This is a genomic window from Catellatospora methionotrophica (genome assembly GCF_011297335.1).
Taxonomy (GTDB): Bacteria; Actinomycetota; Actinomycetes; order Mycobacteriales; family Micromonosporaceae; genus Catellatospora; species Catellatospora methionotrophica.
Window position 1 is genome coordinate 230,241 of the sequence record NZ_JAAOTJ010000003.1, and the last position, 115,343, is coordinate 345,583.

Consider the following 115,343-nt stretch of genomic DNA (forward strand, 5'->3'; position numbering starts at 1 on the left):
GACAAGGGCGCGGGTTCGGAGGTGTCGCAGCCGTCGGGCTCGGTGGTGCCGTTCACCAAGCCCGAGCAGGTGCGCAGCCTGTCGGCGGCGACCGTCGGCACCGACAAGGGCACCATCCGGGTGGCCTGGCAGACCCCCGCCGACAACGGCCGCCAGATCACCGGCTACAAGGTGACCGCGGGCGGCAAGACGCAGACGGTGACCGCCACGAACGCGACCCTGGACGGGTTCGGCGACGGCGAGATCGTGTCGGTCGACGTGGCGGCGGTCAACGAGGCCGGGACCGGTCCGAAGGACACCACCAGCGCGAAGACGATCGCCGACGCGGCGGTGTCGAACGTGTCGGCCGCCGGGGCGACGTACAAGGGCTTCACGGTGAAGTTCGCCTACGACGACGGCGGTGGCACCGCGACCTGCACGGTCACCATCAACGGCGCGGCGCGCGCGGTCGGCTGCAACACCGGCGCGGGCGGCTACGCGGTCAACGAGGTCGCGACCGACAGCGCGTTCACCATCACGGTGTCGGTGAGGAACGCCACCGGCGCGACCGCGACCTCGGGTGCGGTGACGGTACGCACGAAGCGGCTCAACGGCACGATCCGTTGCGTGGGCTGCTCGAACGGCATCGGCATCTACAGCAACTCCCGCCAGCAGGCCAACGAGGCCGTCGGTGACGCCCAGAGCGGCGACACCTTCAAGGCGTTCTGCTGGAAGCAGGGCACGGCGGGCAACCAGAGCGGCGACGCCGAACTGTTCGCCGCCGGGGAGAACAGCAACAAGCGCAGCGACAAGTGGATCCAGATCACCTACCGCGGCAACCAGCGTTACGTCCCCTTCATCTGGCTCAACCTCGACGACGGCGACGACTACAACGACGTGCCGCAGTGCTGATCCGCTGATCTTCCCCGGCACGGACCCGCGAGGTGTTCGTGCCGGGGAATCTCTGTCTCTTAGCCCCTTCCCAGCACAAAGGACATACCTTCGCCATGAACCAGCCCCTCCCACCGCTGTCCGCCGGTCAGGTCCGCGCGTTCGCCGACCTGACCGGGAAACTGGCCGGCGCGATCTCGACCGTGGTGCTCGGCAAGCCGGAGGTGGTCCGGCTGGCGCTGGTCGCCATGTTCGCCCAGGGCCACGTGCTGCTGGAGGACGTGCCCGGCACCGGCAAGACGACCCTGGCCCGCGCGATCGCGGCGTCGGTGCAGGGCGCGTGGCGGCGGATCCAGTTCACCCCGGACCTGCTGCCCTCAGACGTCAGCGGCGTGACCATCTTCAACCAGGCCAGCCGCGGGTTCGAGTTCCACCCCGGGCCGATCTTCGCCAACATCGTGATCGCCGACGAGATCAACCGGGCGTCGCCGAAGACGCAGTCGGCGCTGCTGGAGGTCATGGAGGAGCGCTACGTCACCGTCGACGGCGTACGCCACGCGGTGCCCCGGCCGTTCCTGGTCGTCGCGACACAGAACCCGGTCGAGATGGACGGCACCTACCGGCTGCCCGAGGCGCAGCTCGACCGGTTCCTGATGAAACTGTCGGTCGGCTACCCCGACGAGGCCGTCGAGATCGAGGTGCTACGCGGGCACACGCTGCGCTCCCCCGACGCGATCACCCCGGTCACCGACACCAAGACGATCGGCGAGGCCGTCGCGCTGGCGCACCGGGTGCACATCGCCGACCCGCTGTACGCGTACGCGGTGCGCCTGGCCGTGGCGACCCGCGAGCACAAGCACGTGCGCGTCGGGGTCAGCCCCCGTGGCGTGATCGCGCTGACCCGCGCCGCGAGCGCGTACGCGCTGACCGAGGGCCGCGGCTACGTGCTGCCCGAGGACATGAAGGTGCTGATCGAGCCGGTGTTCGCGCACCGGGTGCTGCTGACCCCCGACGCGCAGCTGCGCGGGGTCACCGCGACCGAGGTGCTGCGCGACGCGGTCGAGGCCGTGCCGGTGCCGCTGCCCGGCCAGGAGTCCCCGACCGGCGAACCGGCCCCGGCGCGGCACGCCGGATGATCGTCACGCTGCGGGGGGTCGGCCTGACCGCCGGCGGTGTGGCGCTGCTGGCCACCGGCTTCAGGTTCGGCTACCCCGAACTCGCGGTGCTCGGCGCGACCGCCGTCATAGCCCAGCTGCACGCCCTGGTCCACGCCGCGCTGCGGCCCCGGCTGTCAGTGACCCGGTCCGTCGAACCCGACCGGGTCTCGCGCGGCGAGGGCAGCACGGTGACGCTGACCGTACGCAACACCGGCCGCTTCGGCGCGGCGACGCTGGTCGCCCACGACCGGTGCGGCCGGGCCGGGCAGCCGGGCGCGACCGTGCCCGTGCCACTGCTGCGGCTGCGCCCCGGCACGGACACCGACGTGTCCTACCCGGTGCCCACCGACCGGCGCGGCGTCGTCGACGTCGGCCCGTTGCAGGTCACTCGCCGTGACCCGCTGGGCCTGGTGTCGGTGTCGCGCAGCCACGGCGACACCGCCCGCATCTGGGTGTACCCGAAGAGCCACCTGATCCAGGCCGTGCCCGCGGGCATCTCCCGCAGCCTCGACGGCCGCCTCGACCGGGTCCCGCACGGCGCGATCACCTTCGACACCCTGCGCGAGTACGTCATCGGCGACGAGCTGCGCCACGTGCACTGGCGCACCAGCGCCAAGGTCGGCGAGCTGATGGTCCGCGAACACCTCGACACCAGCCTGCCGCAGCTGGTCGTGCTGCTCGACGACCGGGCCGGGTCCTGGGCCGACCGCGACGCGGCCGGGTCGGCGTCGTTCGAGAGCGCCTGCGAGGCGGCCGCGTCGATCGTGGCCGCCGCGACCCGCGAGGACCTGCCGGTGACGCTGCACCTGGTCAGCGGACCGGCGGCGGGCGGCGGCCGGATCCGCGGCGCGGCCCGCGGGCTGCTGGACCTGCTCGCCGAGGCCGAACCCGCGCCCGGCGGCGACGAACTGCTGGTCACCGCGACGAGCCGGCTGCGCCAGCACCGCCCCGGCGACACCCTGATCTACCTCACCGGCACCGCCGGGCTGGCCGACCTGGCGCTGGTGTCCGGGCTCAAGGGCCCATTCCCGGCGGTCGCCGTCGGGGTGCTCGGCCCGCGCCTGGCCGCCGAGCCGCAACCGGCCGGGGTGCTGCTGCTGCGCGCCGAGGACGGCGAGGACTTCGCCGCGGTATGGGACGGGGTGGCCCGATGGTAGCCCGCGGCCTGCGCATCCTGCTGCCACCGGCGCTGATCACCGCGATGCTGGTGCTCTGCGGCCTGGTCGCCGACCGGATCTACAACGGCACCCTGTTCACCGTGCTCGTCGCGGGCGCGGCCGCCGGTTCCGTGACGGTCAGCCTCGCGCTGACGCGACTGCGGGCGTGGGTCGTCGCGCCGCTGTCGATGTTGGGACTGGCTGGTTACCTGGCCTTCGCGCTGAACCTGTCCGCAGGGCGCGCGGGCATCGCCGGGGACCTGCCGACGATCGCCACCGACGCGCTGCGCGACGGCATCCCCCGGCTGCTGGCCGTGCTGGTGCCCGTCGAGCCGCAGCCCGACACGGTCGCGGTGCCGGTCATCGCGACCTGGCTGGCCGGGCTCATGGCGATGGAGCTGACCGTACGCACCCGACGCACGCTGATCGGGCTGACTCCGCCGGTGCTGCTGTTCGCCGGGGCACTGTGGCTGGTCGGGCCGGGCGCGCCGCGTACGCCCTGGCCGGCCTTGGGGTTCGCGGCGCTGGCCGTCGCGGCGCTGGCGTTCACCGGCCGGGTCCGCACCCCCGACACCGGTATCGACCCGGTCACCCGCCGGGCGCTGCGGCTGCGGGCCGCGCTCGCGGGCGGTATGGGGTTCGCGCTGATCCTGGCCCTGGTCGCCGGGGCCGCGCCGCCGGTCGCGCAGCAGGTCACCGCCGCGCCGTTCGACCCGCGCAGCCTCATCGACCCGCCCGACCTCGACGCCCTCGACGAGAACCCGCTGATCCGGCTGTCGGGCTGGGCGCTGCAGCCGCAGGAGAAGCTGCTCGACGCCGACGTCGCCGCCGACACCCGGATCCGGCTGGCGGTGCTGTCCGACTACGACGGCGTGACCTGGAAGGTCGGCGCGACCTACCGCCCGGCCGGGCGCAGCCTGCCCCGCCCGCCCGGCGAGGTCGGCACCGGGCAGGTGACCCAGCGCATCACCGTCGCCGGGCTCACCGGCAAGCTCCTGCCCGCCGCCGCGACCCCCAGCCACGTCGACGGCGTACGCGTCGCCTACGACCAGTCCACCGGCACCATGCTGCGCCCGGAAGGGCTCAGCGCGGGCATGACCTACACCGTCACGTCACTGCACAGCGAACCCGACGTGAACCTGCTCCCGGTCGCTGACGTGCCCTCGGGTGCGGCGATGGCCCGCTACGTCACGCTGGGCCCGAACGTGCCCGACAACCTCAGCCGCCTGGCGCAGAAACTCGGCGCGGACAACGGGGCGCCGTACCAGCGGGCGCTGGCCATCGAGCAGTTCCTCGCCGAGCACTACAAGCTCGACCCGCAGGCGCCCAGCGGGCACGCGTACCCGAACCTGAACTTCTTCCTGTTCGGACCGGCCAACACCGGCGCGGGCAAGGGCACCTCGGAACAGTTCGCGGCGTCGTTCGCGGTGCTGGCCCGGCTGCTGAACCTGCCCAGCCGGGTCGTCGTCGGGTTCACCGCCCGCTCGGGCAACCATCCGATCACCGCGGGCGACGCGCTGGCCTGGCCCGAGGTCTACTTCACCGACCTGGGCTGGGTGCCGTTCCACCCGCTGCCCGAGCCGAACACCGAGACCAAGCCGCTGGAGGACGAGTTCAAGCCGCAGCCGGAGAACTCGCAGCCCCCGCCGTCGGAGGAGCCGATCCCGACGCTGGAGCCGACCGCGGAGGGGCCCAGCGCCGCGCCGTCGGCCGGTGGCCCGGCCGCCGGTGGTGTGAACGTGGCCCTGGTCGCCGGGGCGGGCGGTGGCGGGCTGATCGTGCTGCTGCTGGCCGCGTTCATCGTGTTCGTGCTGGTGGCGCGCGGTGCGCTGCGGCGGCGGCGGCTCGATGAGGGCAGCCCGGACTCACGGATCGAAGGCGCGTGGCTGGAGGTCGGCGACGCGCTGCGGCTGGCCGGTCGCCGCGCCCCGGAACATCTGAGCGCCGCGGAGGTCGCCGCGCACGCAGCGCAGGCCGCCGCGCCGGTACGCGGCAAGCACGACGTGCGCCTGGCCGCGCCGACCCTGGACGAGCTGGCCGAGGCGGTCAACCAGACCGTGTTCGGGCCGGGCACCGCCGGCGACGAGCAAGCCGAGGCGGCCCGCACCCGGGCGGTGGCCTACATCGACGAGCTGAAAGCCCGCCGCTCCTGGTGGCGGCAGCTGCTGTGGACGCTGCACCCGGGCCCGCTGCGCTGGCGGCGCGGCGGACCGGGCAAGGCCGGGCAGGGCGCTCCCCGCCCATGACGGGCCACGCCACCTCACGTGTGCTGTCCGCGTCGGGCCGAACGCCCACCGCCCGACGGGGTCGCCAGGTTACTAGCAGTCAGCGAGGTCGGTGCGGGAGAAGTCGCCGTATGGCGGAACCTGGACGCTGACGCCGATGCCCGGACCGAGCGGGGTGTCCGGGTGGGCGCAGACAGTCTTGAGCGGAACGCTGGTGGTGACCGTCTGCACCGACTGGCCGCCGGTCCCGTTGACCGTGACGGTGCGGGTGATGTAGCCGGTTTCCACGCCGCCCTTCGGGTAGGTGAAATCGACCCGGATGCGTACCGGCCCCGTGCCGGTGACGGTCGCCGTGATGGTGGCGGTGTACAGGGAACCGTTTTTGGAGGACTGCAGCGACAGAGCCTTGATCTTCGCCGTGGGCTTGGGGCTCGACTTGACCGTCGGCGTCTTCGTCGGGCGGGGCGACGGCTTACCGGTCGGGCTCGGCGCGACGCTCGGAGTGGGGCTCAGCTCCGGGCTCGGTGAGGGCTCGCCAGTCGGGCTCGGGGCCACGTCGACCGCGGCGACGGCGACCGGGTCGGCGGCAGGACCGCCGGGTTTGGTTACGAGCCACACGACGTACCCGCCACCTGCGCCGGTGAGCATGATCAGCATTGCCGCGACACCGATGAGTGCGTTGCGCAGGGCAGGCGCGATCGGCTTGCGGGCTGGGTCGGTCATCGAGAACTCCCGGGGTACGGCGTCGTCGCCGAACCGTAGACGGATCGGCCACTCCCCACAAGATCAGCCGAACGGCCAGCGTCAGCCCCTGACGGGCATGACGATGGCCCACCCCGTGACGAGGTGGGCCATCAGTGATCGGCGTTATCCGAGTGCCGCGACCTCGCGGACGGCCGCGGCGATGGCCGGGGCGTCCTTGCGCAGGATCGCGCCGTGGTTGCTGGACACCTTCGCGCTGATCCGGATGTTGGCGTTGCGGGCGGTCACCCCGTCCAGGCTGGTGCGGATGCGTTCCTGCTCGTCGCCCTTGCTGCCCATGGAGGTGCCCGACGCGACCACGTACCGGGTCGGCACGGTGATGGCGTCCAGCACCGGGCCGAGTTCGGCCTCGCGGGAGATCACGCCGATCTCGATGTTGCTCGTGGCCTGCTCGTCGGCGTTCATCCGCGGGACCAGGCCGGTCGGGCGCAGCAGCGGCATGAACCAGCCCATCCGCTTGAACATGGTGCGGATGCGCTGCTCCATGGCGTCGTCCAGCCAGTCGTACGGGAAGGCACCGTCGACCAGCACCGCGCCGATGGTGCGGGCCGGGTTGCGGCTGGCCCAGTGCGCGGCGGCGAACGCCCCGTACGACCAGCCCACCAGCAGTGCCCGGTCAACGCCCCGCGCCGCGAGCACGGCGTCGACGTCACGCAGCGCCGCTGCGAAGGAGTAGTCCGCCGAGCGCAGCGACTTGCGGCCGCGCGCCCGTTCGTCGTAGGTGATGTGCCGCCACCCTGGCCCCAGTTCGACGATGGTGCGCCGCCAGTAGCCCTGGGTGGCGAACTGCCCGTTGAGGTAGAGCAGGGGCACGCCGGGGCCGCCGGTGTCGGTGACGGCCAGGGCGGTGTCGTCGACCGGCACCATGCCGGTCCAGTGTGCGTCGTTGGCGGGGGTGCTGTTGCGGGTCATCTGCTTCTCCTGGGGGCGTGGGGGTGGTCAGAGGCTGCGGGCGGCGATGTCGCCGTGGGTGGTGGTGGCGTGGATGAGCAGCGCGGCGTCGCCGTCGTTGCGCAGCACGTTGCTGATCCGGCCGTAGCCGGTGCCCGCGTCCATGGCGGCCGAGATACCGCTGGCGGCGCCGATCGAGATGTCACCGGACTGGGTGCGCAGCGTGACGGTGCCGCGTACGGCCTCGGCGATCCGGATGTCTCCCCGGGCGGTGCTGATGTCGGCGGGGCCGTTGAGCCGGCCGACCTCGACGTCGCCGTCGACCGCGGTCAGCCGCACGCTGCCCGCCTCGTCGAGCTTGATCTGCCGGTACGCGCCCTCGACGGCGACGTCGCCCAGGCGGCCGACGCCGCGCACCTCGGAGGCGGCGGACCTGGCCTCGACCCGTGAACCGGCGGGCAGCTGCACGGTGACCTCCACGGCACCCGACGGGCCGAAGAGCTGGTTCTTCGGCTCGGGAGTGTCGATGCGCAGCACACCGTCGGCGTACGCGATGGTGGTCTGCTCGGCGGTCTGCACGTCGCGGGTCTTGCCGGGGTTGGCCGGCCGGACCTCGACGGTCGTGTCGGCGCGGTCGGCGGCGATGAACTGGATGCGCCCGGCGACGACGTTCAGGACGGCGGCGATCGGGGCGGGGGTGGCGAACTTCTGCATCGTGGTCTCCGATGTTCGATTCTCTGCTGTTTCTGACATGGGAAAAGCTACGTTGCTTTCCATATCTTGGCAACAGGTTCGTTGCACCGGAGTCGCATAACAGCACGTCAGTAGCCTGAAAGTGTTGCAACGGATCTGATTTCAACGCAACGCTGATGCCACTCAGCGTTGCAATGAACTGGCAGTGAACGCTATAGTCGACGCCACCAGGACACCCACCACCGAGGAGATCGCGATGCCAGGAGGCCGGCTCAGCCAGCAGGAACGTCAGCAGATCGCCGCGGGGCTGGCCGACGACCTCCCCTACGCCGAGATCGCGCGGCGGCTGGACCGGCCGACCTCCACAGTCACCCGTGAGGTGTTGCGCAACGGCGGCCCCGTCGCCTACCGCGCCGAACTGGCCCACCGCGCCACCGAACGCCGCGCCCACCGGCGGCGGCCCGTCGCCGCCCGGGGTCCCGTCTCAGCCGCTCAGCCGCACGGGCGCGACGCCGAGGCCGTCGCGGAGTACGAGGAGCGGCTCACCGTCGTCCTCATGGGATCCGGCCTGCCCAGGATGTCGGCCAGGGTGCTCACCACCCTGTTCACCACGGACGCGGGCAGTGTCACCGCATCCCAGCTCGCCCAGCGCCTGCAGGTCAGCCCGGCGTCGATCTCCAAGGCGATCGCCTTCCTGGAGAGCCAGAGCCTGGTGCGCCGGGAACGCGACGAGCGCCGCCGCGACCGCTATGCCGTCGACGACGAGCTGTTCTACCAGGCGACGATCGCCGGGGCGCGGGCCAACGACCAGATAGTCGCGGCAGCACGCGAGGGCGTCGCCGTGCTCGGCGCGGACACCGCCGCGGCCCGCCGCCTGGAGAACATCGCCCGCTTCATGACCTTCATCAGCGAGAGCATCCTGCGCGCCGCCGAGCAGGCCCGCGAAGTACTGCACACCAAGCCGGATGACGGCTCGGCCGACACCGCCCGGCCCTGACCGCACCGCGGGAGCCGGGCGGGCCGCGTCACCGGCTCAGGCGAAACGTTCGCCGCGCATGACCGCCTGCGCCACCTGGCGCAGTTTGTCGTCGTCGGGCGCGAAGCCTTCCGCGATGTCGGGGTGCAGGCCGTCGCGCGTCTCGCGCATGATCCAGGAGACGACCTCGTCCTCACTCTGCCCGTCGTACTGGTCGGCGACGCGGTTGGCCGCCTGCTCCAGTGCGGACGTCAGCTGCGCCTCCAGCGGCTCCTGGAGTTTGCGCTCCACGGCGTTGAGCTCGCTGCCATCGAGGGACACGTGCATCTCGGTCATGATCGCTTCCTTAGGTCGTCGGCCCGTGGGCTACCGAAAAGGTGGCTGCGAACCCACAGCTACCCGCAACACGGCCGCGCCAAGCATGACTCATCCCGACAATCGCCCCGCCGATTCAGCCCCACCACCCGTTGCGTGTCGCCCGCCGACGCCGCCGCGCAACGTGGCACCGACACCCACCGCGAAGATCACCGTTTGAGGTCACAAAGTGCAGCGTGGCCCCAGGTTTTGACCGCAAACAGCGATCTTGAAAAGCAGTCGTCAACCCTGGGTTGACGGTAGCGGATCGTCAACCTAAGGTTGACGCATGGCTGAGACACCTCGACTCGACGACCTCATCGACGTCATCAAGACCCGCCACCCCGACGGCAACCCGCTGCACCAGCTCAGCGACGCCGTCGAACTGGGCCAGCACCTCGGCGAACTCGCCGACCACCTCATCGGCCACTTCGTCGACCGCGCCCGCCACTCCGGGGCGTCCTGGACCGACATCGGCCAGAGCATGGGCGTCACCAAGCAGGCCGCCCAGAAGCGCTTCGTCGCCAAGGAGTCCGACAACAGCTCCGAATCCGACATGCGGGCCTTCGCCCGCTACGACGACGGCGCCCGCCAGGCCGTCGTGCTCGCCCAGCAGGAGGCCATGTCCGCCGGACACGAGACCATCGGCCCGCACCACCTGCTGTCGGCGATGCTGCACGACCCCGCCACCCGAGGCAGCCGCGCCGTCGAAGCCACCGGCACCGTCGCGGCCGTACGCGCCGCCCTTGCCGAGCGCTTCCCCGCCACCGGTGCCCCGGGCACCGCCCCCGTGTCGTTCGCGCCCCAGGGCAAGAAGGCACTCGAACTCACCCACCGCGAGGCTCTGCGCCTCGGCGACGAACACATCGGCACCGAACACCTGCTGCTCGGCATCCTCGACCTCACCGAAGGCGACACCGTAGACCTGCTCGCCCGCCATGGCGTGACCCGCGACAGCGCCGAAGCCGCGCTCGCCGGACTCCGCTGACCCTGCGGCGGATACGACGCGGGGCCGGGGCGCTGTCGCGCACCCGGCCCCGCGTGCCCCACCGCTAGCCTGTGATCGTGCCCTTGCCGGTGATGTCGGCGAGGTCGACGACCCGCGGGTCGGCCACGACGCCGAGCCACAGCCGTTCGGCCGGCTCGGTCACCTTGTCCTTGCGGGTGTCGACCGGGAACACCACCGACACCTGACCGGCCGGGATGGTCCGGCAACCCAGGTACGGCGTGAAGTCCAGCAGGAGTGTGGCAGTGTCGGGCACCGTCGCACCGCACACGCTCAGATCCTGGGACAGCGGCCGCGACAGGCTCACCGTGAACGCCAGCGGCTGCCCCTCGACGGCCGTGGCGTCGGAGACCCGCAGCGACGCGCGGGTGCCGAACACCGCCACCTGCGGGTCGTGGTCGCTGGCCCCGCGGGCGCCGTCGCCGTCGTGGTCGGCGGCCCAGTCGGCGTTGATGTGCGCCGCCCGGATCTTGACCAGGTCACCGTAGAGCTCGTCGTTGACGAACAGGTGGTCCAGCGTCTGCGCCTGGCCCTGGAACACGTACGAGTACGCGCTGCCGGGCACCTGCGCGGCCAGGTCGTTCCACAGGTTGTGCAGACCCAGGTCGTACAACGGCTTGAGCTGGTCGGACGGGATGTCGCTGTCGGACATCGCGATCGGGTCGTCCGGACGCGGGAACACGTTCAGGTCGCCGCCGTACACCACGCGGGCGTACGGGGACGCCGCCTCGATCGCGGCGACGATCGCCGCGCCGTAACGGGCCTGCTCCGTACGCTGCCCGACGCGCGCCTGCGGCGTCGAGGAGTAGTGGTTCGACACCGCCCACAGCTCGTAGGTGTCCGCGCCGCCCGGCTGCGCCGCGACGGTGAACCTGGCCACCTGCGGGGCACGAGTGAACACGTTCGACCCGTCCACGCCCGTGGACGTGTCGACGTCGCCCGGCAGCACCGCGTTGAGCGACTTCGGGTTCTGCACGTCGGCGTTGTAGCCCAGCGCCGCCGACCGGAACTGCACGCCCGGCGTCGCCGTCAGCACCGCCGACGGGGCCGCCAGGGTGAGCCGGTCGGTGCGGTACAGGAACCCGGCGACGATGCCACGCACGTCCGCGCCGTCGCGGTCGTACGCCGCGTCGTAGACCGGACCGCCCGCCGCCGCGACCGCCAGCGCCAGTTCCTGCAGCGTGTCCGGCTTGCCGTCGGCGTTGTTCACCGCGCCGCAGACCAGCACGCCACCGGTGACGGCGCAGATGTCCTGGTCCTCGGCCTCCTGCACGAGCAGCAGGTCGGGCCCGTGCAGGTCGTTGGCGATCTGCGACGCCAGCGCGCCCAGGTGCGCCTGGTAGTCGGCCTCGTTGAGCGGCACGTAGTCGAACGGCGGCGAGACCCCGGGGCAGCCGGAGTTGCCCAGGTAGTCGCAGCCGTCGAACGGGTCGTCGCGGAAGTCGTACAGGTTCTCCACGTTGTACGTCGCCACGGCCAGCTCGCGGTCGCGGTTGATCGGAGCCGGGGCGCTGTTGGCCGACGGGTCCGCACCCGCGCCGAAGGCAGCCGAGGCGACCTGGATGCCGTACTTGTCGAAGGAGAAGTTCAGACCACCGACCGCGTCGGCGGTCAGCACGTCGAACGTGTGCGCGGGCGGCAGCAGCGTCGTGGCGTCCTGCGCGGTCCACTTCACGCCGGTGGTGCCCAGCATGATCCGGGTGCCGTTGCCGTCGTCGAAGACGTGCGCGGTGTCGTTGTCCATCGGGTGCGCGTCACGGTAGACCCGCCGGGTCAGCGGGTCGGTGCGGTCCAGCAGCGGGTCGTCGACGTCCAGGACGTACACCTCGGAGTCGGCGGTCGAGGCGAACACGTCCCGGCCGCTGGCCGCGACACTGCCCGCACGCACGCGCAACTGCTCGCCCTCGTGGCGCTCCCAGAACCGGTTCGCCGCGGCGAGGTCCTGCGGCGGCGTGGCGTTGGTGACCGCGACGTCGGTGACGCCGGACTCGATCACCCGGACCAGCGACGCCGAGGACAGCTGGGTCATGAAGAAGTACTCCGACACCCGCGCCCGCAGCACGACCTCGTCACCGACGGTCGGCACGTAGCCGCCGACCAGCGACGTGAAGCCGCCCATGAACACGAAGATGCCGTCGGAGCTGGTCGCGTCGCCGTCGGTCGCGCCGTTACGCGACTGCAGGTAGAAGCCGTACTGGGCGGCTCCGGCGGCGGTGCGGGCCAGGGTCCGCTGGGTGATCACACCGCGGACGTCGTACAGCGTGCTGCTGGTGCCCGTGCCGGTGGCCGGAGCCAGCGGCGAACGATCCTGCACACCGTTCTCGGCGTCGGTGGTCGGGCCCTGCACCTGCCCGACGCTCAGGACCCCATTGACCGTGACGGTGAACCCGCAGGTCGAGGTGGTGCCGTCGATGTCGGTCGCGGTCATCGTGAGCGCGTACGACCCGGACGGCAGGCCCGCGTCGGCGGTGACCGTCGCGGACGCCGTGCCACCGGCGGCGGTAGCCGGGGTGAACGCGGTCCGCGTGATCGAACCCGCGGCCGGGGCCGGGACGACGTTCGTGATCGCGAGGTCGACGATCGTGTCGTCGGCGTCGGTCGCGGTGACCACCCGGGTGCCCGTCTCGCCCTGGCCCACGGTCAGCGCGCCACCGCAGGTCAGGGTCGCGGGCGCGTCGACGGGTCCGCCGCCGGTGCTGTGCGCGCCGAGGCCGTCGACGGTGTCGGTGGCAAAGCCGACCCAGCCGGTGGCCGGGTCGAACGTGTCGCCGGGCTCGGTGTCGCCGAACGACACGGCCGCGTCGCGGCGGATCGTGTTGTCGGCGGTGCTGTTCAGGCCGGTGCCCCACTCGGTGCCGGGATCGGTGCCGATCTGCCCGAGCGAGTCCACGACCGCACCGGCCGCACCGCCCTTGCGCAGCACGATCGCGTCGTCGCCGTTGTAGAAGCTCGCGGAGCTGGTCTGGTCGGCCTGCGCCAGGATCGCGGCGTTGGCGCTGGCGTGGGCCAGCACGAACACGTCACCGTCGGCGACCGTCCCGGTCAGCGCGATGGTGCCACCGGCGGTGGTCGCGCCGTTGAAGTAGAACTGCACGACGTACTGCCCAGCGGCCAGGTCCACGGCCGAGCCGGTGCCGTTGTAGAACTCCAATGCCTTGTTGTTGGAGCTGCCCTCGACATACTCGGAGATGAGCAGGTCGGTCGGCGCGGCCAGCGCGGCGGGTGACGCCGCGGTGAATCCGGCGAGCACGGCAAGCACAACAGCGGCGCGCAAAGTGCGACGCATCGATTTCCTCCCGGGGTTTAGGAGGATGACCCTACTGGCCGGTCACGAAGAGGTAAACCCGGCTCCATGACCTGCGGATGAATACTGTGGACGAGATGCGAGCCATCGGCCGATCACGACGGATTCACCTACCGGCGCCTATGCGGGCAGCCCGCAGCCGCCCTGCCGACCGGTCACCGTCAGTGTCTCGCCGTCGAAGTCGACCGATCCCGACCGGCCATCCCTGAGCCGGACCGTGACCTGGTTGGGGCCGGTGAACCCGGCCCATTCCACCGGGTCCTGCTCACTGTCGCCGTCGTACCCGGTGAAGCAGGCGAACGCGTGCTCCGACTCCCGGCTCCACAGTCCCTCTCGCGAGCGAAGCCACATCGCGTCGCGGTCGGACAGGTAGCTGTCACGGCTGACCAGTGCGAACCCGCCGTCGGCGGACACCGCCACAAGACTCACCGAAGTGGCCCGCGAGCTGAGCTCACCTGCCTGCTCACCGACGAACCAGCCGCAGGTCGCGCACAGGGTCAGGCAGGCCGCCGCCACGTACGCAACCCCACGCGAGCGCGGCGTGCGCAGCCCGAACACCGGGCCTGCGGCGGCCAGCAGCACTCCCGCCAGGCAGATCAGCACGATGGCGATGGCCGAACCGTGATCGAGCAGCACCACCCACCGGCCGGAATCACGGATGATCGCGGCGGCGGTGACCAGCAGGAGCACTGACAGCACCCACATCACCGTGCCGAGCACGGCCCGCGTCCTGCCACGGCGCGGCGGCAGCCCGTCCGTCGTCATCGCGACAGCCTGCCACGCGGCAGGTCGGCGTGTTGACCCGTCACCGCGCCGCCTGTCGAGCGGGCCGCATATCGGCTGGTCGGAGACTGGACGTCTGGCCGGGGTACAGGCTGACGCCACGGGCCTTACCCTCATCGCCATGCGATCTCCCCTGCGCGCGCTGCACCCCCGGCAGTTTCGCGGCCTGCGGCTGTTCCTCGTCATCACCGTGGCCGCCCTGGCGGCCGGGCTGGCGGGTTCCGCGCTGCTGCCCGCCGAGCACCGGGGGCTGGCGATCGGGTTGATCCTGGCCGCGGGCCTGGCCGCCGGGTGGTTCGCGCTGTCCGGGTTCCGACCGGTGTGGACGACGATCGCGGCGGTGATCGGGTTCCTGTTCGTGGTGATCGTGCTGCGCGAGACCGGCCCGAGCCTGCTGCAGCTGCGCGGCGGGCAGGTCGAGGCGCAGGTCATGGCCGTACGGGAGAGCGGCGGCTCGGCCGACCGTTACCACTACGCGATGGCCGCCCACTCGGGCCGGGCCGTCGGCGGCGAGCTGACCGCCGACCGTGACGCCTACCGCATCGGCGAGTCGGTGACGATCGTCGAGGAGCCGGACGGGCTGGCGCATCCGATGCTGCCCAGCGAGCTGACCGAACACCGGGACAGCTGGCTCGCGGTCACCGTGCTGTATCTGGTGACCACGGTGCTGTGCCTGCTGGCGGGGCGGCCCCGGCGGACCGAGGAGGGCTGACCGCTGTCAGAGGTGCGCCTCCAGCCAGGGGCGCAGCACCGGCAGCACGGCCGGGGCGAGCATGGCCTGCATGTGGTCGAGGCCGTCGAGCACGGCGACGTCCCAGCCGAGCGCCGTGAGGCCGTCGCGGTCGCGGGTCACGGGTCCGGCGATGTCGACGGTGACGCCGCCCCAGGGTTCGGCGTACTCCATGGTGTCGGCGGAGCCGACGACGCACAGCCGCGGGCAGGTCAGCGACGGCTGGGCGGCGCGGTCGTCGAAGTCGCGTAGCGCTTCGTACAGGGTGACGAACTGCCGGGTCTGGTCGACGGTCGTGACGACCGAGACCGTCGACCAGTCGCCAGGCACGGTCTCGGTGGGGGTCGGCGGGTTCCGCACGGCGGCCAGCGATGCCGTCTGGGCGGCGCGGGTCACTGCGAGCATCGCCGCGTACGGGCCGCCGACCGGCGGGTAGCCTCCCATGACCAGGGCGGACAGCCGGTCGGTGCGCAGGGCGAGCTGCTGGCCGAGCAGGCCGAGCCAGGAGTAGCCGTAGTAGGCGAAGCGTCCGGCTCCGGCGGCGTCGGCGATGGCCAGCAGGTCGGCGGCCGCGTTGGCCGGGGTGAGGGTGTCCGGTTTCGGGTGGGCCATGACGTGGCCCTCGTAGTCGGCGGCGACGACCCGGAACCGGTCGCGCAGGCCGTCGATCAGGGATCGGCCGAGGGCGGGATCGGCGCCCCAGGCGCGCATCGCCTCGGCTTTCGGGCCTTCGAGGGGGACGGGGTCGACCGGCAGCAGCACGGCGGGGCCGTCGCCGTGCACCTCGACCTCGATCGTGCTCCCGTCGTGCAGTATCGCGCTCGCCATCATCATCTCCGTATGCTGTAAAGCGATCCTCGGCCCGACATTAGCTTACGGCGTACGGAGTTGTACATGACGTTGTACGGCGGCCAGGGCGACCCGGCCCGGACCATGGCACTGCTGTGGCGCGCGCACTCCCCCGCCGCCACTCAGGCGACCCGGCCACGCAGTGCCCCCGGCCCGAAACAGGGCCTCACCGTCGACGCGATCATCGAGGCGGCCATCGCGGTCGCCGACGCCGACGGCATGGACAGGCTGTCGATGCGCGCCGTCGGCGAACGGTTGGGCACCTCGGCGATGGCGCTGTACACCTACGTGCCGAGCAAGCGCGAACTCGTCGACCTGATGTACGACCACGCCCACGCGGGCTGGCCGCAGGCGCCTGAGACCGGCGACCGCCGCGCCGCGGTGCTGGCGTGGGCCGACCACCTGTGGGACCGCTACCTGCGCCACCCGTGGCTGCTCCAGGTCTCCTACGCCCGCCCCGTGCTCGGCCCGAACGAGCAGGCCGTTCTCGAATCCCTGCTGGCCATCCTGGACGGGACCTCACCGCAGCACCTGCGCGCAGCCGTCAGCGCACTGTTCCATCTCGTACGCGGCGCGGCGCAGACCGCCACCGAAGGCCGGGCCGCAGCGGGAGCCACCGGCACCTCCGACGAGCAGTGGTGGACCGAACGATCCGCCCTGCTCGCCGACCTAGCCCCCGACTTCGCCCAGCGCTTCCCTCACTCGACCGGCCTGGCGGGCGCACCGTCCGGCACCGGCGGTTACGACCCCGTCAGCCAGGCCAGGCACGCCCTCGACGGCGGCCTGCGCCTGCTCCTGGACGGCCTGCTCGACGGCTGAACACCGGCTGTTAACACCATTCCGGATGACGAAATATTTAGTTTCTTGAGATCGTCGAGAGGCCTTTCTAGGCTCGACGACATGGAGCGCAGGCCCTTGTTCACGGCCCGCCGGCACGTCGACCTTCGACGGCAGGCGAGCTCGCTCTGTCCGCGCTGAACCGCGTCTTCGGGCCGCCCACCGGCGGCTGATCACCCGCGGCCGCCTGGCACCGCCACCGCCGCCCGCTCCCCTGTCACCGGCTGCACGCCGGGCACCCCATGCTGCGCGGCGGGACACCGCCGTGCGCGTACGAAAGGAAGGCCCATGTCCGAGACCACCCCCTCGCTCAACCGGCGCACGTTCCTCGCGGCGTCGGCCGCGGCGGGCGCGACCGCGGCCGCCGGCTGGCCCGCGGCCGCCGCGCAGGCCGCCGACACCAGGCCGAACATCCTGGTCATCGTCACCGACGACCATCCGAAGCAGACCGCGTGGGCGATTCCGAAGACCCGGGCCTGGCTGACCGGCAACGGCGTCGAGTTCACCCGCGGGCACGCGACCACCCCGCTGTGCGCGCCGGGCCGCTCCTCGATCTTCACCGGCCAGTACGCGCACAACCACGGCGTACGCGGCAACCAGCACGCCGCGAACCTCAACCACCATTCGACCGTGCAGCGCTACCTGCAACAGCACGGCTACCGCACCGGCTTGTACGGCAAATACCTCAACGGCTGGGACGTCGACGACAACCCGCCCCACTTCGACGAGTTCGCGGTGCTCGCCCCGCCGACGTTCAACAACGGCACCTGGAACGTCGACGGCACCGTCCAGACGATCAACAACTACACGACGACGGTGGTGAAGAACCGGGCCCTGAGCTTCCTCGACCGCAGCACCGCCGACACCCGCCCCTGGTTCCTCTACCTCGCCCCCTACGCCTCCCACGGCCCCAACACCCCCGAGGGCAAGTACGCCGACACGCCCGTGCCCGCCTGGGACGGCCGCCCGTCGGTGCCCGAAGCCGACCGCAGCGACAAGCCCGGCTTCATCAAGGACGCCACCGGCACCCTGGCCGACGGCCGCAACATCCGCACCAACCAGCTGCGTACGCTGCTGTCGGTCGACGACGCCGTGCAGGCCGTGCACGACAAGCTCGAAGCCCTCGGCCAGCTCGACAACACCCTGGTGTTCTTCATCGCCGACAACGGCTTCGCCTGGGGCGACCACGGCTGGACCAAGAAGTCGGTGCCCTACACCCCCGTCGTCGAGGTGCCGTTCTTCGTGTCCTGGCCCGCCGGCGGCCTGGACACCGGCGCGAACGACAGCCGCCTCGCCGCCAACATCGACATCGCGCCGACCATCCTCGACGCCGCCGGGATCACCCCGGACGCCCAGTACCCGCAGGACGGGCGCTCGCTGCTCGGCTCCCACCGGCGCAACCACGTGCTGACCGAGTTCTTCAAGCACGGCACCGGCGCAGGCGGCCCGCTCACCTGGGCGTCCTGGATCGGCGCGAACAAGCAGTACACCGAGTACTACCAGTTGCACACCGACGACAACGGCCTGCCGACCGGCTCCGGCGCGGTCCTGTTCCGCGAGTACTACGACCTCGTCAACGACCCGCACCAGCTCGTCAACAAACTCCACAACGCCACCCCGGCCCAGGAACAGGCCCTGGGCATCCCCGCCCTGGCCGCGCAGCTGGCCGCCGACCGCGTCAGCTCCGGCAGCACCGCCCCCTGATCCGACCGACGACGCCCGGCGGCGGCATCCCCGCCGCCGGGCACCTGGAAGGACCCTCCATGGCCGACCACCCGCCCGCGTGCTGCGCGCCCTCAGCGGACCGCAGCGGACCTGCCCTGCTCACACTCAGCCCACGGTCGGCGGGCATCGCCGGAGCGCCGCAGACGCACGACCACTCGTCGGTCGACCGGGCCGCCAGCCCGCCGAGCAGGGCTGTCGCGCGCACCGTCGCCATACCCGGTGGCAGGTTCCTGATGGGCACCGACGACGCCGAAGGCTTCCCCGCCGACGGCGAAGGCCCGGTCCGCGAGATCACACTGGGCGGCTTCCGGATCGCCCCGACCACGGTCACCAACGCCCAGTTCGCCACGTTCGCCAAGGCCACCGGGCATGTCACCGACGCCGAGCGGTTCGGGTTCTCGTTCGTGTTCGAGGGCTTCCTGCCGCCGCAGCTGGCCCGGCAGACCCAGCGGGTGCAGGCCACGCCGTGGTGGGCGGTGGTGCCCGGAGCCGACTGGCGGCACCCGTACGGACCAGGCTCCGACGTCGGCACGCTGCAGAACCATCCCGTGGTCCACGTCTCCTGGCACGACGCGCAGGCCTACTGCGACTGGTCCGGCACCCGGCTGCCGACCGAGGCCGAATGGGAGTACGCCGCCCGCGGCGGCCTGGAGCAGGCCCGCTACCCGTGGGGTGACGAGCTGACTCCGGGCGGACGCCACCAGTGCAACATCTGGCAGGGCGAGTTCCCGACCCGCAACACCGCCGCCGACGGCCACCTCGCCACCGCCCCGGTCAAGTCGTTCCGCCCCAACGGGTACGGGCTCTACAACGTCGCAGGCAACGTGTGGGAGTGGTGTACGGACTGGTTCAGCGTCGACTTCCACGTCACCGGCCCGCGCGCCGACCCGGCCGGACCGGAGCAAGGCACGGCCCGCGTCATGCGCGGCGGCTCGCACATGTGCCACGAGTCGTACTGCAACCGCTACCGCATCGCGGCCCGCTCGTCGAACACCCCTGACAGCTCCGCGGGCAACATCGGCTTCCGCGTCGCCGCCGACTGACTCGCTGTCGTCGCGTCGCGGGCAGCAGGCAGAGCTTCTCAGCGACAATAACGACATGTCGGTCATTCGGCGGTATCCGATCGTGCAACCGCTGATCAACAGCATCCTGTTGCTCGTCGTGTACTTCGTCGTGCCTACTGACAGCGGTCACGGCACCGTGCCACTGATCATCCGTACCCTGGCCACGCTCGTCGGGCTGGCCGTCGCGGTGACACTGATCGTGCGCCAGGTCCGCCGCCAGCTCGACGTCGCCGAAGCGCCGCTGACCGGCCTGCTCACCACCCTGGTCGGCGGAGTGCTGTTCTTCGCCCTCGCCGACTACCTCGTCGCGGTCAACGCGCCAGGCGAGTTTGTCGACCTGGACACCCGCGTCGACGCGCTGTACTTCGCCCTGTCGACGCTCGCCACGGTCGGGTTCGGCGACGTGCACGCGCAGGGCCAGGTCGCCCGCTCCCTGCTGATCGTGCAGATGCTGTTCAACGCCGTCATCATCGCCACCGGCCTGTCCGTGCTGTCCAGGCAGATCGCCACCCGCGCCCGCGAGCGCCGCAGCCGCTGACCGGCCAGCACGCAGGCATGATCGCCGTTTGCGGTCAGAACACGGGGTATGGCCTGACATCTCGACCGCAAACAACGATCATGCCGCAGGGGCGCGGCTGACCCCACCGCGTCGCAGAGGTTCCCCGCGCGCGACGTACTCGCCGCGATGAGACGGGTCATGTCCCGCGAGATGACCTCGATCGGAAAGGCCTAGAGCACCACGGCGTAGTCGTGGTCGAGCCAAATCTGGCGGCGACCGTCGTCGAAGGCAGTCATGCCGAAGCGGCGGATGCCGGGGTACTGCCAGCGGCTCCAGCGCTGCCAGGTGTCCTCGACCTGCGGCCACAGCTGGCGTGGCCCGCCGTAGATGACGGTAGCCTTGCCGTTGTCGTCACCGGGCCGGTACTGCACCCACGAGCAGTCGTCCTCGGCGCGAAGGAACACGCCTTCGCCGCCCTCAGGCAGGTGGCTGCTGATCGGGCCGAGGCCGGGCACGGCCAGTTGCAGCAGGAACCGGAACTCGCGGGAGTCGAACGCGTCGGCTGGCATGTCGGTGGTGGCGTGCTGCGGGTCGGTGAAGTCGAACGTGGTGGCCGGGTCCGCGCCGTGGCGCAGCGGGTGATCGGGCCGGGCTCGCAGCCACATGAAGTGGCCGGGGATGTCGTGGAACCTGCCTCGGACCTGGTGGGGTCCGTTCTTGGTGGCCACGATCAGCGCGGAGGCGAGCTCGCCTCGGATGTCAGCCACGATCACGCCGTCGTCGGCCAGCTGACCGATCCACGCCGGGGGGATCGCGGCGACTCCGGCCGTGGCGATGATCCGGCCGAAAGGCGCGCGTTGGGCCACGCCCTGAGCGCCGTCACCGACGAACAGGTACGGATAGAACCCGATCCCGGCCAGGCGGGCACGCGCCGCCTCGACCAGGCCGGCATCTATGTCGATGCTGGTCACGTTCCGGTCGCCGAGGCGATGGCACAGCAACGCGGCGTTGTAGCCGGTGCCCGTGCCGACCTCCAGCACCGTCTGCTCGTCGTTCACGTCGAGCAGGCCGAGCATCTGCGCCATGAGACTCGGCCTGGTAGATGAGCTGGTCGGCCACAGGAAGTCCCCGCCTGGGTGCGACGCGACCTGCGTGACGAGGGAGTCATCGGCGTAGACGGCGGCCAGCCCGGCGGGGCTGTCGGCACCGACCCGGTTGTTGTCATCGTCGTAGAAGGAGGGCACGAACACGTGCCGGGGCGTGGACGCGAAGGCGTCTCGCCAGCTCGGCGCGAGCGCCCCCTTGCGGGTCAGTTCCTGGGTCAGTTCGGCGGCGTGTTGCTGCCAGGTGTTCATGCTCGGGTGCCTTTCATCAGCAGGTCGGCCAGCGCGGCGGCGATCGGCGCACCAGTCTCGTGTTCGAGCCACAGCCATTGGCCTGCCGGGTTGCATTCGAGCATGACCCAGCGGCCCTCAGGGGTGACAACGAAGTCGAACGCGCCGTAGTGCAGCCCCAGCGAGGCCTGGAAACGGCGCATCCCCTCGGTGACCGCGTGCGGGACGTCGATCAGCTCGTAGGTCAGCGATTTGTAGTCGGCCCGCCAGTCGACTTGCCCGGCCGCCGAGGCCGAGCGGATCGCTACCGCGATCGGCAGTTCACCGACCATGGTGACGCGGGCCTCGAACGCCTTGGGCACCCACTCCTGCACCAGGTGCGCGGTCGCGGCGAACCCGGCCGCGGTCACCGTCGCGGGGTCGATGATCGTGGTGTAGGGCTTCATCGGCTCGTCGCTGCCCTGGGTGAACACCAGCGACGACAGCGGCTTGCACACCACCTGACCGCCCACTCGTGCCGCGAAGGCCGTTACGTCGGCAGCAGTGTTGCTGAGCAGCGTGCGGGGCACCGCCAGGCCGCAGCGTGCAGCGACCATGAGTTGCAGCGGCTTGTACTCGGCCACGGCCGTCTTGACCGGGTCGTTGACCCACATGGCGTCGAGGCTGGCCAGCAGCCCGCCGAGGCCGTGGCGGGCCTCTACGGCCGCGAACACCTCATCAGCAGCAGACATCCCGGCAGGCAGCCTGAAACGGGTCGGACGCCAGTAGAACACCGAACGCACCCGCTCCAGGTCGAGCGTGTCGGTATCGGTGCTCAATGCGCCGGTCCAACTGCCATCCGCTGCGGTCGTCGCCGACATCCGCAGCTCCATCGGGAAGTCGCCGGTGTCCAAGCGCACGAACCCGCCTCCGGCGTGCGCCAGCGCCTCGCAGACCGCGTCGGCGGTAGCGTCCTGCGCGCTGGTCAGGAAAAGGATCGTGTCCTTGGTGGTGTTCACGGCCGTCGACCCCGTCCTAGCTGTCCGAGCCGGTGTCGGACTGGCTGTCCTTGCTCACCTTGCCGTCCGACGACGTCTCGGTGGCCATGCTGGTCCGCGGGGAGGTGGAGGTGGTGTTGTGCTTGCCCTGCCACGGCATCGGCACGGCCAGACCCGCCGCGAACGGACGCAGCGTGCCAGGGGTGTTCTGCATGGGGTAGGACAGCCCGCCGGGCTCACCCATCGGCAGTAGTGCCGCGGGAGAGAACAGGGGCGCGACAACCCTGGGAAGGGCGGATTTCTTCACTCGGATCTCCTTCGTCCTGCTTGCCGCCGCAGCGGCGGGGTCAGGTCACTTGTCGGCGGGCTCGGCGTCGGCGTCATCGGCGACGGGCTGCTCAGCCTCGGCGGTGGTCGGCTCCTCGGGAGCGGTCACAGCGGTTACCTCCTTTCCTCAAGTTGAGGTCAATGGGTGCCCGCGCGGGTCGCAGCACCGCGCGGGCACCCCTCCGGCAGCCAACGGGAGAAATCGGCGACCGGAAGTTTCGTTGGCTTGTCAATGCGAAGTGCGCCACTCGCATCGAAGAAACCGGATGGCAGTCTCCGCGCCATTGCGCACGCGAACCGTCAGGTAGCGCTGATAAGGCACTGGCCCCAACAGGCGCTCATGCATCAGTAGGGCTACCAACTCTGGAACCTGATGGTGAACCTGCCCTGCCTGATCGAGTGCTTCCGCCAGAGACCTGATCGTCCATTCGGCTTCCGGATCGGCCAGCAGGGCATCAAGAATCGCCGCGCGGACCGGGAGAGGCCGAATCACGAAGCCCGCCCATGCGCGATACGTGGGCGGCTCACGAACGGCCACCACGCCGTGCGCTTAGGACGTGGACGCGCAATTTCGCGCGCAGCGGGTACCGCCAGGGTCATCACTCGCGTCGGCCCCAGCAGGGCTGCGACCGAAGCCTCGGACACCGCGTGCTGCTCCTCCAGTACCGCCAGCACCCCGCAAGGCAAAGGCCGGAAACAAGAACATATGCCAAGCCGGGCGCGGTGCTGGGCCGCTAGGGCCACCGCAAGGTCGACGCGCTCCCGACTCGCGCGAATCCGCGACTCGAATACGTCGTCCAGATCATGCGACTTGAACTGCCGCCGGTCGACATCCGAGCTACGTGCTTGAGTGCCCAGATCGCTCACATCAGCCTCCCTCGCTAGGCAGCGCATTCCCGGTCTTGGACGTGAAACGCACTCATCCGCGCAGCACCTGCTCGACCACGACGCCGCGAACCATTCGACATTGGTGCGTTCCGATGCCCGTGTCGTGCACTTACCGTTACGTATCGCGTGCAGCCGAGGAACCCCGATCCAGGGGGCGATCTAGGGGGCGATTTGACTCGATCGGATGCCATGACGCCGAGAATCATCCAAGTGGAGTGCCCTCTGATCTGCGGTTATCTGGTCTGGGACCCACGCCGAGACGTGGTGGCTTCGCGATTCCAGTCATAGATCAAGATGTTCGGCGCTTGGACGTCGGCTATGTGCGCTGCGATCCTGATGGCGACCAACGGGAGCACAGCGGATGAGCTGGCCAGGCGCGGCGGAGGTAATCATGGGGCGGGTGGGGGACGATCGCGAACCCAACGATCAGTTGTACTGTGCGCGCACTCGACTGCTGTCACTTACTGGCTCCGGGCTGCCGATGTCCCGCCAAGAGCTGGCCGACCGGGTAAACGTCTATCTATACGGCAGTAGTCGCCAAGAAATCGCCTCAGGTGTGGATGCGAAGTACATTGGGAAGCTTGAGCGCGGGGTTTACCGCTGGCCAAACGAGCTGTACCGGCAGGCTTTCCGGCACGTGCTGAAAGTATCCACCGATGGCGAAATCGGCTTCTACGTTGCCCGACCGCAACGCAAGCAACTCGTCATGGTGTCGTCACCGGGGATCGATGGCGGCTACTCGTCGAACATCATGTCCATGAGTAATGCCGAAATGATGAACGCGCCGGATGGAACCGACTGGCCAATGTGGTTTGCGATGAAGCTCGCGCATGCGATTTCCATCATTCACAACCTGACCGGCGAGCACACCGAAACCCTGCAAACTCTGCTACATCAGGAGATTCTGATGTTTGACGCTTCCGCGCCGTCGGGCGCGCGCTTTGTGTTCGACACCTCGCGCCGCCAAGCTCTCATCACCCTAGCGACGCTGCCTCTCAGCTTTGGTATTCCGCGCGGGGGATCGGACGTCGGAGCAACCGAGATGTTTTTGGCACATTGCGGCGCAAGTCTTACCGCCTGCTGGCACTTACTTAAAGGCAGCGACCTCGAAACTGTAGACCGACTGCTCAACGGATATCTAATGCAGTTGGAGCTGGTGGCCCGCAAGCCGTCGAAGTATCAGGGCACCGCAGCGCGCCTCGCTTCGCAAGGACATCGGGTCAGCGGCATCATCGCTCTGCACCGTAACCATTTGCGGGCACGCGAACACCACTGCAACCAGGCAGTGAAGTACGCCGAGCTGACAAACGACATTCCGAGCCAGGTGTCCGCCTTGATCTCGCTTGCCAGTACGTACTTCTACGAAAGCGACCCCGTTCGCGCAGCGCACACGTACGAGAGGGCGCTGATCTTCGACGCCGGCATGTCACCGCTACAACGCTCGCGGACACGCGCAGAGCTGTCGGTGGTCTACGGGCAACTAGGCCAGGAACGCCAGACACTGGAATCGGCCGAGCTAGCCGAGGCGCTTTTCCCCGATCAGCCGGAGCACGACCCGAGCTATCTATATGCCGAGTTCACGCGCGCCTCGCTGACTCTCGAACAGGGCCTCGCCTTCGCTGCGCTCGCTCAACGGTGCCCCACCCGTGGATACCAACAGACGGCCGCCGACGTGTTCTCCCGCATCGAGCAAGCCTCACCTTCAGCTGTCCCAGCGCGCATCAAATATGAGATCATCAATCATCAGGCGTCCACCGCCGTACTCCTCGGCGACATGGACGCCTTCGCCGGGTATCTCCACCAGGGAGTCGAAGGGGCCTTGCTGCTGGGCAGCAAGCAACGCCGCAAGGAGATCCACACCGCGTGGCGACTCGCCGCCGACACCTGGCCTAACGAACCCCGTCTGAAAGCATTGGGACAAGACGTTATACCGACCCTGACCGCAGACTGACGCGGAGACTTACCATGGCAAACCACGCCCCAACGGCCGTCATCACCGGAAGCACCTCTGGCATCGGAAAAGCCATCGCCAAGCGGTTATTACATTCCGGCTACGGCGTCGTGCTCAACTACGCTCGCAATCGACATCGTGCCGAGGAAGCTCTTGCAGAGTGCCAGTTGATCAGCACCGCAGTGCGGCTCGTCCAAGCTGACATCGCCAGATCCGACGACGCTGCCCGGCTGATCGCCACGGCGACCGAGGAATTCGGACGCCTTGACTTGCTTATCAACAATGCCGCCGCAGTTGCCGACAAGCCTGCGCTCGACCTGACAGAGCATGACTGGGATACCGTCCTCGGCGTCAATCTCAAAGGGGCCTTCCTGTGCGCCCAGTACGCTGCCCGGACAATGCTTCAACAACAGGGCGGCTCCATTATCAACATCGGTGCCTCAACAGGAATTCGCGGCCGACGCAACGGTGTCAACACATGCGCATCGAAAGCGGGTCTCATGATGCTGACCCAATGCCTGGCGCTTGAGCTAGCACCCAAGATTCGAGTCAATACCATCGTGCCCGGCCTGGTCCTCACCGAGGAAACCGAACGCCGCTTCGCCCTGACTGACGCCCAGACGCGCCAGACACGCATCGACGCCATCCCGATGAGCCGTCTTGGCAGCCCCACCGACGTAGCCGATGCCGTGATGCTTCTAATCTCACCTGATGCTGGATTCATCACGGGCCAGAAGATCATCGTCGATGGGGGCCAAAACATGTGGTGATCGACGGAGGTATCGCCCTACTGGACGAGGCGTCCGCACGTACCACCCATCAACTCATCATTGGTGAGGGCCGACGTTGCCCGGGAGATACTGAGTCGCGGCCAGAACCGTTGTCTGCCCGCGAGAGAGTGCTCGTCCCGGCCCTAGGGCTGTCGCCAACAGTACGAGAGACGCGGCGACGAACAGGAGCGCTGTCGTGGGACCTTCGGCCAGTAGGCCGCCTACGGCCATGCCGACAGTCGCACCAGCATTGCTTGCGGTGTTCAGCCAAGCAGACGCCTCGGTGCGGCCCTCGTCGGGAGCCAGCTCGTCGGCAATCAGGTATCCCATGATCAGACTCGGTGCCAGAACCAAGCCCGTCAACGCCAACCCGACCGCGAGCAGCCACAAAGTCGACGTCAGCGACATCAGCGCGATCAGCACGGCCAGAATCGCCGGGACGTATGACAACAGCACATGCCAAGGTCGCGCCCACCGCCGACGACCGAACAACAAGCCGCCGGCAGCGCTGCTCGCTGATAGTGCCGCAAGCAGGTAGCCCGCAGCTTCTGGACTGCCGGCGTGTGCGGCCGTGACGGGTACGGCGATGTCGAGGAGCCCAAGCGCGCAAAAGACGCCGGCGAGGGTCAGTAGCAATGTCCAGAACCTCGGGATGCGCAACACTCTGGCCCTCGGCTGTCGACCGGCTTGGCCAGCAGATGTACGAGCGCGGGTTGCAGGCCCGGACCCGAATGCCGCCGCCCCGACGATCATCAAGGTGAAGCCCGCGCCGACTGCGGCTAGAGGATCGACGAGCGCAATGGCGAGGCTGGCGGCCAACGGCCCTGCGGTGAAGATGACCTCCTCGACGACAGCGTCCAGGCTGTAGGCCCGGGTTCTCATCGCGCCCTGCGGCGCGATTTCGGACCAAGCCGTGCGCATGGCAGCCCCGAGCGGAGGAGGGCATGCGCCCATCATGGCTCCCGCAGCCATGACAACTCCGAGCGGCGCCCGGGCGTAGGCGCACAGAAGAAGACCTGCGCCGCAGGCCGCGTACGCCAGAGCGAAGGCAGGAAGTACTCGACGGCCTAACCGGTCGACGACTCGGGCGCGCATCGGTCCGAGCATCACGACGCCCAGATTGACGGCGGCAGTGACCAGGCCAGCGACACTGAGTGAACCGCTCGCCTGGGCCAGAGCAAAGAACATACCTAGAGGCAAAACGCCGAAGGACAGCCTTCCAAGGGCTGCGGGAAGGAACAGTCTTCGGGCGCGTGGAAGCAGCAGGACAGCACGATAAGACGTGCCCGCACTTTCGGCGGACATGGAGACTCCCGGTAAGTGAAACGAACACTAGTGATGACCGAAGGCGGGTCATCACTAGTGGGGGCCGGAAGTCACGGCCAGAGGCTACTACCTGGACTTTGGCTGTACAACCAGCAAAATCGACGGGTTCGCGCTGGAGATCGGCGCGCCGCTGGAGCACTACCCGCTGCTGGCGTACGCCGGTCGGTGCGCATCGTCGAGGGAGCGCACGGCGACAGGAGCAAGCGGACGGACCGGCCGATCCGGCCGTGACCGTCGCGCGGCGGCATGGCCCCGGAGCAGCGTGCCCCGGGAACCGTGTAGTTCGATCGGGCGAACCTTGTGGGGCAAATACGCCCAATATGCTCGATCCTTTTGACATCGCATGTGTAGACCTCGATACGGTCGATGCGGCCCCGGTCCGCCGGAGCCCGACCCTGTTGCCTACGGAAGGTCAGCGCCTTGCCCGGCCGACATTCGCTTCCCAGCAAGCCCCGCCGCAAGCTCGCCCCGTTCGCCACCGCCACTGTCGCCACGGCCGTCCTGGTCGGAGGCGGGTTGATCGCCCACGAAGTGGCCGCCGAGCCCCAGACCGATCCCGCCGCGGCTGCCGGAGAGTCCGTGTCGCCGTCACCGATGGTCACCGACGCCACTGCCCGCCGGGAAGCCCCGCAGCGCGCCTCGCGCGGCAACCGCAACGCCCCCTCGCCGACGCCGACCGAGACCGCCTCGGTGCTCGACTCCGGCACCTGCAAGGCGTCCTACTACGACGAACCGCAGGGCACCGCCAACGGCGAGACCTTCGACCCGGACGCCCTCACCGCGGCGCACAAGTCGCTGAAGTTCAACACGCGGGTCCGCGTCACCAACACCACCAACGGCAAGTCCGTCGTCGTACGCATCAACGACCGCGGCCCGTACATCGCCGGGCGCTGCCTGGACCTGTCCCGCGCAGCCTTCGCCGAGATCGCCAGCCTGGGCAGCGGCGTGACGACCGTCCGGTACGACATCCTCGCCTGACCGATCAGACATGCCAGGATATCCATATGACGGCGGTCTATCTGGAACTCGGCACGAAACGGATCTTCGCGTGCGCGCTGGAGTGGCCCGGCTGGTGCCGCTCCGGCCGCGACGCGCAGCGCGCGCTGGCCGCGCTGACCGCCTACGCCGAGCGCTACGCCGTCGTCGCCGAGCGGGCGAAGATCACCTTCGAGCCCGGTGACGTACGGGTCGTCGAGCGGGTCCGGGGCGGCTCGACGACCGACTTCGGCGCACCCGAGCGGCCTGCCGGCACCGACTTCGCAGCACGCGACGGTGCGACGGCGCAGCGGCAGGCCGCGCTCGTGCGGGCCGCCTGGGACGTGTTCGCCGAGGTCGCCGCAGTGACCCCGGAGCAGCTGCGCAAAGGTCCGCGTGGCGGCGGGCGGGACCGGGACAAGATGATCGAGCATGTGATCGCCGCCGAGGCGTCGTACGCCCGCAGGATCGGGGTGAAGCACCCCGCGCCCGCAGCGGGCGACACCGCGGCGGTCGCGGCGCTGCGCGCGGAGGTGCTGGACGTGCTCGCCGCCCCGACCGACGGCACGCCCGTGCCGCGTGGTGGCTGGCCTGCGGCGTACGCGGCGCGGCGCATCGCGTGGCACGTGCTCGACCACGCGTGGGAGATGCAGGACCGCGCCACGCCGTAATCCGCTCGTGCGACATACCCGCTGCTCATAGGATCGTCGGATCGCCCGGCGGGCATGCCGCCGGTCCGACGGCAGAGAGTGCAGGTGTACGTGTAATGCGCTGGTCAGAGCTTTACGTCCCGACCCTCCGCCAGGACCCGGCGGGGGCGGACGCCGTCAGCCACCGGCTGCTCCTGCGCGCAGGCTACATCCGCCAGCTGATGGCGGGCCACTACTCGCTGCTGCCGCTGGCCGTGAAGGTCCGCGCGAAGATCATCGACGTGATCCGCGAGGAGATGTCGCGCATCGGCGCGCAGGAGTTCCTGCTGCCCACGATGCAGCCCGCCGAGGTGTGGCAGAAGAGCGGCCGCTGGGAGAAGATCGGCGCGGAGATGTTCCGGCTGCGCGACCGCAGGGGCGCGGACCTGGCCCTGGGCATGACCCACGAGGAGATCTTCACGACCGTCGCGCAGGAGTTGCGCTCCTACCGCGACCTGCCCCAGCGCTGGTACCAGTTCCAGACGAAGTTCCGCGACGAGCCCCGGGCCAAGAGCGGCCTGATCCGGGTCCGCGAGTTCACCATGAAGGACTCCTACAGCTTCGACGTCGACGACGCCGGGCTCGACCGCTCCTTCGACCTGCACCACGAGGCGTACACGCGGATCTTCGGCCGGCTCGGCATCCCGGCCATCGCGGTCGAGGCGTCCAGCGGCATCATGGGCGGCAGCGACTCGGTGGAGTTCATGTCCCCGACCGACGCGGGCGAGGACCTGGTCGTGCACTGCGGCTGCGGATACGCCGCGAACGTCGAGAAGGCCACCTCGCACCTGGCGGCGGTCGCCGACGGGGACGGCCTGGCCGCGCCGGAGCCGTTCGACACCCCCGACGTGCGCACCATCGAGGACCTGGCCACCGGGTTCGGCGTCACCGCCGACCGGCAGGTCAAGACGCTGGTGTACGTCGTCGACGACCAGCTCACCCTGGTGCTCATGCGCGGCGACCACGCGCTGGTCGAGCAGAAGCTCATCGACACCCTCGCCGCCGTGAACGTGCGCCCCGCGCACGCCGACGAGATCCGTGAGACGCTCGGCGCGCTGCCGGGCAGCCTCGGCGGCGTCGGCGTCACCGACCTGCCGATCCTCGCCGACCTGGCGCTGCGGGGCCGGCGCGACATGACCACGGGCGCCAACCGTGACGGCGTACACCTGCGCGGCGTCGACGTCGACCGCGACCTGGCCGTCGGCCGCTGGGCCGATCTGCGCGAGGTCGTCGCCGGTGAACCCTGCCCGCGCTGCGAGCAGCCCCTGTCCGTGCTGCGTACCGTCGAGATCGGGCACATCTTCAAACTCGGCCGCCGCTACACCGAGACCCTCGGCGTGACCGTGCTCGGCGCGGACGGCGAGCGGGTCAGCCCGATCATGGGCTCCTACGGCATCGGCGTGGAGCGGGCGCTGGCCGCGATCGTCGAGACGCACCACGACGACAAGGGCATCGTGTGGCCGGTCGCGGTCGCGCCGTTCGAGGTCGCCATCGCCGTGCTCGGCGACGCCGAGCAGGTCGTCGCGGCCGCGGAGTCGCTGTACACGGGGCTGCGCGGGCAGCGCATGGACGTGCTGATCGACGACCGGGCCGAGCGCCCCGGGGTGAAGTTCAGCGACATCGAGCTGATCGGCGTGCCGTACCGGATCACGGTCAGCGCCCGCGGCCTGGCCGACGGCACCGTCGAGTTCACCGACCGGGCCACCGGCCACACCGAGCGCATCCCGCTGGCCGGTGCGGTCGCCCACGTGACCGCGGCGGTACGCGCCACCGAGTGACGCGGCGCGGTGCGGGCCGTACCGTTCACGCGGTGCGGCCCGCACCGGCTACGAGGAGGCGCGACGTGCACCTGCGGATCGAGCGGCACCACAGCGGCAGCCCCGAGTCCCGGCAGCTGCGCCGGGAGTTCGTCGCCGAGCTGGCCAGCCGCTACCCGGAGCAGGACTTCAGCGCTGACGCCGACGTCGCCGAGCTGCCGGACCTGGACGCGCCGGGGGCGGTCTGGTTCGTGGTGTACGACGGCGAGCAGCCGCTCGGCTGCGGCGGCCTGTGCGGGCTCGACGAGCACACCGCCGTGATCAAGTGGGTGTACCTGCGCGAAGCCGCGCGCGGCCGGCAGGTCGGCCGGTCGCTGCTGACCGAGCTGGAGGACACCGCACGGCAGTTCGGCTACACGCGGCTGACGCTGAGCACCGGCAACCGCCAGCCCGAGGCACTGGGCCTGTACGCCAGTGCCGGATACCGGCCGGTCGAGGGCGGCACGGCCAGCGTGCACCGACTGGGCAAGGACCTGCGGCCGGGACCCGACGACGTGCGGGTCGAGTTCGGCAAGTACGACGGGTCGCCGCACTGGCACACCACGCTGCGCCGCCTCGGCGACGACGAGCACGGCGTGTGGCTGGGCGGCACCAGCCACACCCCGTGGCGTCGCCATGGCCGACCGGCACACTTCCCGCACGCTCCGCACGTGATGCTGGTGCCGCACGAGGGCGGCTGGGTCGCCACCTTCCACGCCCCGCCCCGGCGGACCGAGCTCTACGTCGACGTGACGGGCCGTCCGGTGTGGATCGGCACCGGGCTGGTGACCGTGGTCGACCTCGACCTCGACGTGGTGCGCCGCCGCGACACCGGCACGGTCGAACTGCTCGACGAGGACGAGTTCGCCGCCCACCGGGCGACCTTCGGATATCCACCCGAGTTGGTCGACACCGCCCGTGGCACGAGCAGCTGGTTGCTGGCCGCGGTCACCGCCGCCCGGGAGCCGTTCGGCACCGCGCACCTGCGGTGGCTGGCCCACCTCAGGCGCGGCTGACGACCTCCTGCTCGAAGACGTCCGGAGCCGACTCTGTGATGAGGGTCCCGAACTTGCGCCCGCCGAGCAGCGCATCCGTCACCGCGTTCTCCGCCTCCATGTCGAACACGTAGATCGGCGTGCCGTTGTCCCGGCACAGCGACACCGCCGTGGAATCCATCACCTGCAGGTTCTGGGTCATCAGGGTGTTGAAGCTCATCTGCCGGTACTTCTTGGCGTCGGCGAACTGGCGCGGGTCCTTGTCGTAGACCCCGTCGGTGCCGAACTTCGCCAGCAGTATCACCTCCGCGCCGATCTCGGCGGCCCGCAGCGCCGCGGCGGTGTCGGTCGTGAAGTAGGGGTTGCCGGTGCCGCCCGCGAATATGACGATCCGGTTCTTCTGCAGGTGCCGCAGTGCCCTGCCGAGGATGAAGGGCTCCGCGACGCGCGGCATCTCGATGCCCGTCATGACCCGCGACTCCAGCCCCAGCTTGTCCATGGCGTCGCCCAACGCCAGCGCGTTGATCACGGTGGCGAGCATGCCCATGTAGTCGGCTTTCGTGCGGTCGACGCCCTCCAGTTGCTTGCCGCGCAGGATGTTGCCGCCGCCGACCACGACCGACAGCGAGAGCATCGGCCTGTCCGCCCGCGCCAGGGCGATCTGCCGGCAGAAGACGTCCAGCCGCTCGGCACTGATGACGTGCTCGCCCTCCACGTCGACGACCGCTTCGCCGGACATCTTCAGGAGTACTCGCTCCACACTAGCTCCTTACTAGTTTGCGGACGTCTTCGGTCCACATCTGTTGAATGACGGCACAGCCGATCAGGCTGAGCCTCCGGTCTCCCAGATCGGGGCAGAACCTTCTCCAGAGCAGGAAGAAGACCCTCGTGTAGACCGCGATTCGCGGCCCGTCGTTGCCGCGCGGCGGGCGCAGCGTCCAGCGCGGCAGCCGGGACGCCCCGGCGACCAGCCGCAGCCGCGATCCGGAATCGGTCAGCCATCCGCTGTCCAGGGGATACAGGTTCAGAATCCGCCGCGACGGCAGCACGATGTCGCCCTGCTGGACGGCCCGCCGCAACAGCACGCCGCCGACCAGCAGGACCGCGGCGAACCCCGTCAGCAGCCAGCCCGTCGGCACACCCAGCAGCACCAGCGACAGCAGCGCGCAGACCACCGTGATGGTGATCGACAACGTCGCGGCGACGTCGGAGAACACCAGCTCGTGCCGCATCCGCCGGATGGGCGAGGTGTAGGCGAGGATGGCCAGGTGCGGGAACTCCGCCCGCTGCTCCCGGGACAGCCCGCGCAGGTACGGCAGCGCCACCGCCAGCGTCGCGGCGAACCGGGTCCCCCTGATCGGCCACGCGTCCGCCCACGGCTCGTGCGGGTACCGGAAGGAACGCGGCTTGCGGCCCGCCAGACCACGTTCGCTGCGCAGGGTCGTCGCGAACAGTGACGAGCGCAGCGCCGTCTCGGCGACGATCGCCGCGAGCCGCGGTTCGCCGTTGATCTCCTCCTGCTCCAGGCGCTCGCCGACGGAGGGCTCGTACAGCGCCACGATGGCGTCCTCGGTGCCGCTGTCCAGCAGGATCGGAGCGATCGCCGTCTGGCGACTCAGCCGCAGCGCGAGTTCGGCGTCGAGCCGTGCCGCCTGCAGGATCGACAGTCCGGCGCCGCCGACCGCGTCGCCGAACTCCCCGAGCACGGTGATCTCGGCCGGCTGGTCCAGTGCGGCCATGACGTGTTCGTAGTCCACGAGGACCGAGACCAGGTCCCGGAAGAGGTTGATGTTCCGCTGGTCAGCGCGCCACTGACCGCAGAAGAACCGGATCCGCTCGACGAAATCCGGCAGGTAGTAGGCCTGGGTCTCCAGCATCGCCCGGGCGTAGTACCTGCCCACGAAGGCGCTGTTGCCGAGGTCCCGCAGCAGGTCGGGCAGCTGCGAGGTGTTCCTGCTGGCCATCAGGCCACAGGCGAGGTAGAAGCCCTCGAGATAGCTCAGCGGATGCAGGCGGAGGTTGCTCAGCAGCTGCTGCGCGTCCCGGCGGCCGTTGATCGACGAGAGCGAGCAGGCCAGGAAGTAGTCGAGGAACGACCGGTGGATGAACTGCCAGACACCGTCGAACTCGTTCCATTCGATGATGCCGGTGTCCTTGGCCAGTTCCATGAGCGCCTGCTGTCGGGGTTGCCCGACCCTGGTCAGCTGGTCGGCGAACTGGAGCAGGACCGCTTCGCTGATGTGGTTGAAGGGCTGCTGGAGCCGGACGTGCTCGGCCGCGACGTCGATGAAGAAGCGCCGGCGGATCTGCCGGAACGGCCTCGTCGAGTTCACCAATGGCGCGTCGGTCCCCCGGGTACGGGTCATCAGGTAGTCGATGACGTCGCTGAAGAAGGCGGCGCGCGTGTCGGGCTGAGAGGAGTCGTTGTCCCGGCCCAGTTCCCGCAGACGGAGGTGATGGTTGACGTACAACGCCAGGGCCAGCGGGTTGGTGCACGTCTCCATGAGCGTGGGATTGATCCTCAGCTGCGAGAAGATCCTCCTGGCCTCCTCGTGTGCGCGGATCCCCTGGCCGTAGGGATAACGCAGCAGGAAGGAGTAGATCGCCGCGGGACTGAACGGCTTCAGCTCGACCGCCGCGATGTCCGGGATCTCGCCGCCCAGCAGCCGTGGCGCGAAGTCGAGCGCCTGGCGACGACTCGCGATGACCAGGAGGTTCGGGCCGGCGGCGTGGTGCAGGAACTGCCCGAGCGCGACGATGAACTCCTCGACCGCCTGGATCTTGTCGCTGGCGACCTCGTCGAGCCCGTCGAGCAGGACGATGACCCCGTTTCGCTCGTTCTGCGCGAAGGTGCTCGGCAGGGCGTCCGAGTCGAACATGTTGAGCGGGCGGACGAACGTCTCCCGGAACCAGTTGGTCAGCGCCTCGGCGGCCTGACCGGGGTGCATCCTGTCCGCGTCCTGTCCGAGATGAGGAACGATCTGCTGCAACGTCAGATACATGGGCAGGCGGATGCGCTCCTTGCCTTTCATGATCCGAAAGCTGGACGTGCGCAACAACCGGTACAGCAGAGCGCTTTTCCCGGTTCCCGGGTCGCCGTGCAGAAGCAGCGCCCCGTTCTTCTCGAGGATCTGCAAGGCCTCCGACATCTGCCCCGCACGCAGTTCGAGAGGGATGTAGCACCTGTCGATGGACAGCGTCACCCGGCCCGGAACGGTCAGTTTCTCGTACCTGTTGAACAGGGCACGGCCGTAGATGTCCAGGGCGTAGAAGCCCAGCCATTGACGTCGCAGAGCCCGGCCGAGGAAATGCGACATGGCGCGGAAGATCCAGGTGCGGGCGGCAGAGGTGACCTCGTCGGTATTCGAGGTCTCGTCGGCTCGCCTGCGCCGAATCAGCCCCAGGATCAACCTGGCGGCGGTGCCGGCGGCGACCGCGCCCAGACTCACCATCGTCGCCATGCCAGGAGTCGAGGAAAGCGTTTCTTTGAGCCAGTTCTGCACTCGCACCGTCCCTTGGCACACGATCACCGATTGGCAGCCAAATGACATGCTGCTGTCTCGTAGACCACGCCACCATCCACCATGCGTATTGATCCACATCACTCACTGTGCAAAGTGGTGATCGGCGGATCGCGCGGGGCGGGCAGGCGCCGTACGCTCACCCGGCCTTGCGGTTGATGAACTCCGGGTACAGGGCGGTGAACTCGCCGAGCTTGTCCAGCGAGGCGGCCTTGAACATCAGCTTGGACTTGTCATTGAGGTCCTCGAACGACTCGTTGCCGACCTTGTAGCCGTTGTACCAGCCCGCGTTCGTCTTCAGCGAGACGAGGTCCACGGCGGCGAGGTCCTGCAGCGCGAAGAAGAAGTCGATGACTTCCATGCCCTGGGGCAGGCTGAGCAGCATCGACTCGCCCGCGGCCCGGATCAGGTCGTTCACCTTGCCGATGTCGGTGAGCACCCCGGCCGAGGTCGCCTTGCTCACCATCGCCTGGATGAGCTGCTGCTGGTGGCGCTGGCGGCCGTAGTCGGCGGAGCCGTCGGGCAGGTAGCGCTGGCGGGCGAAGTCCAGCGCCTCCCACGCCTGCATGTCGCGGCAGCCCTTGCGGTGCACGAAGCGCTTGTTGCCGGTGCGGTCGGTGTACTGGTCGGCCTCGGTGGCGTCGGCGATGCCGCCGATGTACTTCGGCTTGCCCTTGACCACGAAGTGGTGGATGGACTTGGTGTCGGCCTCCACGCACATCCGCACGCTGCCCAGCGCTTCGATGATCTTGTTGAACCCGCCGAAGTCGATGACGGCCGCCGCCTCGAAGGTGATCCCGGTGAGCTTGCTGACCGTCTGCGTGGCCGTCTTCAGCCCGCCGCGCCAGTCGCCCTGCGGGCCGAGCCCGGCCTGGAACGCGCCGTTCACCTTCCGGTAGCCCTTGCCGGGGATCTCCACCCGTACGTCACGCGGCACCGACATCAGGTAGGCCTCCCGATGCGTGCCGGACACGTGCACGATGATGATCGTGTCGGAGCGGGCGTCGTCGGCCTTCTGCCCGGGGCGGGTGTCGATGCCGAGCAGCAGCACGTCGAATGCCCCCCGCAGCGCCTTGGCATCCGGTGCGGCCTGCCCCGACGGTCCGGCCAGGACGTCGGAGCCGGCCAGGTCGACGGACTCCTCCAGGGTGCCGACGACCGAGCGCAGCAGCACCATGCTGGTTCCGGCGATCATCATCAGCACCGCGCCGAACGTCAGCACGAGCTTGGCCCACAGCGGCGCCTTGCGGCGGGCGGCGGGCTTTGCGGAGGTACGGGGGTGGCGCTGGGACACGGGGGTGGTCCTCTCCACGGGCGGCGCGGGGCACCTGCTCCCCGTGCAGACGCGTTCAACCAACGTAGATGTTGCGCGCCGGCACGGCGAGGTCCGTCCCACGTCCGCATCGCGACAGGGTGCCGCTCGTCACCCTGCGGGGCGGGTAGGGCATCCTCGACACCGAAGCGAACCGAGCCGAGGGGGGCCGTGCCGTGCCGCAGGTGCGCATCGCGCTGGAGGACGCCGACGACCCGGTGTCGCGGGAGCTGACCGCGGAGTTCTTCGCCGACATCGCCGCCCGCTACGGCGACGCCGCCAGCCCTCCCCCACTCGACCTCGCCGAGCTGCGCGCCCCCGACGGCACCTGGCTGGTGATGTACGACGACGGCGAGCCGATCGGCTGCGGCGGCCTGCGCCGCTGCGACGATCACACCGCCGAGGTACGGCGGCTGTTCCTGCGCCCGGCCGCGCGGGGCCGCAAGCTGGCTCGCACGCTGATGGCCGAGCTGGAGGACGTGGCCCGCCGCCGCGGCTACCGACGCATCCGCCTCGACACCGGCGATCGGCAGCCCGAGGCGCTGCGCATCTACCTGACCAGCGGCTACCACGAGATCGACGACTACAACGGCAACCCCCGCGCCCGGCACTGGCTGGAGAAGGACCTGATGCCGCGGCCCGGTGACGTGCGCGTGATCGCCCGCAAGTACGACGGGCGCCTGCACTGGCACGCCACCCTGCCCCGCCTCGGCGAGGACGAGCACGGGGTCTGGCTGGGCGCGACCGCGTACACGCCGTGGCGGCGCGGCGCGGAACCGGCCGTGTTCATCCCGGCCACTCACGTGGTGCTGATCCCGCACTCCGGCGACTGGGTCGCCGCGTTCAACGCGGCCCCGTTCCGCACCGAGATCTACATCGACGTGTCGGACCGGCCCGTGTGGCACGGCCCCGACGAGGTCGTCTCCATCGACCTGGACCTCGACGTCGTACGCCGCCGGGAGTCCGGCGAGGTGGCGCTGCTCGACGAGGACGAGTTCGACGAGCACCGGGTCGCGTTCGGCTACCCCGACGACGTGGTCGCCGGGGCGCGCCGCACCGCCGAGGAGTTGCTCGCCGCCGTACGCGCCCACGCCGAGCCGTTCGGCAAGGCGAGCGCGCCGTGGCTGGAGCGGATGGGCTGACCGGGTCTCAGGGGCGGTCGGCGGTCAGGTAGCGCTGGATCGTCGGGCCGAGCCAGGAGACGAGGTCGTCCTCGGACATCGCGACCACCGGTGGGAACAGCAGGATGTAGCGGGCGAGCCCGATGCCGAGCATCTGGGCGCTGACCATCGCGGCCCGCACCGGCGCGCTCGCGGGGTCGCCGGTGAGCGCTGCGATCCTCGGGGCGAGCTGCCCGGCGAAGATCTCGCGCATGCGTTCGGCCGCGCCGTCGTTGGTGATGCCGGTGCGCAGCAGCACCTGCAGCGACTCCCCGGCCTCCCACTGGCGCAGGAAGTGCCGGACGAACGCCGCCCCGAGCTGCTCGGGCGCGACGCCGGCGAGGGCGTCGAAGCGCAGGTCGAACTCGGCCGCCGCGGCGAACAGCTTCTCCTTGCTGCCGTAGTAGCGCATCACCATGGCCGGGTCGATCTTGGCGTCGGCGGCGATGGACCGGATGGTGGCCCGCTCGTAGCCGTCGGCGGCGAACCGCTCACGGGCCGCCGCGAGGATGATCGACTTGGTTTCCGCCGAGGTGCGCCGCATGTCAACGACTGTAGGCCAACACTTGTTGACAAGCAAGCCGGGCCAGGTCTACCGTCGAAGTCAACAGATGTTGGCCAACGATCGTTGACCTGGAGGAGACCATGTCCACCCCGACCACCGACGTGCTCATCGTCGGCGCCGGCCCCGCCGGCCTCACCGCCGCCGTCGCGCTCACCCAGCGCGGACACACCGTCACCGTCGTCGACACCCAGGCCGAGGGCGCCAACACGTCCCGCGCCGCCGTCGTGCACGCCCGCACCCTCGAAGTGCTCCAGCCCTACGGCGTCGCGGCGATGCTCGAAGCCCAGGGCATCCCCGCGTCCCGGTTCACCATCCGCGACCGCGACCGGCTGCTGGTCGCGGTGCCGTTCGGCGGGCTGCCCACACCCTTCCCGCACACCCTGATGATCTCCCAGGCCCAGACCGAGGCCGCACTGCTCACGCGGCTGCGCGAACTCGGCGGCAGCGTGCTGCGGCCCGCCACGGTGACCTCCGTCGAGCAGGACGCCACCGGCGTCACCGCGACCCTCGCCGACGGGCGCGCCGTCCGCGCGGCCTACCTCATCGGGGCCGACGGCATGCACAGCACGGTCCGCGACAGCGCCGGGATCGGGTTCACCGGCAGCAGCTACGCCGAATCCTTCTCGCTGGCCGACGTACGGCTCACCGGCGCCGTCCACGACGCCGAGGTCATCCTCTACTTCTCCCCCGCCGGGATGGTCGTCGTCGCACCGCTGCCCGACGGGACCCACCGCATCGTCGCCACCGTCGACAACGCACCCGAACACCCCGGCGTCGCCTTCGTCCAGCACCTGCTCGACACCCGCGGGCCGAAGAAGTCCCCGGTCACCGTCCACGAGGTCGTCTGGGGCTCCCGGTTCCGCGTGCACCACCGCATCGCCGACACGTTCCGCCACGGCCGGGTGCTGCTGGCCGGCGACGCCGCCCACGTCCACTCACCGGCCGGCGGGCAGGGCATGAACCTCGGCATCGACGACGCGGCAGCCCTGGGCGAGACGCTGTCGCGCGTGCTCGGCGGCGCGAGCCCCGACCTGCTCGACGGATACGCGACCACGCACCGCGCGCACGCCCGCAAGGTCGTCGCGCTCGCCGACCGGCTCACCGGCCTGGCCACCGTACGCGCGGCCTGGCGACCGGCCCGCAACCTGCTCCTCGGGCTGCTCGGCCGCCTGCCCGCCTTCCGCAACCGCCTGGCCTGGCAGCTGGCCGGACTGGACCGCCGCCGATGAGCCCGGCGGACTGGACCGCCGCCGTCCTCGACGCGCGTGGCCTGCGGCGCTAGACGCGCAGCCGCAGGCCAGGCTGGGCCAGCAGGACGGGGCAGCCCGCGAAACGGGCGGCCTCATCGAGCAGGCGCTCGTGGTCCAACCAGGAACGCAGGTGTGTCAGCACCAGCAGCCGCGCCCCGGACCGTGCCGCGAGCCGCCCCGCGTCGCCCGCGGTGAGGTGCCGGGGCACACCCGTGTCGTCGAATCCCGCACCCTCGGCCAGCAGCACCGCACAGCCCTGCGCGAGCTCGTCCAGCGCGTCGCACGGCGCGGTGTCGCCCGAGTAGCACAGGGCGTCGCCGACCCGGAACGCGTACGCCTCGATGCCGTGCTCGACCGCCGCGACGGTGACCTCCAGCGGCCCGAGACGCAGCGCGCCCGACGGCAGCTCGTGGAAAGCGAACTGGGGTGCGGGATGACGCCAGTTCAGTGCGTCGCGCAGGTTCGCCGGGCCGTACACGTCCAGCGGCGCGGCCCCGACCCGGTGCCGCAGGTAGGCGATCGAGCTGAGGTCCGCGCAGTGGTCCGCGTGGGCGTGCGAGATCAGCACCGCGTCCAGCGCCGCCGGATCGGCGTGCCGCTGCAACGGCCCCGCCGCACCCGTGCCCAGGTCCAGCAGCACCCGCTGCCCGTCGGCCTCCACCAGGTAGCAGGACCCGGCACTGTCCGGGCCCGGCACCGACCCGGCACACCCCACCACCGTCAGCTGCATCGTCGACCTCCCCGTCGCCGCCCACCATGATGCCGCAGACGGCGCTGTCACGTGACCGTCGTCATCGTGACCACGTGTGGACGATGTCGCACCAACGCCGCACAATGGACCACCCAGCGAAAGGACCTTGATCATGTCCCGGTTCCCTGAGGTCGTCGAGCGCATGGCGATCGATCCCGAGTTCGCCGCGCACGCCCGCGGCAACCCCGACGAGGTCACCGCCGAGTACGGTCTCAGCCCCGAGGAGGCCGCCCAGATGCTGGCGCTGACCGACGCCGGTTCGGGTGGCCCGACCGAACTCGACCAGCGGCTGTCCAAGAGCGGCATCGGCAGCGGCGGGCTGGCGGGTCTGCTGGCGGGCGTCGACCGGTCCACGAAGGATGACGAGGACACCGCTGACGGCCGGCCGCTGGGCCGCTGGGTCGGGCCGGGAGCGAACGACAGATGAACATCACAGGCTGCGTTTGAGCATCGCGTCGGCGAGCGCGTCGGCGCACTCGGCCAGGCGCAGCCCCACCACGTCCAGGCGGCGCAGCAGCTCGCGCTGCTTGAGCACCGGGCCGGTGATCTCGCCGCTGAGCAGGTCGGCCAGGCCCTGGGCGTAGAGGTGGCGGACCCGGCCGGAGCGCTTGTGCGCGGCCAGCGCCGCCTGCGCGGCCTCGGCCGGGCGGTCGACCAGCCGGTCCAGCGCCCGGCGCAGGTCGCGCAGCCCGATGGCGACCTGCTCCAGCATCGCCGCCGCGTTGTGGTCCAGGCGCACCCCGTAGAGGTCGGTCTCGCGTACGTAGTCGCGCAGGTGGTCGAGCACGTCGTCGACGGAGCGGGACAGCCGGAACAGGTCCTCGCGGTCGATCGGGGTGGCCAGCGTCGCGGCCAGTTCGGCGACCAGCCGCCCCCGGTGGGCGTCACCGTCGTGCTCGATCTCGGCGATCCGCAGCCGGGCCAGCGGCGGTTCGATGTCGCCGATGGTGACCAGCACCGCCAGCGCCACCCCTTCGAGCGCGGCGTCGATCTGCGCCAGCACGATGGCCAGCACCCGCTTCGGAGCGCGCCCCGCGAGATCGTCCAGCACCCGTCGCAGCCTGATCACGGTCACCTCCCGGCGGAACCGGTGCACCGGGCACCGGGGCTCACAGCGTGCCCCGCAATGCCAGACCTGCGACATATCCGAGGGTGAGGCTCGCGGGCACGGTTACCAGCCAGGCCGTCAGCACCGGGGTGGCGAACTGCCAGCGGATGCGGCGTACGCCGGTGCTGGCCCCCGCGCCGACCAGGCCCGCGGTGGCCGACTGGGTCATGCTGACCGGCACGCCCATGCCCGCGCTGCCGAACACCGCGGTCGCCGACGCCAGACCGGCCGTGACCAGGGTCCACGGGCGTTGCGGGGTGAGCCCGCCGGTCGCGCCCCGGGCCATGCGCCGCAGGCTCAGCACCGCCCCTGCGGCGAACACGGCGGCCGTCGCGCACAGCAGCAGCAGCGGTGGGGCCTGCATCCCCCGAGCCCGGTGGGCGACCCCGAGGGCGACTCCGACCACGGCGAACATCTTCTGCCCGTCGTTGGCGGCATACGCCAGGCTCTGCCCGGCGAACGCGGTGACGTGGGCGTAACGCATGGCGCGCGGCAGCCGGGACGTCGTCGGCAGGCGGCGGGCGGCCATGCCGAGCAGGTAGCCCAGAGCGCCGCCGAGCAGCGGAGCGATCGCGGCGACCGCGAGCACGACACCCAGCGTGGACCAGGCGGGCGGCACGCCGAGTCCGGCCCCGACCCCGGCGAGTCCACCGAGGACGGCGAGGGTGACGCTGGTCGGCACACCGCGCCAGGCCAGCGTCAGCACCAGGGCCAGTGCGACGCCGACCCCGGCGAGCACGACCAGGGGGCCGCGCACGTCACCGGCGTTGATCAGGCGGTCGGTGAAGGTGTGCGCCACGGCGAGCCCGAACAGCGCGGGACCGGCGATGATCGCCGCCAGCAGCACGGCCAGCACGACATAGAGCGGCAGTTCGCGCTGGCGCAGGGCCAGGGCGAGCAGCGCCCCGCCGTCGTTGGCGCCACAGACGAAGACGAACCCGGTGGCCAGCATCGCAAAGCCGATCACCACGGCCGACCACCCCCGACTCCGCCAGGAGTTCACCGTACGTGATCAACAGAGTTCCGCCGGCGGGAATCCTGATTGCCGCCCGACCGGGTGATCCTCTAGCGTCACCCGTCGGGAGGACAACACTGATGGCGAAGCTGAACCAGATCATCGCGGTCGAGAAGGGCATCAAGTCCCGCTCGTTCCAGGACCTGACCGAGGCCCACCACGCCGTGCAGAAGCCGGCGCTGCTGTCGGGCATCTCGCGGACCTACCAGGCCAAGGACGAGGAGGGCGAACAACTGCCGCCGGAGTCCACCAAGGTGCAGGCCCGCGCCGAGGACGTGCTGCGCCAGATGGGCACCACGCTGACCCGGCTGTTCGACGTGACCGCGACCAAGGACGCCACCAACTGCGTGGCCCGCGCCGACGTGGTCGTCGACGACCGGGTGCTGCTGTCCGACGTGCCGGTGACGTACCTGCTGTTCCTGGAGAAGCAGCTCACCGACCTGCACACCTTCGTCAAGAAGCTGCCGGTGCTCGACGCCGCCGAGTCGTGGGTGTTCAGCGACTCCGCGGACTGCTGGTCCACCGAGCCGGTGCGTACCATCCGCACCAAGAAGGTGCCCCGCAACCACGTCAAGGCCGAGGCGACCGAGAAGCACCCGGCGCAGGTCGAGGTGTACTACGAGGACATCGCGGTGGGCTACTGGACCACGGTGAAGTTCTCCGGCGCGCTGCCGGCCAAGCGGGTGTCGACGCTGCTGGAGCGGGTGGAGAAGCTGCAGCAGGCGGTCAAGTTCGCCCGCGAGGAGGCCAACAACGCCGAGGCGGTCGACAAGCACGTCGGCGACCGGGTGTTCGGTTACCTGTTCGCCTGACCCATGAACTCCCCGCCGGAGGGCGGGGGGCGCGGAAGCGCAAGCTGAAACTGAAGCCGAAACTGAACAACGCGGTCCCAGTGCAGGTTCGAGTCCTGCCCACCCGCACCACCTGCGGGGGTAGCCCAACTGGCAGAGGCAGCCGCGATCAGACTCAGATTCTCGCTCCAGACTCAGCATTCGCCGCCGAACACCAGATCGACCGCGTACGGGCGAAACCCCCGGGGTGCCGGTTCGAGCCCGGCCCGCACCTCTTCCTGGTGCGGTAGTCCAAACGGTAGAGACACGGGGTCGTCATGACTGACCCGTACGCTTAAACGTGCTGGTGTGCGCAAATCGGCGGCACCCCGAGGCCCGGGAGAAGGACACTCTCCCGGGCTTCACCATGTCCGGCGGACGACTCGTTACCGGTGGGTATTACCTGAGCATTCGCTCCGCTATGTGGCGTTCTGGAGTAAATTCATGTTATGACCGAACCCGCGAGGGCGCGGCATGGCGTGCCGGGCCTCGCCCTCGGCACCGCGATGCTCGTCGCCGAACGACTCCGCCGACTCACCTCTCCGGTCGACCCCGCCGAGCAGGCCCGCATCGAGGACATGCTCACCGGCGGCGTCGAGCCGTCCCCGGCCAGCGCCCGCTCCCCGGTCGCCGTCGCCGTCGGCCTCACCCAGCAGAGCTACGACCTCGCCGTACGCACCCGAAACCGGATCGGCGAGGCCACCCGTGGACAGGCCCGCCGGCTGGCCGACGCGACCCGCGCCGCACTACCGGCCTCGCCCATCGACACCGCCCGTGACGTCGTCAGCTCCGCCGGGCAGCGCGGGCACGACACGCTCGTGTCCAGCCGCGCCGCCGCGTCGGTCGCACTGCGCGACACCGTCGACGAGAGCCTGACCTGGGTCGAGAAGACCATCGTGCCCCGCATGATGGACAACCTGATGCCCTACCTGATCAACAGCGTGGTGCCGCGCCTCGTCGAGGGCGCGATCCCCGAGATCAGGCGCAAGGTCATCCCCGTCGTGATCGACGACATGACCCGCGACCCCCGGCTCCAGGAACTGATCACCGAGCAGAGCCGTGGCGTGCTCGCCAACGCCACCGACGAACTGCGGGAGACCTCAGCCAGCGCCGACGACCGGATCGAGTCCTCGTTCCGCCGCGTCTTCCACCGCCATCACACGAACGGTGACAGGTGACCGCGGCTGGCCAACACCCACCGTACGCAGGCATGGTCTCCCGACTGTCGGGCCTGGCCATCGACGCGGGCCTGCTCGCCATCGCGTCGTCGCTGGCCGTGTCCGGTGTGCCCGCCGTCTGGTCCGCGCTGGCCGGTGAACCGCCCGGCTGGCTCAAGGCGGCCTCCGCGGTGGTCGCCGCGGCGCTGCCGGTCGTCTACTTCACCGGCTGCTGGTGGATGACCGGACAGACCCTGGGCTCGCTGCTGTTCGGCACCGTCGTACGCCGCACCGACGGCCGCCACGTCGGCCTGTGCCGCGCCCTGCTACGCGCCCTCGTCGGCCTGGCCATCCCCGTCCTCTGGCTGGTCGGCCTGCTCGGCGTGCTCACCGACGACCGCCGCCGCGCCTGGCACGACCGCCTCTTCGGCACCGTGGTCCGCTACGTCGACCGCCCACCCGAACAGGGCAGGGCACTGTCCTATCGCCGTAGGTAGCCTGCCGATCCTCACCGTCCGTCGCCGGGCGCGCCGCACGCGGGAGTAGGGTCGGCGGGTGCGTTCCCCCCTTGCAGCCGCCGGGCTGACGGCCGCCCTGGCGCTGGCCGCCTGCTCCGGACCGGCCCCTGAGCCTGCCTTCGTGCCCGCGAAGGCGACCTCTGCCCCGGCCGCGACACCGACCCCGGCGGCCACGCCCTCGCCCGCCGCGTCGCCGTCCGCCGCCGCCCTGCGCCACGTGTTCCCGGTGCTCGGCAAGAGCTCGTACGGGCGCACCCACCACGACTACCAGGCCACCGACATCATGGCCCCGTGCGGGGCGACGGTCGTCGCGGCCATCGACGGGGTCGTGCTGGAGACCTCGACGGTGGACCTCTACGACCCGAAGACCGACGACGGCGCGCTGCGCGGCGGCAAGTCCGTGTCGCTGCTCGGCGACGACGGCGCGCGTTACTACGGCTCGCACTTCTCCGCGATCGACGCGAAGATCAAGGCGGGGGTACGCGTCAAGGCCGGCCAGCCGCTCGGCAAGGTCGGCCGCACCGGCCTAGCCAGCGCCTGCCACCTGCACTTCGGCATCTCCCCGGAGTGCACCCGCACCGGCGACTGGTGGATCCGCCGCGGCGTGATCTGGCCCTGGCGCTACCTCGACGCGTGGCGCAAGAACACCCCCAAGTCCCCCGTCCCCGAACTCCAGACCTGGCAAAACAAGAACGGCTGCTCCACCAACCCCCCCAAGGGCGCCTGACGCGGCCGGCCTCGCCCACCCCGCCCCCGTACACAGACGCTGGCCTATCTCATCGAAAATTCGTGGCTCGAATTCGATGAGATAGGCCAGCGTCTATTAAAAGCGGGGTCGTCGGGGTCAGCCGACGTGGACCGCGCCCTCCGTCGGGAGGTCGGACTTGCGGACCTTGATCAGGATCGCGATCACGATCGCCGACACGGTCAGCAGCGCGCCGCCCCAGGCGAACGCCACGGTGAACCCGTGCACCGCCGCCTCGGCCTGGACCAGGCCCGCGAGCTGCGGGTCCATGCCGGGCTTGAGGTTCTCGGCCGCGTAGTCGGTGGTGGCGTTGAGCGCGAACGTGCTCAGCAGCGCCGCGCCCAGCGAGCCGCCCACCTGCTGGGTGGCGTTCAAAGTCGCGCTGGCCGCACCGGCGTCGTGCTGCGGCACGCCGACCAGCGCGAGGCTGGACAGCGGCACGAACGTGAAGCCGAGGCCCAGACCCAGCACCAGCGCGCCGGGCAGCACGTGGCTGGCGTAGCCGGTGGTCACGCCGATCTGGGTGAGGAAGAACATCGCGCCCGCGGCGAGCACCGCACCGGCGATCATCAGCGGCTTCGCGCCGAGCTTGGGCAGCAGCTGGCTGGCGACGCCGGCGGAAATGAACACGCCCGCCGAGATCGGCAGCGAGGCCAGGCCGGCCTCGATCGGGGTGTAGCCGAGCACGCCCTGGAAGTAGAAGGTCAGGAAGAAGAACGCGCCCATCAGGCCGGCCCCGGTCAGGGTGCTGGACACGTACGCGCCACCGCGGTTGCGGTCGAGCAGGATGCGCAGCGGCAGCAGCGGGTTCTTCGAGAACTTCTGGATGATCACGAACACGGCCAGCAGCACGACACCGCCGCCCATGTAGGCCAGCGCCTCCGGGGAGTCCCAGCCGTGCTCCGGCTCGGCGGCCTTGGTCAGGCCGTACACCAGGGCGACCAGGCCCAGGGTGACCGCGATCGCGCCGGGGATGTCGTAGCGGGTGTTGCCCTCGGCCTTGCTCTCCGGCACGAACGGAACCGCCAGCACGATGGCGATGACCGCGATCGGGATGTTGACCAGCAGGCACCAGCGCCAGTCGGCGTACTCGGTGAGCACGCCGCCCAGCAGCAGGCCGACCGCCGCGCCGCCACCGGCGATCGCGCCGTACACGGCGAACGCCTTGGCGCGCTCCTTGGCGTCGGTGAACAGCACCGTCAGCAGGGCCAGACCGGCCGGGGCGAGCAGCGCGCCGAAGGCGCCCTGCAGGCCGCGGGCGGCGAACAGGCTCAGGCCGTCCCAGGCCAGACCGCCCAGGGCGGACGCGGCCGCGAAACCGATCGCACCGGCGATGAAGGTGCGCTTGCGGCCCCAGTAGTCGGCGATGCGGCCGCCGAGCAGCAGCAGACCGCCGAAGGTCAGCGTGTACGCCGTCAGCACCCACTGGCGCTCGGCGTTGGTGATGCCGAGGTCGACCTGCATCTTGGGCAGGGCGATGTTCACGATGGTCGCGTCGAGGACCACCATCAGCTGCGCGATGGCGATGATCGTCAGGGCGAGCCAGCGCCGGGGGTTCGGTGCCGCGGCGGAGGGTTCCGCCGCTTCGGGGCGGGAGACCGTGGTGGTCATCGTCGTGCCTTTCGCAGGAGGGTGTTTCAGCGGGCCAGGACGGGGAGTAGTACCTCGTCGCAGACCCGGGCCAGATACTCGCCGTCGAGCGGCCGGCCGTGTCCGAGGTGCCTGGCCATCAGCAGTGCCGTGACCAGGTCGGGAAAGAGGCTGTCGTAGGGTTGCGGCTTGATCTCGCCGCGCTGCACGGCACGTTCCAGCAGCGTCGCGGTGTGCCGGTGGATCTCCGGGTACACCTGGCCGCGGACGATGCCGGCGAGTTCGGGGTTGGACTGCATCTCGAAGGACAGCGCGTGGATCAGCGGGCCCTCCTCCACGACGCAGCGCGACGCGACGCCCAGCAGCTCGAACAGGTCCCCGCGCAGGGTCCCGGTGTCGGCGGGCGCGACGTCGGCGGCCTGCTGCTGGCGCAGCACCTGGGCGACGAGTTCGGGCTTGCCCGGCCAGTGGCGGTACAGCGTCGCCTTGCTCATGTGCGCGCGCGACGCGATCGCGTCCATGGTCATCTTGTCGTAGCCGACCTCGCGCAGCAGCTCGACCACGGCAGCGCACAGGGGCGCTCCGGCGGGCACGCGGGCATGGCTCATGACAGGCTCCGGGGGGACGGGGAGATGCGGAACGGTACGGTTCCGTTTCCTGACCATACGCAGTTGCCCTGGTCAGACGCGCTCCCCTGAGAGGTGGATCACCTGATGGATGACGGTCTGTCCGCGTAGCCGTGGCGCGGGCGGCCACGGCGGGCGATGATCGCAGTAGCGGCACATCGGACCCATCCGTGGCGGGCTCGGCACCGAATCACCGGTGATACGCAAGTGATGGGTGAACAGATCCATGCCGGAAGGGCGGAACTGTGAACGGTGACGAACAGCCGTACCAACGGCCCGATCGGCTGGCGAGCGTGCCCGATCTGGCCCCGCCCGCCGACGCCGAGAGCCTGCTGCGGGCCGTGGCCCGCGGCGACGAGGCTGCCTTCACCAGGCTCTACGAGCTGGTCGCGCCGCGCGTCTACGGCCTGGCCCGGCGCGTGGTGCGCGACCCGGCGCAGGCCGAGGAGGTGGCGCAGGAGGCGCTGGTCGAGGTGTGGCGTACGGCCAGCCGCTTCGACCCGGCCCGGGGCTCGGCCACGGCCTGGGTCTTCACCATCACCCACCGCCGCGCGGTCGACCGGGTGCGCTCGGAGCAGGCGGCGCTGGACCGGGTCCAGCGCATGGCCCCGGAGCCGACCCAGACCCCCGCCGACGAGGTCGTCGAGCAGGCCACCGCGCGGGTGCAGCGCCAGCAGGTGCGCCGGTGCATCAAGACGCTGACCGACCTGCAGCGCGAGGCGATCACCCTGGCCTACTACGGCGGCTACACCTATCAGCAGGTCGCCCAGCTGCTGGGCGCCGGGCTGCCGACCGTGAAGACCCGCATGCGCGACGGCCTCATCCGGCTGCGCGACTGCCTCGGCGTGGAGGTGTCGGCATGAGCGAGCGAATCATCGGCCGGGCGGGTGCCCGCGACGGACAGGGCAAGGTGCCGGCATGAGCGAGATCCACTCCCTGGCCGGCCCGTATGTGCTGCACGCGCTGGACGAGTCCGAGCGTGAGACGTTCATCCAGCACCTGCGCGGGTGCCAGACGTGCGCGGACGAGGTGGCCGAGCTGAACGAGACCGTCGCGCGGCTGGCCGACGACGCCTGGTCGGTGCCCCCGCCCGCGCTGCGCGGCAACGTGCTGGCCGCGGTGCGGAGCACCCGGCAGATCCCACCGGCCCGGCCGGTGCGCTCACGCCGCGAGCCGACCCGCTGGTGGCGGCACCCGGCCGCGCTGACCGTGGCCGCGTGCCTGCTCGTCGCGGCACTGGTCGGCGGGGCGACGTGGGCGGTGCAGGAGCAGCGGCTGCGCGACGAGCGCGCCACCGCGCAGGCGGCGCAACAGGAACTGGCCCGCACGCAGGCGGTGCTGACCGCGCAGGACGCGACGGTACGCACCGCGAACGTGGCCGGTGGCGGCAAGGTCACCGTGGTGGCCTCGCCCAGCCAGGACGCGGCGGTGATCCTGCTGGCCTCACACTCGCCGGGCGAGCAGAAGGCGTACCAGTTCTGGCTGATCGAGGACTCGACCCCGCACTCGGCAGGCGTGCTCGCCGCCGGACAGGCCACCGCCACGCGGCTGGTCACCGGTGTCAGCGCCGCCGACGCGATGGGCCTGACCGTCGAACCGGCGGGTGGATCCACCACTCCCACACTGCCCATCATCGCCGAGATCCCCATGAAATAGAAAAAAACCGACAAAAATCGTGCCAATCGCTCCAAAGCATGACTGATTCGGTGTCGAATCACCGGTGGAGGTCTTCACCGGAGGAAAGGAACCACCAGTCATGCACGCACGAAGGAAGCTCACCGCGCTCGCGGCCGTCGCCGCGTTCTCGCTCGCCCTGGCGCTCAGCGCCTGCGGCGGCGAGACCACGGCGGCGACCACGCAGCCGACCGGCCTGCCCACCACGGTCCCGACGGCCCTGCCGTCCATGCCCGCGGGCGCCACCGGCGGCGAGTTCGGACCTGCCTGCGCCAGCATCCCCACCGACCCGGCCAACCCCGGCAGCCTGGAGATGATGGCCCAGCAGCCCGTGGCGACCGCCGCGGCGGGCAACCCGCAGCTGTCAACCCTGGTCGCCGCGATCCAGGCCGGCGGCCTGGCCGACACGCTCAACAGCGCCGAAGCCGTCACCGTCTTCGCACCCACCAACGAGGCGTTCGCCAAGATCCCCAAGGCCGACCTGGACAAGGTGCTGGCCGACAAGGAACTGCTCAAGAAGATCCTGACCTACCACGTCGTATCCGGAAAGACCGCGCCCGACGCGCTCGCCGGCACCCACAAGACGCTCGAAGGCCAGGACCTCACGGTGACCGGCAGCGGCACCGAGTTCAAGGTCAACGACACGGCGATGGTCGTCTGCGGCAACATCCAGACCCGCAACGGCGTCGTCTACCTCGTCGACAGCGTGCTCATGCCGCCGGCCTGACCGGCGGCAGGAAGGGCGCCACCGCCGCGGACAAGGCATCGCTTTCCGCGCGGAAGGCGCCCTTCCTGATTCTCTGAAAGGACATCGCGCGAGGTCTCATTGTCCCGCACTGAGCAAGCTGCTGTCTGGCCACGAGCGTCGCCGCGGCGAGTTTGGTCCGTCGCCCGGGCGGCCAGAGCGTTCGCCAAGGTGGCCATCGGTAAACCGCCGTCGACGCCAACCAAAACGTCGATCAGGATTGCGTGGCCTCGACCTTAAAGGGCCTACAACGCCCACGCGACCTCGTTGCAAGGTCGTCGCTCCAGCAGGCCCAAGGCGGCCACCGCTTAAGGCCCACCCGCACTGCTCACCGAAGCCACCCCGGCCGGAATGCTGGCCCAGCTAATTCCTGAAGGCCGTCACCGCTCCCCTCGCCTCTTCTCCCAACCGACCACATCCCGCCGGGCCGAGCCCGGAAGCAGCCGAAGGAACCTCTTATACTTCACCGCGGCGCGGACCCTAACCTGCCGTAGTCGACGTGTATGACGTATTCGAATGGGGCCGCAAGGTCTGCTGAAACCCGAAACCCTGCCTCGAATCGACGCCCGAGCGATGGCTAGCGCAGGTACAGCCGCCGCTCGGCGACGCGCGCATGGGGACTTGTGTGCGGTGAGGATAGATGATAGATGGCGTGATAGCACCGCCTGCAACAGTGCACGCGGGTTCGCAGCACCGAGGCTCGAAAACCGGTTCGGACTGTCGTCTCGCAAGCGCAGGCAGCGCTCCCCTACACAGGAATGGTGAACATCGCCAAGCTTCGCGAAAATGTCGGTCGGCGGACCTAATTGAGGCCCGCCGACCGCACATCATTTATCCTTCGATCAGCTCATCGAGTTTACGGATTGATTCCGGAGTCCCCAGTTCATCAGCCGCAAACACGAGGCGCTTATAGTAACTCGAAGTAATTGATAGAGCATCCTCGTATAGCCATGAGCACATCGTATAGAACGCTAGCTCCTCTTCGCCCACGCTCATCAAATGGCGAACGTCTTCGATGACTTCTTCCCTAGTTAGCGGCGAGTCTTCAAGAAGTGCCGTAATGAGAGACCGCAGATAGACGTACCGTTCCAATTGGCCTACCTTCTTCCTCATTCAGCGGAGCAGAGCGCTCAGCTCATAATCTCGGGAAAGCAGTGAGAAGTTTTCCTGTCAGTGGTACGAACCGAACTTCGATGTCAACTCCTCGTATCTGTCCGAGAATTACTTGAACGGCAGGATCACCCGCCCTTGTTTTCAGAGTTTTGTCAGCATACTTGGCAGAGCCCGTTTTCCAGCTACGAACACTCTTCGGATCCGTGAGCACGTCCGCCACGGCGTCCAGGATGTCGTCGTCGCTCCACGACTGAGGAAAGGACGTCTTTCCCGGCATCCCAGGATGGGCGTGACCATCGAGGATATGCTGGGCATCCCCACCGAGAAGTTGTCGCCCAACGCCGCAGTTGTGAACGAGAACCGGAGTGGCCCCCGCCATGACATAGTACGTATGTATATCGGTGACCGTGAGGTTGTGGACTTCGGCACGAGCACCATACGTCGCCACTGCAGCGATGCGAACGAGCGATCCGTCAGGCGCGAGCAAATCATCGCCAGACTTCAGCCCGAGGCTGTTCACCCACTCGTCACGCCCAGGGAGCCACCAGAGATGGTTGTCTGTTGAGCCGATGGTGGCGGTCGCATCGCCGGCATCGCCATCGGTGTCGACGAGGACGTCGACAAGAACCTTCTCACCGTCGCTCGTGCGCTTTGTAGCTACCGCCTTGATGGCGGACTCGCCAGTTTCAGGGTCGGTGGCTAGCACCTCGTCGCCAGCGCGCACTTTTTCGATCGGCTTAGTAGCGCCGTCGGCCATTAAGACAAGCGTCCCGGGGAGGAAGCTTTTAGCGGCGCAGGTTTCGTCGACTTCTTTTGCCTTGTTCTTAAGCTTCTCGGACGCCTTTCTTGCGGCCGCCTGAGCTCTTTCCTTCGCTTGCTTGGCTGCGGCCTCGGCTGCAATCCGCGCGTTACGAGCGGCTAGGGCTGCCGCTTCGGCTGCTTCTTTAGCTGCCTTTCGAGCGAGTTGGGTGAATTCTTCGACCTGGGCGATGATGCGTTTTGCCCAGCGGAGTTTCTCCCAGAAGACCTGGACTGCCGACCATGCGCGTTCGATGGCTTTGACGATCTTGGGGAGTTTAAAGAGTTTGGCCCAGGGGATGACATTGGCGACGATGGATACGCAGGCGACGATGTCGCCCTTGCCGAAGCAGTCCTTGATGTCGTTGATGCCGAGCAGTTCCATGAGGATGTCGCCGCCGGCCTGAAGGATGATGTCGAGCAGTGACATCTTCTGCAGTTTGCGGGCTTCGTCTAGCATGGCCTGCAGGTCGGGCGGGAGGGTGATCTCCCCGTCACCGGTCTCGGTTCCCTGGCCGTCGCCGTCGTTGGGCGGCGATCCCGGGTCGTCCGGGATGTGCTTGAGCCCGGAGGGGTCAGAGAAGGTGGTGGGGTTGTTGTTGGAGTAGGCGTAGCCGTTCATCTGCTGGGAGTCGCCCTGATCGACGATCGGGTCGACGGAGATGAACCGGCCGGTGTCGGGGTCGTACTCCCGAGCACTGAGGTGCGTCAGTCCTGTGCCGTCCTTCGCCCCGCCAAGAAATCCTTTGTCTCCTGTCCAGGCGGACGAAACGCCACGTTCTTCACCAAAGGGGGTAGAACGGCGGCGTGCGACTGAAGCCGTATTGGTTGCGTCAACGAGCAGACTGCTAGTTCCTTGGTTGTTGGCGCACATCCATTGCAGGCTATTACCCGTCCGTACCGCGACTACTTGCCCTGCGAAGCTGTAGTACCGAGTGGCGTTCTTGGCCGTGCCGGTGAGCTTCAGTTCCGTGTCGGGTAGATAGAGGGTGGTGACGCCGTTCTCCTTGCGCAGCAGCCGGTTGCCGCTGGCGTCGTAGATGAACTCGGTGGTGTTTCCGCCTTCGACGACCTTCTCAAGTCGTCCTTCGACGTTCCAGTGAAGTTCCTGGTTACCGGTCGGCGTCGGCCGACTTTCGACATTGCCAGCGGCATCGTGCTCCCAGTCGAAGGTGTGGATGCCGGCGCTGTCGGTGATCTTCGTTTGGAGGAGCTTGTGCGGGCTGCCCTGACCGGGTAGCGGGTAGGTGTAGTCGGTGGTGATGTCGCCGGTCGGGGTGTCGTGCTCGACCTGCTGGCTGCGGTTGCCGTAGTTGTCGTACTCCCAGTTGGTCCAGTACTTGGCGGGTCCGCCCAAGGCTCCGTTGGAGACGGCTGCGGTGCAGTCTCCGCTGGTGGGGGTCCAGGCCTGCTTCAGCCGGCGGAGTCCGTCGTAGTTGAAGCACTGAGTGTCGGCGGTCTGGCCGGAGCCGGTGTCGACGGTCTTGGCGAGGTTGCCGGTGGCGTCCCAGGTGTAGACGGTCTTGGTGACGTTGCCGATGAGTCCGTCGCGGGTGACGGAGGTGTTGTCCAGGCGGCGGGTGCCTTCCTGGTAGACGAAGTTGAGGTTCACCCGGTTCGGATTGACTCCGAGAGTGAGCTTTGTAACCTCACCAAACGGGCTATACTGGGCAGTGTTGACATACGTGCCCAGACCTGAGGCCAAGGTCAGCGGCAGGCCCTCAGCCGTGTAGCCATGCGCAAGGACTTCTTCACCCAGATCACCGACCTGCGGCAGGGTTGTCGTCGCGATCGAGCCGTCCGTATTAAAAGTCGCCTTGTACTTGTATGTACCGGCCAGCAGACCTTCGACTGCAGGGATCGTGACGGCAGTTTCCAGCGGCCGGAAGTATTCGTCGACATCCAGGACTTCGGTCTTATAGGCCGCACCATTGACGAACCTGGTGGCGGAGGCGAGCAGGCCGGCACCGAGGGTGTCGTACTCCATTTCCGTCAGTTTGGTGCCAGTGTCGGCGTTGTCCTTGCGGGTCCGAATGATGCGGCCGAGCACGTCATACTCAAAGAAGATCTTCTTGTTGTTGGACTCGGTCGACAGCAAGTCACTCGACGAGTTGTAGTTCAGTTTGGTCGTGCCCTTGTCAGGATCGCTCTGCTCATACATCCGACCACGGAGATCGTACTTGTACGTCCAGGCGTTGTTGCTGGAGTCCTTGACCGCGGTCATCTGACTGCGCTTGTTGAACTCGTAGGTGGTCTTGACCGCAGGGCCGGTGTGGCTGGCGGTTGTGTATTCGTAGAACTCCTTCGCGCGGCCTTGAGCGTCAAATTTGACACGGGTTGGGGACTGGCCAGCCGCGGGTAGAGTGACGATTTCGTCGCCGTCGTAGAGCGCGCGGGTGCGCCATTGTTCGACGCGTGCGCCGCCGCCTGGAGGGCTGGCCATAAACACTTCTGCAGTGCGGCGACCAGCGCCGTCGTACTCGGTCTTAACCCCCGAAGATCCGGCGGAAGGGTGGTAGTCCACGGTCGGGGACGCAGTGTTGTAGAACGGGTTGTCCTGTCCAACGACCTGGCCGCGGGAGTTGTAGTAGGTGTTAACGATGGTGCGTCCGCCACCTGGGGCCGCTACCTGGGTCTGCACCGGCCGCATCAGCCCGTCAAACAGTTCGACGCTGACGTTGTAACCGCCGTTGGGGCGGATACCACGGGTGGTGACGGCGTTGATCTGGTTGGCGGTGCCCGACTTGCGGACCGTGTAGTCGTATTCGGAGCTGGGCAGGTCGACGCCCTTGGTCCGGCCCGGCAGCCACGCCTGCTTCATCCGGCCTAGGCCGTCGTAGACCATGTCGGTGCGCAGCCCGTTTGCGTCGATCTGTGCGGTGGGCTGGCCGTTGCCGACCTCGAACTCGGTGCGGGTCTTGTGTCGCAGCGGGTTGTAGTTCTCCACGGCGGTGACTGGTCCGCCGGTGGTGGGGGTGTAGACGGTCTCCGACATCTTGCCGGCTTCGTCCCAGGTCTTCAGACCCCGGCCGTAGGCGTCGACCTCGCTCTTGGTGACCGTGACATAAGAGCGTCCGGTCGGCGACCACGTGTCGATCGCCTCGACGGAGGTGACCATGCCCTTGATCGGGACCTGGTTCGGCGTCCAGACGGTGGCACCGTCATACAGGGTCCGCTGGTCGGAGATCAGCAGTTCCTGGTTGGCGATCTCGGTGACCGGAACGCCCGTGGTCGGATTGAGGACGGGGATGTTCGCACATGCCAGGGCGTACTTCTCGACGCGGGACGTGAGTCCCTGGATGTTCTTGGTGGGGTTGGGTGCGTAGGTGAGGCGGGTGCACTCCTCGTCGCCGGGAGTGTTCTTGTCACCCTGGTCCTCCATCATGACGACCTGGCCGTCGGCGTTGAACGTCTTGACGACCTGGTTGTCGCGCTCACCGCCCTTGATCACCGAGCGGACCAGGGTGTTGTTCATCCCGGACCGGGTGGCTTTGACCGTCGCCCACGGGTGGGTCGACGTCGCGGTCGCAGCCGACACCCAGCCGTCGGAGATCGACCGGTTCAGGACCGTCTTGGTGGCCAGGTCGGAGTCGTAGGAGATCCGCTCGCGGGGCTGTCCGGCGAGTTCGTCGAGGTCGCGGACGACCCCGCCGAGACCGTCGGTGATGTCGGTCTCCGACTGGGGCCGGTAGGACGTGGCGTTGGTGGGGTGGTTGCGGTCGCCGTCCATGCCCCGGTAGAACCGGGTCACTTCCAGGGTCCGGCCCTCGGCCGCGATGCCGGAGCGGGTCTGGACCTCGCCGTAGCCGCGCCACTGCGACCACGTCTTCTGCTCCGGGATCGTCAGGCCGTCGTCCTCGGCGTAACGCCAGGCGGCGTTGCCGACATAGTCGTAGCTGGTGGTGGTGGACGTGCCGATGCCGTGGCCGTCCTGCTCGTCGATCTGGGCGATCACATACTTGTGGAACCAGTACAGGCCGATCGAGCCACCCGGCGGGGTCCACCACACCGGCATACACCGCTTGGTGTTGGTCTGCGGACTGGCCGGTAGCGTCGTGATCGTGCAGTCCAGCGGCTTGTAGGTGATCACCACCGCGCCACCGGACTCGTTCTTGATGTTGTTCATCCGCCACTTACGGACCTGATTGTTCGAACCCGACGTCACCCGGTTCGCCATGTGAGTTCCGTCGAATACCACCGGCGGCATCACCGCGTCCGTCGTTCCGAGGTGCCCGGTCTGCTGGATCTGGTTCAACCACAACACCGGTGTACCGATATTGTCACCCGTGATCGGGAAGCTGTGGGTCAGCGTCCACGAGTCCACGTCGTCATACGCCCCGGCGCGGATGACCTGCGTGGTCACCTTCGACAGGCGCTTGGACGACCAGAACGTCGGCGCGTAGTCGTCACACGCCCCGACCAGGCACTCCTGATCCCACGGCACATCGCGGTAGTCGGCCGGCTTCACACACGACGAACCCGGCACACACCGCTCGACATTGGTGAACTTCACCCGCGACGGAGCCGCCGTAGCCGTCCACGTCTGACCCGCCCGCAGCCCGTACTCGATCCGGTCGACCGTCCCACCACGGGTATACGACCGCGGACCACCCACGGTGATGTTGTGGTACCGGTTGGTCTCCGGATTGTAGAAGTACGCCAGGGCGTTGCCGTGCACATCCACGACATAGTCCAGGTTCCACCGCCACGCCTGGTCACACACCGACGTCGACGGATGCGTCAAAAAGCACGGCTCACCGGTGTTGTTACCGACCACCGGCACCGTCCACGCCGAATTGCTGTCCGGCGCACCGGCCATCCCGGTCACACCCGCGTTCGCCGGCAGGGCCGACAGCTTGTGCACGCCGAAGAAGTACTGCGTACCGTCGGTCGTGGTGACCTTCCAGTACTCACCCTCGGTCGTGCCGTCACGGTTCTTGTCACCGTTGTTCGCACCGAGCAGCCGCTCGATCTTCGAACCGTCGTCGTTACGGAACTTCCACACCCCAGTGGTGTCGTCCTTGACCAGCTCACTGGCCCGGCCGTTCAGCGAGATCGTCGCGTTGTCGCTCAGCCAGCACTGGTCATAGGTCGCCCAGCCATCCGACTGGCAGTCCTTGTACTTACGCTCGACATAACCCGGCCAGTAGTCGAAGCCCTCACCGATCGCCGAGGGCTGCGAGTTCGCAGAACTGGTCCGGCCGTCCACCGCACCGGCCGAGTACCCGAACGAGATCGACGGCGACGGCCCGCCCAGCGACGGCGGCACCCGCAACCCGTACGACCACGAGAAGTCACCGGTGTTGCTACCCGACTGCCACGTCGCCGACGCCGACAACGGCGAACTGGAGTAGCTACCGCCCTCACCGTCCGCACCGGCAGCAAGCGCCACCAGCGAACCACCCGACGCGACCAGCGAACCGCCCGCGGCCTGCGCACGATCGACCGAACCGACCGTCACACCGGTCACCGCCACATCAGCGGTCACGTTGCCCGCGGCGGTGTCGTTGACACCCGGTAGGGGCTTGCCCTGGCACTCGGCCCGCTCAGGCGTGGTCAGCGCACAGGCGGGCAGCGACACCAGCCGCAGCCGGGTCGCCCAGTCCGCACCGTAGGCCTCGCGGAAGCCCCGGTAGTCGACCTGCACCGACACCCGCGACGCACCCACACCACCGTCACCACGGCCCAGACGGAACACCAGGCCATCACGCGCCGACACAGGCAACGACGCCTTGTCCAGCAGCGACACCGACACACTGCCCGGCACACCAGCCGAAGCGGCGGCACCGGCCAAGCCCTTCGACACCGCAGCACTCGGGCCACCCACAGTGACCGGCAAGGCCCCAGCCTTGACCCGGCCACCAGCCGCACCCGACGCACCAGCCGCCCGCCCAGCAGACGGCAACACCACCGTCGCCGAACCCGGCGCGGGCCAGGACACCTGCGGGCGGCCCTTCACCGCCAGCTTCTCGGCGTTGGTCGGACCAGCGGCCACGGACTTCGGCGTCCAGCTGGCCGGGACCGACTTCTCCACCTGAGGGATGTCGTCGGGGTTGGGCGCCGCCGCTGCGGGCAACGCCACAGCCAGCGACGACATCATCAAAAACGGTACGGCGAAAGCCAACCGCGCCAAACGCGGTCTAGGCCTCGGCCGCGCTAACAAATGTTGCACAGCTCCTCCGAGGAGTGGTGGGGAACCGATCACATGGGATACAGGGGCAGCACGGCACCGTTGTCCGGTGCCGTGCGCAAGGCAGTGATGTCAGAATTGTGGCGAGTCAACGGATCGCCGAGGCTCGCCCTATCGAGGCGCCCCCGGTCCTGTCTCGCTCCGGAATGGCCGGACGGCGTCATCGCCGTGCCGGAATGCGTAAGCAGTCACCCGATTTCGGGCAGAATCCGCCGCCACCACTCGTTTCATGACCTACCGTCCCCCGTGAACCATGGTCGTTGGCGATGACCGTAGGGCCGTCCGGCAGACCCGTCAAGACTTTCGTACGACGCGGTATCGCCCTTGCACAACCTGCAATCCGTGCGACGCAGTGCTGCTGATTCGGCTGATCACACAGATGATGGCGCATACAAGCATCTCGATCACATCGACAAAAAGCCATGTCTTGGAAGGTTGCAGTGGGAATCCACTCACGGCCCTGCCCCGCCGTAGACATTTCCGCCCTCCGGCCCTAGCCTCCTGCCACCATCAATATCCAGGAAGAGGTTTCATGTCCCACAGATCACGGGGGAGCCAGGCCAGAAGAGCCGTCGCGGTCACCGCGGCGATGCTCGCAGGCCTGGCACTGTCGGCCGTATCGCCGACCGGCCCCGCCCAAGCAACAACAGCGCCGAAGCCTGCGCCTTCTGAGTTCGCCAAGACGACCACGTCGATCCTGGACGCGCGTAGGGAGGCGAAGCAGACCGGTAAGCCGGTGCAGATCCCTGCCCTGACCACCGAGACGACCCGGGTATGGGCCGAGCCCGACGGCACCGAGACCGCCGAGATCCATACCGGCCCGGTCCGCCTGAAGCGCGACGGCAAATGGCTCGACTACGACTTCACGCTCGTCCGCCGCCCCGACGGCACCGTCGGCCCGAAGGTCCACCCCCACGACCTGGTCATCGCCGGAGCAAAGACCGCAGGTGAACACGACCTCGCCACGTTGAACGCCCACGGTGAGAAGCTTGGCTTCGGCTGGACCGGCACACTGCCCGAACCCGTCCTCGACGGTTCGAAGGCCACCTACCACGAGGTGACACCCGGCATCGACCTGGTCATCGAAGCCCGCACCACCGGCTTCGAACAGTTCTACATCGTCAAGGACCGCACCGCCGCCACCCGCGTCGCCGCGTTGCGTACCCCGCTGCGCACCGGCGGCACCACGTTCGCCGGCAAGGCCGACGGGTCCGGGGAGTTCCGCAAGGCCGACGGCAAGATCGCCGCACGGATGCCCGTCGCCCTCATGTGGGACAACCAGGGCCTCGACGGCCGAGGCGACCGTAAACGCCAAGCCAAGGTGAACGTCGACGTCGTCGACGTCAGGCATGGCACCGATGTGACCGGCCGCGACATGCGCCTGCGCCCTGACACCACCTGGCTCAACGACCCCGCCACCAAATACCCGGTCGTCGTCGACCCCGGCATCGACGTCGACGTCACCGTCGGATTCGACGAATTCGTCCAGAACACCATCGACGTCTCCGACAACTCCACCAAGGACGAGCTCAAGGTCGGCTACACCAACGACGGCTGCCAGTGCTACGCCCGCAGCTACCTGCGCTTCGACGGTCTCACCGCGTACAAGAACGCAAAGATCAACTCGGCGATGCTGAACCTGTGGGAGACCCACTCCCACAACTGCACGCCCACCAAATGGCTGGCCAAACGCACCGAACACGTCACCAGCTCGGTCCAGTGGGGCAACGAACCCGCCGCGCTCGAACCCGCCGGCAACTCCTCCGACGCCAAGGGCTGGAGCGGCAGTTGCCCGGCGGACTGGGTCGACGTCGACGTCGCCGCCGCACTAGACGACACGTTCAACAGCGGGGGCAGCTCGGCCAGCATCATGATCCAGTCGGAGAACTGGGACCTGGGCTCGTGGAAGAAGTTCGACTCCTACGAGGGCACCCGCCGCCCCCACATCAAGCTCAACTACAACCGCGTGCCGACGATCTCCCAGGTCAAGGCCGCAGGCGACCCCACCTGCCGCACCGGCACCGGCGTACGGCTCTACCTGAACACGCTCACGCCGACGTTCTCCGCCTACGTCGGCGACCTCGACGCGCAGAACGTGCGCCTTCAGGTCGAGATCACACCTGTCGGCGGCAGCGCGAGACCGCTGCTGGAGTCGACCAACGGCGCCCGCAACACCGTCCATGCCGTCACCGTGCCCGCCGGGCAGGCACTGGTCGTCAACACCGTCTACACCTACCGGGTCCGTGCCCTGGACCTGACCTCCACCGGCGCTGCTGTCGACTACTCGCCATGGACCACACCCTGCGAGATTCAGTACGACGCGACCACGCTGGACAGCGCACCGCAGATCACCGACGTGCCCACGGTCGATGTCGACGGCGAGTTGTGGCCGGTGCTGAAGTTCGGCCGCGGCAACCTGGTGACGTTCCGGCCCGACCCCGCCGACGCCGGCGAGGTGGTGCGTTACAGCTACGGCTTCAGTGCCGACCGGGTCGGCGACAGCAGCGTGAGTGTGCCCGCCGGGCTCGACGGCTCGGCCACGGTCACCATCACGCCGTGGGAGGTCGACGGCACCAACGCCCCCGCGTCCAGCTCCACGCTCTACGTCCGGGCGTTCACCGGCAGCGGGACGCTGGCGAGCTCGAAGATGGCCAGCATGGACCTGTTCTTCGATTACCTGGACATGATCGACGGCAACGGCGTGCTGGTGCCGCCGGCGGCCAAGCCCGACGACGTCAATGGCGACGGCCTGGCCGACCTGTCCGGGTTCCGGGACCTGGGCACCGGCAAGGGCATGTTCTACAGCTACAGCGGCAAGTCGGACGGGTCGACGCTCGAACCGATCTCGCTGATGACCACCAACGCGTACACCGATGCCGACACCAGGACCGTCCAGGGCGACTTCAACGGTGACGGCAAGACGGACTTCGCCGCGTTCAAGTCGATCAGCACCAGCAGCACCACCGTGTCGCTGCTGCGCTCGACCGGCACCGTCCCCTACGCCGACGTCCTGGCCGACGTCCAGGTCAAGGCGCTGGCTCTCAACCTGGCCAATATGAAGATCATGGCCGGGGACGTCAACGCCGACGGCAAGGACGACCTGGCCTTCGGCTACCTCAACACCACCACCAACTGGAACATCAAGGTCATGCTGGCCTCGGTCGACGGCCACGGCACCGTGACACCCCACGACGACGAGGTGCTGTTCGCCAACCCGGTCGACTGGCTGGCCGTGTCGCCGGGCTCCAACCTGAACAACGCCCAGCTGGTGATGGGTCAGTTCGACAAGGTCCCCGGCGCAGACATCATGGAGTTCTTCGACCATGGCAGCTGCCGCACCGGCGGCTTCCTGCACAAGAACCTCGGCACGACGTTCTCGGCCGGTCAGGTGGTCTGGGACTCGAACACCACGGGCGCGTGGTGTGCCGCGAGCGCCAGGTACACCGTCGGCAGGTACGCGACGGGCGCCTACGGACTCGACGGCATCGTCGCGACCTACGACCCGGGCAGCTGCCGGATGAACGTCTACACCTTCACGCCCAAGCACGTCGCGCCGAACGACACGTGGACGATGGAGGGGCCGACGCTGCGGTTCGACTCCGGCCCGTCGGTGGAGCTGTTCTGCTGGAACTGGACCGAGCCCGAGCTGCGGGATCTCAGCGGTGACGGCAAGGACGACCTGCTGCTGACGTACCGCTGCTGCGGCGCGTTCCAGCAGCGCGTATGGCAGCTCGACAGCAACGGCACCGGATTCGACGCCCCCGTGCTCAAGTGGCAGGGTGCGCTCGGCCCGGCCGGCACCGGCAGCCTCAAGTACAACGGCACGACGCACTACCAGTTCGTCGCCAAGCACTCCGGCATGTGCCTGGCCGTCAACGGCAGCCCCATCGACGGCACCGCACTCGTGCAGCAGCCCTGCGCCCGTAACCTGCTCGACCAGCGGTTCGTGCTGGAGCAGCGCGGAGCGGGCCATGTCCGGCTGCACCCGCAGCACATCACCTCCAAGTGCATCATCTACGACGTCGTCGGCGCGGGCAGCCCGATCATCCAGAAGTCCTGCTCGGCGACGGGATCGAAGGAGTCGTTCCAGCTCGACTACGTCAGCGGTTTCACCAACGACCCGGCGAACCCGCTGCCCACCGACGTCGCGGTGAAGATCGTCTCGAACACCACGGCCAGTCGCTGCGTCAGCGTCCAGGGTGCGAGCATGGCCGCGGCCGCGGCCACGGTGCAGGACGCTTGCCAGCCGCCCGGCTACGGGAGCCAGACGTACTACCTGCGGGCGTTGCCGGCACAGCAGCCGTCGATGACCGCCCGGTGGACGATGGGTGAGTCCGGCGGCACGACGCTGGCCGACGGCACCGGCAACACCGCCACCGCGAAGATCGCCGGTAGCGGGGTCGTCGGCAGTGGCGTGCTGACCCTCAACGGCACCAGCCAGTACGCCTCGACCACCGGCGGCGCGGTGCACACCGGGATGAGCTACACCGTCTCGGCGTGGGCCAAGCTCGACGTCGGTGCCCGCTCGCAGACGATCCTGTCCCAGGAGGGTGCGACGAACTACTCGTTCGCCCTGCGGCAGAACGTCAACGGCAAGTGGAACTTCACCGTCCTGTCCAATGCCAACTCCAGCGTGTTCACGTCCTACATCGCGTCGTCGACGGCGGTGGCACCGCTCAACACCTGGGTGCACCTGACCGGCGTCTTCGATCAGGCCACCGGCCAGGCCCGGCTGTATGTCAACGGCGTCCTGGAGGGCACCGCGACCGGCGTCACGGCGGGGTCCAGCGGCCCGGTCTTCATCGGCGCTACCAAGATCAACGGCGCTCGTGCCGAGTACTTCGACGGCCAGATCGACGACGTGCGGATGTGGAACTACGTCCTGACCCCGACCGAGATCACAGCCGCCGCAGCGGCACGATCCTGATCTCGCCGGGGCGGTGACGCACCGCCCCGGCCCGACCAGCGAGAACCGAGCCCGTCCCGTCGACGCGGGGCGGGCTCGGCGCTGGTCCCTGTCCGCACGGCCGACCTGGCGGCTCTCCGGCAACCGTGCGGTCCGCACGGCCCCCCCGACGGTTCCCCGGCAACCGTGTTCCGCCGGACGGCCGGCGCCTCCGTTCGCAGACTTCCGGATTCCGGCGGGGCAGCACCACGCACGCCGACTGCCTAGGCTGCCGACCATTACCCACCCAACAGGAGAAGGTCTCATGTCACGACGCCCACGGGGGATCCAGGCCAGACGGGCTGCCGCCGTAGTAGTGGCGATGCTCGCAGGCATCGCTGTACAGGCACTGGCACCATCCGTTCCCGCACAGGCCGAACCATCCGCACGTGGCACGGCAAACCCGACCACCACCGCCATTCTCGACGCGCGCAAGGCGGCGAAGCAGACTGGCAAGTCGGTGCAGATCCCTGCCCTGACCACCGAGACCACCAGGGTATGGGCCGAGCCTGACGGCACCGAGACCGCCGAGATCCACACCGGCCCCGTGCGTCTGAAGCGCGACGGCAAATGGCTCGACTACGACTTCACCCTCGTCCGCCGCCCCGACGGCACCGTCGGCCCGAAGGCCCACCCCCACGACCTGGTCATCGCCGGAGCCAAGACCGCAGGTGAACACGACCTCGCCACGTTGAACGCCCACGGCGAGAAGCTCGGCTTCGGCTGGACCGGTGCGCTGCCCGAACCCGTCCTCGACGGATCCAAGGCCACCTACCCCGAAGTAGCGCCCGGCATCGACCTGGTCATCGAAGCCCGCACCACCGGCTTCGAGCAGTTCTACATCGTCAAGGACCGCACCGCCGCCACCCGCGTCGCCACACTCCGGACCCCGCTGCGCACCGGCGGCACCACCTTCGCCGGCAAGGCCGACGGCTCCGGGGAGTTCCGCAAGGCCGACGGCAAGATCGCCGCACGGATGCCCGTCGCCCTCATGTGGGACAACCAGGGCCTCGACGGCCGAGGCGACCGCAAACGCCAAGCCAAGGTGAACGTCGACGTTACCGACGTCAGGCGTGGCACCGATGTGGCCGGCCGCGACATGCGCCTGCGCCCCGACACCACCTGGCTCAACGACCCCGCCACCAAGTACCCGGTGGTCGTCGACCCGGGCATCGACGTCGACGTCACCGTCGGATTCGACGAGTTCGTCCAGAACACCATCGACATCGACGACAACTCCACCAAAGACGAGCTGAAGATCGGCTACACCAACGACGGCTGTAGTTGTCAAGCCCGCAGTTACCTGCGCTTCGACAGCCTCGGCGCCTACCGCGGCGCTAAGATCAACTCGGCGATGCTGAACCTGTGGGAGACCCACTCCCACAACTGCACCGCCACCAAATGGCTGGCCAAACGCACCGCACACGTCACCAGCTCGGTCCAGTGGCGCAACGAACCCGCCGCGCTCGAACCCGCCGGGGACTCCTCCGACGCCAAGGGCTGGAGCAGCAGCTGCGCCGCGGGCTGGGTCGACGTCGACGTCGCCGCCGCACTCGACGACACCTTCAACTCCCCCACGGCCACCTCCGCCAGCATCATGATCCAGTCAGAGAACTGGAACCTGGGCTCCTGGAAGAAGTTCGACTCCTACGAGGGCACCCGCCGCCCCCACATCAAGCTCAACTACAACCGGCTGCCCACGATCTCCCAGGTCAAGGTCGACAAGGATCCCACCTGCCGCAGCGGCGCGGGTGTGCGGCTGCTCCTCAAGACCCCGACGCCGGCGTTCGAGGCGTTCATCGTCGACGTGGACAAGCAGAACGTGCGGCTGCAGGTGGAGATCACTCCGTTCGGCGGGACCGCGTGGCCGCTGATCGAGTCGACGATCGGCAGTGCCGGCAACGGAGACACTCAGACCGCATACGCCAGCAGGGTGGAGTTGCCGCAGGCGCAGGCATTGCAGGCCAACACGGTCTACAGCTACCGCGTACGCGCGGTCGATCTGACCCCCAGCGGGGCCCCGATCGACTACTCGGCGTGGAGCCCGTCATGCGAGATCCAGTACGACACGACGGCGCTTGACGGCGTCCCGCTCATCGAGGGCATTCCGGTCGTCGATGTCGGCGGCGAGCAGTACAACCTGCTGAAGTTCGGGCGCAGCAACGTGCTGACGCTGCGGCCCGATCCGGCCGACCTCGGTGACGTGGTGCGCTACAGCTACGGCTTCGACCAGGCGCGGGTCGGCGAGAGCAGCGCCGGCATCGCGGCAGGCGGCGACGGGACCGCCACGGTGTCGGTGGTGCCGTGGGAGGTCGACGGGTACAACGCCCCGGTCGGTGAGAGCACGCTGTACGTGCGGGCCTTCGCCGCCAACGGCAGCTTCCGGACCAGCTCCGTGCAGATCTTCTTCGACCCCGCGTACCCGATGCCCGACCCGGTGCCGCACGTGCGCGACGACGTCGACGGCGACGGCGTGCCGGACCTGTCCGGGTTCCGTGACCTGGGCAACGGCAAGGGCATGTTCTACACCTACCCGGTCCAGCCGGGCGGCGCGCTGCTGGAGCCGGTGGCGCTGATGACGACCGAGAGCTACACCGACGCCAACTCCGACACCGTGCGCGGCGACTTCGACGGCGACGGCAAGACCGACTTCGCCGTGTTCAAGTCGGTCGGCGCGACCAGCACCACCGTGTCGCTGCTGCGCTCGACCGGCAACGTGCCCTACGCCGACGCGCTGTCCGACATCCAGGTCAAGGCGCTCGCACTCAGCCTGAGCGCCATGCGGGTGATGGCGGCGGACATGAACAGCGACGGCAAGGACGACCTGGTCATGGCGTACGCCAACGGGACCGCCAGCTGGACCGTCAAGGTGCTGACCGCCTCGGTCGACGATCACGGCACGACGACTCCCCATGACGACGAGGTGCTGTTCTCCGAGCCGGTGGACTGGCGGACCACACCGATCGCCGCAGACCTGAGCAAGTCGAAGGTGCTCGTCGCCCGAGGCTTCAGCGGCGGCAGCGGGGTGACCGTCGTGGAGTACCGCCAGATCGGCACCTGCCAGACGGCGATGTACACGCACGGCCCGAGCTCGTCGACCAACTGGCACCAGTCCCCCGCCACCCCGCTGCCCTGGTGCCTGGACAAGCTGCAGCTCACCACCGGTAACTACGACGGCGACGGCGACACGGACGTGATCGCGGGCTACGACATGGGCGGATGCCGGCTCACCATCGACACGTTCACCCCCAAGACCGTGATCATGCAGCCCTCGGGCGTGCCGGCGTTCACGATCGCCCGGGACCAGCGGTTCGACTCGGGAATCGGCAACGGGCAGTACTGGTGCGCTCCCTGGGTCGAGCTCGCGGCCCGGGACCTGACCGCCGACGGCAAGGACGACCTGCTGCTCACGTACAAGTGCTGCGGCCTGTACCAGCAGCGGATCTGGCAGTTCACCGCCGACGGCAGCGGCTTCGGCGCCCCGGCGCTCAAGTGGCAGGGCATGCTCGGCGCGGCGGGCACCGGCAGCCTCAAGCACGACGGCACCACCCACTACCAGCTGGTCGCCAAGCAGTCCGGGATGTGCCTGTCCCTCAACGGCGGGTCCTACGACGGCGTGCCGCTGGTGCAGCAGCCGTGCGCACGCAACCTGCTCGACCAGCGGTTCGTATTGGAGCAGCGCGGCGCCGGCCACATCCGGCTACAGCCCCAGCACATCCCGTCCCGGTGCCTCGTCTACGACGTGATCGGAGCCGGGAACCCGGTGCTGCAGAAACTGTGCACGACGGGTGTCTCCCAGGAGAGCTTCCAGGCCGAGTACGTCAGCGGGACCACCAACGACCCGCAGGACCCGCAGCCCACCGACGTCGCGGTGCGGCTGCTGTCCAACGGCACGGGCAGCCGGTGCGTCGGCATCCAGGGCGCCTCGGTCAACGCCGGCGCGGCCGCGGTGCAGGACATCTGCCAGTCGCCCGGGTATCCGGCGCAGTCGTACTACCTGCGGGCGCTTGCGCCGTTGCAGGCCACGGTGCGTGCCTCCTGGGCGATGAACGAGGCGGGCGGCACGACGCTGGCCGACGGCACCGGCAACGGGGCGACCGCGAAGATCGCCGGTGGCGGCGTCGTCGGTGGCGGCGCGCTGACCCTGAACGGCACCAGCCAGTTCGCCTCCCTCACCGGCCCGCCGCTCTACACCCACTGGGGCAGCTACACCGTCTCGGCCTGGGTGAAGCTCGACACCGGCGCCCGCTGGCAGAACATCGTCGCCCAGGAGGGTTCCCTCAACAGCGCGTTCTACCTGCGGCAGAACGCCAACGGAAAGTGGAACTTCACGGTCCTGTCCAACCCCAACTCGGGCACCTACACCGCCTACGTGGCGTCTTCGGCGCAGGTGGCGCAGGTCGGCGTATGGACCCACCTGGTCGGTGTGCATGACGAGGCCACCCACGAGACCAGGCTGTACGTCGACGGAGTGCTGGCCGGCACCGCCACCGGCAGTTCCTCGGGCACCAGCGGACCGCTGATCATCGGCGCGTCGAAGGTGTCCGGCGCCCGGTCGGAGTACCTGGACGGCCAGATCGACGACGTCAGCGTGTGGAACCACGCGCTCACCGCGGCGGAGATCAGCCAGCTCCCCGCGACCCGCGCCTGACGCCGGCGAGCACCACCTGAAGAAGGCGAGCCCGCCCGGATGATCCGGGCGGGCTCGACCGCTGTCTGGGCGCGGATCAGGCGCGTCCCGCGGCGTAGAGGGCGGTCACCTCCGCCGCGCTCAGCGTGCGGGCCCAGGCGGTCACGTCGTCGATCTGACCGTTGACGTGGTCGGTCCGGTTGCCGCCGGACCGCGCCGCGCCGAGGACGACGGGTCCGCTGCTGCTGGCACCGGGCGCCGTGACGACGACCGAACCCGCGGACACCCCGTTGACGTACAGCGTCGCTGTGCGGGTGGGGGCGTCGTAGACGCCGGTGAGGTGCGCCCAGGCCCCGGCCTGGGCCGCTGCCCCCTCGACGCCGTTGTACACGTACCCGCTGGTGACGTTGACGTTGCTGACGAGGGCGAAGTTCCACTTGCCGGTGGTGCCGTTGACCCGCAGGTAGAATGCGCTGTACTGGCTTCCCTCCTGGGCGATGATGGTCTCGTACTTGTTCACCACGTTCGGCTTGATCCAGCCCGACACCGTGAAGCTCTTGGTGGTGTCGAGCACGGGCCCGGTCGTTGCGGCGAATCCGGTGGTGCCGTTGAGCGTCAGCACCCCGGAGCCGAGGGTGGCCCCGGAGGCGGCGGTCGCCCCCGCGCCCCGGCCGCTGTCGTCGGACATGGCCGTGCCGCTGGCCGCGTTCATCGACCAGCGGGCGACCGGACCGGTCGGTGCCGCCGGCAGCGGCCGCAGGTAGAAGTACTGGTCGACGTTGCCGTTGCAGGTCCACTGGAGCCCCGCCGCGCCCGCGCTGGTGCTGCTGGCGCTGATGCCGATGCACTTGCCCGACAGGTTCGACAGCATCTGTATCGCGATGTCACCGGCCTGCGGAACACCCGGCACGCTCGTGAAGCCCGAGCTGTACCGGAACTCCCACGACTCGTTGGACTGCCCCGCGGTGCACGTGCTGGCGATGATCGGGCGGCCGTCGGTGGTGAGCCCGCCGGACACGTTCAGGCACCTGGCCGGATCGTGCACCGGATGCATCCGCACGTAGGCCGCGCCCCGCTCCTCCAGGGTGAACTGGGTGTTGAGCAGCGCGGGCGCGCACGGCTGCTGGCTGGTCGGCGCGTGCTCGACGGTGGATCCGCCGGTCACCGCCAGGCACAGTCCGGAGTGCTTGGCGACCAGCTGGTATCGGGTGACGGCGTCACGCCGGACCGAACCGGTGCCCGCCGGGCCGAGCGCCCCCTGCCACTTCAGGGTCCGCGTCTGGAAGGTGCTGTTGGTGCCCGACGTGCCCGTCGCCGTCCACACCCAGACCCGCTGCTGGTACGGGCCGCAGCAGCCGTACTCGAACACCAGGTCCTCCAGGCCGTCGCCGGTCATGTCGACCATCGACAGCGGCGCCGCCGTGGCCGGGGCACACCAGTACTGGGTGAGGCCCGGCGTCGAGTTGAAGTGCTGGGTGTGCGGCTCGAACGTCCACATGTCGTTGATCGACTGCGGCGGGGAGTAGACGTACTTCGGGGTGAACGTGTAAAGGCCCATCTGGCAGCCGCCGAAGTCGTACGTCGCGACGACGCCGTCGACGTCGCGCTGGCCCGGCGAGTACCGGCCCACCGTGAACCTGGACTTGGCCATACACCAGGTGCTGGTGTCGTTGGAGTCCCACACCAGCTGACCGGCCTCGAACGACCCGCCGAGATTCTTGTGCATGAAGGCCCTGGTCCGGCAGCTGCCGAGGTCGTAGAACTCCATCACGTCGACGCCGGGCACCTTGTCGAAATTGCCGATCAGCAGCGTGGTGTTGGCGAGCACGGAGTTCGCGCCCGTGCCGAGCCAGTCGACGGGGTCGGCGAACAGGATCTCGTCGTCGTGCGGGTCCTGGTCGTCCGCCGTGTCCTCCGGGTCGTCATGGCTGTCGATCGAAGCCAGCATGACCTTGAGGTTCCAGTTGGTGGCGGTGGTGGCATACCCGAAGACGAGGTCGTCCTTGCCGTCGGCGTTGACGTCACCGGCCAGCACCTTCATCTTGGCCAGGTCGAGGCTCAGCGTCTTGACCTGGATGTCGGACAGCGCGTCGGCGTAGGGCACGTTGCCGGTCGAGCGCAGCAGCGACACGGTGGTACTGGTCGCGCTGACCGACTTGAAGACCGCGAAGTCGGTCTTGCCGTCGCCGTCGAAGTCGCCGCGCACGGTGTCGGAGTTGGCGTCGGTGTAGCTCTCGGTCGTCATCAGCGCCACCGGCTCCAGCAGCGCGCCGCCCGGCTGGACCGGGTAGGTGTAGAACATGCCCTTGCCGTTGCCCAGGTCACGGAACCCGGACAGGTCCGGCACGCCGTCGCCGTCCACGTCGTCGCGCACGTGCGGCACCGGGTCGGGCATGGGGAACTCGGGATCGAAGACGACCTCCACGGCGGCGGTCCGGACACTGCCGTTGCCGGCGTAGGCGCGGACGTACAGCGTGTTGCCGTAGGCGGGGTCGTTGGACCCGTCGACCTCCCACGGAACCACCGACACCGTGACCGAGCCGTCACGACCGGCCGCCACGCTGGCACTGCTCTCCGAGACCCGCTCCGGCGCGAAGCCGTAGCTGTAGCGGACCACCTCACCGACGTCGGCCGGATCGGGCCGCAGGGTCACCAGGTTGGCACGCCCGAACTTCAGCAGGTGGTACACCTCGCCGTCGACGTCGAGGGTCGGGATGCCCTCGACGATCGGCACACCGTCCAGTGCGGTGGTGTCGTACTGGACCTCGCACGGCGGGCTCCACGACGAGTAGCCGACCGGGTCGCCGCTCGGGGTCAGGTCCGTCGCGCGCACCCGGTAGGTGTAGACGGTGTTCGGCTGCAGCGCCTGGGCGGCCGACAGTTGCACACTCGACACCGCGTTGCGGGCGCCGTTGGTCGATTCGATCAGCGGCCACGCGGCCGATCCGGCCGGGGTGACCTCGACCTGCAACCGCACGTTCTGCGAGTCGAGGTCGCCGATGTAGGCCTCGAACTCCGGCGTGCTGTCGTTGAGGTACAGGCGCATTCCCGCGCCACTGCCGCAGGTGGCGTCCTTGTTGGCCTTGACCTGCGACACCGTCGGCAGGTGGTTGTACTCCAGGCTGATGTACGGCTTCTTGGTGGTCTCGTTGGACGAGAACTTCTTCCACGAGTCGGTGCTGTTGACATTCCAGCTCGTCGGGCTCGTGTCCGTCGAGGCCTTGATCACCATGCTGGCCGAGTTCCAGCCGGCGGCGAACGAGTCGTCGAGGATCGTCCTGACGTCGGTCTTCACCCAGCCGTCGGCGCACGAACTGCTGTAGCCCGTGGTCTCGGTCGAGACCGGGCCGTCCTCGCGCCAGGTCGGCTCGTTGCCCCACTGCACCGACGGCCCGACGTTGTCGGTGCGGGTGGCCCGCCACCCGTAGTCGCGGCACGACCACGACCAGGTCTCCCACAGGTTCAGGTCGGCCTTGTAGATCGTCGCGCCCTTGTAGCCGGCGAGGCCGTCGAAGCGCAGGTAGGAACGTGCGTAGAACTGGCCGCCGTCGTTGCTCCAGCCGAGCTTGAGCTCGTCGGAACCCGAGTTGTCGCTGATGTTGATCGTGTTCTGCACGAACTCGTCGAACCCGGTGCCCAGGTTGGTGCTGATACCCGGATCCACGGTGACCGGGTACCGGGTCGCCGGGTCTGCCAGCCAGGCCTGGTCCGGCGCGAAGGCGAGCTCCGTGCCCGCCGGGGCGGTGTCGGCCCCGGAGGCCTTCGCCTTGGCGGAGCCGGACTTCGTGAGGTCGAGTCGCACGGTCTTCTTTCGGCGCGGCTCGCCCTGCATGTTGAGGCCGGAGCCGTCCCACATCAGCGGTACCGGCACCCGCGCGACGACCGCGCCGTCGCGGGCGGTGAAGCGGCCCGACCCGTCGGCGTCGGCGGCGTACGTCGTCGACGCCGAGCGCAGCGGCAGGCTCAGGCCCGCCACCCGGGTCGCCGCGGCCCGGTCCTTGAGGACGAGGAACTGCTCGAAGCCCACCGCGGACGCCTCGATCACCAGGTCGACGCCCGGCCGGACCTCGGGATAGGTCGCCTTTGGCCCGTCGAGCACCGGCTCGGGCAGCGACCCACGCCAGCCGAGGCCGATGCGCTCGCCCTTGGCGGTCACCATGGCCAGATCGTGGTCACCGGCACCCGCGGCGCCGGCGATGACCAGGTCGGCCGGGTGCACCTTCGGCACGATCGCGCCGTCGGCCCGCTTGACCAGGGTGAGGTCGTAGTCCAGCCAGGTGCCGTCGCGCTTGAGGCGGGTCGGCACGCCGTGGATCTGCGCGGTCTGGGTGCCGGACGGGTTGGCCCATACCCGCGTGGTCTCGGTCGTCATCGACGTGACCTCGACGGGCCTGCCGGTCTGGCGTGCTTCGGCTTTCGCCAGGGCCAGCTCTGAGGGTGGTGCCGCGTTCGCGGCCGGAGCAGACGGTGCGGCCTGGGCCGGAGCGGCGCTGACGGCAGCACTGAGCGCCGCGAGCAGGACAAGAGTGGTCGACGCAGCGACCGCCCGTTTCCGGGCAGGATCGACTGCGAGAAATGCGTGGCGCATTCTCGTAAAACCCCCGTGAGTTGAAGTTGTTGCCAGAAAGCTAGGGCCGCTCACATCGACCGTCAATACCGATGTGTTTGAGCTGCGCAGACTCGTCCACGAGCCGGGTGGGCGCAATCGGGCATCGGCGCGTGAACCCTGGCCTAGCGGTGGATCCCACGCGCACGGTCGTCGCCGGCACGAACCATGACGCACCGGTGTCCGCGGACCTACCGGGGCGACAGGCCGCATCGTCGCCCGCCGAGGTGGCCCGGGACGGCCCGGTGAGCTGACATCATGGCTGTCGTGACCGGAGAACGCGACCTTGGCGCACTGCTGCACGGACTGCAGCCGCAGCGCCACCCGTACGAGTACGTCTTCACCACCGTCACCGGCGTCGTGCCGCCGGGGGTGCACCCGGTCGTCATGGTCGCCGAACCGGAGGGCACCACGCTGGTGGTGATGCGGGCCGAGGCCGACGCGGCCGGGCTGCCGTACGACTTCGTCGCCTCGTGGATCACCCTGCGGGTGCACTCGGCGCTGGACGCCGTCGGGCTGACCGCGGCCGTGTCCACGGCCCTGGCCGACGTCGGGATCAGCTGCAACGTGGTGGCCGGCTACTTCCACGACCACCTGTTCGTCGGCTGCGCCGACGCCGACCAGGCCATGGCCGTGCTGACCGGCCTGTCCACCGCCACCCGCCCGATCAACGCCTGAACCCGGACCGGCGCCTGTACTCCGGCGGGAGTAGGCGGGGTGACTCCCGCCGGGCGACGACGGGAGGGCGGGGCCGCGCCTAGCGTGAGGGCATGACCTGGGAACACCCTCAACGAGTCCGTGGACGCCGGTTCTTTCCGGTGTTCGTCGCCCTGATCCAGATGGTCGGGGTCACCTTCGCGGCGACGGTCGCCGGCAGCCACGGCGGCTTCATCGCGGGGCGCTCGCTCGACTGGCTCGGCTACGTCCTGCTGGCCGGGTCCGCGGCGGCGATGTGGCTGGCGCGCGTACACGTGTACGCCGCTCTCGGCGCGGTCACCGCACTCACCCTCGGCTATGTCGCGCTCGGCTACCCGTGGGGGCCGTTCTTCCTGGCGTTCCTGTTCAGCCTGGTCGCGGCGGTGGTGCTGGGGCACCGCGCCGCGGCCTGGGTCACCGCCGGGCTGGCGTACGCCCTGTTCGTGCTGGTCGGCTGGCGGCTGCGGGACGAGACCCTGCTGTCGTGGCACTGGGTCGTGGTCGCCGCCGTGCTGGTCGGGGTGCTGCTCATCGCGCAGGTGATGCGCAGCAACCGGGACCGGATGCTGGAGATGCGCCGCCGCCGCGTCGGCGACGAGCGGCTGCGGATGGCCCGCGAGGTGCATGACGTCGTCGCCCACCACATCTCCCTGATCAACGTGCAGGCGGGGGTGGCGCTGCACCTGCTCGACGACGACCCGGAGCAGGCCCGTACGGCGCTCGCGGCGATCAAGACGGCCAGCCGGGACACCCTGCGCGAGCTGCGCGCCACCCTCGGCGTGCTGCGTGGCGTCGATGAGCAGGCCCCGCGCAGCCCCGCGCCGAGCATCGACCGCCTCGACGAGCTGGTCGAGCGTTTCGCCGGGGCCGGGCTGCGGGTCGACGTGCGGACCACGGGCACGCCGAGGGAGCTGCCGACGCCGGTGGACCTGGCGGCGTACCGGATCGTGCAGGAGTCGCTGACCAACGTGCACCGCCACGCGGGCGCCGACAGCGCCCAGGTGACCGTCGGCTACGACGTCGACGAGCTGGTCGTCGACATCACCGACCGGGGCCGTGGCGGCGACACCGCCGACGGCAACGGGCTGTCCGGGATCCGTGAACGGGTCGCGTCGCTGGGCGGTACGGTCGCGATCGGTCCGCGTCCCGAGGGCGGGTTCACCGTCTGCGCGGTCCTGCCCACCGGGGGAACCACATGATCAAGGTGTTGCTGGTCGACGATCAGGCGCTGGTTCGCGCCGGGTTCCGGGCCCTGCTGGCCGCCCAGGACGACATCACCGTCGTGGGCGAGGCCGCCGACGGCGAGCAGGGCGTACTCCAGACCGCCGAGCTGCGCCCCGACGTGGTGCTCATGGACATCCGCATGCCGCGCCTGGACGGCATCGAAGCCACCCGCCGCATCGCCGCCGACCCGGCGCTGGCCGAGGTCAGGGTCGTCATCCTGACCACGTTCGACCTCGACGAGTACGTGTTCGACGCGCTGCGCGACGGGGCCAGCGGCTTCCTGGTCAAGGACACCGAACCCGCCGACCTGATCCAGGCGGTGCGGGTGGTCGCCCGCGGCGACGCGCTGCTGTCCCCCGGGGTCACCCGGCGGCTGATCGCCGAGTACGCCCAGCGCTCGCGGCGGCCCAGGGACTCCGGTCGGCTGGCCGCGCTGGACGCGCTCACCGACCGCGAGCGCGAGGTGATGGCCCTGGTAGCCGCCGGGCTGTCCAACGACGAGATCGGCGAGCGGCTGTTCGTCAGCCCCGCCACCGCCAAGACCCACGTCAGCCGGGCGATGGTGAAACTCGGCGCCCGGGACCGCGCCCACCTGGTCGTCGCGGCGTACGAGTCGGGCCTGGTCCGGCCCGGCTGGACGGAGGACGACGCGTGACCGCCACCGCCACCCCCACCCGGCGTGCTCCGCGCCCCCGGCCCGGACCGCCGCGCCTGCCCCGCAACGCGCGCCGCTTCCTGCTCACCGTGCACGTGGTCACGTCCGTCGGCTGGCTCGGTGTCGCGTACGCGCTGCTCGTCATGGCGCTGAGCGCGCGGGCGTCGGACGATCCGGGCAGCCGCGCCACGACGTACGCCCTCATGCTGTCCTTCGACAACGCCGCCATGCTGCCGCTGGGCCTGGCCGCCCTGGTCACCGGTGTCGTGCTCGGTGTGGGCAGCCACTGGGGCGTGCTGCGCCACTGGTGGGTCGCCGTCAAGCTGGTCCTCAACATCGCCGTGCTGGTCGTCCCGATGCTGACCCGCCACCCCGCGCTGGCCGACGCCGTCGACGCCGCCCGCGCCGGCCTGCTGACCGACCCCGCCCAGCAGGTCCTCGACGGCTCCGTCGCCTCCGTCATCGTCCTGACCTTCGCCACCATCCTCTCCACCTACAAACCCTGGGGCCGCACCCGCGCGAACTTCTGAGCCATGATCGCCGTTTCGGGTCGAGACCTGCGGCTGGACCGCAGTTTCCGACCCGAAACGGCGATCTCCGTCCGAAGCCGACCCGTGGCGGGCACTGATCGTTAACGCGGATACGCGAACGGTTAACTCGCCTGCAACAGCCGGTCGTTAGCATCGGCGACGATCAACGCGGCTGACGACGGCGTCACCTCGGGTCGCTTCGAGGCAAACTCGGGAGCTTCGCTATGGCACAGCATCTCCTGGTGGTCGACTTCGGCACGTACCAGACCACGGCGGCGCTCGTCACCGGGGCGCAGGTCCACCCCGTCCCGTGCCCGGTGACCGGCGCGTTCAGCTGGCCGTCGGCGGTCTGCCTGGACGGCGGCGACCTGCTGGTCGGCACGGCCGCGGTGCGCAGGCGCGAGGCGCTGCCGCGCTGGTTCGCCACGGGGCCGCGGCAGTCGCTGGACAGCGGCGAACCGGTCCGGCTCGGCGACCGGCACGCCTCCGGCCAGGAGGTGCTGGCGGTGTTCCTGCGTACGCTGCGGGCCGAGGCGCAGCGCCGGTTCGGGGTCACCGTCGACCGGCTGGCGATGACCGTGCCGGCCGGCTACGCCCCGCACGACGCACGGCGCGACGCCCTCATCGCGCTGGCCGGCGACGCCGGTTTCCCCGACGCTGAACTGGTCACCGACGCGGTCGCGGCGGCCATGGACCCCTACACCCACGGCGACACCCCCGACGGCGCGCTGCTGCTGGTCTGCGACCTGGGCGCGTCGTGGACGGTGTCGCTGGCCCGGATGCACGGCGACCGCCCGCAGGTGCTGGCGCACGAGACGTCGGGCAGCGGGCAGGACTTCGACCGGCTGCTCGTCGACGACCTGCGGGCGGTGCTGCACGACTGGCTGGGCCCGGCGCTGGCCACTGGCGGGGACACCGGCCTGCACGCCCGGTACGCGGCCGGTGAGTTCGTCCGCTCCGTCAAGCACCGGCTCGCCGACGCCGACGAGGTCGTGGACCGGATGACCCCGCACGCGCCGCCGTACCGGCTCGACCGGGGCGGGCTGGAGCGGCTGGCCGAACCCGCGCTGCGGTGGCTCGCCGCGAGCAGCCGCGCCGTGGTGGCCCGCGCCGGATTCGGGCTCGGCGACGTGAGCGGCGTGCTGCTGGTCGGCGGGGCGTCCCGGCTGCCCGCGGCCCGCGCGGTGCTGCACGCCGAGCTGGGCCGCCCGGTGCGGCACCCGGCCGAACCGGAGTACGCGGTGATCCGGGGCGCGGCGCGCTGGGCCGGGCGGGTAGCCGCGCGCCGGGTGCCGGCCAACACCGCGTCGTGGCGGATGGAGCCGCTGAGCTGGGACCTGCCCGACGGCCGGGTCCGCCTGGTGCGCTGGCTGGTCGCGCCGGGTGAGCAGTACGGCCCCGGCGTGGCCCTGGCGCAGGTGCGCACCGCCGACGACCGGGTCTACGACCTGACCGCGCACCGCGAAGGCATCATGATGGAGCACCGGGTCGCCGCCGGAGCCGTGCTGACCTCGGACGTGATCGCGGCGGTGGCCCGCTCGGCGAAGCTGCTCAGCGGCGACCGGGCCGCCAAACGCCACCAGCTGCGCGTCGCCGGGGACTGGCTGCTGACCCCGGACCACGGGCTGCTAGTGGAGTGCGAGCGGACCGGGGCGTACGTGCGGATGCGGTCCATCGCCAACGGCGCGGTCGTCAACGAGGTGCGCCCCGACCAGCGCCTGGGTGGCGGCAGCGGCAAGGTGTTCGTCGGGCCCGGCGGGCGGCTGTCGCTGGTCGCCTGGAACCCCGAGGGGCGGTTCACCGTCTGGGACGTCACCAGCGGACATCTGACCAGCAGCTTCCAGGCGGCGGCGAACAACAGGCCGGTGAAGGTGCTGGTGCACGAGGGCCAGTGGCGGCTGATCGCCGAGGCCGACCGCAAGGTCCACGTCGGACGGTACGTACGCGACGTGGCCACGATGTGGGACCTGGGTTCGGGCACGGTCGTCGAGGAGATGGTCGGCGAGGACCTGCACCGCCGCTACGACGGCTACACCGAGCACAGCCCGCATGACGGCTTCGCGCCGCAGTGCGCCAGCCCCGACGGGCGGCTGCGGGCCGGGGCCGCGGGCACCGCGGTGTGGCTGCACGAGTCCGGCACCGACGAGGAGGTGTTCCGCACCGACATCGCCGCCGCGCGCTCGGTGCGCACCGCCTTCAGCGCCGACGGCCACCACCTGCTGGCCCGATGGTCCACCGACGACACCACCTGCGTCGACGTCTGGCAGGTCTGACGCCGACCCGATCGAGCGCCGGTGGGGTGTCGACGGCGCGACACCTCACCGGCGCTTTCCACCGCCGTGGCGGCACCGCCGGGCCGGAGCTCAGCAGGAGGCGACGGGACGGACGTTCGCGACCGTGGTGAGGTGGATCTCCAGGGTCTCGCCGGCGGCGGTGTTGAGCCACATCGCGCCCGCCGGAGCGCCCTCGGCGACCTCCCCGCAGGCCCTGCTGCCGTTGCCGAGGCTGACCTCGACCGACGGGGCCTGCTCGGTGGGCCACCAGGCCGACAGGCCCGCGAACGCCATCATCGCCACCGCGGCGATCGTGGTACGGATGCCGGTGCGCAGCCGGCCGCTCATCGCGACGGGGTCGGCGGGCGCGGACGGGTCGCCGGTCGGCCAGGCCACCTGGCCGACCATGACGATCGACCACAGCGCCGTCACGAACGCGCCGACCGAGCCGCCGGTGGCCAGCCACTGCAGCCAGGCGGGGCCGGGTGCTTCCGCGCCCATCTTCAGCACGCCGCAGAAGCCGATGAAACCGAGCACGCCGAGTTGTACGCCGTGCCAGCCGCGCGCCGAGTCGATCAGCTTGGCCAGCGGATCGCCACCGTCGACTGTGGACACGGCGGAGGGGTAGTTGCCGTCGGGTTGCATGCCGACAGTCATACCGCATCAAAGGACGTGGTGGTGTGTCGGCCTTCCGTCGGCTCCGCTGCCCTCAGATGCGGTCTAGGTGCGGCATCGCGATCTTCCGCATGGTCAGCTGCACGGCCGCCACCACCGGGATCGCGATCAGCGCGCCGAGCGCGCCCAGCAGCACCGCCCCGATCAGCGCGGACAGGATCACCGCCAGGTCGGACACGTCGACGGAGCGCTTGAGCACCCGCGGCGCGATGACCCAGTTCTCCAGCTGCTGGTACAGGATGAAGAAGATCACCGCGGCGATGCCCGCCTCGGGCGAGTGCGCGAACCCGGCGACGACCACCACGATCGCGCCCAGCGTCGCGCCGATCTGCGGGATCAGGTCGCACACGGCGACGACCATCGCCAGCGCGAATGCGTACGACACCCCGACGATCAGCAGGAACACGAACGTGCTCACCCCGGCGACGAACGCGATGGCCAGCGAGCCGAGCAGGTACGCCCCGATCTTCTCGAAGATCTCGTCGCCGATCTCGCGGGCGGTGTCGCGCCGCGACGCCGGGAACAGCTTGTAGAAGCCCTCCTTGAGCCGCGTCCAGGCGGCCAGGAAGTAGATGGTGAGCACGAACACGGTCAGCACGTTGAAGATCGCGCCGAAGACCGCGCGCACCCCGCCCAGTGCCCCACCCAGCGCCTTGGTGATGTTCTCGCTGGTGACGGCTTCCTTGAGCCGGTCGATCAGGTGGTAGCGCTCGCTGAAGTCGGCCACCTGCTGGTTGCGGTTCAGCTCGTCGAGGTAACCGGGCAGGTTCGTGACCAGCTCACCGGTCTGCGTGATCAGCGGCGGGGCCAGCGCGCCGAGGCCGCCGCAGCCGACCAGCACCACCCCGAGCACGACCACCGCCACCGCCAGGCCGCGCGGCAGCCCGCGCCGCTGCAGCCAGGTCACGGCCGGGTGCAGGCCGATCGCCAGGAACAGCGCGGCCAGCATCAGCAGCAGCACCGACAGCGTCTCGCGCACCGCCCAGGTGAGGATGATCGCGCACATCAGCCCGAGCCCGCCGAGGAAGCCGACGACGAACACGTGCCGGTTGCGCCGGGCCGCCCGCGCGTCCGGGTTGTCCGGGTCCACCTCCGGCCGCCGCTGCACCGGGGGCTTCGCCTGCTTGGCCTCGTCCTGCGCTGCCGTGTCCTCTGCCGCCATCACACACCTCCGCGAAGAGAGTGCCACATCGAACGCGGTCACGGCAGCGCCCGGATGGTCACGGGTCGACGATCCTGGATAGGCTCCGACAGGTGCGCACCCCCCTTCGCAGCACCGCACGACCCGCACTCGCCCTCGGCACGGTGCTCCTGCTGACCTCGCTGACCGCCGCGTCCTGTGAGGACACCCTCGACGTGACCGTCGCCGACGTCGGACGGTCCACCGTCAGCGAGGTCGTCGACGCCCCCGCCTCGGTCACCGCCCGCGCCGCCGCGACCCTGACCGCGCCCGCCGAAGGCACCCTGGCCCGGCTCGCCGTGACACCGGGCCAGCAGGTCGCCAAGGGCCAACTGCTGGCCGTGATCGACTCCCCCGCCACCCGCACCCGGCTGCGCCAGGCCAAGCAGGCGCTCGACGCCTCCAAGCGCTCTGGTGGCGGCGGGGTGCGGGTCGACCTGTCGGCCGCGCGGCGCAAGCTGGACAGGTCGGCCAAGGAGGCGTTCGACCACGCCCGCGACGCCGCCGCGCAGGTCGCCGACCCGTCGACCAGGGACGCGCTGCTCGCGCACGTCACCGCCGCCGAGGCCGGCTACCGGCAGGCGTCGGCCGGGGTGGCCGCGGCTGCCGACGCGGTGCAGCGCGGGGTGGCCGGCCTCGGTTCGGCCATGCAGGCGCTGGGGTCGGCGCAGCGGCTGCAGGCACTGCAGGCGTACGACCTGGCGAAAGCAGGCGTGGACGCGCTGACCCTGCGCGCGCCCATCGCCGGGGTGGTGCAACTGGGCGGCACCTCGTCGGCGGCGGCGGGCCCCGACCTGAGCAGCCTGCTCGGCGGCCTGGGCAGCGGCGCGCCCGCCGCGGTCACCGGCCCGGTGGCCGCGCCCGCCGGGGTGGCCGCCGCACCGGCGATCGGCGCACCGGTCGGCGCCGGGACCGCGATCCTGACCGTCGTCGACACCAGCGTGCTCGGCATCGTCGCCGACGTCGACGAGACAGACATCCTGCTGGTGCGCCCCGGGATCACCGCCGAGGTCGAACTCGACGCCGCGCCCGGTGTCGGGTACCCGGCCCGTGTCGGCGCGGTCGACGTGCTGCCGACCCCGAACAGCCGTGGCGCGGTGGCATACCGGGTGCACCTGACGCTGGAGACCCCGGCGGACGCGCCGACGCCACGGCCGGGCATGAGCGCCGTGGCCCGGCTGAAGGTGCGCGAGGAGACCGGTGTGATCGCGGTGCCCGCCGCGGCCGTGTTCACCGGCGAGGGACACGACAGCGTCTGGGTGCGCGGCGAGGAAGGCAAGGCCCGGCGGCGCACCGTGGTCGTCGGCGCGTCCGGGATGGACACCCTGCAGATCACCGACGGGCTGCGCGAGGGCGAGCGGATCGTGGTGCGCGGCGTGGACCGCGTCACCGAGGGGCTGACCCTGCCGTGACCGCAGACGCCGCGATCGAGGCGATCGACGTGGCCCGCACGTACGCCCTGGACGGGGTGAGCGTGCCGGCGCTGCGCGGGGTGAGCCTGACCATCGCCCACGGCGAGCACGTGGCCCTGGTCGGGCCGTCGGGCTCGGGCAAGTCCACGCTGATGCACCTGCTCGGCGGGCTGGACCAGCCGACGTCGGGCAGGCTGCGCATCGGCGGCCGCGACGTGGCCGGGCGCACCCCGGCGGAGATGGCGCACCTGCGCAACGCCACCATCGGGTTCGTCTTCCAGTCGTTCCACCTGCTGTCGCGCACCAGCGCGCTGGACAACGTGGCGCTGCCGCTGGTCTACCGCGGTATGGGCGCGCGCGAGCGCCGGGAACGGGCCGCGGTGATGCTGGAGCGGGTCGGCCTGGGCCACCGTGTCGGGCACCGGCCCAACCAGCTCTCCGGCGGCGAGCAGCAGCGCGTCGCGATCGCGCGGGCGCTGGTCACCGAACCGGCCGTGCTGCTGGCCGACGAACCGACCGGCAACCTCGACCAGACCACCGGCGCGGCCGTGCTGGAACTGCTGGAGCAGCTCAACACCGCTGAGGGGGTGGCGGTGGTGCTGGTGACCCACGATCGGGAGGTCGCCGCGCGGGCCCGCCGCCAGATCACCATGCGTGACGGCCGGATCGTCTCCGACACCGCCGTCGACGAGGCCGGGGAGGCCGCAGGATGAGGCTGGCGGAGGCGTGGCGGGTGGCGCTGGACGCGCTGCGGGCCAACCGGATGCGCAGCGGCCTGACCATGCTCGGCATGGTGATCGGCGTCGGCGCGGTGGTGATCCTGGTGGCGCTGGGCACCGGCACCAAGAACGAGGTGCAGGCCCAGGTCGAGGGGCTGGGCTCGAACCTGCTGCTGGTCGTCCCGGGCCAGGTCAGCCTCAACGCCGCCCCGGCGGTGTCCCGGCTCGACCAGTCCGACCTGGACGCGATCATCCGGATCGCCGGCGACCGCGACCGGGTGGCCGTGTCGCTGACCTCCGGCGAGAACGTGCGCGCGGGCAACGAGCAGGTGTTCACCAGCCTGCTCGGGGTGCTGGAGACGACGCCGAAGGTGTTCCTGCGCGACGTGCGCAGCGGGGCGTACCTGACCCGTACCGACGTGGAGACCGGCCGCCGGGTAGCGGTGCTCGGCAGCACCGTGGCCAGGACCCTGTTCGGTGAACGCGACCCGGTCGGGCAGCAGGTCACCATCGCCGGGGTGCGGTTCCGGGTGATCGGGGTGTTCGCCCCGCTGGGGCAGAGCCTGGGCGTCGACCGCGACAACGAGGTGCACATCCCGCTGTCCACCGCGCAGCGGCTGCTGGCGACCAAGCGGGTGGACGCGTTCGCGGTCAAGGCACCCGACGCCGAGACCATCGACCGGCTGGGCCGCGACATCGTCGCCGAACTGCACCGCCGTCACCCCGACGAGGAGTTCAGCGCCGTCACGCAGGAGCAGATCCTCGGGGTGCTCGGCGACATCCTGGGGGTGCTGACCGCCGTGCTGGCCGCGATCGCGGGCATCTCGCTGCTGGTCGGCGGGGTCGGGGTGTCCAACATCATGCTGGTCTCGGTGCGTGAACGCACCCGCGAGATCGGGCTGCGTATGGCGCTGGGCGCGCGACCGCGGGACATCGGTCTGCAGTTCCTGCTGGAGGCGGTGCTGCTGACGACCGTCGGCGGGCTGCTGGGCATCGCGTTCGGCGTCGGCGCGTCGCTGGCCACGGCCGCGCTGAGCCCGGTGCCCGCCGCGCTGACCTGGTGGTCGATCGCGCTGGCGTTCGGCGTGAGCTGCGCCGTCGGCATCGTGTTCGGCGTGGTGCCCGCGCAGCGGGCCGGGCGGCTGGACCCGGTCGTCGCGCTGCGCTCCGAGTGACGGCCGGTCAGCGCAGGTAGCTCCAGCTGACCATCTCGCCGTCGTGGTAGGGCATGACGCCGTGGAACGGGCGCGGGTCGTCGTCGAAGACCATCGGCAGCCACTGCCGGTCGCTGGCCCACATCGGGACGTCGTACAGGCGCTCGCGCGGCACCCAGCTCAGGGTGCCCTCGTGGTTGCCCTGGTGGGCCTCGCCGGTGAACGCGTCGACCCGGAACACGAAACCGAACCAGTCCTCGCCGCCCTTGCCGAAGCCGGGCCAGGAGACCGTGCCGCGCAGCGACAGCCGCTGCGCGATCAGCCCCGACTCCTCCTCGACCTCGCGTTTCACCCCGGTGAGCACGTCCTCGTCGCGCTCGACGCGTCCGCCGAGGCCGACGTGCTTGCCGAAGTGGATGTCGCCGGGTCGCTTGTCGCGGTGCAGCAGCAGCACGCTGCCGCCGTCGGGTGACAGCACGTAGGCGAGGGTGGCGATGATCGGCGTGAGCGGCATCAGGTGATCGTCGCACGGGCCTCACGCGCTGGTCGATCTGCCCCATTAACACAAAAAGGTGGTAAATGAGTACCAAATGATTACGCTTTCATTCACGATGGACATACCACACTTATCGGTCGTTCAGGAGGTGGTGTTCATGCGTGACGTCGTCAACCGCGGGGGCGTGCTGGTGGTGACCACCGACCAGTTGCCGGGCCACGTGATCAGAGCCGTGTACGGCGAGGTCCTGGGCCTGTCAGCGCGCACGCTCAGCGCGTACAGCGAAGGGTTCAAGTCACCGGTCGACGGCAGCGGGGTGAGCATGGACGTGCGCATCCACATGCTGACCGAGTGCCGGCTGGAGGCCGTCGACCGGATGGCACGGGTCGCGGTGCGCATGGGCGCGAACGCCGTGCTGGCCATGCGCTTCGACCACCGCCCGATCACCGAGTCGTGGATCGAGATCTGCGCGTACGGCACCGCGGTGCTGGCGGAGGTGGCCAGGCTGCCCCGCCCTAGAAAGCCGGTGATCCCGGCCGCCGAAGCTGACATGTCGTTAAAATCCGCTTAGTGAGTCTGACTGCTGAGGGCCGGTGACCCGATGCCGCGCAGGGCGGCGCGACCGGCGTGACCGGCGGATGGCGGCGATGAGCACCCACGCGGACGCGGTGAGGATCGAGGCGATGCTGGGCTCGGCAGAGCCCCGCGAGCAGGCATGGACCGCCGAGCGGGACCGCCGGGTGTCCGTGGCGCTGGCCAGGCTGCACCGCATCCCGCTGGACGACCCCGCCCGCGAGCATGCCCGCGCCGCTGTCATCCGCGCGGGCATGCCCCTGGCCAAGCGGCTGGCCCGGCGTTTCAGCTTCCGCGGCGAGGACCCCGACGACCTGGTGCAGGTCGCGCTGCTGGGCCTGATCAAGTCGGTGGACCGCTACGACAGCAGCCACGGCGTACGGTTCGAGCACTTCGCCGCCCCGACCATGCTCGGCGAGCTGCGCCGGCACTTCCGCGACCGCGGCTGGGCCCTGCGCGTCCACCGCCACCTGCAGGAACTGCACCTGGAAATCAGCCGCGCGGTGCCGCAGCTGTGCCAGTCGCTGCAGCGCACGCCCGACATCGGTGACCTGGCCGCGTTCCTGGGACGCGACGAGGACGACATCCGCGACGGGCTCCAATGCGCCCACGCGTACGCCATCGGCTCGCTCAACAGCCTGGTGCGCAGCGGCACCGGGTTCGCCGAGCTGGGCGAACTGCTCGGCGAACCCGACCTGCGGCTGGAGTCGCTGCCCGACCGCCACGCCATCGGCCGCGCGGTGGCCGGGCTGTCCCCGCGCGACCGGCACATCCTCGCGCTGCGTTTCGCGGCCGACCTGACCCAGGCCGAGATCGCCCAGCGGCTCGGCCTGTCCCAGATGCACGTGTCCCGGCTGCTCAACCGCTGCCTGCAACACCTGCGCCTGACCCTGTCCGCGCAGGGCGCCGGATCGCCCTAGCGGACCACTGTGGCCGGTTCGGGCAGTCCGTGGACCTCCGCCTCGTTGCCCGTCGCCGTGATCCTCAGCAGCGAACCGGCGAACGGCAGCCGGTCGACGGTCACCGTGCCCCACTCCTGCGGCAGCCGCGGCCGCAGCACCAGGCTGCGCTTGGGCACGTCCAGGTCGAGGCCGAGGAACGCGCGCACCACCAGCAGCGGCGCCGCGCTGGCCCACGCCTGCGGCGAGCACGAGGTCGGGTACGGCACCGGCGGGCGGAACGTCTCGGCCGGGAAGCCGCAGAACAGCTCCGGAAGCCGGCCGCCGAACGACACCGCGGCCCGCAGCAGCCCGTCGGTGAGCCGGTGCGCCAGCTCGACCGCGCCCGGAATGTGGGCGTACCGCATCAGCCCGGCCACGCACAGCGCGGTGTCGTGCGGCCACACCGACCCGTTGTGGTAACTCATCGGGTTGTACGCGCCCATCCGGTCCGACAGCGTGCGCAGCCCGTACCCGCTGTCCATGTCCGGCTCGGACAGCCGCGCGATCATGCGCTCGGCGTGCTCGTCGCTGACGATGCCGGTCCACAGGCAGTGTCCGGGGTTGCTGGACATGGCGTCCATGCGCCGCTTGCGCCCGTCCAGCGCGATGGCGAAGTAGCCCTCGTCGGGCAGCCAGAACGCCTCGGCGAACAGCGAACGCAGCTTGTCGGCCCGGGACCGGCACGACTCGGCCAGCGCCGTCTCACCGAACGCGTCGGCCAGATCCGCGCGGGCCAGCCAGGCCGCATAGGCGTACCCCTGCACCTCGGCCAGCGCCACCGGCGGCTCGGCGAGCTGGCCCGCCGCGTCGTTGACCCCGTCCCAGCTGTCCTTCCAGCCCTGGTTGAACAGCCCACGGTCGGTGGCCCGCTGGTACTCGATGAACCCGTCGCCGTCGCGGTCGCCGAACCCGTCGATCCAGGCCAGCACCGCGTCGGCGGCGGGCAGCAGGGCCCGTACGTCCGACTCGGCCGCGCCCCACTTCCAGGCCTCCCCGAGCAGCGCCACGAACAGCGGGCTCGCGTCGATCGTGCCGTAGTAGTGCGACCCGCCCAGCGCCGACGTGCTCTGCGGGCCGAGCCGCAGCTCGTGCAGGATGCGCCCCGGTTCCTCCTCGGTGGACGGATCGACCTGGCGGCCCTGCAGCGCCGCCAGCGTGTGCAGGGTGCCGACGGCCAGCGACGGATCCAGCGGCAGCGCCATCCACGAGGTCAGCAGGCTGTCCCGGCCGAACAGGGTCATGAACCACGGCGCGCCCGCGGCCACGAACGTGTGCGCGGAGTCCTCGCCCGCCGCGATCCGCAGCGCGTCGAGGTCGCGTACGCTGCGCCGCAGCACCAGACCCAGGTCCTCGTGATGGGTCCGGATCGAGGTGACCTGCCGCCGCCACGAGTGCTCCTCGGCCTCCTCGGCCGTCAGGTGCTCGCGGAAGCGCGGCTCGATACGGCGGCTCTCCACCACCGGATGCACGATGATCTCGGTGCGCCACTCGTCCCGGGCCGGGATGACCACCTGCCAGCTCAGCCCGTTGTGGCTGCTGATCGGCTCGCCGGTGGCGTGCACCAGCAGGCCGCGCGAGTTGTCGGGGCGGCTGAACACCAGGTTCACCCCGCTGGCCTGCGCGTGCGTCGCCGTTCCGGCGGCGTGGCCCTCCTTGACCGCGAACAGGTCGGCGAAGTCGGCGTCGACGTGCAGTTCCAGGTGCACCAACGTGGCCTCACGGCCGACGTTGGTCAGCGTGATCACCTCACGCATGCCCTCGCCGACGACCCGCTCGCGGACCACCAGCAGCGTGCTGTCGGCGTGCCCGGCGGCCGGCGCGCGGCGCAGCATGAACCGCGACGCGAACGTGTCGGTGTCGGCCACCGACAGCGGCTGCGGCTGTTGCCCGTCGACGCGCAGCTGCCAGCACGAGATGATCCGGGTGTCGCGGAAGAACAGACCCTGCGCGCCTCCCGGGTCCATGTCCCCGTCGGGCGCGCAGATGGCGAAGGTGGTGCCTTCGACGATGGTGACCTGACCCTGGCCGAGCGGCTGCGGGTCGCCTGCGTTGAGCGGCGATGGCTGCGTCACCGCTCACCCGCCGAGGTGAGGCGTCCGGCACGCAGCACTGCGCGCCCGCCCCTCGCCGAGAGCCCCGACTTGCCGCGCTCCGCGAGCGCTGCCCGGTATGCCTGCACGTAACCGACCGCCATCCGTTCGTCGCTGAAACGCCGCACCACCTGATCGCGGCAGTCGGCCGGGTCGAGTTCCGACACCGCACGCAGAGCCGCCGGCAGCTCGTCCGGGTGCTCGCAGATGAAGCCGCTCACGCCGTGCTCCACCACCTCGGCCACCGCACCGCCGCGCAGCGCCACCACGGGCGTGCCGCAGATCATCGCCTCGATCATCACCATGCCGAAAGGTTCCTCCCACTGCACAGGAAACAGCAGACAGCGGGCATTTGCCAGCAACTCACGCTTGAGTGTCGCGTCGGCGACGCCGATCATCTGGTCGTTGGGCCCGAGCAGCGGCTCGACCTGCTCGGCGTAGTACTTCTTCTCCGCGGGCTCGGCGCACTTGCCGGCCAGGATCAGCGGCAACCCTGCCGCGTGCGCGGCGTGCACGGCGGTGTGCGCGCCCTTGTCGGCGTTGAACCGGCCCAGGAACAGGGCGTAGTCCTTCTTCTCCCGCTGGAACGGCCAGTCCTGCGGCCGCAGTCCGTTGTGCACTACCCCGATCCAGTTCAGCTCCGGGGCCAGCGAGCGCTGCCGCTGGCTGATCGCTACCAGGGACAGGTCGCGGTCCAAGGTCTGGTAGTAGCCGCGCAGCTCGGAGTCGACCGGCCCGTGCACGGTGGCGATCGTGGGCAGGCCGAGCGCGTCGTACGCCGGGGCGTTCAGCGGCCCGGCGAAGGTGTGGTCGTGGACCACGTCGACCTCGCCCGCGGCGGCCATGGCCTCCACCACCCGGCGGGTCAGCGTGGCATAGATGATCTCGGGTCCGGGCTCGCCGAGCCGCTCGGGCACGGCTCTGTCCCATACCGGCCAGAATCTCGCCTTCGTGCCGTCCCGGCCCGCGCCGATGACGGTGACCCGGTGACCGAGGTCGACCAGCGCGTTGGACAGGTCGGCGAGGACTGCCTCGATCCCCCCGTACGCGGCGGGCGGGATGTCGAAGTAGGGCGGCGCCACCATCGCGATCTTCAACGGAGCGGCGCCGTTGGCGGGCAGGGTGCTCTGCACCCTGGCGAGATGTTCGGGCGTGGAGACACCCTTCACCAGCGTGGTTATCACGGCGTATGCATACCCGGAGTAACCGGCTTTCATGCCTGCCCCGACCTGGACATGATCCAGATCGGGGCCGCTCAGGCGACGATCATGCGGCCAGCCGCCAGCGCCGCACCACCCCCGGCCGCACGATGGCCAGCGACATCGCGGTAGCGGCCAGTGACAGCAGCCCCGCCCCGTAGAAGGCCGTGGCGTACGAGCCGCTGCTGTCCCGGATCAGGCCCGCGACCAGCGCGATGCCCGCCGCGCCGAACTGGTGCGAGGCGAAGACCCAGCCGAACACGATCGCCCCCGACGCGCCGAAGTGCTGGCGGCACAGCGCGATCGTGGGCGGCACGGTGGCCACCCAGTCCAGCCCGTAGAACAGGATGAACACCAGCATGCTCGGGTGCGGGTCGGCGGCGAACAGCCCTGGCAGCAGCATCAGCGACAACCCGCGCAGCGCGTAGTAGATCCCCAGCAGCCAGCGCGGATCGAACCGGTCGGTCAGCCAGCCCGAGGCGATGGTGCCGACGATGTCGAAGATCCCGACCAGCGCCAGCAGGCTCGCCGCGGTCGTGGTCGGCATGCCGTGGTCGTGCGCGGCCGGGATGAAATGCGTGCCCACCAGCCCGTTGGTCGTCGCCCCGCAGATCGCGAACCCGCCCGCCAGCAGCCAGAACGTACGCGTCCTCGCCGCGTCGCGCAGCGCGCCCAGCGCCCGGCCCGCCGCCCCCGTGGCAGCCACCGGAGCAGGCGGCGGCGCGTCCGGATCCGCGCCGTACGCCGTGATGCCCAGGTCGGACGGGTTGTCGCGGAGCAGCCACAGCACCAGCGGCACCACCAGCAACGCCGACCCGGCGACGGTCAGCGCCGCCGCCTTCCAGTCGTAGGCCTGCACCAGGTTCGCCAGCAGCGGCAGGAACACCAGCTGCCCGGCCGCGCCACCGGCGGTCAGCACCCCGGTCACCAGGCCCCGGTGCTTGACGAACCAGCGGCTGGTGAACGTGGCCACGAACGCCAGCGCCATCGACCCGGTGCCAAGCCCGACCAGCACGCCCCACAGCAGCATCAGCTGCCAGCTCGCGGTCATGAACACGGTCAGCCCGCTGCCGGTGGCGACCAGCAGCAGCGCCCCGGCCACCACCCGGCGCATACCGAACCGCTCCATCAGCGCGGCGGCGAAGGGCGAGGTCAGGCCGTACAGCACCAGATTGATCGACACCGCGGCCGAGATCGTGCCGCGCGACCAGCCGAACGCCTGCTCCAGCGGCTCGATGAGCACGCCGGGCGTGGCCCGGAATCCGGCCGCGCCGACGATGGACACCAGCGCCACGGCGGCGACCGCCCAGGCGAGATTCTGGCGCCGTGTCCTGTTCACCCTGTTCTCCAGCAATGTCACGCGACCATGCTCCCGGAATACATGCACCCGCAACCAGTGGCCTGAGCGCCACTATGTGAAAGAATTCGGCCATGACCGTACGCCACCGTGTCGCCGTGCTCGCCCTCGACGGGGTGATGGCCCTCGACCTCGGCATCCCCAGCCAGGTGTTCGGCTGCGCCAGCGACAGCGCCGGCCACCGGCTCTACGAGACCCGGATCTGCACCCCCGACGGCGGCCCGATCCGCGCCAGCGCGGGCTTCGCGGTGACCCCCGACCATGGCCTCGACCTGCTCGACTGGGCCGACACCGTGATCGTGCCCGGCATCCACCGCGACCGCCTCGACGCCGCCACCACCGTCGCGGCCATGGCCGCCCTGCGCGCCGCCCACACCGCCGGCAAACGGATCATGTCCATCTGCACCGGAGCGTACGTGCTGGCAGCCGCCGGTCTGCTCGACGACCGCCCCGCCGCCACCCACTGGGCCTACGCCGAGGACTTCCGCGGCCGTTTCCCGCAGATCGCGCTAGACGCCGACGTGCTGTTCATCGACGACGGCGACGTGCTCACCTCCGCGGGCGTCGCCGCCGGACTCGACCTGTGCCTGCACGTCATCCGGCGCGACCACGGCAGCGAGGTCGCCAACCGGGCCGCCCGCCGCTGCGTCGTGGCCCCCTGGCGCGACGGCGGCCAGTCCCAGTTCATCGAACGCCCACTGCCCGCCCCCGGCGACACCTCCACCGCGGCGACCCGCGACTGGGTGCTGACCCGCCTCGGCGACCCCCTCGACCTGGACCAGCTGGCCCGTCACGCCCGCATGAGCGTACGCACCTTCACCCGCCGCTTCCGCGAGGAGACCGGCCTGTCACCGGGCCGCTGGCTCACCCGCCAGCGCGTCGAACACGCCCGTCACCTGCTGGAGAGCACCGACCTCACCATCGACCAGGTCGCCGACCGCGCCGGCTTCGGCACCGCCGTCTCCCTGCGCCAGCACCTGCGCGCCACGGTCGGCACCGCCCCCCTCGCCTACCGCCGCACCTTCCGCACAACGACCTGACCGCCCCCGCCCCCGCCCCCGCTTTTCATCGACGCTGGCCTATTACATCGAAAAAATCGCGCTTATTTTCGCTGTAATAGGCCAGCGTCGATGGAGTGGGGGGAGCTGGCCCCGGCAGCGGGTCAGCGTGTGGGGTGGGGGTGTCAGGTGCGGGTGCCCGCGGCGGGGGCCCGTGTCGTCGTCTCGGCGGGACGGGTCGGGGTGAAGTGGCCGTTGCGGCCTGCCCGCCAGAGGCCCCAGAGCGCGAGCAGTGCCGCGACGATCAGCGGGCCGCCATCACGGACCAGGCCGTCGACGCCGAGCATCAGCAGGCACAGCGGCAGGTGCATCACCAGCACCAGCAGGGTCAGCAGCACCAGCAGCCAGCGCGCCCACGCCTTGCCCTTGACCAGGAAGATGCTCAGGAACAGCGCCGAATAGCTGACCACCAGCGCGAACACGAACCAGCCCACGACCACGGGCAGCAGCGTCACCTCGCCGGAGAACACCCGCCCGATCGACACCACGCAGGCGACCAGCATCAGCGCGCTGTAGCTGAACACGGCGACGCGGGTCGTCAGCACCCAGCCGGGCACCTGCGGGCGGGGCGGCATCGGCTTGCGGGTCAGCCCGTCGCGGCTGATCCACCAGCGCAGCTTCGGCCTGGCCAGATACTCCTGCACACTCGCCGACCGGTACAGCAGCAGCACGACGGTCAGGCACAGCACCACGACCACGCCGAAGCCGATGATCCCGGGCACGGCGGGCACCCCCTGCTTCGGCACGACCAGCCGCGCCAGCGCGAACAGCGTCGTCACCGCCAGGATCAGCCCGAACGGCGCGGCGCCGTGCCGCCCCCGCCACAGGTGGAAGATCAGCACCAGGAACAGCAGGGAGCGCAGCAGCGCCCAGGCGGTACGCACGAACAGCGGGTAGCCGCCGTCGGTGGCGTAGTACCAGTTCAGCCACTCGACCGAGGCGGTGGCCAGGGCGGTCAGGGCGAGCAGGACGGCCAGTACGCGTACGGCGGCGGGTCGGCTCTCGGTCATCGGGGCGGCAGCGGACACTCGTCCATGATGCCCATGGGCGCACAATGGCAACCATGTGCCGCAGTATCAAGACCCTTCGCCCGCCGTTCCAGGAGATCGTCACCGAGGAGGACATGCAGGCCGCCGCGCTGCAGTACGTCCGTAAGATCTCCGGTTTCCGCGCCCCGGCCGCGCACAACGCCGAGGCCTTCGACAAGGCGGTGGCCGCCGTGGCCGCCGCGACCGCGGAGTTGCTGGCCACCCTGCAGGTGCGCCGCTAGCCCGGATGCCGCGTCCGTTCCCCGCCAGCACCGTGCCGGCCGGCCCGGCAGGCTCGGCAGCAGGCCCCGGCACCGCGGGGCGCGGACGCGACCGGCAGGACGGCGACAGTGCACCAGACCCTCGACCTCAAGGTGCTGTACTTCGGCACCCCCGTGGTCATCATCAGCTCCCGCAACCCGGACGGCACCACCAACCTGGCCCCGATGTCGTCGGCCTGGTGGCTGGGCAGCACCTGCGTACTGGGCCTGGGCGACAGCGCGCGGACGGCCGCCAACCTGCGCCGCGAGCGCGAGTGCGTGCTCAACCTGGTGCCGTCGGACCTGGTCGACGCCGTGGACCGGCTCGCGCTGACCACGGGATCGCCGGAGCCGTCGGCGCGCAAGCGGGCCATGGGCTACCGGTACGTGGCCGACAAGTTCGCCGCCGCCGGGCTGCGCCCGCAGCGCTCGGACCTGGTCGCGCCGGACCGGGTGGCGCAGTGCCCGATCCAGCTCGAATGCGAGATCAGCGGCGCGTTCCCGATCGGAGGCCCGGAGCCGTCCGCGACCGCGTTCACCGTCGAGGTCCGCCGCGCCCACGTCGAGCAGGACCTGATCATCCCCGGCACCGGGTACGTCGACCCGATCGCCTGGGACCCGCTGATCATGAAGTTCTGCGAGTTCTTCGGCGGCGGCGACAACATCCACCCCTCCCGCCTCGCCGAGGGCTGGCAACTGCCGCACGGCCGCCTGGCCCCGGCCACCTGATCGCTCAACCTGCCCGGCACCTGGCCGTATACCGGCCGAGATACGCGCGGGATCGCAGATCTTGAGGGCCGTACGGCGGCATGATGGTGGGTATGGTCCTGCGGCGCATTCTCAGCAGCCTGGGGTTCGGCGGGGTGGATGTCGACACCGTGCTGACCACGCCGGTGATCCGGCCGGGCGGCGCGTTCTCCGGGCAGGTGCGGCTGCACGCCAGGGGCGACGTGGACATCACCTCGGTGCAGCTGCTGCTGGTCGCCTCATCGGGCGGTACGCAGGTCGAGCTGGGGCGCTATCCGGTGGCCGAGCGGCTGACGCTGTTCGGGGGCGCCGGGCAGGCCGTCGGCTTCCACCTGGCCGCGCCGTACAGCACCCCGTTCACGCTGGTGTACGGGCAGCCCATGCCCGGGGTGAATGTCGGGGTGCGCACGGAGGTGACCGTCACGCAGGGTTCGGCGAAGACCGACTTCGACGCGCTCGGCGTCGAACCGACCGAGATCACCCAGTACACGCTCGACGCGCTGGGCACGATCGGCAGCCGGTTCGTGCGCAGCGAGCTGCGGCCGGGTTCGCCGGTGACGCAGGCGATCACCTTCTACGCCCCGGTCCCGCAGGGTCAGCCGGTCGGTCCGCATGTCCCGCAGCTCGTGTTCACCCTCGCCGCCGACCAGCAGGGGCTGACCGTGACGGCCGAGGTCGCCGGGCGGCCCGGCCCCGGTGATGTGCACCGGGTGACCGAGGAGCAGTTCCGGGCGCTGATCGCGCAGCCCGCCGCGTGGATCGAGCTGGTCGACGGCTGGGTGCGTCGCGCCCTGGACCGCGTCGCGGCGCTGCCCGACCAGGACCCCGGATCGTTCATGCGGCCGCCGGTGCAGGCCGGACCGGCTGCGGCCGGCCAGGCCCGCAAGCCGTACGCCTACCCCGCGCAGGGCGCCGGAGGCTACCGCTACGGCGGTTACCGGGGCGCGGGCACGCTGATCGGCGCGGGGCTGGGCGGCGCGGCGCTGGGTTTCCTCGGCGGCATGGTCATCGGCGACATGATCCACGACGCGGTCACCCCGGACGCCGCCGCCGACACCGCCGACGCACAGGACCCCGGCACGGCCGACACCTACGCCGACACCGGCGACGCCGCGCAGGCCCCGGACGCGGGCGGCGGCTACGAGGCGGGCGGCTACGACCCCGGCGGCTACGACGCGGGCGGGTTCGACTCGGGTGGCTTCGGCGACTTCGGCGACTTCTGACGGCAGCCAGCCGAGCCCTGAGGAGGCCCCGGGACTCGACAGACCGGTCAGGAATGGAGAAGCCGCAGCCCAGCGCGCTCACCTACAGTGACGGCGATGGACCTCACCGACCTCTGACCTGGGAGTGAACATGACCGACTCGTCGACCGCGGGCATCCTGACCGTCCTGCACCCGGTATCCGACCTCGCCGCCGCGAAGGCCGTCTACAGCGCGCTGCTCGGCATGCCGCCGCAGACCGACTCGCCCTACTACGTCGGCTTCGAGGCCGCGGGCCAGCAGATCGGGCTGGTGCCCGGCGGCGGGCCGCAGGGCATGACCTCACCGGTGGCGTACTGGCACGTGCCCGACATCGAGGCCAAGCTCGCCGAGGTGACCGCCGCGGGCGGCACGGTCAAGGAGCCCGCGCACGATGTCGGCGGCGGCCGTCTGGTGGCCACCTTCACCGACCCCGACGGCAACGTGCTCGGCCTGCTCCAGGACAGCTGACCGAACGCTCGGCGGGGTCGGCTCCGAACGGCCGACCACATTCGGGTTCGCCTCTACCGTACGCCGTACGCTAGCATCGTCGGGCGCCCCTCCCGGGGCGTGGCGACCGGACCCGCACGCTCGCGACCAGCCTGCTTGCCCGACCGGGCCGCAGGCCGGTCGTCCGCAGTGGCCCGGACCACATGGTGACCACGGTGCGCCGCGCCGTGGCTACCGTGGTTGCCGCGCCGGGGCGCGACCGGATCCGCCGATCCGGGGAACGACGCGCGCCCGGGACGCCCTGACGATGGACGCACAGCAGCGCTGCTCGATTCCGGCCGGCTCGAACCAGGCGATGCCGACCGGGCCCGCCCGACAGATGGAGACACGATGACGAAGGCCACGAGGACGGACAAGCCGTCGCCTGAGCAGCACGCCGCCGACAGCCACGACCTGATCCGCGTGCACGGCGCGCGGGTGAACAACCTCAAGGACGTCAGCGTCGAGCTGCCCAAGCGCCGCCTCACGGTGTTCACCGGGGTGTCCGGCTCGGGCAAGAGCTCGCTGGTGTTCGGCACGATCGCCGCCGAGTCGCAGCGGATGATCAACGAGACGTACAGCGCGTTCGTGCAGGGCTTCATGCCGACGCTGGCCCGGCCCGACGTCGACGTGCTCGACGGCCTCACCACGGCGATCATCGTCGACCAGGAGCGCATGGGCGCCAACGCCCGCTCGACCGTCGGCACGGCCACCGACGCCAACGCCATGCTGCGCATCCTGTTCAGCCGCCTCGGCAAGCCGCACATCGGCTCGCCGCAGGCCTTCTCCTTCAACGTCGCCTCGATCAGCGGCGCGGGTGCGGTCACCATCGAGAAGGGCGGCACCACCACCAAGGAGAAGCGCAGCTTCAGCATCACCGGCGGCATGTGCCCGCGCTGCGAGGGCATGGGCCGGGTCAGCGACTTCGACCTGTCGGCGATGTACGACGACAGCAAGTCGCTCAACGAGGGCGCGCTGACCATGCCCGGCTACAGCATGGAGGGCTGGTTCGGGCGCATCTTCAGCGGCTCGGGCTTCTTCGACATGGACAAGCCGATCCGCAAGTACAACAAGCGGGAGCTGCACGACCTGCTGTACAAGGAGCCGACCAAGATCAAGGTCGAGGGCATCAACCTGACGTACGAGGGACTGATCCCGAAGATCCAGAAGTCGATCCTGTCCAAGGACGTCGAGGCGCTGCAGCCGCATGTCCGCGCCTTCGTGGAGCGGGTCATCACGTTCGGCACCTGCCCCGACTGCGGCGGCACCCGGCTGAGCGAGGCAGCCCGCTCCTCGAAGATCGGAAAGATCAACATCGCGGACGCCTGCGCGATGCAGATCAGCGACCTCGCCGACTGGGTACGCGGCCTCGACGAGCCGTCGGTCGCGCCACTGCTGGAGAAGCTGCGCCACACCCTGGACTCGTTCGTGGAGATCGGCCTCGGCTACCTGTCCCTGGACCGGCCCGCGGGCACCCTGTCCGGCGGCGAGGCCCAGCGCACCAAGATGATCCGCCACCTCGGCTCGTCGCTGACCGACGTGACGTACGTCTTCGACGAGCCGACCATCGGCCTGCACCCGCACGACATCCAGCGCATGAACGGCCTGCTGCTGCGCCTGCGCGACAAGGGCAACACCGTCCTCGTCGTCGAGCACAAGCCCGAGGCGATCGCCATCGCCGACCACGTCGTCGACCTCGGCCCCGGCGCGGGCACCGGCGGCGGCACCGTCTGCTTCGAAGGCACCGTCGACGAGCTGCGCGCCAGCGACACCCTCACCGGCCGCCACCTCGACGACCGGGCCACCCTCAAGGAGAAGGTCCGCACCGCCACCGGCAGCCTGCAGATCCGCGGCGCGAACGCCAACAACCTGCGCGACGTCGACGTCGACGTGCCGCTCGGCGTACTGACCGTCATCACCGGCGTCGCCGGTTCCGGCAAGAGCTCGCTGGTACACGGCTCGATCCCGGACGACGCGGGCGTGGTCTCCATCGACCAGGGCGCGATCCGCGGCTCGCGGCGCAGCAACCCGGCCACCTACACCGGGCTGCTCGAACCGATCCGCAAGGCGTTCGCCAAGGCCAACGGCGTGAAGCCCGCCCTGTTCAGCGCCAACTCCGAGGGCGCCTGCCCCACCTGCAACGGTGCGGGCGTCATCTACACCGACCTGGCGATGATGGCCGGCGTGGCCACCGTCTGCGAGGAGTGCGAGGGCAAGCGCTTCATGGCCTCCGTGCTGGAGTACCACCTCGGCGGCCGCGACATCAGCCAGGTCCTGGCCATGTCGGTCACCGACGCCGAGCAGTTCTTCAGCGCCGGCGACGCGAAGACCCCCGCCGCGCACGCCATCCTCGCCCGGCTCGTCGACGTCGGCCTCGGCTACCTCAGCCTCGGCCAGCCGCTCACCACCCTGTCCGGCGGCGAGCGCCAGCGCCTCAAGCTCGCCACCCACATGTCCGAGAAGGGCGGCGTGTACGTCCTCGACGAACCGACCACCGGCCTGCACCTGGCCGACGTCGAACACCTGCTCGCCCTGCTGGACCGGCTCGTCGACTCCGGCAAGTCCGTCATCGTCATCGAGCACCACCAGGCCGTCATGGCCCACGCCGACTGGATCATCGACCTGGGCCCCGGCGCGGGCCACGACGGCGGCCTGATCGTCTTCGAGGGCACCCCCGCCGACCTGGTAGCCGCCCGCTCCACCCTCACCGGCCAACACCTGGCCACCTACGTCAACAGCTAAGCCCGCTCGGCTCGGCTCGGCTCGGCTCGGCCCGGCCCGGCCCGGCCCGGCCCGGCCCGGCTCGGCTCGGCTCGGCTCGGCTCGGCTCGGCTCGGCTCCGGCGATGATCGCTGTTTGTGGTCAAAACCTGCGGTTGGGCCGCACCTTCTGACCACAAACGGCGATCATCAGCCGACGCCCCGGACGGCAAGGTTAAGAAGGGCACCTTCCTCTACGCATAGCGATGGGAAGGTGCCCTTCCTTCGAGCGGAGCGGCCGAGCGGTGCCAGCGGCCGAGCGACCGAGCGACCGAGCGACGGGGCGGCGAGCGGCAGGGCGGCGGGCGGCGGGCGGCCGAGAAGCGCGGACGGTCAGGCGTCGTAGCCGGTTGGCTGGTCGACGGCCGGTTGACGGCGTGACAGGTCCATGCCGGGGGCCCGCCCGCCGGGTGCGCCAGGCGGGCGGCCTGCGGACTGTGGACGGGTGGGTTGTTCGGCGGCGGCGCGGCGGCTCGCGTGTACGTCGACCAGCGCGATGACCAGCGATATGAGTACGAAGGCGATGGTGACCCGTAGCCCGTGCCGGAAGGCCAGGGCGAAGTCGCCGCCGGACGACGCGACCGTGGCGAAGAAGACCGCGCCGACGACCGCGATGCCGACCGCCGCGCCGATGCGCTGGCCTGTCTGCAGCACTCCCCCGGCGCTGCCGGCGCCCACCACGGGCACCTCGGCCAGTGTCAGCGTCTGGTTCGGGGCGATGACCAGGCCGCTGCCGATGCCGGCGATGAGCAGGGGCAGCGCGGTCGCCCAGCCGTCGTGGCGGCCGGGCACCAGCTCGACGGCGATCTCGACGCCGACCAGTCCGATCGCCACCAGCCCGAGGCCGATCGCGATCAGGGCCCGGCCGACCCGGGTCACGACCCGCCCGCCGAGACTTGCCGAGACCGCCGAGCCGAGCGCGAACGGCACCGTCGCGAGACCGGCCTGCAGCGCGGTGTAGTGCAGTCCCTGCTGCAGGTACAGGGTGAAGATGAAGAAGATCGCGGTGAACCCGGCGAAGTAGGCGAGCCCCAGCAGCGCCCCGAGGGCGTACGAGCGGCGGCGGAACAACCCCAAGTCGACCATCGGATGCCCGCGCCCGGCGTACCAGCGTTCCCAGGCCACGAAGCCGCCCAGCACCGCCACCCCGGCCGCCAGCAGCAGCCACTTGCCCGGCCCGGCCCAGACCTCCTCCTGGATCAGCGGCAGCAGCACCAGCACGACACCGGCGGCCAGCAGCACCACCCCCACCGGGTCGAAGCTCTCCTTACGCCGCTGGTCGTCGCAGAACTTCGGAATGAAGCGGTACGCCAGGATGATCGCCAGTGCCCCGACCGGCACGTTGACGTAGAACACCCAGCGCCAGCCCTCGGCCACCCCGGCGGCCTGGATCAGCAGACCGCCGAGCAGCGGGCCGATCGCGGTGGAGATGCCGACGGTCGCGCCGAGCAGGCCGAACGCTCGCCCCCGTTCCGCACCTCGGAACAGCTGCTGGATGAGCCCGCTGATCTGTGGATTGATGATGCCGCCCGCCGCGCCCTGCACGATGCGCGCGACGACCAGCCACAGCGCGCCCTGGGCGAGCCCGGCCGCCGCGCTGGCCAGCGTGAACAGCGCCACTCCGGCGACGAACGCGTTGCGCCGCCCCTTCAGGTCGCCGAACCGCCCGGCGGGCACCAGCAGTAGGCCGAAGGCCAGCGCGTACCCGGAGACCACCCACTGCAGCGCGCTGTCGGAGGCGTGCAGTCCTTCCCGGATCGACGGCAGCGCCACGTTGACGATGCTCACGTCGAGCAGCGCCATGAATCCGCCCACCAGGCACACGCTCAGTGCACGCCAACGGCGCGGGTCCGGCGTGTAACCGTCACCTTCGCCACCCGTACGCACAGGTCAGAGCCTATCGGCGAACCGTGCCCGCAAGTCTGCTTTCGCCCGTCACCGTCCGGATCGCACCTGCTGGACGGTGCCCAGGCCCTCCGCCACGCGTCGCATCAGGTCGTGCCGGGTCACCTTCTCGTTGATCAGCCGCGTGGCCTGCTCGATCCGGCGGCGACGGTGACGCCGCCGATCGACGCGGAGCCGCAAGCCCACGGCGGCGAACACCACACCGCCGTCCCGTAGCCGGAGGTAAACCCCGTCCGGGTCGGCGGTGGCCTGCGCCACCTGCGCGAACACGATCTCCCGTCGAGAGTTCCCGACGATGATTCCGTCCCTGGTCAGCACCAGCGGCTCGTGCCAGCTCGCCTGCAGGATCAGCATGCCTGCGGCTGACGCGAGCCCCGTGACGATCGTCGAGGCGACGGACCCGGCGTCCTCGATCAAGCCGGTCAGGGCCGCGACGGCGACCAGGAGGTAGGTCAGCCCCACCACGCCGCAGCGGATGAGGCGGATCGCGGGTGAGGGCCAGGTGCGTGACACCCGCGGAGCATAGACCAGCCCGCACCGCCTGCCAGCTGCGGTTTCTTCGCAGCGATGTCAGTCGCTCGCGACGCTGGCTCTGACGCGCCAGGCGAGCGCGGTCAGCCAGGTCCAGCCGGCGAGCAGGGACAGTCGCTGCCACAGCCCGGCGGTGTCGACCAGCGACGGGTCCTGCTGGAAGCCGACCCCGGACGCGAGGAAGAAACCGAGGAAGGCGAGCCCGGACAGCACCGAGTAGGTCGCCCAGCCGGGGCCGGAACCGGCGGCCAGCACGAAGGTCGCCGCGGCGAGGGTGAAGAACGCGAGCACGGAGAACAGGTCGTGCAGGATGCCCGCGGCGGTGTGGTCGACGAGCAGGTCGGGGGTGCCCGCCGGGTAGCCGCTGACTGGGTCGGTGACGAACAGGCCCGCGCCGATCAGGCCGATGCCCCAGAGCCCGACGAGCCCCGCGCCGATCTTGCGGCGTACCCCTGAAAGGCGCAGCAGACCCGCCGCGAACGCGACCGTGAGCAGCCCGCAGGCCAGGAAGACCGCAGTCTGGACCCAGCCGTACGGGCCGAGCGCCAGCGAACTGACCGGATGCCGCAGCGGGTCGTAGCCGCCCGGCTTGACCGCGCCCTGGATCAGGAACGCGACGACGAACAGCGGACCGGCGAGCACGCCACAGGTGCACAAGGCCTTCATGCCCGTCGATTGTGCTCCGGGCGTGCCACGTGCCGTCACTGGCCTGTTTCGGCGGTGACCCAGGCCAGGTAGGCGGGGTTGCCCGCGAGCACGGGCGTGCAGACGATCTCCGGTGTCTCGTACGGATGCCGGTCGAGCAGGTGGCGCTCCAGTGCCGGGTAGCCCGCCGCCGTGGTCTTGAGGACGACCGTGAACTCCTCGGCCTCCTCGATCGCGCCCTGCCAGCGGTACACGCTGCGGATCGGGCCGCCGACCTGCGCGCACGCCGCGACCTTCGCCTCGACCGCCGAGCGGGCCAGTGCCAGCGCCGCGTCCCGGTCGTCCAGTGTGGTGACGACCTGCACGAACGTCGCCTCACCCATCTTCGCCTCCGTCATCGCCGACTACCGGCCACGCTAGCCCGGACGGCAACCGGGTGCCGTACCCGTCCCCGGTCACGGTCTGCGGGCAGATCGTGGCCGGGGACGGGTCACCGGTGGATCAGGCGATGGTGCAGGTGCTGCCGTTCAGGGTGAACGACGGCGGCTTGCCGGTGTTGCCGGTGTGGTTGGCGTTGAACCCGACGGTGGTGCTCGCGCCGGGCGCGAGGGTGCCGTTGTAGTTGAGGTTCCGGGCGGTCACCGTGCCGCTGGCGGGCGTGTACGTCGCGCTCCAGCCCGACGTGATCGCCTGGCCGCCGGGCAGGGTGAACACCAGTGCCCACCCGTTGACCGTGGACGTGGCGGTGTTGGTGATGGTGATGTTCGCGGTCAGGCCGGTGTTCCACGGGTTGACCGTGTACCCGATCCGGCACGAGCCCTGCGGCTGCGGGCTCGGCGACCCGCTGGGTGAGGGCGGGGCGCTGGGTGAGGGCGGGGCGCTCGGCGAGACTGACGTGCTGGGCGACGGGCTCGGCGGCGCTGAGGTGAGGCCGAAGAACTGGATCGCGAGCAGGGCCTGGCCGGACAGCGGCAGGTTGTGGCCGACCCCGGCGAGGCTGATGCCCTCGACCGCGGCGTTGACGCCCGCGCTGCCGTAGCGGGTCCGGGTCCAGCCCGACTGCGGGGTGTCGGTGTACGCCGGGGTCTGGCTCACCCCGTGCACGTTGGTCCACTGCTTGATCGCCTCGCCGAAGTTCGGGTAGCGCAGTGTCGTGTCGTCGGTGCCGTGGAACAGCTGCATGCGCGGCCGGGGGCCGCTGTAGCCGGGGTAGCCCGAGCGGACCTGGTCGCCCCACTGCTGGGCGGTCTTGATGAGCTGGCCGTTGGCGCAGGTGGTGTTCCACATCGAGCCGTCGGTCGTGGCGAAGCACCCGTACGGCACGCCCATGAACGACGCGCCCGCCTTGAACACGTCCGGGTACGCCCCGAGCAGGACGTTGGTCATCATGCCGCCGGACGACGCGCCGGTGGCGTAGACGCGGTCGGCGTCGCCGCCGCGGTTGGCGACCACCCAGCGCACCATCGAGACGATGCTCAGCGAGTCGCTGCCGCCGTTGTGCGTCAGCGACGCCGGGGACGACACGTCGAAACACGCGCCGCTGCGGGTCGCCGACGGGTAGATCACGATGTACTTGTACTGGTCGGCGAGCTGCGCGAACTGCGTACCCGAGTAGAAGGCCGGGCCGGTGCCGGTGCAGTAGTGCACGGCGACCACGATCGCGGGCCGGGTGCCGACGTTGTCGGGCACGTACAGGTGCATTCGCAGGTTGCTGGGGTTGGTGCCGAAGTTGGTGACCTCGGTGAGCGTCGCGGCCACGGCCGGCGGCGAGGCCACGACCAGTCCTCCCACGACGGCCAGGGCCGATGCGGCGACCGCCAGCAGCGACCTGACTCCTCTGCGCATGGTGTCTCCTCCCGTGGCGGGGCAGCGCCACTGAGAAACGTTTCCAATATGTAGGCGAATGCATTCGACCGAACCATAGACATCGATGCGATGAGGGGTCAAGCGAACCCGGTCACCGATACTTCCGCCCGCCCGCCGAGCGGCTCAGCTGTCGATCACGGTGCCAGGGTGGGGACACCCCGCCGAACACGTCCCCAAGTTCATGATCAACGCGGCGGGGCGGTGCTGGCGCGGGCGATGAGGGTGGTGGCGAGTTCGAGGCGCAGGCGGGGTGGGGCGGTGCCGGTGGCGAGGGTGAGCGCCAGGTCGGCGGCGGCGGCGCCCATGTCGGCCAGGGGCTGGCGGACGGTGGTGAGGGCGGGGCCGCTCCAGCGGGCGAACTCCAGGTCGTCGAAGCCGACGACGCTGAGGTCGTCGGGGATGCGGCGACCCGCGCGGCGGGCCGCCTCGTAGACGCCGAGGGCTAGCAGGTCGTTGCAGCAGAACACGGCGGTCGGCGGGGTGGGCAGGGCGAGCAGGGCGCGGCCGTGGCGCAGGCCGTCCTCGTAGGACAGCGTGCCGGAGCGCAGCAGGGACGGGTCGACCTCGGCACCGGCGGCGTCCATCGCGGCGCGGTAGCCGTCCAGGCGGGCGCGGGCGGCCAGGAAGCCGGGCGGGCCGCCGATCATCGCGATCCGGCGGTGCCCGAGTTCCAGCAGGTGACGGGTGGCGGTGAGGCCGCCGTTCCAGTTCGCCGCGCCGACCGAGGGCACGCTGTGCACCGGCTCGCCCGTCGGGTCCAGGGCCACCAGCGGGATGCCGCTGGCCGCGAGGCGGGCGTGCTCGCGGCGCATGGCCGCGCCGTACACCGCGATGACCGCGACCGGCCGCCGCCGCAGCACGTGGTCGAGCCAGCCGGGCCCGGACGCCGTCTCGGTGAAACCGACCGCGAGCTGGCGCGCGTTGGCGACCTGCGCCACCCCGCGCATGATCTCGATGGCCAGGTGGCTCTCCAGCGCCTGGAACGCGACCTCCAGCATCGGGGCCTGGGTGACCGCGTCCGGGCGGCGGTAGTCCTGCTCGCGCAGCACCTGCTCGACGCGCTGCCGGGTCTCGGCGGCGACCCCGGGGTGCCCGTTGAGCACTTTGGACACCGTCGGCGCGGACACCCCGGCCAGCCGCGCGACGACCGCGACCGTGGTCTCGCCGCGCCGCCGGCCGCGCCGCGTGACCGGCACGCCCTTGCCGGTCACGGACGGGTCGACAGCGGTCACTGCGAGGCCGGGCGCGGGTGCGGCACGGCGGTCAGCGTGGGCGGGCGGTACAGGTTGATGGTGCGCGAGGCGAGGTCGTTGACGGTCGACGAGTTCGCCCACGCGCCGAACACGATCGCCGCGAACGGGATCGCCTTCGCGGCGACCTTGCGCACCGCACGCATCCCGGCCATCTGCGCGAGCTTCCAGCTCAGCCGGCCCAGCGCCCGGCCGACTGGGGCCCGGCTCGCCGTGGTGCCGACTCCCTTGGCCAGCGCGACGCCGACGCCCTCGCGCCCCTGGGCGACGCCGAGCGCCAGCCGGGCCGCCTCGGTCGCCTTGTGCACCCGTTGCAGCACCAGCAGGTCGGTGGCCCGGTCGGGGTGCGTCGGGTCGACGCCGTACACGGCGGCCAGGTGCAGCACCAGGCGGCTCTGCGTCCAGGCCAGGGTGGCCAGGTCGGCGATCGCGCCGGGCAGGCCGACCGAGCCCGACACCGCGCCGGTGAACCGGGCGTGCCGCCGGAACCGCTTGACGGCCAGCTGTGCCAGGCCGTCGGGGTGCATGTGCGGGTACCTCGTGCGCATCCGTGCGACCCACGCCGCGGCCTGCGGCCCGATCCGGGTCACCGCCTCCAGCGCCAGGTACTCGGGGGCGTACTGGGGGTCGGCCTTCATCTGCTGCCACAGCCCCGGCGGCGGGGCGTCCCGCACGTCGAGGTCGTCGGTCGGCGCGAGCGCGCCCGGTTCGGTCATCGCAGTACCTCCGCGAGTTCGAGCAGGGACTCGTCAGTGCCGGGCGCGCCGATCAGGCACAGCCCGACGGGCAGGCCGCCGACGGTGGCGCCGGGCACGCTGAGCGCGGGCAGGCCGACGACGCTGGAGATGCCGGTCAGGCCGAGGATCGGGGCGCGCAGCGGGCCGGTGTCGACGCCGCGCCCGGGGGCGGGCGCGGGCGCGGTCGGGATGACCAGCACCGCGCCGTCGAGCAGCCGCGCCATCGTGGTCCGGACCGCGGCGATCTCCCGGTCGGCGGCGAGGAGTTCCTCGTGGGTACGGGCCGAAGCCACGCGCACCCGCCCGCCCACCCCGGGGCCGAAGACGGGTTCGTGCTCGCGTACCCAGTCGCCGTGGCGCTGCCAGAACTCCCAGCCGGTGCGCACCGCGTACGCGAAGCGGTAGTCGGGGGCCGGGGCCGCGCCCCACAGCGGTTTCTCGTCGCACGGCAGCGTCGCGGCCAGCCGCTCCAGGGCGGGCTGGAGCGCCTGGCGCACCGCCGGTTCGGCCAGCTCCCACAGGTCGGCCGGGGCGAGAAGGCCACGGATCGGGGTGGTGTCGGGGCCGCCGGTCAGCAGCACGCCGGTCCCGGTGCGCAGCAGGGCCAGGTCACGGGTGAGCAGGCCGGGCACGTCGAACGAGCCGCACAGCGGCACGACGCCGGCCCGGCTGACCCGGCTGTGGCTGGGCCGCAGGCCGTACAGGCCGCACCAGCCCGCGGGGATGCGCACCGAGCCGCCGGTGTCGGTGCCCAGCCCCAGGTCGGCCGAGCCCTCCGCGACCGCGGCGGCGGTGCCGTTGGACGAGCCGCCGGTGATGTGCCCCGGTGCGGCCGGATTGTCCGGTGCGCCATAGTGCGCGTTGGTGCCGAACAGGCTGTACGCCATCTCGTCGGTGTGCGTCTTGCCGACGATGCGCGCGCCCGCGCCGGTCAGCACGGCCACCGCCGCAGCGTCGCGGATCGCGGGCGGGTGCGTGGCGAGCCAGGTCGGGTTGCCCGCGCCGGTGGGCAGGCCCGCGACGTCGAACAGGTCCTTGACGGCCAGGCGCACGCCTTGCAGCGGACCGGCGGACTCGGGGCGCGACGGGACGTCGCCCACCCAGGGCACGTACGGGCCGGGGATCGGCAGCTCGGTCATCGGCACTCTCCTACCACGAGCGCCCGGCCGGACAGGCGGGCGCACCACGTAGCTTAAATGCCTATGGCCCCCGTGCTCAGTCGTCAAACGCTCAACCGCGCCCTGCTGTCGCGCCAACTGCTGCTCTCCCGCGCGGACATCTCCGTACACGACGCGGTCGCGCACCTGTACGGGTTGCAGGCCCAGGCCCCGAACCCGCCGTACGTGGCGCTGTGGAACCGCCTCGACGGCTTCGCGCCCGGCGAGCTGTCGGAGCTGATCGTCGACCGGCGGGCGGTCCGCATCGCGCTGATGCGCGGGACGATCCACCTGGTGACCGCCGACGACTACCGGCGGCTGCGGCCGCTGCTCGGGCCGGTGTTCGAGCGCGGGTTCGCCACCACATACGGCAGGCGGCTGCCCGGCCTGGACTTCGACGCGGTCGCCGCGCACGGCCGCACCCTGGTCGAGGAGCAGCCGCGCACCTTCGCGGAGCTGGGAGTGGTGCTGGCCGAGCGGTTCCCGGGCCACGACCCCGAAGCGCTCGCACAGGTGGTGCGCGCCCGCGTGCCGCTGGTCCAGGTGCCGCCGCGCGGGCTGTGGGGGTCGAGCGGCCAGGCCGCGCACACCTCCGCCGAGTCGTGGCTGGGCGAGGGCTCCGTCGTCGCGGCGCTCGACGACATGGTGCTGCGCTACCTGGCCGTATACGGCCCGGCGAGCGTGAAGGACGTGCAGGCCTGGTCGGGGCTGACCCGGTTGAAGGAGGTCGTCGAGCGCCTGCGGCCGGGGCTGGCGGTGTTCCGCGACGAGCACGGCGTCGAGCTGTTCGACCTGCCCGACGCACCCCGCCCGGAGCCCGGCGTGCCCGCGCCGGTGCGGCTGCTGGGCGAGTTCGACAACATCCTGCTGTCGTACGCCGACCGCACCCGGATCATCTCCGAGGAGCACCGCAGACGGGTGTTCACCGTCAACGGCATCATCCGCTCGACCGTCCTGATCGGCGGGTTCGTCGCCGGGATGTGGCGCGTCGAGCGGACCCGCGGCCAGGCCGTCCTGGCCGTCGAGCCGTTCACCGCGTTCAGCGCCGCCGACCGCGACGCCGTCACGCGGGAAGGGGCGCGGCTGCTGGCGTTCACCGATCCGGACGCCGCCCACGACGTCCGGATCGGCTGACCCGCCGGTCAGTGCCCGGCGTGGGCCAGGTGCGACGCGTGGTCGATGACGCCCGGCTGGCCACCGGGCGGCACCACCACGAACTGGCCCATCATGCCCGCGTCCTCGTGGTAGAGCACGTGGCAGTGGAACATGTACGGGGTGTCCGCGTCCGCGTAGTCGCTGAACCGCATGATCAGTTCGAAGGTGACGTTCGGCGGCAGGTACACGGTGTCCTTCCAGCCCGACAGCTGCGGCGGCGGCGCGGCCCCGCCCTGGGTGAGCACCTGGAACTGCACGTCGTGGATGTGGAAGTTGTGCGGGGTGCCGTCGTTGTTGACGACCTTCCAGATCTCCACGCTGCCGCGCTCGGGTGCGGCGTCGACGCGGGTCATGTCCATCTGCTTGCCGTTGATCGCGTGCCCGCTGAGCGTGAACGGCCGCTGCCGCACCGCGTCGGCGCGGTTCAGTTTCGGGACCGCGACCAGCCGCTGCGGCACCGCCGGGCGCGGGGCCAGCGTGCCCGCCGCCCGCAGCTGCAGGATGTCTAGGGTGTCCGCGCCGCCGGTGAACCGGTCCCCGAGCAGCCCCGTCTCCAGCGCCTGCGGGTAACTGCGCAGCACGGTCCGCTCCCCCGCCTTGACCGTCACCACGATCTCGGCCCGCTCACCGGGCGACAGCATGATCCGATCCAGGTCGTACGCCGCCTCCAGCAGCCCGCCGTCCGTGCCGACCAGCGCGAACCGGCGACCGTCCGGAAAGCCGAACTCGTAGGAGCGGGCGTTCGACCCGTTGAGCAGCCGCAGCCGCACCCGCTCGGTGGTGACGTCGAGGTACGGCCCGACGGTGCCGTTGACCGCGACCGTGTCGCCGAGCACCCCGACCCCGCCCAGGAACGACGAGCTGTCGTCGAGTTCGCCGTCGCCGTCGAACTTCTTGTCCTGCACGATCAGCGGGATGTCGTCGACGCCGTACTCGTGCGGCAGCGCGTCCACCGACGTCGCCGGGTCGTCGACCAGGAACATCCCGGCCAGCCCCCGGTACACGTGCCCGGCGGTCTCGCCGTGCAGATGCGGGTGGTACCACAGCGTCGCGGCGGGCTGGTCGACCTTCCACGTCGGCGACCAGGCCCTGCCCGGCTGCACGAGCTGGTGCGGGCCGCCGTCGGCCTCGGCCGGCAGGTGCATGCCGTGCCAGTGCACCGTCGTCGTCTGGTCCAGGGCGTTGGTCACGTTGACCACGACCTGCTCGCCGCGCGCCGCCCGCAGCGTCGGACCGAGGAAGCCCCCGTTGAACCCCCAGGTCGGCGTCGCGCCCCGGCCGAAGTCGTGCTCCCCCGCCTGCGCCTTGAGGTCGAACACGCGGCGGCCGTCCACCATCCGCGACGGCGCGAGCGGCGGCACCGCCAGCGGCCGGGTGAAGTCGACCTGGTCCGCCGTCGAGATCACCTGCGCGTTCCAGATCCACACACCGGCTCCGGCGCACACCGTGCACAGCAGCAGCACCACCACGCCGACGATCGCCAGCACCCTCCTGAGGCGCACCCTGACCAGCTCCCTTCCCCGAGTCCCTGTGAGCGCAGAACAGGGTGCCGGGACGAGGGTGGCCGCGTCGAGGGATCGAGGCCGATACCGGGGACGAGCCAGGGTCCGTACCCGCCCTTGTGTCTGAGTTCACGGGGTAAACCCGGACGGGTAATCCCGTGAGAGCGTTTACCGTCGAACGGTGACCGCGAAGCCCGAGCCCGACACCGCCGCCCGAACTCCGTGGCCGCTGGCGGGGCTGCTGCTGGTGGCCGCGGGCACCTTCCTGTCGGTGACGACCGAGATGCTGCCGATGGGGCTGCTCAGCTCCATCGCCCGGGACCTCGACGTGAGCGAGCCCACGGTGGGGCTGCTCGTCACCGGGTACGCGCTGATGGTGGCGCTGTTCGCCGCGCCGATGGGCAGGCTGACCGCGCGGTTCCGGCGGCGCGGGCTGCTCGTCGGGACCCTGATCGCGTACGCGGCCAGCAACGTGATCATGGCACTGAGCACCGCATACCCGCTCGCCACCGCCGCCCGGCTGCTCGGCGGCCTGAGCCATGGGGCGTTCTGGGCCATCTGCGCCGGTTACGTCGCCCGCATGGTCACCGCGGACCGGGTCGGCCGGGCGGTCACCCTGGTCTTCGCCGGCGGCACCGTGGCGATCATGCTGGGCGTGCCCGCAGGAACCGCGCTCGGCCTGGCGATCGGCTGGCGGGCCGCGTTCGCCGTGCTCGCCGGGGTCGCGCTGCTGCTGGCCCTGGTCGGCTGGCGGCTGCTGCCCGACTTCCCCGGCGAGGAACCGGGCACCGGGCTCAGCCTGCTGCGGGTGCTGCGCACCCCGTCGGTCGCGATCGTCGTGGTCACCACCGCCGTCACCATGCTCGGCTACTTCGCCTTCTACACCTACATCTCCCCGTTCCTGCAGTCCGCGGGCCTGAGCGAGCAGGCGCTGAGCCTGGCGCTGCTCGGCTACGGCGCGGCGGGCGCGGTCGGCCTGCTGGCCGCCGGGCTGCTGGTCGACAAGCGGCCCCGGTTCGCGATGCTCGCGGGCACGACCCTGCTGACCGTGGCGCTGATCGTGCTCGCGTTCGCGGGACACTCGCCCGCCCTGGCCGTGGCCGCGGCGGCACTCGCGGGCCTGGCGCTCAACGCCCTGGCCACGCTGGTGCAGGCGGCGATCCTGCGGGCCGCCCCGGCGGGGGCCGCCGACACGGCCGCGGCGCTGAACGCGTCGGCGTTCAACGTCGGCATCGGCGGCGGCGCGCTGGTCGGCGGGATCGTGCTCGCCGGTTGGGGGCCGTCCGCGCTGCCGATCGTCGCCGCGCTGCTGACCTGCGCCGGAGTCTGCGGCGTGACGTACGGGCGGCGCGAGGGTTTCCCCGCCACCGTGCCGTCGTCGATCGGCTGACCACCCCCGCGTGAGCTGACACCGCACCGCTCCGAACCCCGCCCCCTGCGTGCCAGGACGGCGGGGTGCGGGCAGAATGTCTCACCGTGACGACGTCCATTGCGCAGCGCATTGCCGAAGAACTCGGCGTACGGCAGAACCAGGTGAACGCGGCGGTCGAGCTGCTCGACGGCGGATCGACCGTCCCGTTCATCGCCCGGTACCGCAAGGAGGTCACCGGCGAGCTGGACGACGCCCAGCTGCGTACGCTCGAGGAGCGGTTGCGCTACCTGCGGGAGTTGGAGGAACGCCGGTCGACGATCCTGGAGTCGATCCGCTCGCAGGGCAAACTCGACGACGCCCTCGAAGCGATGATCAACGGAGCCGACTCCAAGGCCCGGCTCGAGGACATCTACCTGCCGTACAAGCCCAAGCGGCGCACCAAGGCGATGATCGCCCGCGAGGCCGGCCTGGAGCCCCTCGCCGACCTGCTGATCGGCGACCCCTCGCACGACCCGCACACCGCCGCCGCGGACTACGTCGACGCCGACAAGGGCGTCGCCGACACCGCCGCCGCCCTCGAAGGCGCGCGCTCGATCCTGGTCGAGCGCTTCGGTGAGAACGCCGACCTGATCGGCGGGCTGCGCGAGCAGATGTGGACCCGCGGGCGCATCGTGTCGAAGATGCGCGACGGCAAGGCCGAGGAGGGCGCGAAGTTCTCCGACTACTTCGACTTCTCCGAGCCGTACGCCAAGCTGCCGAGCCACCGCATCCTGGCCATGTTCCGCGGCGAGAAGGAGGAGATGCTCGACCTGGTCATGGAGCCCGACGAGCCCGCCGCCGAAGGCGCGCCCGCCGGACCGACCATCTTCGAGCAGCGCATCGCCGCCGCGTTCGGCATCAGCGACCGCGGCCGCCCCGCCGACAAGTGGCTCAACGACACCGTGCGCTGGGCCTGGCGTACCCGCATCCTGGTGCACCTGGGCCTGGACCTGCGCACCCGGCTGTGGGCCGCCGCCGAGGAGGAGGCCGTCAGGGTCTTCGCGATGAACCTGCGCGACCTGCTGCTGGCCGCCCCGGCCGGCACCCGCGCCACGATGGGCCTGGACCCCGGCTACCGCACCGGTGTGAAGGTCGCCGTCATCGACGCCACCGGCAAGGTCGTCGCCCACGACACCATCTACCCGCACGTGCCGCACAACCGCTGGGACGCCTCGCTGGCGACCCTCGCCAAGCTCGCCGCGGCGCACAACGTCGAGCTGATCGCGATCGGCAACGGCACCGCGTCGCGGGAGACCGACAAGCTCGCCATCGACCTGATCAAGCTCGCCCCGCACCTGAACCTGACGAAGATCGTCGTGTCCGAGGCGGGCGCATCGGTGTACTCCGCCTCGGCGTACGCCTCGCAGGAGCTGCCCAGCCTCGACGTGTCCATCCGCGGCGCGGTCTCCATCGCGCGCCGCCTGCAGGACCCGCTCGCCGAGCTGGTGAAGATCGACCCGAAGTCCATCGGCGTCGGGCAGTACCAGCACGACCTGTCCGAGGTGAAACTGTCCCGCTCGCTCGACGCCGTCGTCGAGGACTGCGTGAACGGCGTCGGCGTCGACGTGAACACCGCCTCCGCGCCGCTGCTGTCCCGCGTCTCCGGCATCAGCACCGGTCTGGCCGAGAACATCGTGCTGCACCGCGACGCCAACGGCCCGTTCCGCTCGCGTACCGCCCTCAAGGAGGTCGCGCGCCTGGGCCCGAAGGCGTTCGAGCAGTGCGCGGGCTTCCTGCGCATCCCCAACGGCGACAACCCGCTCGACGCGTCCAGCGTCCACCCCGAGGCATACCCGGTGGTGCAGCGCATCCTGAAGAACAACAGCATCGAGATGGCCAAGCTCATCGGCAACGGCTCGCTGCTGCGCACCCTCAAGCCGACCGAGTACGCCGACGACACCTTCGGCCTGCCGACCGTCACCGACATCATCAAGGAGCTGGAGAAGCCCGGCCGCGACCCGCGTCCCGCCTTCAAGACCGCGTCCTTCAAGGACGGCGTCGAGAAGATCGGCGACCTGCAGCCCGGCATGCTGCTGGAGGGCGTGGTCACCAACGTGGCCGCGTTCGGCGCGTTCATCGACATCGGCGTACACCAGGACGGCCTGGTCCACGTGTCGGCGATGTCGCGCACCTTCATCAGCGACCCGCGCGAGGTGGTCAAGTCCGGTGACGTCGTCAAGGTCAAGGTGCTCGACGTCGACATCCCGCGCAAGCGCATCTCACTGACCCTGCGCCTGGAGGACGAGGCCGCTCCGGCGGGCGGCTCCCGTCAGGGCGGGGGCGGCGGGGATCGCGGCCAGCGCGGTGGCGGCGGTGGCCAGCGCGGCGGTTCCGGCGGCGGACAGCGCGGTGGCCAGGGAGGACAGGGCGGTGGCCAGGGCGGGCAGCGCGGCGGGCAGCCGCGTCAGCAGCGCAGCGAGCCGGTCGGCAACAGCGCGATGGCCGACGCCCTGCGCCGCGCGGGGCTCGACAAGCTCCGCTGACCGCACCCGGAGCGCGGAACACGCCGCGGCCTCCCCGTTTTTCATAGACGCTGGCCTATCTGGTCGAGTTTGATCTCGAAATTTTCAACCAGATAGGCCAGCGTCTATTGCAGGACGGGTGCCGCAGCCGTCACCCCGCGCGGCGCTCGCGCAGGCGGCGACGGCTGAGCGCCACGAGCGCGACGCCGCCGGTGATCGGCACGAGGCTGCCGACGGCGACCAGGATGTTGTTGCTCCTGTCGTCCTCGATGCCGCCGACCTGCACCTGCCGCATCCTCAGCTCGGCCTCCCCCTCCGCCTCGGACAGCAACCGCTCCACCCGAGCCTGCTCGGCTACGAGCTGCGTGTACCCGTAAACGGCCAGCGTCCCGATCAGCAGCCCGAACCCGGCCAGCGCCACTCCCAGCGCATACCAGAACCTCCACATGACGCCTCCCCTCGTGCCGAGGGTGGCCGACCCCGTTGCCACTCCGCTCCGCGTCCACAGGAACCCGCAGGCCACAGCCCACAGACTCGCCCCCGGTACGGCCCGGTGCGGGGGACCACCGCGCCCGGCGGCTAACCTGCTGCCGTGCATGGCCGTATCTGGTTCCCCGGCAACCCCTGCCAGCGGGCGGGCCGGCCGTGACGATCGCCGAGCACGTCGACGGCCTGCCCGCCCCGCACCTGCGGCCCTACGTCCGGCAGTACCTCGGTTACCACTACCGGGGATTCGCCCCGGGCGTGCACATCGGCCTGCCCTCGCCCGACCTGACCGTGGTGCTCAGCTTCGAGGAGCCGACCCTGGTCGCGCTGGCCCCCGACCGTACGCCCGACGGCTTCACCGCTCTCGCGAGCGGCCTGACCATGGCCCCGGCGTACATCCACCACGACGGCACGCAGTTCGGGGTGCAGCTGGCGCTCACCCCCGCCGGGGCGCGCGCCCTGTTCGGCATACCCGCCGCCGCGCTTGCCGCAGCGGTCGCACCGCTGGACCTCGAACCACTCACCGACCGGCTCCGGACGGCGTCGTGGCCGCAGCGGTTCGCCCTGCTGGACGCGGCGCTCACCCACCGGCTCGACCCCGTGCGGGCCGCACCTGAGCTGTCCTACGCCTGGCGGGCCATCCTGCGCTCGGGCGGCACACTGCGGGTCGGCGAGCTCGCCGCGCAGACCGGCTGGAGCCGCCGTCACCTGTGCAACCGGTTCACCGCCGAATTCGGCGTCAGCCCCAAGGACGCGCTGCGACTGGTCCGCTTCGGACGCTCCACCCGGCTGGTACGCGAACCGCACCGGCGGGCGCTCGCCGAGATCGCCGCCGTCTGCGGCTACTACGACCAGGCCCACCTGGCCCGCGAGTGGCGCGAGTTCGCCGGCGTCGCCCCGTCGCACTGGGCGCAGGTGGAGGAACTTCCCATTAATCCAAGCCACGATCACGCCGTCACCGCCACGCTGGAGGCATGAGCGACAACGCCATGGTCTGGCCCTGCCTGACCTACACCGACGCGCCCTCCGCCATCGCGTTCCTGCAGGAGGCCTTCGGGTTCACGGCCACCGCCGTACACGGCACCGGCGAGGTGGTCACGCACGCCGAACTGCGCTGGCCGCCCGGCGGGGGCGTCATGCTCGGCAGCCCCCGCCCGGACAACGTGCACGACATCCCCGCCGACCAGGGCCTGGTCTACCTCGTCACCGACCAGCCCGACGCCCTGTACGCGCGGGCCGTGGCCGCCGGGGCGACCGTGCTGCGCGAACTGCGCGACGAGGACTACGGCTCCCGCGGCTTCAGCGTCCGCGACCCGCACGGCGTCATCTGGAGCTTCGGCACGTACTCGGGTGAGTGACCCTGAACAGCGAGCCGGGAGCCCTACCCACGGGGGGCAGGGCTCCCGGCTCGCGTAAGCCGCGTCAGCCGATCGGCGCCAGCTCGGCGGCAGGCTGCTCGGGCACCGACCGACGCCGGGACTGCCGCCACGCGGGCAGGTAGAGCGGGGCGGCCAGGGCGAGCACCACGGCACCGACGTACATCGCCGTGCTGATGCTGGTCGCGGCGGCCAGCGCGGTGAGCGCGATACCGCCGAGCGCCCCGGCGGGCTGACCCATCATCGAGTTCAGCGAGATCACGCTGGTCCGGTACGGCCCGTCGACCTGGCGGTGCAGCAGCCCGGTGTGCAGCGGATTCGACGCCCCGTGCACCGCGTAGCAGGCCAGGAACGCGATCAGCACCCCGACCGGCCCGGCGAACAGTCCCATGCCGACCACCGTCAGCCCTTGCAGGATGCGCAGCAACGCGGCACCCGGCGCGGCACCGGGCCAGCGCAGCAGCAGCGGCGTCAGGGCGGCCCCGGCGGCCGACACGAGCCAGGCCACCGAGCTGGCCGGGCCGAGGATCGCGGCGGCCCGGTCGGCGTCGCCGACGACCTCGGCGAGCCGGACCGGCAGCAGCGACTCGAAGGTGACCATGCCGAAGCCCCAGAACAGCTCGACGGCCACCAGCGCCAGCAGCACCCGCGAGCGGCGCAGCAGCCCGAACGCCTGCCCGACCATCCGGGGCGCCTCGCGCATCGAGGACCACAGCGCGGCCGCCCCGCGTGCCGGGCGCACCTCGACCATCAGCGCCAGCAGTGCGACCAAGGCGACCACCTGCATGACCGTCGCGGCGAGCACCGGAACGGTCAGCGCGCTGAACGGGCCGAGCGGGCCGAGCGCGATCAGGCCGCCGGACAGCAGCGCCCCGGCGGAGATCGATACACCGATGACGGTGCCGGCGTGGCCGAGGCCGGGTTCGTAGCTGGCGTCCGGGTCGACGGCCAGCGTCGCGTCGACGTACCAGGACTCCAGCGGGCCGCTGTCGAGTGCCCGGTGGATGCCCTGCAGCGCCCAGACGGCGACGAACAGTGCGACCGAGTCGGCCACCACGAACAGTCCCAGCGACAGCAGGTTCACCACCCACGCGGTGGCCAGCACCGGCTTTCGCCCGAGCGCGTCAGCGAGCCCCCCGGTGGGCAGTTCCAGGGCGAGCACGAGCAGGCCCTGGGCGGTGGCGACCAGCCCGATCTGCGGCAGCGTCAGGCCGCGCTCCTGCATGAGCAGGATCAGCACCGGGATGATGAGCCCGGTGGGCAGCCAGCGCAGCCCGTGCAGCAGCAGGAACCGGTGGCGTACCTGCTTGACGGTCAGCGTGCTCATCGCAGCTCCTCCGCCCGCGG

94 protein-coding genes (2 of these 94 cut by a window edge) are annotated in these 115,343 nt (G+C 70.4%); 51 read left to right on the forward strand and 43 right to left on the reverse strand.

Going from position 1 to position 115,343, the window contains the following annotated elements:
- The 4 genes from HAV40_RS11705 to HAV40_RS11720 form a co-directional block, all read left to right on the forward strand.
- Positions 1 to 891 carry the 3' end of a fibronectin type III domain-containing protein gene (locus HAV40_RS11705; RefSeq protein ID WP_239086798.1) on the forward strand. Its footprint begins 1,710 nt before the window's first position, so 891 of the gene's 2,601 nt are visible here — the last part of the coding sequence; the start codon falls outside the window, past its left edge; the stop codon is at positions 889 to 891.
- Between the two features lie 95 nt (positions 892 to 986).
- A complete protein-coding gene (locus tag HAV40_RS11710; protein ID WP_166380969.1) occupies positions 987 to 2,006 on the forward strand; it encodes an AAA family ATPase in 1,020 nt (339 codons plus the stop codon).
- On the forward strand, positions 2,003 to 3,184 hold the full coding sequence (locus HAV40_RS11715; protein WP_166380970.1) for a DUF58 domain-containing protein: 1,182 nt from the start codon (positions 2,003 to 2,005) through the stop codon (positions 3,182 to 3,184). The genes HAV40_RS11710 and HAV40_RS11715 overlap by 4 nt, the downstream gene beginning before the upstream one ends.
- The gene (locus HAV40_RS11720) at positions 3,178 to 5,430 is read left to right on the forward strand and encodes a transglutaminase TgpA family protein (RefSeq protein ID WP_239086805.1); all 2,253 of its coding nucleotides are present in this window, start codon (positions 3,178 to 3,180) and stop codon (positions 5,428 to 5,430) included. Before HAV40_RS11715 ends, HAV40_RS11720 begins: the two co-directional genes overlap by 7 nt.
- 72 nt (positions 5,431 to 5,502) lie before the next feature.
- On the opposite strand, the gene HAV40_RS11725 is transcribed toward HAV40_RS11720, so the two are convergent.
- The 3 genes from HAV40_RS11725 to HAV40_RS11735 all read right to left on the reverse strand — a co-directional run bounded on the left by HAV40_RS11725 (position 5,503) and on the right by HAV40_RS11735 (position 7,776).
- Positions 5,503 to 6,132 carry an RAD23 family protein gene (locus tag HAV40_RS11725; RefSeq protein WP_166380972.1) on the reverse strand — a complete coding sequence of 210 codons (630 nt, stop codon included), beginning with the start codon at positions 6,130 to 6,132 and terminating at the stop codon, positions 5,503 to 5,505.
- A 144-nt stretch (positions 6,133 to 6,276) separates the two neighbouring features.
- Complete coding sequence (locus tag HAV40_RS11730) at positions 6,277 to 7,083, reverse strand: alpha/beta fold hydrolase (protein WP_166380973.1); 807 nt, start codon at positions 7,081 to 7,083, stop codon at positions 6,277 to 6,279.
- A gap of 27 nt (positions 7,084 to 7,110) precedes the next feature.
- Positions 7,111 to 7,776, reverse strand: a complete 666-nt coding sequence (locus tag HAV40_RS11735) for a DUF4097 family beta strand repeat-containing protein (protein ID WP_166380974.1) — start codon at positions 7,774 to 7,776, stop codon at positions 7,111 to 7,113.
- Positions 7,777 to 8,011: 235 nt separating this feature from the next.
- On the opposite strand from HAV40_RS11735, the gene HAV40_RS11740 reads away from it, so the two are divergent.
- A complete protein-coding gene (locus HAV40_RS11740) occupies positions 8,012 to 8,752 on the forward strand; it encodes a MarR family transcriptional regulator (protein ID WP_166381152.1) in 741 nt (246 codons plus the stop codon).
- 36 nt (positions 8,753 to 8,788) lie between these two features.
- On the opposite strand, the gene HAV40_RS11745 is transcribed toward HAV40_RS11740, so the two are convergent.
- Positions 8,789 to 9,067 (reverse strand): hypothetical protein, encoded by a 279-nt coding sequence (locus tag HAV40_RS11745; RefSeq protein ID WP_166380975.1) that lies wholly within the window; start codon positions 9,065 to 9,067, stop codon positions 8,789 to 8,791.
- A gap of 307 nt (positions 9,068 to 9,374) precedes the next feature.
- Between HAV40_RS11745 and HAV40_RS11750 the strand changes: the two genes are divergently transcribed.
- On the forward strand, positions 9,375 to 10,073 hold the full coding sequence (locus HAV40_RS11750) for an ATP-dependent Clp protease ATP-binding subunit (RefSeq protein ID WP_166380976.1): 699 nt from the start codon (positions 9,375 to 9,377) through the stop codon (positions 10,071 to 10,073).
- Positions 10,074 to 10,137: 64 nt separating this feature from the next.
- On the opposite strand, the gene HAV40_RS11755 is transcribed toward HAV40_RS11750, so the two are convergent.
- Both HAV40_RS11755 and HAV40_RS11760 read right to left on the reverse strand, forming a co-directional pair.
- Entirely contained in the window at positions 10,138 to 13,377 is a 3,240-nt protein-coding gene (locus HAV40_RS11755; protein ID WP_166380977.1) for a lamin tail domain-containing protein, read from the reverse strand.
- A 138-nt stretch (positions 13,378 to 13,515) separates the two neighbouring features.
- Positions 13,516 to 14,160 carry a hypothetical protein gene (locus HAV40_RS11760; RefSeq protein WP_166380978.1) on the reverse strand — a complete coding sequence of 215 codons (645 nt, stop codon included), beginning with the start codon at positions 14,158 to 14,160 and terminating at the stop codon, positions 13,516 to 13,518.
- 139 nt (positions 14,161 to 14,299) lie between these two features.
- Between HAV40_RS11760 and HAV40_RS11765 the strand changes: the two genes are divergently transcribed.
- Complete coding sequence (locus HAV40_RS11765) at positions 14,300 to 14,890, forward strand: hypothetical protein (RefSeq protein WP_166380979.1); 591 nt, start codon at positions 14,300 to 14,302, stop codon at positions 14,888 to 14,890.
- Positions 14,891 to 14,896: 6 nt separating this feature from the next.
- Here HAV40_RS11765 and HAV40_RS11770 read toward each other — a convergent pair whose 3' ends face one another.
- Entirely contained in the window at positions 14,897 to 15,736 is an 840-nt protein-coding gene (locus tag HAV40_RS11770; protein WP_166380980.1) for an alpha/beta fold hydrolase, read from the reverse strand.
- 66 nt (positions 15,737 to 15,802) lie between these two features.
- On the opposite strand from HAV40_RS11770, the gene HAV40_RS11775 reads away from it, so the two are divergent.
- From HAV40_RS11775 to HAV40_RS11790, 5 genes are all read left to right on the forward strand, one after another.
- Entirely contained in the window at positions 15,803 to 16,576 is a 774-nt protein-coding gene (locus HAV40_RS11775) for a TetR/AcrR family transcriptional regulator (RefSeq protein WP_166380981.1), read from the forward strand.
- 81 nt (positions 16,577 to 16,657) lie between these two features.
- Positions 16,658 to 16,735: a putative leader peptide gene (locus tag HAV40_RS39185; RefSeq protein ID WP_360491499.1), complete on the forward strand. Its 78-nt coding sequence runs from the start codon at positions 16,658 to 16,660 to the stop codon at positions 16,733 to 16,735.
- A 147-nt stretch (positions 16,736 to 16,882) separates the two neighbouring features.
- Positions 16,883 to 18,298, forward strand: coding sequence for a sulfatase family protein (locus tag HAV40_RS11780; protein ID WP_166380982.1), 1,416 nt, complete (start codon positions 16,883 to 16,885; stop codon positions 18,296 to 18,298).
- 59 nt (positions 18,299 to 18,357) lie between these two features.
- Positions 18,358 to 19,362: a formylglycine-generating enzyme family protein gene (locus HAV40_RS11785; protein WP_166380983.1), complete on the forward strand. Its 1,005-nt coding sequence runs from the start codon at positions 18,358 to 18,360 to the stop codon at positions 19,360 to 19,362.
- A gap of 55 nt (positions 19,363 to 19,417) precedes the next feature.
- The gene (locus HAV40_RS11790; RefSeq protein ID WP_166380984.1) at positions 19,418 to 19,921 is read left to right on the forward strand and encodes a potassium channel family protein; all 504 of its coding nucleotides are present in this window, start codon (positions 19,418 to 19,420) and stop codon (positions 19,919 to 19,921) included.
- Positions 19,922 to 20,112: 191 nt separating this feature from the next.
- On the opposite strand, the gene HAV40_RS11795 is transcribed toward HAV40_RS11790, so the two are convergent.
- The 4 genes from HAV40_RS11795 to HAV40_RS11810 form a co-directional block, all read right to left on the reverse strand.
- On the reverse strand, positions 20,113 to 21,237 hold the full coding sequence (locus tag HAV40_RS11795; RefSeq protein ID WP_166380985.1) for a methyltransferase domain-containing protein: 1,125 nt from the start codon (positions 21,235 to 21,237) through the stop codon (positions 20,113 to 20,115).
- Positions 21,234 to 22,214 (reverse strand): ATP-grasp ribosomal peptide maturase, encoded by a 981-nt coding sequence (gene tgmB, locus HAV40_RS11800; protein ID WP_166380986.1) that lies wholly within the window; start codon positions 22,212 to 22,214, stop codon positions 21,234 to 21,236. Before tgmB ends, HAV40_RS11795 begins: the two co-directional genes overlap by 4 nt.
- A 16-nt stretch (positions 22,215 to 22,230) precedes the next feature.
- Positions 22,231 to 22,500 carry a hypothetical protein gene (locus HAV40_RS11805; RefSeq protein WP_166380987.1) on the reverse strand — a complete coding sequence of 90 codons (270 nt, stop codon included), beginning with the start codon at positions 22,498 to 22,500 and terminating at the stop codon, positions 22,231 to 22,233.
- Positions 22,501 to 22,749: 249 nt separating this feature from the next.
- Positions 22,750 to 23,061, reverse strand: coding sequence for a hypothetical protein (locus tag HAV40_RS11810; RefSeq protein WP_166380988.1), 312 nt, complete (start codon positions 23,059 to 23,061; stop codon positions 22,750 to 22,752).
- A 747-nt stretch (positions 23,062 to 23,808) separates the two neighbouring features.
- Between HAV40_RS11810 and HAV40_RS11815 the strand changes: the two genes are divergently transcribed.
- Together HAV40_RS11815 and HAV40_RS11820 are read left to right on the forward strand one after the other, a co-directional pair.
- Entirely contained in the window at positions 23,809 to 25,359 is a 1,551-nt protein-coding gene (locus HAV40_RS11815) for a tetratricopeptide repeat protein (protein ID WP_166380989.1), read from the forward strand.
- Positions 25,360 to 25,373: 14 nt separating this feature from the next.
- A complete protein-coding gene (locus tag HAV40_RS11820; protein ID WP_166380990.1) occupies positions 25,374 to 26,129 on the forward strand; it encodes an SDR family NAD(P)-dependent oxidoreductase in 756 nt (251 codons plus the stop codon).
- A gap of 57 nt (positions 26,130 to 26,186) precedes the next feature.
- On the opposite strand, the gene HAV40_RS11825 is transcribed toward HAV40_RS11820, so the two are convergent.
- The gene (locus HAV40_RS11825; protein WP_166380991.1) at positions 26,187 to 27,434 is read right to left on the reverse strand and encodes an MFS transporter; all 1,248 of its coding nucleotides are present in this window, start codon (positions 27,432 to 27,434) and stop codon (positions 26,187 to 26,189) included.
- A gap of 441 nt (positions 27,435 to 27,875) precedes the next feature.
- Between HAV40_RS11825 and HAV40_RS11830 the strand changes: the two genes are divergently transcribed.
- From HAV40_RS11830 to HAV40_RS11845, 4 genes are all read left to right on the forward strand, one after another.
- Complete coding sequence (locus tag HAV40_RS11830) at positions 27,876 to 28,433, forward strand: septal ring lytic transglycosylase RlpA family protein (protein WP_239086809.1); 558 nt, start codon at positions 27,876 to 27,878, stop codon at positions 28,431 to 28,433.
- A 26-nt stretch (positions 28,434 to 28,459) separates the two neighbouring features.
- Positions 28,460 to 29,101, forward strand: coding sequence for a hypothetical protein (locus HAV40_RS11835; RefSeq protein ID WP_166380993.1), 642 nt, complete (start codon positions 28,460 to 28,462; stop codon positions 29,099 to 29,101).
- Positions 29,102 to 29,196: 95 nt separating this feature from the next.
- The gene (locus tag HAV40_RS11840; protein ID WP_166380994.1) at positions 29,197 to 30,897 is read left to right on the forward strand and encodes a proline--tRNA ligase; all 1,701 of its coding nucleotides are present in this window, start codon (positions 29,197 to 29,199) and stop codon (positions 30,895 to 30,897) included.
- 65 nt (positions 30,898 to 30,962) lie between these two features.
- Entirely contained in the window at positions 30,963 to 31,931 is a 969-nt protein-coding gene (locus HAV40_RS11845; protein WP_166380995.1) for a GNAT family N-acetyltransferase, read from the forward strand.
- On the opposite strand, the gene pyrH is transcribed toward HAV40_RS11845, so the two are convergent.
- The 3 genes from pyrH to HAV40_RS11860 all read right to left on the reverse strand — a co-directional run bounded on the left by pyrH (position 31,918) and on the right by HAV40_RS11860 (position 36,725).
- Complete coding sequence (gene pyrH, locus HAV40_RS11850) at positions 31,918 to 32,670, reverse strand: UMP kinase (RefSeq protein WP_239086820.1); 753 nt, start codon at positions 32,668 to 32,670, stop codon at positions 31,918 to 31,920. The two genes, HAV40_RS11845 and pyrH, sit on opposite strands and share 14 nt — an antisense overlap.
- Before the next feature lies 1 nt (position 32,671).
- Positions 32,672 to 35,371 carry an NACHT domain-containing protein gene (locus HAV40_RS11855; protein WP_166380996.1) on the reverse strand — a complete coding sequence of 900 codons (2,700 nt, stop codon included), beginning with the start codon at positions 35,369 to 35,371 and terminating at the stop codon, positions 32,672 to 32,674.
- 199 nt (positions 35,372 to 35,570) lie between these two features.
- Positions 35,571 to 36,725: an LCP family protein gene (locus HAV40_RS11860; protein ID WP_166380997.1), complete on the reverse strand. Its 1,155-nt coding sequence runs from the start codon at positions 36,723 to 36,725 to the stop codon at positions 35,571 to 35,573.
- Between the two features lie 194 nt (positions 36,726 to 36,919).
- Here HAV40_RS11860 and HAV40_RS11865 point away from each other — a divergent pair, with 194 nt between their 5' ends.
- A complete protein-coding gene (locus HAV40_RS11865) occupies positions 36,920 to 37,885 on the forward strand; it encodes a GNAT family N-acetyltransferase (protein ID WP_166380998.1) in 966 nt (321 codons plus the stop codon).
- 7 nt (positions 37,886 to 37,892) lie between these two features.
- On the opposite strand, the gene HAV40_RS11870 is transcribed toward HAV40_RS11865, so the two are convergent.
- On the reverse strand, positions 37,893 to 38,447 hold the full coding sequence (locus HAV40_RS11870; RefSeq protein WP_166380999.1) for a TetR/AcrR family transcriptional regulator: 555 nt from the start codon (positions 38,445 to 38,447) through the stop codon (positions 37,893 to 37,895).
- 101 nt (positions 38,448 to 38,548) lie between these two features.
- Here HAV40_RS11870 and HAV40_RS11875 point away from each other — a divergent pair, with 101 nt between their 5' ends.
- The gene (locus tag HAV40_RS11875) at positions 38,549 to 39,697 is read left to right on the forward strand and encodes an FAD-dependent oxidoreductase (RefSeq protein ID WP_166381000.1); all 1,149 of its coding nucleotides are present in this window, start codon (positions 38,549 to 38,551) and stop codon (positions 39,695 to 39,697) included.
- A 49-nt stretch (positions 39,698 to 39,746) separates the two neighbouring features.
- On the opposite strand, the gene HAV40_RS11880 is transcribed toward HAV40_RS11875, so the two are convergent.
- Positions 39,747 to 40,448 carry an MBL fold metallo-hydrolase gene (locus tag HAV40_RS11880; RefSeq protein ID WP_166381001.1) on the reverse strand — a complete coding sequence of 234 codons (702 nt, stop codon included), beginning with the start codon at positions 40,446 to 40,448 and terminating at the stop codon, positions 39,747 to 39,749.
- 133 nt (positions 40,449 to 40,581) lie between these two features.
- On the opposite strand from HAV40_RS11880, the gene HAV40_RS11885 reads away from it, so the two are divergent.
- Positions 40,582 to 40,896 carry a hypothetical protein gene (locus HAV40_RS11885; protein ID WP_166381002.1) on the forward strand — a complete coding sequence of 105 codons (315 nt, stop codon included), beginning with the start codon at positions 40,582 to 40,584 and terminating at the stop codon, positions 40,894 to 40,896.
- A gap of 3 nt (positions 40,897 to 40,899) precedes the next feature.
- On the opposite strand, the gene HAV40_RS11890 is transcribed toward HAV40_RS11885, so the two are convergent.
- Positions 40,900 to 41,538, reverse strand: a complete 639-nt coding sequence (locus HAV40_RS11890) for a DUF47 domain-containing protein (RefSeq protein WP_203671736.1) — start codon at positions 41,536 to 41,538, stop codon at positions 40,900 to 40,902.
- Between the two features lie 40 nt (positions 41,539 to 41,578).
- Positions 41,579 to 42,547, reverse strand: coding sequence for an inorganic phosphate transporter (locus HAV40_RS11895; RefSeq protein ID WP_203671738.1), 969 nt, complete (start codon positions 42,545 to 42,547; stop codon positions 41,579 to 41,581).
- Between the two features lie 125 nt (positions 42,548 to 42,672).
- On the opposite strand from HAV40_RS11895, the gene HAV40_RS11900 reads away from it, so the two are divergent.
- The 4 genes from HAV40_RS11900 (at position 42,673) to HAV40_RS11915 (ending at position 45,824) form a co-directional block, all read left to right on the forward strand.
- Positions 42,673 to 43,404, forward strand: coding sequence for a DUF7873 family protein (locus tag HAV40_RS11900; RefSeq protein WP_166381003.1), 732 nt, complete (start codon positions 42,673 to 42,675; stop codon positions 43,402 to 43,404).
- 467 nt (positions 43,405 to 43,871) lie between these two features.
- Positions 43,872 to 44,600, forward strand: a complete 729-nt coding sequence (locus tag HAV40_RS11905; RefSeq protein ID WP_166381004.1) for a hypothetical protein — start codon at positions 43,872 to 43,874, stop codon at positions 44,598 to 44,600.
- 32 nt (positions 44,601 to 44,632) lie between these two features.
- The gene (locus HAV40_RS11910) at positions 44,633 to 45,076 is read left to right on the forward strand and encodes an RDD family protein (RefSeq protein ID WP_166381005.1); all 444 of its coding nucleotides are present in this window, start codon (positions 44,633 to 44,635) and stop codon (positions 45,074 to 45,076) included.
- Between the two features lie 58 nt (positions 45,077 to 45,134).
- Positions 45,135 to 45,824, forward strand: a complete 690-nt coding sequence (locus HAV40_RS11915) for a M23 family metallopeptidase (RefSeq protein WP_166381006.1) — start codon at positions 45,135 to 45,137, stop codon at positions 45,822 to 45,824.
- A 117-nt stretch (positions 45,825 to 45,941) separates the two neighbouring features.
- Here the strand turns inward: HAV40_RS11915 and HAV40_RS11920 are convergent, their stop codons facing one another.
- On the reverse strand, positions 45,942 to 47,453 hold the full coding sequence (locus tag HAV40_RS11920) for an MFS transporter (protein ID WP_166381007.1): 1,512 nt from the start codon (positions 47,451 to 47,453) through the stop codon (positions 45,942 to 45,944).
- Positions 47,454 to 47,479: 26 nt separating this feature from the next.
- On the reverse strand, positions 47,480 to 48,040 hold the full coding sequence (locus tag HAV40_RS11925) for a TetR/AcrR family transcriptional regulator (protein ID WP_166381008.1): 561 nt from the start codon (positions 48,038 to 48,040) through the stop codon (positions 47,480 to 47,482).
- A gap of 302 nt (positions 48,041 to 48,342) precedes the next feature.
- On the opposite strand from HAV40_RS11925, the gene sigK reads away from it, so the two are divergent.
- The 3 genes from sigK (at position 48,343) to HAV40_RS11940 (ending at position 50,459) form a co-directional block, all read left to right on the forward strand.
- The gene (gene sigK, locus HAV40_RS11930; protein ID WP_203671758.1) at positions 48,343 to 48,921 is read left to right on the forward strand and encodes an ECF RNA polymerase sigma factor SigK; all 579 of its coding nucleotides are present in this window, start codon (positions 48,343 to 48,345) and stop codon (positions 48,919 to 48,921) included.
- Between the two features lie 55 nt (positions 48,922 to 48,976).
- On the forward strand, positions 48,977 to 49,714 hold the full coding sequence (locus HAV40_RS11935; protein WP_166381010.1) for an anti-sigma factor: 738 nt from the start codon (positions 48,977 to 48,979) through the stop codon (positions 49,712 to 49,714).
- 100 nt (positions 49,715 to 49,814) lie between these two features.
- A complete protein-coding gene (locus HAV40_RS11940) occupies positions 49,815 to 50,459 on the forward strand; it encodes a fasciclin domain-containing protein (RefSeq protein ID WP_166381011.1) in 645 nt (214 codons plus the stop codon).
- An 849-nt stretch (positions 50,460 to 51,308) separates the two neighbouring features.
- Here the strand turns inward: HAV40_RS11940 and HAV40_RS39190 are convergent.
- Together HAV40_RS39190 and HAV40_RS11950 are read right to left on the reverse strand one after the other, a co-directional pair.
- Positions 51,309 to 51,590 (reverse strand): MafI family immunity protein, encoded by a 282-nt coding sequence (locus tag HAV40_RS39190; RefSeq protein WP_166381012.1) that lies wholly within the window; start codon positions 51,588 to 51,590, stop codon positions 51,309 to 51,311.
- 22 nt (positions 51,591 to 51,612) lie between these two features.
- Positions 51,613 to 58,485 carry an RHS repeat-associated core domain-containing protein gene (locus tag HAV40_RS11950; RefSeq protein WP_166381013.1) on the reverse strand — a complete coding sequence of 2,291 codons (6,873 nt, stop codon included), beginning with the start codon at positions 58,483 to 58,485 and terminating at the stop codon, positions 51,613 to 51,615.
- A 625-nt stretch (positions 58,486 to 59,110) separates the two neighbouring features.
- Here HAV40_RS11950 and HAV40_RS11955 point away from each other — a divergent pair.
- Together HAV40_RS11955 and HAV40_RS11960 are read left to right on the forward strand one after the other, a co-directional pair.
- Positions 59,111 to 63,505, forward strand: a complete 4,395-nt coding sequence (locus HAV40_RS11955) for a LamG-like jellyroll fold domain-containing protein (protein ID WP_166381014.1) — start codon at positions 59,111 to 59,113, stop codon at positions 63,503 to 63,505.
- 478 nt (positions 63,506 to 63,983) lie between these two features.
- Positions 63,984 to 68,174, forward strand: coding sequence for a LamG-like jellyroll fold domain-containing protein (locus HAV40_RS11960; protein WP_166381015.1), 4,191 nt, complete (start codon positions 63,984 to 63,986; stop codon positions 68,172 to 68,174).
- Between the two features lie 76 nt (positions 68,175 to 68,250).
- Here the strand turns inward: HAV40_RS11960 and HAV40_RS11965 are convergent, their stop codons facing one another.
- Positions 68,251 to 72,525: a LamG-like jellyroll fold domain-containing protein gene (locus HAV40_RS11965; protein WP_166381016.1), complete on the reverse strand. Its 4,275-nt coding sequence runs from the start codon at positions 72,523 to 72,525 to the stop codon at positions 68,251 to 68,253.
- A gap of 501 nt (positions 72,526 to 73,026) precedes the next feature.
- Between HAV40_RS11965 and HAV40_RS11970 the strand changes: the two genes are divergently transcribed.
- The 5 genes from HAV40_RS11970 to HAV40_RS11990 all read left to right on the forward strand — a co-directional run bounded on the left by HAV40_RS11970 (position 73,027) and on the right by HAV40_RS11990 (position 78,137).
- Positions 73,027 to 73,437: an ACT domain-containing protein gene (locus tag HAV40_RS11970; RefSeq protein WP_166381017.1), complete on the forward strand. Its 411-nt coding sequence runs from the start codon at positions 73,027 to 73,029 to the stop codon at positions 73,435 to 73,437.
- Positions 73,438 to 73,529: 92 nt separating this feature from the next.
- Entirely contained in the window at positions 73,530 to 74,654 is a 1,125-nt protein-coding gene (locus HAV40_RS11975; protein ID WP_166381018.1) for a sensor histidine kinase, read from the forward strand.
- A complete protein-coding gene (locus tag HAV40_RS11980; RefSeq protein ID WP_166381019.1) occupies positions 74,651 to 75,334 on the forward strand; it encodes a response regulator in 684 nt (227 codons plus the stop codon). The genes HAV40_RS11975 and HAV40_RS11980 overlap by 4 nt, the downstream gene beginning before the upstream one ends.
- Entirely contained in the window at positions 75,331 to 75,864 is a 534-nt protein-coding gene (locus HAV40_RS11985) for a DUF2269 family protein (protein WP_166381020.1), read from the forward strand. The genes HAV40_RS11980 and HAV40_RS11985 overlap by 4 nt, the downstream gene beginning before the upstream one ends.
- A gap of 224 nt (positions 75,865 to 76,088) precedes the next feature.
- On the forward strand, positions 76,089 to 78,137 hold the full coding sequence (locus HAV40_RS11990) for an Hsp70 family protein (RefSeq protein ID WP_166381021.1): 2,049 nt from the start codon (positions 76,089 to 76,091) through the stop codon (positions 78,135 to 78,137).
- A 90-nt stretch (positions 78,138 to 78,227) separates the two neighbouring features.
- Here the strand turns inward: HAV40_RS11990 and HAV40_RS11995 are convergent, their stop codons facing one another.
- Both HAV40_RS11995 and HAV40_RS12000 read right to left on the reverse strand, forming a co-directional pair.
- Positions 78,228 to 78,752, reverse strand: a complete 525-nt coding sequence (locus HAV40_RS11995; RefSeq protein WP_166381022.1) for a hypothetical protein — start codon at positions 78,750 to 78,752, stop codon at positions 78,228 to 78,230.
- Positions 78,753 to 78,846: 94 nt separating this feature from the next.
- On the reverse strand, positions 78,847 to 79,974 hold the full coding sequence (locus HAV40_RS12000) for an AI-2E family transporter (protein ID WP_166381023.1): 1,128 nt from the start codon (positions 79,972 to 79,974) through the stop codon (positions 78,847 to 78,849).
- A gap of 92 nt (positions 79,975 to 80,066) precedes the next feature.
- Between HAV40_RS12000 and HAV40_RS12005 the strand changes: the two genes are divergently transcribed.
- From HAV40_RS12005 to HAV40_RS12015, 3 genes are read left to right on the forward strand one after another with little or no spacing between them, the layout of a single operon-like run.
- Positions 80,067 to 81,404, forward strand: a complete 1,338-nt coding sequence (locus tag HAV40_RS12005) for an efflux RND transporter periplasmic adaptor subunit (RefSeq protein WP_239086962.1) — start codon at positions 80,067 to 80,069, stop codon at positions 81,402 to 81,404.
- Positions 81,401 to 82,117, forward strand: coding sequence for an ABC transporter ATP-binding protein (locus HAV40_RS12010; protein WP_166381024.1), 717 nt, complete (start codon positions 81,401 to 81,403; stop codon positions 82,115 to 82,117). The genes HAV40_RS12005 and HAV40_RS12010 overlap by 4 nt, the downstream gene beginning before the upstream one ends.
- Positions 82,114 to 83,298 (forward strand): ABC transporter permease, encoded by a 1,185-nt coding sequence (locus HAV40_RS12015; protein WP_166381025.1) that lies wholly within the window; start codon positions 82,114 to 82,116, stop codon positions 83,296 to 83,298. The genes HAV40_RS12010 and HAV40_RS12015 overlap by 4 nt, the downstream gene beginning before the upstream one ends.
- 7 nt (positions 83,299 to 83,305) lie before the next feature.
- On the opposite strand, the gene HAV40_RS12020 is transcribed toward HAV40_RS12015, so the two are convergent.
- Positions 83,306 to 83,791 (reverse strand): NUDIX hydrolase, encoded by a 486-nt coding sequence (locus HAV40_RS12020; protein ID WP_166381026.1) that lies wholly within the window; start codon positions 83,789 to 83,791, stop codon positions 83,306 to 83,308.
- Between the two features lie 139 nt (positions 83,792 to 83,930).
- On the opposite strand from HAV40_RS12020, the gene HAV40_RS12025 reads away from it, so the two are divergent.
- Together HAV40_RS12025 and HAV40_RS12030 are read left to right on the forward strand one after the other, a co-directional pair.
- Positions 83,931 to 84,344: a heavy metal-binding domain-containing protein gene (locus HAV40_RS12025; protein ID WP_166381027.1), complete on the forward strand. Its 414-nt coding sequence runs from the start codon at positions 83,931 to 83,933 to the stop codon at positions 84,342 to 84,344.
- A 76-nt stretch (positions 84,345 to 84,420) separates the two neighbouring features.
- Positions 84,421 to 85,266 (forward strand): sigma-70 family RNA polymerase sigma factor, encoded by an 846-nt coding sequence (locus HAV40_RS12030; protein WP_239086963.1) that lies wholly within the window; start codon positions 84,421 to 84,423, stop codon positions 85,264 to 85,266.
- Here HAV40_RS12030 and HAV40_RS12035 read toward each other — a convergent pair.
- The 3 genes from HAV40_RS12035 to HAV40_RS12045 all read right to left on the reverse strand — a co-directional run bounded on the left by HAV40_RS12035 (position 85,263) and on the right by HAV40_RS12045 (position 89,915).
- Positions 85,263 to 87,359, reverse strand: a complete 2,097-nt coding sequence (locus HAV40_RS12035) for an amylo-alpha-1,6-glucosidase (RefSeq protein ID WP_166381028.1) — start codon at positions 87,357 to 87,359, stop codon at positions 85,263 to 85,265. The genes HAV40_RS12030 and HAV40_RS12035 overlap by 4 nt on opposite strands.
- Positions 87,356 to 88,561 carry a glycosyltransferase family 4 protein gene (locus tag HAV40_RS12040; protein WP_239086964.1) on the reverse strand — a complete coding sequence of 402 codons (1,206 nt, stop codon included), beginning with the start codon at positions 88,559 to 88,561 and terminating at the stop codon, positions 87,356 to 87,358. The genes HAV40_RS12035 and HAV40_RS12040 overlap by 4 nt, the downstream gene beginning before the upstream one ends.
- A gap of 82 nt (positions 88,562 to 88,643) precedes the next feature.
- Complete coding sequence (locus tag HAV40_RS12045) at positions 88,644 to 89,915, reverse strand: MFS transporter (protein ID WP_166381030.1); 1,272 nt, start codon at positions 89,913 to 89,915, stop codon at positions 88,644 to 88,646.
- Between the two features lie 92 nt (positions 89,916 to 90,007).
- Between HAV40_RS12045 and HAV40_RS12050 the strand changes: the two genes are divergently transcribed.
- Complete coding sequence (locus HAV40_RS12050) at positions 90,008 to 90,973, forward strand: GlxA family transcriptional regulator (RefSeq protein ID WP_166381031.1); 966 nt, start codon at positions 90,008 to 90,010, stop codon at positions 90,971 to 90,973.
- Positions 90,974 to 91,116: 143 nt separating this feature from the next.
- Here the strand turns inward: HAV40_RS12050 and HAV40_RS12055 are convergent, their stop codons facing one another.
- On the reverse strand, positions 91,117 to 92,019 hold the full coding sequence (locus HAV40_RS12055; protein WP_239086965.1) for a hypothetical protein: 903 nt from the start codon (positions 92,017 to 92,019) through the stop codon (positions 91,117 to 91,119).
- 35 nt (positions 92,020 to 92,054) lie between these two features.
- Here HAV40_RS12055 and HAV40_RS12060 point away from each other — a divergent pair, with 35 nt between their 5' ends.
- The 5 genes from HAV40_RS12060 (at position 92,055) to HAV40_RS12080 (ending at position 97,496) form a co-directional block, all read left to right on the forward strand.
- Entirely contained in the window at positions 92,055 to 92,261 is a 207-nt protein-coding gene (locus tag HAV40_RS12060) for a DUF2277 family protein (protein ID WP_166381032.1), read from the forward strand.
- Between the two features lie 108 nt (positions 92,262 to 92,369).
- Positions 92,370 to 93,008 carry a flavin reductase family protein gene (locus HAV40_RS12065; protein ID WP_166381033.1) on the forward strand — a complete coding sequence of 213 codons (639 nt, stop codon included), beginning with the start codon at positions 92,370 to 92,372 and terminating at the stop codon, positions 93,006 to 93,008.
- 92 nt (positions 93,009 to 93,100) lie between these two features.
- Complete coding sequence (locus HAV40_RS12070; RefSeq protein WP_166381034.1) at positions 93,101 to 94,249, forward strand: sporulation protein; 1,149 nt, start codon at positions 93,101 to 93,103, stop codon at positions 94,247 to 94,249.
- Positions 94,250 to 94,379: 130 nt separating this feature from the next.
- Positions 94,380 to 94,736, forward strand: a complete 357-nt coding sequence (locus HAV40_RS12075; RefSeq protein WP_166381035.1) for a VOC family protein — start codon at positions 94,380 to 94,382, stop codon at positions 94,734 to 94,736.
- Positions 94,737 to 95,105: 369 nt separating this feature from the next.
- The gene (locus HAV40_RS12080) at positions 95,106 to 97,496 is read left to right on the forward strand and encodes an ATP-binding cassette domain-containing protein (RefSeq protein ID WP_166381036.1); all 2,391 of its coding nucleotides are present in this window, start codon (positions 95,106 to 95,108) and stop codon (positions 97,494 to 97,496) included.
- A 350-nt stretch (positions 97,497 to 97,846) separates the two neighbouring features.
- Here HAV40_RS12080 and HAV40_RS12085 read toward each other — a convergent pair whose 3' ends face one another.
- The 8 genes from HAV40_RS12085 to HAV40_RS12120 form a co-directional block, all read right to left on the reverse strand.
- Positions 97,847 to 99,343 carry an MFS transporter gene (locus tag HAV40_RS12085; RefSeq protein WP_275413530.1) on the reverse strand — a complete coding sequence of 499 codons (1,497 nt, stop codon included), beginning with the start codon at positions 99,341 to 99,343 and terminating at the stop codon, positions 97,847 to 97,849.
- Between the two features lie 105 nt (positions 99,344 to 99,448).
- Complete coding sequence (locus HAV40_RS12090; protein ID WP_166381037.1) at positions 99,449 to 99,931, reverse strand: hypothetical protein; 483 nt, start codon at positions 99,929 to 99,931, stop codon at positions 99,449 to 99,451.
- Between the two features lie 57 nt (positions 99,932 to 99,988).
- A complete protein-coding gene (locus HAV40_RS12095; protein ID WP_166381038.1) occupies positions 99,989 to 100,615 on the reverse strand; it encodes a DUF998 domain-containing protein in 627 nt (208 codons plus the stop codon).
- Between the two features lie 35 nt (positions 100,616 to 100,650).
- Positions 100,651 to 100,977, reverse strand: a complete 327-nt coding sequence (gene cutA / locus HAV40_RS12100; protein WP_166381039.1) for a divalent-cation tolerance protein CutA — start codon at positions 100,975 to 100,977, stop codon at positions 100,651 to 100,653.
- Positions 100,978 to 101,095: 118 nt separating this feature from the next.
- Entirely contained in the window at positions 101,096 to 102,439 is a 1,344-nt protein-coding gene (locus HAV40_RS12105; RefSeq protein ID WP_166381040.1) for an extracellular catalytic domain type 1 short-chain-length polyhydroxyalkanoate depolymerase, read from the reverse strand.
- Between the two features lie 206 nt (positions 102,440 to 102,645).
- Positions 102,646 to 103,692 carry a LacI family DNA-binding transcriptional regulator gene (locus HAV40_RS12110; protein WP_275413529.1) on the reverse strand — a complete coding sequence of 349 codons (1,047 nt, stop codon included), beginning with the start codon at positions 103,690 to 103,692 and terminating at the stop codon, positions 102,646 to 102,648.
- Positions 103,689 to 104,426 (reverse strand): EcsC family protein, encoded by a 738-nt coding sequence (locus HAV40_RS12115; protein ID WP_166381041.1) that lies wholly within the window; start codon positions 104,424 to 104,426, stop codon positions 103,689 to 103,691. The genes HAV40_RS12110 and HAV40_RS12115 overlap by 4 nt, the downstream gene beginning before the upstream one ends.
- Positions 104,423 to 105,586, reverse strand: a complete 1,164-nt coding sequence (locus tag HAV40_RS12120) for an amidase family protein (RefSeq protein WP_166381042.1) — start codon at positions 105,584 to 105,586, stop codon at positions 104,423 to 104,425. Before HAV40_RS12120 ends, HAV40_RS12115 begins: the two co-directional genes overlap by 4 nt.
- Positions 105,587 to 105,649: 63 nt before the next feature.
- Here HAV40_RS12120 and HAV40_RS12125 point away from each other — a divergent pair, with 63 nt between their 5' ends.
- Positions 105,650 to 106,738, forward strand: a complete 1,089-nt coding sequence (locus tag HAV40_RS12125; RefSeq protein ID WP_166381043.1) for a winged helix DNA-binding domain-containing protein — start codon at positions 105,650 to 105,652, stop codon at positions 106,736 to 106,738.
- A gap of 8 nt (positions 106,739 to 106,746) precedes the next feature.
- On the opposite strand, the gene HAV40_RS12130 is transcribed toward HAV40_RS12125, so the two are convergent.
- Positions 106,747 to 108,261, reverse strand: coding sequence for a multicopper oxidase family protein (locus HAV40_RS12130; RefSeq protein WP_239086966.1), 1,515 nt, complete (start codon positions 108,259 to 108,261; stop codon positions 106,747 to 106,749).
- A gap of 181 nt (positions 108,262 to 108,442) precedes the next feature.
- Here HAV40_RS12130 and HAV40_RS12135 point away from each other — a divergent pair, with 181 nt between their 5' ends.
- Both HAV40_RS12135 and HAV40_RS12140 read left to right on the forward strand, forming a co-directional pair.
- Positions 108,443 to 109,651, forward strand: coding sequence for an MFS transporter (locus HAV40_RS12135; RefSeq protein WP_166381044.1), 1,209 nt, complete (start codon positions 108,443 to 108,445; stop codon positions 109,649 to 109,651).
- 86 nt (positions 109,652 to 109,737) lie between these two features.
- Entirely contained in the window at positions 109,738 to 112,155 is a 2,418-nt protein-coding gene (locus HAV40_RS12140) for a Tex family protein (protein ID WP_166381045.1), read from the forward strand.
- Positions 112,156 to 112,285: 130 nt separating this feature from the next.
- Here HAV40_RS12140 and HAV40_RS12145 read toward each other — a convergent pair whose 3' ends face one another.
- Positions 112,286 to 112,582, reverse strand: a complete 297-nt coding sequence (locus tag HAV40_RS12145; protein WP_166381046.1) for a hypothetical protein — start codon at positions 112,580 to 112,582, stop codon at positions 112,286 to 112,288.
- Between the two features lie 197 nt (positions 112,583 to 112,779).
- Here HAV40_RS12145 and HAV40_RS12150 point away from each other — a divergent pair, with 197 nt between their 5' ends.
- The gene (locus HAV40_RS12150; protein WP_166381047.1) at positions 112,780 to 113,598 is read left to right on the forward strand and encodes an AraC family transcriptional regulator; all 819 of its coding nucleotides are present in this window, start codon (positions 112,780 to 112,782) and stop codon (positions 113,596 to 113,598) included.
- Entirely contained in the window at positions 113,595 to 113,978 is a 384-nt protein-coding gene (locus HAV40_RS12155) for a VOC family protein (RefSeq protein WP_166381048.1), read from the forward strand. The genes HAV40_RS12150 and HAV40_RS12155 overlap by 4 nt, the downstream gene beginning before the upstream one ends.
- 64 nt (positions 113,979 to 114,042) lie before the next feature.
- Here HAV40_RS12155 and HAV40_RS12160 read toward each other — a convergent pair whose 3' ends face one another.
- Both HAV40_RS12160 and HAV40_RS12165 read right to left on the reverse strand, forming a co-directional pair.
- Entirely contained in the window at positions 114,043 to 115,323 is a 1,281-nt protein-coding gene (locus tag HAV40_RS12160) for an MFS transporter (protein WP_166381049.1), read from the reverse strand.
- On the reverse strand, positions 115,320 to 115,343 hold the 3' portion of the coding sequence (locus HAV40_RS12165) for a winged helix-turn-helix domain-containing protein (protein WP_166381050.1). 579 nt of this gene lie beyond the right edge of the window; the window shows 24 of its 603 coding nt (coding positions 580-603); its start codon lies off the right edge, out of view; it ends in the stop codon at positions 115,320 to 115,322. Before HAV40_RS12165 ends, HAV40_RS12160 begins: the two co-directional genes overlap by 4 nt.

Excerpts from the sequence above, each read along its gene's own strand:
- HAV40_RS11710 (WP_166380969.1), top strand. The coding sequence starts at position 987 with ATGAACCAGCCCCTCCCACCGCTGTCCGCCGGTCAGGTCCGCGCGTTC.
- HAV40_RS11715 (WP_166380970.1), top strand. The coding sequence starts at position 2,003 with ATGATCGTCACGCTGCGGGGGGTCGGCCTGACCGCCGGCGGTGTGGCG.
- HAV40_RS11720 (WP_239086805.1), top strand. The coding sequence starts at position 3,178 with ATGGTAGCCCGCGGCCTGCGCATCCTGCTGCCACCGGCGCTGATCACC.
- HAV40_RS11725 (WP_166380972.1), bottom strand. The coding sequence starts at position 6,132 with ATGACCGACCCAGCCCGCAAGCCGATCGCGCCTGCCCTGCGCAACGCA.
- HAV40_RS11730 (WP_166380973.1), bottom strand. The coding sequence starts at position 7,083 with ATGACCCGCAACAGCACCCCCGCCAACGACGCACACTGGACCGGCATG.
- HAV40_RS11735 (WP_166380974.1), bottom strand. The coding sequence starts at position 7,776 with ATGCAGAAGTTCGCCACCCCCGCCCCGATCGCCGCCGTCCTGAACGTC.
- HAV40_RS11740 (WP_166381152.1), top strand. The coding sequence starts at position 8,012 with ATGCCAGGAGGCCGGCTCAGCCAGCAGGAACGTCAGCAGATCGCCGCG.
- HAV40_RS11745 (WP_166380975.1), bottom strand. The coding sequence starts at position 9,067 with ATGACCGAGATGCACGTGTCCCTCGATGGCAGCGAGCTCAACGCCGTG.
- HAV40_RS11750 (WP_166380976.1), top strand. The coding sequence starts at position 9,375 with ATGGCTGAGACACCTCGACTCGACGACCTCATCGACGTCATCAAGACC.
- HAV40_RS11755 (WP_166380977.1), bottom strand. The coding sequence starts at position 13,377 with ATGCGTCGCACTTTGCGCGCCGCTGTTGTGCTTGCCGTGCTCGCCGGA.
- HAV40_RS11760 (WP_166380978.1), bottom strand. The coding sequence starts at position 14,160 with ATGACGACGGACGGGCTGCCGCCGCGCCGTGGCAGGACGCGGGCCGTG.
- HAV40_RS11765 (WP_166380979.1), top strand. The coding sequence starts at position 14,300 with ATGCGATCTCCCCTGCGCGCGCTGCACCCCCGGCAGTTTCGCGGCCTG.
- HAV40_RS11770 (WP_166380980.1), bottom strand. The coding sequence starts at position 15,736 with ATGGCGAGCGCGATACTGCACGACGGGAGCACGATCGAGGTCGAGGTG.
- HAV40_RS11775 (WP_166380981.1), top strand. The coding sequence starts at position 15,803 with ATGACGTTGTACGGCGGCCAGGGCGACCCGGCCCGGACCATGGCACTG.
- HAV40_RS39185 (WP_360491499.1), top strand. The coding sequence starts at position 16,658 with ATGGAGCGCAGGCCCTTGTTCACGGCCCGCCGGCACGTCGACCTTCGA.
- HAV40_RS11780 (WP_166380982.1), top strand. The coding sequence starts at position 16,883 with ATGTCCGAGACCACCCCCTCGCTCAACCGGCGCACGTTCCTCGCGGCG.
- HAV40_RS11785 (WP_166380983.1), top strand. The coding sequence starts at position 18,358 with ATGGCCGACCACCCGCCCGCGTGCTGCGCGCCCTCAGCGGACCGCAGC.
- HAV40_RS11790 (WP_166380984.1), top strand. The coding sequence starts at position 19,418 with ATGTCGGTCATTCGGCGGTATCCGATCGTGCAACCGCTGATCAACAGC.
- HAV40_RS11795 (WP_166380985.1), bottom strand. The coding sequence starts at position 21,237 with ATGAACACCTGGCAGCAACACGCCGCCGAACTGACCCAGGAACTGACC.
- HAV40_RS11820 (WP_166380990.1), top strand. The coding sequence starts at position 25,374 with ATGGCAAACCACGCCCCAACGGCCGTCATCACCGGAAGCACCTCTGGC.
- HAV40_RS11825 (WP_166380991.1), bottom strand. The coding sequence starts at position 27,434 with ATGTCCGCCGAAAGTGCGGGCACGTCTTATCGTGCTGTCCTGCTGCTT.
- HAV40_RS11835 (WP_166380993.1), top strand. The coding sequence starts at position 28,460 with ATGACGGCGGTCTATCTGGAACTCGGCACGAAACGGATCTTCGCGTGC.
- HAV40_RS11840 (WP_166380994.1), top strand. The coding sequence starts at position 29,197 with ATGCGCTGGTCAGAGCTTTACGTCCCGACCCTCCGCCAGGACCCGGCG.
- HAV40_RS11855 (WP_166380996.1), bottom strand. The coding sequence starts at position 35,371 with ATGGCGACGATGGTGAGTCTGGGCGCGGTCGCCGCCGGCACCGCCGCC.
- HAV40_RS11870 (WP_166380999.1), bottom strand. The coding sequence starts at position 38,447 with ATGCGGCGCACCTCGGCGGAAACCAAGTCGATCATCCTCGCGGCGGCC.
- HAV40_RS11875 (WP_166381000.1), top strand. The coding sequence starts at position 38,549 with ATGTCCACCCCGACCACCGACGTGCTCATCGTCGGCGCCGGCCCCGCC.
- HAV40_RS11880 (WP_166381001.1), bottom strand. The coding sequence starts at position 40,448 with ATGCAGCTGACGGTGGTGGGGTGTGCCGGGTCGGTGCCGGGCCCGGAC.
- HAV40_RS11885 (WP_166381002.1), top strand. The coding sequence starts at position 40,582 with ATGTCCCGGTTCCCTGAGGTCGTCGAGCGCATGGCGATCGATCCCGAG.
- HAV40_RS11900 (WP_166381003.1), top strand. The coding sequence starts at position 42,673 with ATGGCGAAGCTGAACCAGATCATCGCGGTCGAGAAGGGCATCAAGTCC.
- HAV40_RS11905 (WP_166381004.1), top strand. The coding sequence starts at position 43,872 with ATGACCGAACCCGCGAGGGCGCGGCATGGCGTGCCGGGCCTCGCCCTC.
- HAV40_RS11910 (WP_166381005.1), top strand. The coding sequence starts at position 44,633 with ATGGTCTCCCGACTGTCGGGCCTGGCCATCGACGCGGGCCTGCTCGCC.
- HAV40_RS11920 (WP_166381007.1), bottom strand. The coding sequence starts at position 47,453 with ATGACCACCACGGTCTCCCGCCCCGAAGCGGCGGAACCCTCCGCCGCG.
- HAV40_RS11925 (WP_166381008.1), bottom strand. The coding sequence starts at position 48,040 with ATGAGCCATGCCCGCGTGCCCGCCGGAGCGCCCCTGTGCGCTGCCGTG.
- HAV40_RS11935 (WP_166381010.1), top strand. The coding sequence starts at position 48,977 with ATGAGCGAGATCCACTCCCTGGCCGGCCCGTATGTGCTGCACGCGCTG.
- HAV40_RS11940 (WP_166381011.1), top strand. The coding sequence starts at position 49,815 with ATGCACGCACGAAGGAAGCTCACCGCGCTCGCGGCCGTCGCCGCGTTC.
- HAV40_RS39190 (WP_166381012.1), bottom strand. The coding sequence starts at position 51,590 with ATGAGGAAGAAGGTAGGCCAATTGGAACGGTACGTCTATCTGCGGTCT.
- HAV40_RS11950 (WP_166381013.1), bottom strand. The coding sequence starts at position 58,485 with ATGTCGTCGCTGGCTGTGGCGTTGCCCGCAGCGGCGGCGCCCAACCCC.
- HAV40_RS11955 (WP_166381014.1), top strand. The coding sequence starts at position 59,111 with ATGTCCCACAGATCACGGGGGAGCCAGGCCAGAAGAGCCGTCGCGGTC.
- HAV40_RS11965 (WP_166381016.1), bottom strand. The coding sequence starts at position 72,525 with ATGACGACCGAGACCACGCGGGTATGGGCCAACCCGTCCGGCACCCAG.
- HAV40_RS11975 (WP_166381018.1), top strand. The coding sequence starts at position 73,530 with ATGACCTGGGAACACCCTCAACGAGTCCGTGGACGCCGGTTCTTTCCG.
- HAV40_RS11980 (WP_166381019.1), top strand. The coding sequence starts at position 74,651 with ATGATCAAGGTGTTGCTGGTCGACGATCAGGCGCTGGTTCGCGCCGGG.
- HAV40_RS11990 (WP_166381021.1), top strand. The coding sequence starts at position 76,089 with ATGGCACAGCATCTCCTGGTGGTCGACTTCGGCACGTACCAGACCACG.
- HAV40_RS12000 (WP_166381023.1), bottom strand. The coding sequence starts at position 79,974 with ATGGCGGCAGAGGACACGGCAGCGCAGGACGAGGCCAAGCAGGCGAAG.
- HAV40_RS12015 (WP_166381025.1), top strand. The coding sequence starts at position 82,114 with ATGAGGCTGGCGGAGGCGTGGCGGGTGGCGCTGGACGCGCTGCGGGCC.
- HAV40_RS12020 (WP_166381026.1), bottom strand. The coding sequence starts at position 83,791 with ATGCCGCTCACGCCGATCATCGCCACCCTCGCCTACGTGCTGTCACCC.
- HAV40_RS12025 (WP_166381027.1), top strand. The coding sequence starts at position 83,931 with ATGCGTGACGTCGTCAACCGCGGGGGCGTGCTGGTGGTGACCACCGAC.
- HAV40_RS12030 (WP_239086963.1), top strand. The coding sequence starts at position 84,421 with ATGAGCACCCACGCGGACGCGGTGAGGATCGAGGCGATGCTGGGCTCG.
- HAV40_RS12050 (WP_166381031.1), top strand. The coding sequence starts at position 90,008 with ATGACCGTACGCCACCGTGTCGCCGTGCTCGCCCTCGACGGGGTGATG.
- HAV40_RS12060 (WP_166381032.1), top strand. The coding sequence starts at position 92,055 with ATGTGCCGCAGTATCAAGACCCTTCGCCCGCCGTTCCAGGAGATCGTC.
- HAV40_RS12070 (WP_166381034.1), top strand. The coding sequence starts at position 93,101 with ATGGTCCTGCGGCGCATTCTCAGCAGCCTGGGGTTCGGCGGGGTGGAT.
- HAV40_RS12075 (WP_166381035.1), top strand. The coding sequence starts at position 94,380 with ATGACCGACTCGTCGACCGCGGGCATCCTGACCGTCCTGCACCCGGTA.
- HAV40_RS12080 (WP_166381036.1), top strand. The coding sequence starts at position 95,106 with ATGACGAAGGCCACGAGGACGGACAAGCCGTCGCCTGAGCAGCACGCC.
- HAV40_RS12095 (WP_166381038.1), bottom strand. The coding sequence starts at position 100,615 with ATGAAGGCCTTGTGCACCTGTGGCGTGCTCGCCGGTCCGCTGTTCGTC.
- cutA (WP_166381039.1), bottom strand. The coding sequence starts at position 100,977 with ATGGGTGAGGCGACGTTCGTGCAGGTCGTCACCACACTGGACGACCGG.
- HAV40_RS12105 (WP_166381040.1), bottom strand. The coding sequence starts at position 102,439 with ATGCGCAGAGGAGTCAGGTCGCTGCTGGCGGTCGCCGCATCGGCCCTG.
- HAV40_RS12115 (WP_166381041.1), bottom strand. The coding sequence starts at position 104,426 with ATGACCGAACCGGGCGCGCTCGCGCCGACCGACGACCTCGACGTGCGG.
- HAV40_RS12120 (WP_166381042.1), bottom strand. The coding sequence starts at position 105,586 with ATGACCGAGCTGCCGATCCCCGGCCCGTACGTGCCCTGGGTGGGCGAC.
- HAV40_RS12125 (WP_166381043.1), top strand. The coding sequence starts at position 105,650 with ATGGCCCCCGTGCTCAGTCGTCAAACGCTCAACCGCGCCCTGCTGTCG.
- HAV40_RS12145 (WP_166381046.1), bottom strand. The coding sequence starts at position 112,582 with ATGTGGAGGTTCTGGTATGCGCTGGGAGTGGCGCTGGCCGGGTTCGGG.
- HAV40_RS12155 (WP_166381048.1), top strand. The coding sequence starts at position 113,595 with ATGAGCGACAACGCCATGGTCTGGCCCTGCCTGACCTACACCGACGCG.
- HAV40_RS12160 (WP_166381049.1), bottom strand. The coding sequence starts at position 115,323 with ATGAGCACGCTGACCGTCAAGCAGGTACGCCACCGGTTCCTGCTGCTG.